General features: G+C 73.7%; 108 protein-coding genes, 1 tRNA gene, 5 pseudogenes and 1 riboswitch (1 of these 115 running past the window's edge). Of the genes and pseudogenes, 25 read left to right on the plus strand and 89 right to left on the minus strand.

What is annotated here, in order from left to right:
• The 3 genes in view from GKE82_RS08015 to GKE82_RS08025 are tightly spaced (at most 28 nt apart) and all read left to right on the plus strand, a layout consistent with a single transcriptional unit that may run on beyond the window.
• Window positions 1-1,280, plus strand: partial view of a DUF1365 family protein gene (locus GKE82_RS08015; protein WP_196189111.1) — the 3' portion only. 778 nt of this gene lie to the left of the window's left edge; 1,280 of the gene's 2,058 nt are visible here — the last part of the coding sequence; its start codon lies beyond the left edge, outside the window; its stop codon occupies window positions 1,278-1,280.
• The gene (locus tag GKE82_RS08020) at window positions 1,277-2,050 is read left to right on the plus strand and encodes an alpha/beta fold hydrolase (protein ID WP_196189424.1); all 774 of its coding nucleotides are present in this window, start codon (window positions 1,277-1,279) and stop codon (window positions 2,048-2,050) included. Before GKE82_RS08015 ends, GKE82_RS08020 begins: the two co-directional genes overlap by 4 nt.
• A gap of 28 nt (window positions 2,051-2,078) precedes the next feature.
• Window positions 2,079-3,929: an ATP-binding protein gene (locus tag GKE82_RS08025; RefSeq protein WP_154732943.1), complete on the plus strand. Its 1,851-nt coding sequence runs from the start codon at window positions 2,079-2,081 to the stop codon at window positions 3,927-3,929.
• Here GKE82_RS08025 and GKE82_RS26870 read toward each other — a convergent pair.
• The 7 genes and pseudogenes from GKE82_RS26870 to GKE82_RS08055 all read right to left on the minus strand — a co-directional run bounded on the left by GKE82_RS26870 (window position 3,902) and on the right by GKE82_RS08055 (window position 10,300).
• Window positions 3,902-4,216, minus strand: a complete 315-nt coding sequence (locus GKE82_RS26870; RefSeq protein WP_196189112.1) for a hypothetical protein — start codon at window positions 4,214-4,216, stop codon at window positions 3,902-3,904. The genes GKE82_RS08025 and GKE82_RS26870 overlap by 28 nt on opposite strands.
• On the minus strand, window positions 4,197-5,708 hold the full coding sequence (locus GKE82_RS08030) for a S9 family peptidase (protein WP_154732944.1): 1,512 nt from the start codon (window positions 5,706-5,708) through the stop codon (window positions 4,197-4,199). The genes GKE82_RS26870 and GKE82_RS08030 overlap by 20 nt, the downstream gene beginning before the upstream one ends.
• Before the next feature lie 23 nt (window positions 5,709-5,731).
• Window positions 5,732-6,786, minus strand: a pseudogene (locus GKE82_RS08035) (LLM class flavin-dependent oxidoreductase).
• A gap of 44 nt (window positions 6,787-6,830) precedes the next feature.
• Window positions 6,831-7,256, minus strand: a complete 426-nt coding sequence (locus tag GKE82_RS08040) for a VOC family protein (protein WP_154732945.1) — start codon at window positions 7,254-7,256, stop codon at window positions 6,831-6,833.
• Between the two features lie 10 nt (window positions 7,257-7,266).
• Window positions 7,267-7,704 carry a helix-turn-helix transcriptional regulator gene (locus tag GKE82_RS08045; RefSeq protein WP_154732946.1) on the minus strand — a complete coding sequence of 146 codons (438 nt, stop codon included), beginning with the start codon at window positions 7,702-7,704 and terminating at the stop codon, window positions 7,267-7,269.
• Window positions 7,705-7,736: 32 nt separating this feature from the next.
• On the minus strand, window positions 7,737-8,693 hold the full coding sequence (locus GKE82_RS08050; protein ID WP_154732947.1) for a hypothetical protein: 957 nt from the start codon (window positions 8,691-8,693) through the stop codon (window positions 7,737-7,739).
• The gene (locus GKE82_RS08055) at window positions 8,693-10,300 is read right to left on the minus strand and encodes an alkaline phosphatase (protein WP_107571321.1); all 1,608 of its coding nucleotides are present in this window, start codon (window positions 10,298-10,300) and stop codon (window positions 8,693-8,695) included. Before GKE82_RS08055 ends, GKE82_RS08050 begins: the two co-directional genes overlap by 1 nt.
• Window positions 10,301-10,375: 75 nt before the next feature.
• Window positions 10,376-10,439: riboswitch (guanidine-III (ykkC-III) riboswitch) on the plus strand.
• 28 nt (window positions 10,440-10,467) lie between these two features.
• Between GKE82_RS08055 and GKE82_RS08060 the strand changes: the two genes are divergently transcribed.
• Entirely contained in the window at window positions 10,468-10,785 is a 318-nt protein-coding gene (locus tag GKE82_RS08060) for a multidrug efflux SMR transporter (protein ID WP_154732948.1), read from the plus strand.
• A gap of 83 nt (window positions 10,786-10,868) precedes the next feature.
• Here the strand turns inward: GKE82_RS08060 and fabI are convergent, their stop codons facing one another.
• From fabI to GKE82_RS08110, 11 genes and pseudogenes are all read right to left on the minus strand, one after another.
• The gene (gene fabI / locus GKE82_RS08065; RefSeq protein ID WP_154732949.1) at window positions 10,869-11,687 is read right to left on the minus strand and encodes an enoyl-ACP reductase FabI; all 819 of its coding nucleotides are present in this window, start codon (window positions 11,685-11,687) and stop codon (window positions 10,869-10,871) included.
• Window positions 11,687-12,217, minus strand: coding sequence for a MaoC/PaaZ C-terminal domain-containing protein (locus GKE82_RS08070; RefSeq protein ID WP_107571318.1), 531 nt, complete (start codon window positions 12,215-12,217; stop codon window positions 11,687-11,689). The genes fabI and GKE82_RS08070 overlap by 1 nt, the downstream gene beginning before the upstream one ends.
• Window positions 12,218-12,229: 12 nt before the next feature.
• Window positions 12,230-13,768: an acyl-CoA carboxylase subunit beta gene (locus GKE82_RS08075; RefSeq protein WP_230316596.1), complete on the minus strand. Its 1,539-nt coding sequence runs from the start codon at window positions 13,766-13,768 to the stop codon at window positions 12,230-12,232.
• Window positions 13,765-14,172 carry a hypothetical protein gene (locus GKE82_RS28100; protein WP_309233800.1) on the minus strand — a complete coding sequence of 136 codons (408 nt, stop codon included), beginning with the start codon at window positions 14,170-14,172 and terminating at the stop codon, window positions 13,765-13,767. Before GKE82_RS28100 ends, GKE82_RS08075 begins: the two co-directional genes overlap by 4 nt.
• Before the next feature lie 169 nt (window positions 14,173-14,341).
• A pseudogene (locus GKE82_RS28105) lies at window positions 14,342-14,968 on the minus strand (beta-ketoacyl synthase N-terminal-like domain-containing protein); the annotation flags it as partial.
• Window positions 14,965-15,216, minus strand: a complete 252-nt coding sequence (locus tag GKE82_RS08085; protein WP_107571316.1) for a phosphopantetheine-binding protein — start codon at window positions 15,214-15,216, stop codon at window positions 14,965-14,967. The gene GKE82_RS08085 and the pseudogene GKE82_RS28105, both read right to left, overlap by 4 nt.
• 32 nt (window positions 15,217-15,248) lie before the next feature.
• The gene (fabG, locus tag GKE82_RS08090) at window positions 15,249-16,031 is read right to left on the minus strand and encodes a 3-oxoacyl-ACP reductase FabG (protein ID WP_154732950.1); all 783 of its coding nucleotides are present in this window, start codon (window positions 16,029-16,031) and stop codon (window positions 15,249-15,251) included.
• Complete coding sequence (locus tag GKE82_RS08095) at window positions 16,028-17,086, minus strand: 3-oxoacyl-ACP synthase III family protein (protein ID WP_154732951.1); 1,059 nt, start codon at window positions 17,084-17,086, stop codon at window positions 16,028-16,030. The genes fabG and GKE82_RS08095 overlap by 4 nt, the downstream gene beginning before the upstream one ends.
• Window positions 17,076-17,936 carry an ACP S-malonyltransferase gene (locus GKE82_RS08100; protein WP_154732952.1) on the minus strand — a complete coding sequence of 287 codons (861 nt, stop codon included), beginning with the start codon at window positions 17,934-17,936 and terminating at the stop codon, window positions 17,076-17,078. Before GKE82_RS08100 ends, GKE82_RS08095 begins: the two co-directional genes overlap by 11 nt.
• 107 nt (window positions 17,937-18,043) lie before the next feature.
• Window positions 18,044-18,700: a response regulator transcription factor gene (locus GKE82_RS08105; RefSeq protein ID WP_107571372.1), complete on the minus strand. Its 657-nt coding sequence runs from the start codon at window positions 18,698-18,700 to the stop codon at window positions 18,044-18,046.
• Complete coding sequence (locus tag GKE82_RS08110) at window positions 18,664-19,761, minus strand: sensor histidine kinase (RefSeq protein ID WP_158276997.1); 1,098 nt, start codon at window positions 19,759-19,761, stop codon at window positions 18,664-18,666. The genes GKE82_RS08105 and GKE82_RS08110 overlap by 37 nt, the downstream gene beginning before the upstream one ends.
• Before the next feature lie 119 nt (window positions 19,762-19,880).
• On the opposite strand from GKE82_RS08110, the gene GKE82_RS08115 reads away from it, so the two are divergent.
• Window positions 19,881-21,197 carry an adenosylmethionine--8-amino-7-oxononanoate transaminase gene (locus GKE82_RS08115; RefSeq protein WP_375336990.1) on the plus strand — a complete coding sequence of 439 codons (1,317 nt, stop codon included), beginning with the start codon at window positions 19,881-19,883 and terminating at the stop codon, window positions 21,195-21,197.
• Between the two features lie 11 nt (window positions 21,198-21,208).
• On the opposite strand, the gene GKE82_RS08120 is transcribed toward GKE82_RS08115, so the two are convergent.
• Together GKE82_RS08120 and GKE82_RS08125 are read right to left on the minus strand one after the other, a co-directional pair.
• Entirely contained in the window at window positions 21,209-21,952 is a 744-nt protein-coding gene (locus GKE82_RS08120) for an ABC transporter permease (RefSeq protein WP_107571310.1), read from the minus strand.
• Window positions 21,949-22,782, minus strand: a pseudogene (locus tag GKE82_RS08125) (ABC transporter ATP-binding protein); the annotation flags it as partial. The pseudogene GKE82_RS08125 and the gene GKE82_RS08120, both read right to left, overlap by 4 nt.
• 230 nt (window positions 22,783-23,012) lie before the next feature.
• Between GKE82_RS08125 and GKE82_RS08130 the strand changes: the two are divergent.
• Window positions 23,013-24,191 carry an acyl-CoA dehydrogenase family protein gene (locus tag GKE82_RS08130; RefSeq protein ID WP_154732954.1) on the plus strand — a complete coding sequence of 393 codons (1,179 nt, stop codon included), beginning with the start codon at window positions 23,013-23,015 and terminating at the stop codon, window positions 24,189-24,191.
• Window positions 24,192-24,260: 69 nt separating this feature from the next.
• Here GKE82_RS08130 and GKE82_RS08135 read toward each other — a convergent pair whose 3' ends face one another.
• Window positions 24,261-25,289: a hypothetical protein gene (locus GKE82_RS08135; protein ID WP_154732955.1), complete on the minus strand. Its 1,029-nt coding sequence runs from the start codon at window positions 25,287-25,289 to the stop codon at window positions 24,261-24,263.
• A gap of 243 nt (window positions 25,290-25,532) precedes the next feature.
• On the opposite strand from GKE82_RS08135, the gene GKE82_RS08140 reads away from it, so the two are divergent.
• Window positions 25,533-25,697, plus strand: a complete 165-nt coding sequence (locus tag GKE82_RS08140) for a hypothetical protein (RefSeq protein ID WP_154732956.1) — start codon at window positions 25,533-25,535, stop codon at window positions 25,695-25,697.
• A 20-nt stretch (window positions 25,698-25,717) separates the two neighbouring features.
• Here the strand turns inward: GKE82_RS08140 and GKE82_RS08145 are convergent, their stop codons facing one another.
• Genes GKE82_RS08145 through GKE82_RS08155 form a run of 3 tightly spaced genes read right to left on the minus strand, consistent with a single transcriptional unit; the run spans window position 25,718 to window position 29,742 of the window.
• On the minus strand, window positions 25,718-26,974 hold the full coding sequence (locus GKE82_RS08145) for a hypothetical protein (protein WP_154732957.1): 1,257 nt from the start codon (window positions 26,972-26,974) through the stop codon (window positions 25,718-25,720).
• A gap of 30 nt (window positions 26,975-27,004) precedes the next feature.
• Window positions 27,005-28,783 (minus strand): sulfatase-like hydrolase/transferase, encoded by a 1,779-nt coding sequence (locus GKE82_RS08150; protein ID WP_154732958.1) that lies wholly within the window; start codon window positions 28,781-28,783, stop codon window positions 27,005-27,007.
• Entirely contained in the window at window positions 28,780-29,742 is a 963-nt protein-coding gene (locus tag GKE82_RS08155) for a YncE family protein (RefSeq protein WP_154732959.1), read from the minus strand. Before GKE82_RS08155 ends, GKE82_RS08150 begins: the two co-directional genes overlap by 4 nt.
• A 72-nt stretch (window positions 29,743-29,814) precedes the next feature.
• On the opposite strand from GKE82_RS08155, the gene GKE82_RS08160 reads away from it, so the two are divergent.
• On the plus strand, window positions 29,815-30,450 hold the full coding sequence (locus tag GKE82_RS08160; RefSeq protein WP_154732960.1) for a TetR/AcrR family transcriptional regulator: 636 nt from the start codon (window positions 29,815-29,817) through the stop codon (window positions 30,448-30,450).
• On the opposite strand, the gene GKE82_RS08165 is transcribed toward GKE82_RS08160, so the two are convergent.
• Window positions 30,438-31,034 carry a TetR/AcrR family transcriptional regulator gene (locus tag GKE82_RS08165; protein WP_107571302.1) on the minus strand — a complete coding sequence of 199 codons (597 nt, stop codon included), beginning with the start codon at window positions 31,032-31,034 and terminating at the stop codon, window positions 30,438-30,440. The genes GKE82_RS08160 and GKE82_RS08165 overlap by 13 nt on opposite strands.
• A 135-nt stretch (window positions 31,035-31,169) precedes the next feature.
• Between GKE82_RS08165 and GKE82_RS08170 the strand changes: the two genes are divergently transcribed.
• Together GKE82_RS08170 and GKE82_RS08175 are read left to right on the plus strand one after the other, a co-directional pair.
• Window positions 31,170-32,639, plus strand: coding sequence for an MFS transporter (locus GKE82_RS08170; RefSeq protein ID WP_154732961.1), 1,470 nt, complete (start codon window positions 31,170-31,172; stop codon window positions 32,637-32,639).
• Window positions 32,636-32,842, plus strand: a complete 207-nt coding sequence (locus GKE82_RS08175; RefSeq protein WP_107571300.1) for a hypothetical protein — start codon at window positions 32,636-32,638, stop codon at window positions 32,840-32,842. The genes GKE82_RS08170 and GKE82_RS08175 overlap by 4 nt, the downstream gene beginning before the upstream one ends.
• A 133-nt stretch (window positions 32,843-32,975) precedes the next feature.
• Here the strand turns inward: GKE82_RS08175 and GKE82_RS08180 are convergent.
• Window positions 32,976-33,049, minus strand: a tRNA-Pro gene (locus GKE82_RS08180).
• Window positions 33,050-33,139: 90 nt separating this feature from the next.
• On the opposite strand from GKE82_RS08180, the gene GKE82_RS08185 reads away from it, so the two are divergent.
• Window positions 33,140-34,225, plus strand: coding sequence for a DNA topoisomerase IB (locus tag GKE82_RS08185; RefSeq protein WP_154732962.1), 1,086 nt, complete (start codon window positions 33,140-33,142; stop codon window positions 34,223-34,225).
• A 4-nt stretch (window positions 34,226-34,229) separates the two neighbouring features.
• Here the strand turns inward: GKE82_RS08185 and GKE82_RS08190 are convergent, their stop codons facing one another.
• Genes GKE82_RS08190 through GKE82_RS08195 form a run of 3 tightly spaced genes read right to left on the minus strand, consistent with a single transcriptional unit; the run spans window position 34,230 to window position 36,242 of the window.
• The gene (locus GKE82_RS08190) at window positions 34,230-34,484 is read right to left on the minus strand and encodes a hypothetical protein (RefSeq protein ID WP_107571298.1); all 255 of its coding nucleotides are present in this window, start codon (window positions 34,482-34,484) and stop codon (window positions 34,230-34,232) included.
• Between the two features lie 56 nt (window positions 34,485-34,540).
• Window positions 34,541-34,873: a hypothetical protein gene (locus GKE82_RS26875; RefSeq protein ID WP_196189113.1), complete on the minus strand. Its 333-nt coding sequence runs from the start codon at window positions 34,871-34,873 to the stop codon at window positions 34,541-34,543.
• On the minus strand, window positions 34,758-36,242 hold the full coding sequence (locus GKE82_RS08195; RefSeq protein ID WP_196189114.1) for an RNA polymerase sigma factor: 1,485 nt from the start codon (window positions 36,240-36,242) through the stop codon (window positions 34,758-34,760). Before GKE82_RS08195 ends, GKE82_RS26875 begins: the two co-directional genes overlap by 116 nt.
• A gap of 30 nt (window positions 36,243-36,272) precedes the next feature.
• Between GKE82_RS08195 and GKE82_RS08200 the strand changes: the two genes are divergently transcribed.
• The 6 genes from GKE82_RS08200 to dacB all read left to right on the plus strand — a co-directional run bounded on the left by GKE82_RS08200 (window position 36,273) and on the right by dacB (window position 42,153).
• Window positions 36,273-37,037: a Nif3-like dinuclear metal center hexameric protein gene (locus tag GKE82_RS08200; protein WP_154732964.1), complete on the plus strand. Its 765-nt coding sequence runs from the start codon at window positions 36,273-36,275 to the stop codon at window positions 37,035-37,037.
• Between the two features lie 119 nt (window positions 37,038-37,156).
• Window positions 37,157-37,336, plus strand: coding sequence for a hypothetical protein (locus GKE82_RS08205; RefSeq protein WP_107571295.1), 180 nt, complete (start codon window positions 37,157-37,159; stop codon window positions 37,334-37,336).
• 105 nt (window positions 37,337-37,441) lie between these two features.
• Window positions 37,442-39,229: a long-chain fatty acid--CoA ligase gene (locus GKE82_RS08210; protein WP_154732965.1), complete on the plus strand. Its 1,788-nt coding sequence runs from the start codon at window positions 37,442-37,444 to the stop codon at window positions 39,227-39,229.
• Between the two features lie 30 nt (window positions 39,230-39,259).
• Window positions 39,260-39,733, plus strand: coding sequence for a hypothetical protein (locus GKE82_RS26880; protein WP_158276994.1), 474 nt, complete (start codon window positions 39,260-39,262; stop codon window positions 39,731-39,733).
• A gap of 14 nt (window positions 39,734-39,747) precedes the next feature.
• Window positions 39,748-40,854, plus strand: coding sequence for an aminotransferase class I/II-fold pyridoxal phosphate-dependent enzyme (locus GKE82_RS08215; RefSeq protein WP_196189115.1), 1,107 nt, complete (start codon window positions 39,748-39,750; stop codon window positions 40,852-40,854).
• Between the two features lie 66 nt (window positions 40,855-40,920).
• Window positions 40,921-42,153: a D-alanyl-D-alanine carboxypeptidase/D-alanyl-D-alanine-endopeptidase gene (dacB, locus tag GKE82_RS08220; protein ID WP_154732966.1), complete on the plus strand. Its 1,233-nt coding sequence runs from the start codon at window positions 40,921-40,923 to the stop codon at window positions 42,151-42,153.
• Window positions 42,154-42,162: 9 nt separating this feature from the next.
• Here the strand turns inward: dacB and GKE82_RS30365 are convergent, their stop codons facing one another.
• Genes GKE82_RS30365 through GKE82_RS08235 form a run of 3 tightly spaced genes read right to left on the minus strand, consistent with a single transcriptional unit; the run spans window position 42,163 to window position 44,668 of the window.
• On the minus strand, window positions 42,163-42,789 hold the full coding sequence (locus GKE82_RS30365) for a class I SAM-dependent methyltransferase (protein ID WP_196189116.1): 627 nt from the start codon (window positions 42,787-42,789) through the stop codon (window positions 42,163-42,165).
• Window positions 42,786-43,754, minus strand: coding sequence for a phytanoyl-CoA dioxygenase family protein (locus tag GKE82_RS08230; protein WP_196189117.1), 969 nt, complete (start codon window positions 43,752-43,754; stop codon window positions 42,786-42,788). The genes GKE82_RS30365 and GKE82_RS08230 overlap by 4 nt, the downstream gene beginning before the upstream one ends.
• The gene (locus GKE82_RS08235; RefSeq protein ID WP_154732968.1) at window positions 43,736-44,668 is read right to left on the minus strand and encodes a bifunctional 2-polyprenyl-6-hydroxyphenol methylase/3-demethylubiquinol 3-O-methyltransferase UbiG; all 933 of its coding nucleotides are present in this window, start codon (window positions 44,666-44,668) and stop codon (window positions 43,736-43,738) included. Before GKE82_RS08235 ends, GKE82_RS08230 begins: the two co-directional genes overlap by 19 nt.
• A gap of 89 nt (window positions 44,669-44,757) precedes the next feature.
• On the opposite strand from GKE82_RS08235, the gene GKE82_RS08240 reads away from it, so the two are divergent.
• Window positions 44,758-46,311 (plus strand): fibronectin type III domain-containing protein, encoded by a 1,554-nt coding sequence (locus tag GKE82_RS08240; protein WP_154732969.1) that lies wholly within the window; start codon window positions 44,758-44,760, stop codon window positions 46,309-46,311.
• On the opposite strand, the gene ligA is transcribed toward GKE82_RS08240, so the two are convergent.
• The 14 genes from ligA to secY form a co-directional block, all read right to left on the minus strand.
• Window positions 46,308-48,374 carry an NAD-dependent DNA ligase LigA gene (gene ligA, locus GKE82_RS08245; protein ID WP_309233495.1) on the minus strand — a complete coding sequence of 689 codons (2,067 nt, stop codon included), beginning with the start codon at window positions 48,372-48,374 and terminating at the stop codon, window positions 46,308-46,310. The genes GKE82_RS08240 and ligA overlap by 4 nt on opposite strands.
• A gap of 4 nt (window positions 48,375-48,378) precedes the next feature.
• A complete protein-coding gene (surE, locus tag GKE82_RS08250; RefSeq protein ID WP_107571287.1) occupies window positions 48,379-49,194 on the minus strand; it encodes a 5'/3'-nucleotidase SurE in 816 nt (271 codons plus the stop codon).
• A gap of 21 nt (window positions 49,195-49,215) precedes the next feature.
• On the minus strand, window positions 49,216-49,959 hold the full coding sequence (gene truA / locus GKE82_RS08255) for a tRNA pseudouridine(38-40) synthase TruA (RefSeq protein ID WP_154732971.1): 744 nt from the start codon (window positions 49,957-49,959) through the stop codon (window positions 49,216-49,218).
• Window positions 49,960-50,011: 52 nt separating this feature from the next.
• Window positions 50,012-52,039, minus strand: coding sequence for a glycosyltransferase family 39 protein (locus tag GKE82_RS08260; protein ID WP_154732972.1), 2,028 nt, complete (start codon window positions 52,037-52,039; stop codon window positions 50,012-50,014).
• Window positions 52,040-52,171: 132 nt separating this feature from the next.
• Window positions 52,172-53,365, minus strand: a complete 1,194-nt coding sequence (locus GKE82_RS08265; protein WP_154732973.1) for a bifunctional glycosyltransferase family 2/GtrA family protein — start codon at window positions 53,363-53,365, stop codon at window positions 52,172-52,174.
• 129 nt (window positions 53,366-53,494) lie between these two features.
• Window positions 53,495-53,848, minus strand: coding sequence for a 50S ribosomal protein L17 (gene rplQ, locus GKE82_RS08270; RefSeq protein WP_107571283.1), 354 nt, complete (start codon window positions 53,846-53,848; stop codon window positions 53,495-53,497).
• A gap of 23 nt (window positions 53,849-53,871) precedes the next feature.
• On the minus strand, window positions 53,872-54,858 hold the full coding sequence (locus GKE82_RS08275) for a DNA-directed RNA polymerase subunit alpha (protein ID WP_107571282.1): 987 nt from the start codon (window positions 54,856-54,858) through the stop codon (window positions 53,872-53,874).
• 115 nt (window positions 54,859-54,973) lie between these two features.
• Window positions 54,974-55,594, minus strand: coding sequence for a 30S ribosomal protein S4 (gene rpsD, locus GKE82_RS08280; RefSeq protein ID WP_107571281.1), 621 nt, complete (start codon window positions 55,592-55,594; stop codon window positions 54,974-54,976).
• Window positions 55,595-55,604: 10 nt separating this feature from the next.
• On the minus strand, window positions 55,605-56,000 hold the full coding sequence (rpsK, locus tag GKE82_RS26885; protein WP_107571280.1) for a 30S ribosomal protein S11: 396 nt from the start codon (window positions 55,998-56,000) through the stop codon (window positions 55,605-55,607).
• Entirely contained in the window at window positions 56,001-56,384 is a 384-nt protein-coding gene (gene rpsM / locus GKE82_RS26890) for a 30S ribosomal protein S13 (RefSeq protein ID WP_107571279.1), read from the minus strand. It abuts the gene before it with no gap.
• Between the two features lie 15 nt (window positions 56,385-56,399).
• Window positions 56,400-56,513 carry a 50S ribosomal protein L36 gene (rpmJ, locus tag GKE82_RS08290; protein ID WP_037400725.1) on the minus strand — a complete coding sequence of 38 codons (114 nt, stop codon included), beginning with the start codon at window positions 56,511-56,513 and terminating at the stop codon, window positions 56,400-56,402.
• Between the two features lie 169 nt (window positions 56,514-56,682).
• Window positions 56,683-57,450, minus strand: a complete 768-nt coding sequence (map, locus tag GKE82_RS08295; protein ID WP_107571278.1) for a type I methionyl aminopeptidase — start codon at window positions 57,448-57,450, stop codon at window positions 56,683-56,685.
• Between the two features lie 19 nt (window positions 57,451-57,469).
• Entirely contained in the window at window positions 57,470-58,132 is a 663-nt protein-coding gene (locus tag GKE82_RS08300) for an adenylate kinase (RefSeq protein ID WP_107571277.1), read from the minus strand.
• A gap of 17 nt (window positions 58,133-58,149) precedes the next feature.
• Window positions 58,150-59,421: a preprotein translocase subunit SecY gene (gene secY, locus GKE82_RS08305; protein ID WP_107571370.1), complete on the minus strand. Its 1,272-nt coding sequence runs from the start codon at window positions 59,419-59,421 to the stop codon at window positions 58,150-58,152.
• A gap of 63 nt (window positions 59,422-59,484) precedes the next feature.
• On the opposite strand from secY, the gene GKE82_RS08310 reads away from it, so the two are divergent.
• Window positions 59,485-60,843: a cytochrome P450 gene (locus tag GKE82_RS08310; RefSeq protein WP_154732974.1), complete on the plus strand. Its 1,359-nt coding sequence runs from the start codon at window positions 59,485-59,487 to the stop codon at window positions 60,841-60,843.
• On the opposite strand, the gene GKE82_RS08315 is transcribed toward GKE82_RS08310, so the two are convergent.
• Both GKE82_RS08315 and GKE82_RS08320 read right to left on the minus strand, forming a co-directional pair.
• A complete protein-coding gene (locus tag GKE82_RS08315; protein WP_154732975.1) occupies window positions 60,792-61,880 on the minus strand; it encodes a DegT/DnrJ/EryC1/StrS aminotransferase family protein in 1,089 nt (362 codons plus the stop codon). The genes GKE82_RS08310 and GKE82_RS08315 overlap by 52 nt on opposite strands.
• A complete protein-coding gene (locus GKE82_RS08320; RefSeq protein ID WP_154732976.1) occupies window positions 61,877-62,827 on the minus strand; it encodes an NAD-dependent epimerase/dehydratase family protein in 951 nt (316 codons plus the stop codon). The genes GKE82_RS08315 and GKE82_RS08320 overlap by 4 nt, the downstream gene beginning before the upstream one ends.
• 27 nt (window positions 62,828-62,854) lie before the next feature.
• On the opposite strand from GKE82_RS08320, the gene GKE82_RS08325 reads away from it, so the two are divergent.
• Both GKE82_RS08325 and GKE82_RS08330 read left to right on the plus strand, forming a co-directional pair.
• Window positions 62,855-63,469, plus strand: a complete 615-nt coding sequence (locus GKE82_RS08325) for a class I SAM-dependent methyltransferase (RefSeq protein WP_154732977.1) — start codon at window positions 62,855-62,857, stop codon at window positions 63,467-63,469.
• Window positions 63,466-64,908: a glycosyltransferase family 39 protein gene (locus GKE82_RS08330; RefSeq protein WP_154732978.1), complete on the plus strand. Its 1,443-nt coding sequence runs from the start codon at window positions 63,466-63,468 to the stop codon at window positions 64,906-64,908. Before GKE82_RS08325 ends, GKE82_RS08330 begins: the two co-directional genes overlap by 4 nt.
• Before the next feature lie 63 nt (window positions 64,909-64,971).
• Here the strand turns inward: GKE82_RS08330 and rplO are convergent, their stop codons facing one another.
• From rplO to fusA, 23 genes and pseudogenes are all read right to left on the minus strand, one after another.
• Complete coding sequence (rplO, locus tag GKE82_RS08335) at window positions 64,972-65,490, minus strand: 50S ribosomal protein L15 (RefSeq protein ID WP_107571272.1); 519 nt, start codon at window positions 65,488-65,490, stop codon at window positions 64,972-64,974.
• A gap of 3 nt (window positions 65,491-65,493) precedes the next feature.
• Complete coding sequence (gene rpmD, locus GKE82_RS08340; protein WP_107571271.1) at window positions 65,494-65,673, minus strand: 50S ribosomal protein L30; 180 nt, start codon at window positions 65,671-65,673, stop codon at window positions 65,494-65,496.
• Complete coding sequence (gene rpsE / locus GKE82_RS08345) at window positions 65,670-66,308, minus strand: 30S ribosomal protein S5 (RefSeq protein WP_250645386.1); 639 nt, start codon at window positions 66,306-66,308, stop codon at window positions 65,670-65,672. Before rpsE ends, rpmD begins: the two co-directional genes overlap by 4 nt.
• 37 nt (window positions 66,309-66,345) lie before the next feature.
• A pseudogene (gene rplR, locus GKE82_RS08350) lies at window positions 66,346-66,687 on the minus strand (50S ribosomal protein L18); the annotation flags it as partial.
• A complete protein-coding gene (rplF, locus tag GKE82_RS08355; RefSeq protein WP_107571269.1) occupies window positions 66,684-67,217 on the minus strand; it encodes a 50S ribosomal protein L6 in 534 nt (177 codons plus the stop codon). The gene rplF and the pseudogene rplR, both read right to left, overlap by 4 nt.
• Before the next feature lie 5 nt (window positions 67,218-67,222).
• Complete coding sequence (gene rpsH, locus GKE82_RS08360; RefSeq protein ID WP_107571268.1) at window positions 67,223-67,630, minus strand: 30S ribosomal protein S8; 408 nt, start codon at window positions 67,628-67,630, stop codon at window positions 67,223-67,225.
• Window positions 67,631-67,638: 8 nt separating this feature from the next.
• Window positions 67,639-67,824: a type Z 30S ribosomal protein S14 gene (locus GKE82_RS08365; RefSeq protein WP_107571267.1), complete on the minus strand. Its 186-nt coding sequence runs from the start codon at window positions 67,822-67,824 to the stop codon at window positions 67,639-67,641.
• 5 nt (window positions 67,825-67,829) lie between these two features.
• Window positions 67,830-68,429 (minus strand): 50S ribosomal protein L5, encoded by a 600-nt coding sequence (rplE, locus tag GKE82_RS08370; protein WP_107571266.1) that lies wholly within the window; start codon window positions 68,427-68,429, stop codon window positions 67,830-67,832.
• 11 nt (window positions 68,430-68,440) lie between these two features.
• On the minus strand, window positions 68,441-68,767 hold the full coding sequence (gene rplX, locus GKE82_RS08375; protein WP_154732979.1) for a 50S ribosomal protein L24: 327 nt from the start codon (window positions 68,765-68,767) through the stop codon (window positions 68,441-68,443).
• Complete coding sequence (gene rplN, locus GKE82_RS08380) at window positions 68,767-69,135, minus strand: 50S ribosomal protein L14 (protein WP_107571265.1); 369 nt, start codon at window positions 69,133-69,135, stop codon at window positions 68,767-68,769. Before rplN ends, rplX begins: the two co-directional genes overlap by 1 nt.
• Complete coding sequence (gene rpsQ, locus GKE82_RS28110; protein ID WP_233243962.1) at window positions 69,132-69,416, minus strand: 30S ribosomal protein S17; 285 nt, start codon at window positions 69,414-69,416, stop codon at window positions 69,132-69,134. The genes rplN and rpsQ overlap by 4 nt, the downstream gene beginning before the upstream one ends.
• Before the next feature lie 284 nt (window positions 69,417-69,700).
• Window positions 69,701-69,904: a 50S ribosomal protein L29 gene (gene rpmC / locus GKE82_RS08390; RefSeq protein ID WP_107571264.1), complete on the minus strand. Its 204-nt coding sequence runs from the start codon at window positions 69,902-69,904 to the stop codon at window positions 69,701-69,703.
• A 2-nt stretch (window positions 69,905-69,906) separates the two neighbouring features.
• Window positions 69,907-70,320 (minus strand): 50S ribosomal protein L16, encoded by a 414-nt coding sequence (rplP, locus tag GKE82_RS08395; protein ID WP_107571263.1) that lies wholly within the window; start codon window positions 70,318-70,320, stop codon window positions 69,907-69,909.
• The gene (gene rpsC, locus GKE82_RS08400; RefSeq protein WP_107571262.1) at window positions 70,321-71,226 is read right to left on the minus strand and encodes a 30S ribosomal protein S3; all 906 of its coding nucleotides are present in this window, start codon (window positions 71,224-71,226) and stop codon (window positions 70,321-70,323) included.
• 3 nt (window positions 71,227-71,229) lie between these two features.
• Entirely contained in the window at window positions 71,230-71,853 is a 624-nt protein-coding gene (gene rplV, locus GKE82_RS31295; protein ID WP_196189119.1) for a 50S ribosomal protein L22, read from the minus strand.
• Window positions 71,850-72,122, minus strand: coding sequence for a 30S ribosomal protein S19 (gene rpsS, locus GKE82_RS08410; protein ID WP_107571261.1), 273 nt, complete (start codon window positions 72,120-72,122; stop codon window positions 71,850-71,852). Before rpsS ends, rplV begins: the two co-directional genes overlap by 4 nt.
• Window positions 72,123-72,124: 2 nt before the next feature.
• Window positions 72,125-72,967: a 50S ribosomal protein L2 gene (rplB, locus tag GKE82_RS08415; RefSeq protein ID WP_107571260.1), complete on the minus strand. Its 843-nt coding sequence runs from the start codon at window positions 72,965-72,967 to the stop codon at window positions 72,125-72,127.
• 7 nt (window positions 72,968-72,974) lie between these two features.
• Window positions 72,975-73,274 (minus strand): 50S ribosomal protein L23, encoded by a 300-nt coding sequence (rplW, locus tag GKE82_RS08420; RefSeq protein WP_107571259.1) that lies wholly within the window; start codon window positions 73,272-73,274, stop codon window positions 72,975-72,977.
• A 3-nt stretch (window positions 73,275-73,277) separates the two neighbouring features.
• The gene (gene rplD / locus GKE82_RS08425) at window positions 73,278-73,937 is read right to left on the minus strand and encodes a 50S ribosomal protein L4 (protein ID WP_107571258.1); all 660 of its coding nucleotides are present in this window, start codon (window positions 73,935-73,937) and stop codon (window positions 73,278-73,280) included.
• The gene (gene rplC, locus GKE82_RS08430) at window positions 73,930-74,547 is read right to left on the minus strand and encodes a 50S ribosomal protein L3 (RefSeq protein WP_107571257.1); all 618 of its coding nucleotides are present in this window, start codon (window positions 74,545-74,547) and stop codon (window positions 73,930-73,932) included. Before rplC ends, rplD begins: the two co-directional genes overlap by 8 nt.
• Window positions 74,548-74,550: 3 nt before the next feature.
• Window positions 74,551-74,877 (minus strand): 30S ribosomal protein S10, encoded by a 327-nt coding sequence (rpsJ, locus tag GKE82_RS08435; protein ID WP_107571256.1) that lies wholly within the window; start codon window positions 74,875-74,877, stop codon window positions 74,551-74,553.
• A gap of 216 nt (window positions 74,878-75,093) precedes the next feature.
• The gene (tuf, locus tag GKE82_RS08440) at window positions 75,094-76,278 is read right to left on the minus strand and encodes an elongation factor Tu (protein ID WP_154732980.1); all 1,185 of its coding nucleotides are present in this window, start codon (window positions 76,276-76,278) and stop codon (window positions 75,094-75,096) included.
• 106 nt (window positions 76,279-76,384) lie between these two features.
• Window positions 76,385-78,487: an elongation factor G gene (fusA, locus tag GKE82_RS08445; RefSeq protein WP_107571254.1), complete on the minus strand. Its 2,103-nt coding sequence runs from the start codon at window positions 78,485-78,487 to the stop codon at window positions 76,385-76,387.
• A 231-nt stretch (window positions 78,488-78,718) separates the two neighbouring features.
• Between fusA and GKE82_RS08450 the strand changes: the two genes are divergently transcribed.
• Window positions 78,719-79,792, plus strand: a complete 1,074-nt coding sequence (locus GKE82_RS08450) for a hypothetical protein (RefSeq protein ID WP_154732981.1) — start codon at window positions 78,719-78,721, stop codon at window positions 79,790-79,792.
• A gap of 556 nt (window positions 79,793-80,348) precedes the next feature.
• Here GKE82_RS08450 and rpsG read toward each other — a convergent pair.
• Window positions 80,349-80,819: a 30S ribosomal protein S7 gene (rpsG, locus tag GKE82_RS08455; RefSeq protein ID WP_107571252.1), complete on the minus strand. Its 471-nt coding sequence runs from the start codon at window positions 80,817-80,819 to the stop codon at window positions 80,349-80,351.
• Window positions 80,820-80,826: 7 nt separating this feature from the next.
• Window positions 80,827-81,225: a 30S ribosomal protein S12 gene (rpsL, locus tag GKE82_RS08460; RefSeq protein ID WP_107571251.1), complete on the minus strand. Its 399-nt coding sequence runs from the start codon at window positions 81,223-81,225 to the stop codon at window positions 80,827-80,829.
• Between the two features lie 103 nt (window positions 81,226-81,328).
• On the opposite strand from rpsL, the gene GKE82_RS08465 reads away from it, so the two are divergent.
• On the plus strand, window positions 81,329-81,787 hold the full coding sequence (locus tag GKE82_RS08465; RefSeq protein WP_154732982.1) for a hypothetical protein: 459 nt from the start codon (window positions 81,329-81,331) through the stop codon (window positions 81,785-81,787).
• A 15-nt stretch (window positions 81,788-81,802) separates the two neighbouring features.
• Here GKE82_RS08465 and ald read toward each other — a convergent pair.
• Window positions 81,803-82,935 (minus strand): annotated as a pseudogene (gene ald, locus GKE82_RS31300) (alanine dehydrogenase).
• Window positions 82,936-82,989: 54 nt separating this feature from the next.
• Between ald and GKE82_RS26900 the strand changes: the two are divergent.
• Window positions 82,990-83,439, plus strand: coding sequence for an Lrp/AsnC family transcriptional regulator (locus GKE82_RS26900; RefSeq protein WP_196189120.1), 450 nt, complete (start codon window positions 82,990-82,992; stop codon window positions 83,437-83,439).
• Between the two features lie 12 nt (window positions 83,440-83,451).
• Here the strand turns inward: GKE82_RS26900 and GKE82_RS08480 are convergent, their stop codons facing one another.
• From GKE82_RS08480 to GKE82_RS08490, 3 genes are all read right to left on the minus strand, one after another.
• Complete coding sequence (locus GKE82_RS08480; RefSeq protein ID WP_154732984.1) at window positions 83,452-85,110, minus strand: PucR family transcriptional regulator; 1,659 nt, start codon at window positions 85,108-85,110, stop codon at window positions 83,452-83,454.
• Window positions 85,110-86,480 (minus strand): aspartate aminotransferase family protein, encoded by a 1,371-nt coding sequence (locus GKE82_RS08485; RefSeq protein ID WP_154732985.1) that lies wholly within the window; start codon window positions 86,478-86,480, stop codon window positions 85,110-85,112. Before GKE82_RS08485 ends, GKE82_RS08480 begins: the two co-directional genes overlap by 1 nt.
• 121 nt (window positions 86,481-86,601) lie before the next feature.
• Entirely contained in the window at window positions 86,602-87,501 is a 900-nt protein-coding gene (locus GKE82_RS08490) for a hypothetical protein (protein WP_107571245.1), read from the minus strand.
• A gap of 168 nt (window positions 87,502-87,669) precedes the next feature.
• Between GKE82_RS08490 and GKE82_RS08495 the strand changes: the two genes are divergently transcribed.
• Window positions 87,670-88,161, plus strand: coding sequence for a hypothetical protein (locus tag GKE82_RS08495; RefSeq protein WP_107571244.1), 492 nt, complete (start codon window positions 87,670-87,672; stop codon window positions 88,159-88,161).
• Here the strand turns inward: GKE82_RS08495 and GKE82_RS28120 are convergent.
• The 12 genes from GKE82_RS28120 to GKE82_RS08555 all read right to left on the minus strand — a co-directional run bounded on the left by GKE82_RS28120 (window position 88,146) and on the right by GKE82_RS08555 (window position 110,033).
• Window positions 88,146-91,049, minus strand: coding sequence for a DEAD/DEAH box helicase family protein (locus GKE82_RS28120; RefSeq protein ID WP_309233497.1), 2,904 nt, complete (start codon window positions 91,047-91,049; stop codon window positions 88,146-88,148). The genes GKE82_RS08495 and GKE82_RS28120 overlap by 16 nt on opposite strands.
• A 66-nt stretch (window positions 91,050-91,115) precedes the next feature.
• Window positions 91,116-95,423 carry a DNA-directed RNA polymerase subunit beta' gene (rpoC, locus tag GKE82_RS08505; protein ID WP_154732986.1) on the minus strand — a complete coding sequence of 1,436 codons (4,308 nt, stop codon included), beginning with the start codon at window positions 95,421-95,423 and terminating at the stop codon, window positions 91,116-91,118.
• A gap of 4 nt (window positions 95,424-95,427) precedes the next feature.
• Window positions 95,428-99,060 carry a DNA-directed RNA polymerase subunit beta gene (locus GKE82_RS08510; RefSeq protein ID WP_309233498.1) on the minus strand — a complete coding sequence of 1,211 codons (3,633 nt, stop codon included), beginning with the start codon at window positions 99,058-99,060 and terminating at the stop codon, window positions 95,428-95,430.
• Window positions 99,061-99,320: 260 nt separating this feature from the next.
• The gene (locus GKE82_RS08515) at window positions 99,321-101,060 is read right to left on the minus strand and encodes an LVIVD repeat-containing protein (RefSeq protein WP_154732987.1); all 1,740 of its coding nucleotides are present in this window, start codon (window positions 101,058-101,060) and stop codon (window positions 99,321-99,323) included.
• A 57-nt stretch (window positions 101,061-101,117) separates the two neighbouring features.
• Entirely contained in the window at window positions 101,118-102,104 is a 987-nt protein-coding gene (locus GKE82_RS08520) for an aldo/keto reductase (RefSeq protein WP_107571240.1), read from the minus strand.
• A gap of 246 nt (window positions 102,105-102,350) precedes the next feature.
• Complete coding sequence (locus GKE82_RS08525; protein WP_154732988.1) at window positions 102,351-103,901, minus strand: polyamine aminopropyltransferase; 1,551 nt, start codon at window positions 103,899-103,901, stop codon at window positions 102,351-102,353.
• Window positions 103,898-104,320 (minus strand): DUF350 domain-containing protein, encoded by a 423-nt coding sequence (locus GKE82_RS08530; protein WP_154732989.1) that lies wholly within the window; start codon window positions 104,318-104,320, stop codon window positions 103,898-103,900. Before GKE82_RS08530 ends, GKE82_RS08525 begins: the two co-directional genes overlap by 4 nt.
• A 1-nt stretch (window position 104,321) precedes the next feature.
• Window positions 104,322-105,488, minus strand: coding sequence for a DUF4247 domain-containing protein (locus tag GKE82_RS08535; protein WP_196189121.1), 1,167 nt, complete (start codon window positions 105,486-105,488; stop codon window positions 104,322-104,324).
• On the minus strand, window positions 105,485-105,982 hold the full coding sequence (locus tag GKE82_RS08540) for a DUF2617 family protein (protein WP_107571236.1): 498 nt from the start codon (window positions 105,980-105,982) through the stop codon (window positions 105,485-105,487). Before GKE82_RS08540 ends, GKE82_RS08535 begins: the two co-directional genes overlap by 4 nt.
• Before the next feature lie 3 nt (window positions 105,983-105,985).
• The gene (locus GKE82_RS08545; RefSeq protein WP_154732991.1) at window positions 105,986-106,264 is read right to left on the minus strand and encodes a hypothetical protein; all 279 of its coding nucleotides are present in this window, start codon (window positions 106,262-106,264) and stop codon (window positions 105,986-105,988) included.
• Complete coding sequence (locus tag GKE82_RS08550) at window positions 106,261-106,863, minus strand: DUF4178 domain-containing protein (protein ID WP_154732992.1); 603 nt, start codon at window positions 106,861-106,863, stop codon at window positions 106,261-106,263. The genes GKE82_RS08545 and GKE82_RS08550 overlap by 4 nt, the downstream gene beginning before the upstream one ends.
• Window positions 106,860-110,033 (minus strand): hypothetical protein, encoded by a 3,174-nt coding sequence (locus tag GKE82_RS08555; protein WP_309233801.1) that lies wholly within the window; start codon window positions 110,031-110,033, stop codon window positions 106,860-106,862. The genes GKE82_RS08550 and GKE82_RS08555 overlap by 4 nt, the downstream gene beginning before the upstream one ends.
• Window positions 110,034-110,107: the final 74 nt, after the last annotated feature.

Below are 110,107 nucleotides of genomic sequence, written 5' to 3' on the forward strand. Positions count from 1 at the left end.
ACGGTCTCCTCAAGCACTGGATCCGCGACGGGGAGCTCACGCTCGTCGACGCGCACGGCTCGACGACCGTCGGGGACGCCTGGAAGGACGGGACCGGCACGCCGCTGCGGGCGACGGTCACGATCCACGACGAGCGCGCGTACCGCGCCCTGCTGAAGGGCAGCCTCGGGCTCGCGGAGAGCTACCGCGACGGCTGGTGGGACGCCGACGACCTCGTCGGGATCGTGCGCATCGCCGCGCGCAACATCCACCGCGGCGACGCGTACCGGCGCCGCCTGCGTCCCGTGCTCGCCCCCGTCCAGGGCGCGGTCGCCACCGCGCGACGGAACACGATCGACCGCTCCAAGCAGCAGATCAGCGCGCACTACGACCTCGGCAACGACCTCTACGGGCTGATGCTCGACGAGACGATGATGTACTCGTCGGCGATCTACCCGACGCCCGAGGCGACGCTGCACGAGGCGCAGCTGTGCAAGCTCGACCGCATCTGCGACAAGCTCGAGCTCGGTCCCGACGACCACCTGCTGGAGATCGGCACGGGCTGGGGCGGGCTCGCCATCCACGCCGCGCGCCGCAGCGGCTGCCGCGTCACCACCACGACGATCTCGCGCGAGCAGCACGCGCTGGCCGTCGAGCGCGTCCGCGCCGCCGGCCTGCAGGACCGCATCACCGTCCTGCTCGAGGACTACCGCAACCTCACCGGCACGTACTCGAAGCTCGTGTCGATCGAGATGATCGAGGCGGTCGGCTGGCGCGACTTCCCGACGTTCTTCCGCGTCTGCGGCGAGCGGCTCGCCGACGACGGCCTGATGCTCCTGCAGGCGATCACGATCGACGACCGCGCCTACGACGTCGAGAAGGCCACGAAGAGCTTCATCAACCAGCTGATCTTCCCCGGCGGCTGCCTGCCGTCCGTGCGCGAGATCCAGCGCTGCGTCGGGTCGTTCACCGCGCTGCGCAACGTGCAGCTCGAGGACATCACGCCGCACTACGTCACGACGCTCGCCGCGTGGCGCGAGCGCTTCGAGCAGGCCGCCGCCGCGGGCGCCCTGGACGAGCAGCGCTACGACGAGCAGTTCCGTCGCATCTGGTCGCTCTACCTCGCCTACTGCGAGGGCGGCTTCGCCGAGCGCCGGATCCAGGACGTCCAGATCCTGCTCGCGGGCCCGCGGTTCCGTGGCGAGGCGCTCCTCCCCGGGCTGCCCGACCAGCCGACGAGCGCGCCGGTGACGACGCTGCACCTCGCCGACGACGGACCGCACACCCGCCACGTGGCGTGAGCGCCACCGGCATCGCGTACGACCGGACGGGCACCGGCCCGCCGGTCGTCCTGCTGCACGGCCTCGGCGGGGAGCGGCAGGTCTGGGACGCGGTCGTCGAGCACCTCCGCGCCGAGCGCGAGGTGGTGACCGTCGACCTGCCCGGGTTCGGCGCGTCGGCGCCGCTGGCGCAGGACGTCGTGCCGACCCCGGCCGCCATCGCCGAGCAGCTCGCCCGCTTCCTGGGCGAGATCGGCCTCGAGCGACCCCACGTCGCCGGCAACTCGCTGGGCGGCTGGATCGCGCTCGAGCTCGCCCGGCGCGACGTGGTGGCCTCGGTCACCGGGCTCTGCCCGGCGCTGTGGGAGCGACCGCTGCCGCCCAAGCCGTTCGTCATGCACCGGGTCGCGCGGACGCTGCGGCCGGCGCTGCCGGCGCTCATGCGCACCGGGCTCGGCCGGCGGGCCGCGCTGCTGGGGATCGTCGCCCGTCCCGGGGACGTCTCCCCGCAGGACGCCCTGCGGGTCGCGAGCGCCTACGCGAGCGCGCCCGCGTTCGCGGCCACGAACCGCGCGATGCGCAGCGGCCACTTCACGGGCGGCGAGCGCATCCGCGTCCCGGTGCTGCTCGCCTGGGGGGAGCTCGACCGGCTGGTGACGCCGCCGGCCCGCGCGCTCGTCCCCCACGCGGTGTCGATCACCCTGCCGGGCTGCAGCCACCTCCCGATGCTCGACGATCCCGCGCTGTCGGCGCGCACGATCCTGCGCGGATCGGCGCGGACGACTGGCTGACCGCGACAGCACGTCGCATAATCGTCGGATGCGCCGCCCGCCGGCCTCCGTCGGGGCCGCCACCGACGACCCCCTGCAGCGCGTGCGTGAGGCATCGCGGATGCCGCTCGCCCGGACGATGCTCGTCGTCGCGATCGCCTCCGTCACGTTCGGCACCGTGTTCGTGGTCCAGGGGGTCACCGGCGAGGTCGCGGACGCTCGGCTCGTCGGTGTCGGCCTGATCCTGCTCGGCGCGCTCGCCGCGGTCGCGCAGCGGCTCCTGCGCAACGGACGGATCGAGGACGGGGCGACCGTCACGGTCGTCGTCTTCCTCGGCGGGGCGATGATGCTCGCCGTCCTGCTGCCCGGGAGCGCCGTCGTCACCGTGCTCGGCTGCGTCGTGGTGGCGACGATCGCGCTGCAGCACCTCTCGGACCGGCGCCTGATGCTCGTCCTCGCCGGGGCGGGGGCGGGCGTCGTCGCGATCGTCGTCTCGCGGCAGCTGTGGCGGCCGGTCCCGCCGCCGGAGGCGGTCGGCGGCGCGCCGCTGTGGCTGCTCGACGGCGCCGAGCTCGCCGGCGCCGCCGCGATGGGCGCGATCATCGCGGTGCTGCTCGTGCAGTTCCGTCGCCGTCTCCAGGGCACGATCGAGGAGCTCCGCGGCCTCCTGGCCCGCGAGCGGGCGCTGCGCGACGAGCACGCCCGCGAGGCCCGGGCCCGCGGCGTCGCCGAGGCGCGGGGCCGGGCGCGCGCGGAGTTCCTGGCCCACATGAGCCACGAGATCCGCACCCCGCTCAACGCGATCATCGGTCTCGGCGGCCTGCTTGAGGACGCGGACCTCGACGCCCGCTCCGCCGAGCACGCCCGGATCATCCGCGCCTCGGGCGATCACCTGCTCACGCTCGTCAACGACGTCCTGGACTTCTCGCGGATCGACGCGGGCGAGGTCGTGCTCGGGACCGCCGACGTGCCGCTCGCCGACGTCGTGGAAGGGGTCGTGGACGTGCTGCGCGTCGCCGCCGACCGCCGCGGGATCGCGCTCCACGCCACGGTCGACCCGGCCCTGCCCCCGGTCGTGGTCGCCGACGGCGCGCGGCTGCGGCAGATCCTCATGAACCTCGTCGCCAACGCCGTCCGCTTCACCGACCAGGGCGAGGTGGAGGTGCGGGTCGAGCCGGGGCCCCGCCCCGACGGCGCCACGCAGCTGCGGTTCGTGGTCCGGGACACCGGCGTCGGGATCGCGCCCGAGCGCCTCGCCGACGTCTTCGAGCCGTTCACCCAGGCCGACGCCGCCAGTGCCCGGCACCACGGCGGGACCGGCCTGGGCCTGACGATCAGCCGCGAGCTCGCCCGGCTGATGGGCGGGACCCTCCAGGGGACGAGCACGGTGGGCGTCGGCTCGACGTTCGTGCTCGAGCTGCCGCTCTCCGCGGGCACCGCGCCCCCGCCGTCCGTCGAACCGGACCGGCCGTGGATGGACGCGGGCATGGCGGCCCGCCTGCCCCGCCGGATCCTCCTCGTCGAGGACAGCCGCACCAATCAGCTCGTCGTGGTGCGGCTGCTGGAGCGGCTGGGCTATCGCGCCGACGTGGCGGGCGACGGACGCGAGGCGCTCGAGGCGTGCGACCGCCAGTCCTACGACGTGATCTTCATGGACCTCCACATGCCAGAGCTCGACGGCCTCGCCGCCACGCGCGAGCTGCGCCGGCGCGAGCTCGCGCCGCGCCCGTACGTCATTGGCTTCAGCGCGGCCGCGTTCGAGTCGGACCGGCGCGCGTGCCTCGCCGCCGGCATGGACGACTTCGTCGCCAAGCCCGCCACCGGCCCGATGCTCGCGGCCGCGCTGGAGCGCTCGGGGGGACCGCGTGCCGCTCAGCGCCGCGGCGCGCAGGTGCGGTAGCGGCGGACCTGCTCGACGGTCCGCCCCGCGGTCGTGCGGGCGACGATCTTCACGCGCACGGTGCCCTTCGGCAGGCCGCGCAGGTCGATCCGCGCGGTCAGCCGGCGGCCGCGCACGACCCGGACCCGCCTGGTCCCGACGAAGACCGTGGCGCTGCGCAGCCGCTGACCGCGCGGGGCGCTCAGGCGGATCGTGAACTGCCGGCGGCTGACGCAGCGCGTGGCGGGCGGCAGGCCGAGCGCGTCACGGTCGACGGTCGCGGCCGCGTCACCGGTCGGGAGCGTCACGCGCGCCCGCGACACGGACACGACCGCGGTCCCGCGCGTGATCCCGTAGAGGTTCGACCCGCCGACGAGCTCGAAGCGGTAGCGGCTCCCCGGGGTGACGCGCATCGCGACGCCCTCGAGCCGCCGCGTGACCGTGTGCTCCCTGTCCGTCGAGCAGCACCGGGATCGGCGTCGACTGGTTGCCCACCACGACGCCGCGGACCTCGTCGACGAGCTGGCCGAAGACGTGGTCGTCGGTGCCGAGGCCGGTCGCCCGGTAGGTGACGGTGACCTCGGGCTCGCCGACGACGTCCGTCTCCTCGCGGACCGCGGGGATCGGCACGCGCACGCCCTGCAGTCCCGGGCGCGCGACGACGACGAGGCCGTTGAGCGTCTCGACCGGGGTGATCGCCACCGTGCCCGCGCCCTCGGCGGCGAGCGGGGGCCCGGCGGCGAGCGGGAAGTCCGCGGCGCTGCGCCGCTGCCCGTCGTCGGCGACCCACTCGAACCGCGGACCCGTGTCCACGCTCGCGTCGCGCCGCAGCCAGCGCGCCAGCCACGGCAGGACCGCGCGCTCGACGCTCGGCACGTTGCCGGTCAGGCAGACGCCGTGACCGCCGCAGAACCAGACCATCTTCACCGGGACGCGCGCGTCGCGGAGGATCTCGTAGTTGCGCATCGCCTCCGACGGCGTGAACAGCGTGTCCGCGGTGCCCTGGGTCAGCAGCGTCGGGACGCGGATGCGGCGCACGAGGTCCTTCGGGCCGCGGGACTCGAGGAACGCGTCGACCTCGGGCGAGAAGCGGCCGGTGGTGGCGCCGTCGACCGCCGCGCGGATGAGCTGCGGGGCGAGCGTCCCGGTCTCCGGACCGTAGGGGCTGAACAGGCCCAGGCCGAGCGAGGTCGGCGTGCCGACCGCCAGCAGCGCCGCGCCCCAGCCGAACTTCGCGAGCCCGTCGCGGTTGAGGGCGGTCGTGAGCGAGTGCCAGGCGATGTCGGGGGCGATGACGTCGATCCGCGGGTCGAGGCCGGCGGCGACGAGCTCGATCCCGCCCGCGTAGGACGGGCCCTGCATGCCGACGCGCGGGTCGCCGTCGCCGTCCAGCAGCGCCTCGGGCTGCTGCGCGACCCAGTCGACGAGCGCCATGACGTCGCGTCCCTCGAACTCGGGGGCGTCGACGGTGACGGTCCCGCCGGACTGGCCGAAGCCGCGGCTGTCCCAGGTCAGGACGTTGTAGCCGGCGCGGCGCAGCACGCCGACGCCGACCGAGCCGACGTCCTCGTTGGACGTGGCGTCGGGGTTCGTGGTGCGCGTGAGTCCCCAGCCGTGGGTCTGCAGGACGGTCGGCGCGCGCTCGCCCGGCTTCAGGCCCGCGGCGGGGAAGAACGACGTCGACAGCGTCGTGCCGTCGAAGCTGCGGACCGCCTGGTCGCGCGCCTGCGCCCCGCCGGGTGCCAGGGCGGGCAGCGCGGCGGCCACGGCCGCGATCACCCGGATCGTGCTCCTCCTCATGCGGCGGAGCGTACCCGGGGCGCTCAGGCGACGGCGGTCGTCGCCAGCGCGCTGCGGACCGCGGGCGCGACCTCGGTGCCGAACAGCTCGATGCTGCGCAGCAGGTCGGCGTGCTCCATCGGGCCGACGCTGAACTGCACGAGCGTGCGGTCGTGGCCGAAGACCTCGTGCTGGAAGAGGATCTTCTCGACGACCTCCTGCGGGCTGCCGACCATGTTCGCGCCGCGCAGCCCGGTGCTGGCGTCGAAGTCGTGGCGGCGCAGCGGCGGCCAGCCGCGCTCCGCGCCGATGCGGTTCATCATCTGCGCGAACGGCGGGAACGCGATGTCGCGCGCGGCCTGGGAGGTCTCGGCGACGAAGCCGTGGCAGTTGATGCTCATCGGCAGGCGGCCGTGCCCGGCGCCCTCCCCGCCTGCCGGTGCAGCTGCGCGAACGGCGCGAACCGCTCCGGCTGGCCGCCGATGATCGCGAGCGCCAGCGGCAGGCCCAGCGCGCCGGCGCGCACCGCGGACTGCGGCGTGCCGCCGACCGCGACCCACAGGGGGATCGGGTCCTGGACCGGCCGGGGGTACACGCCGCGGTGGTCGATCGGGGCCCGGTGCCGGGACGTGCCCTCCCCGGCCGGCCAGGTCACGACCTCCTGCTCGCGGAGGGTGAGCAGCAGGTCGAGGTGCTCGGCGAAGAGCGCGTCGTAGTCGTCGAGGTCCTGGCCGAACAGCGGGAACGACTCGATGAACGAGCCACGCCCGGCCATGATCTCCGCGCGGCCGCCGGAGAGGAGGTCGACCGTGGAGAAGTCCTGGAAGACGCGGACCGGATCGGCGGAGCTGAGGACCGTGACGGCGCTGCTCAGCCGGATCCGGGACGTGCGCGCGGCGGCCGCCCCCAGCACGACCGCGGGCGCGGAGACGAGGTAGTCGGGCCGGTGGTGCTCCCCGATCCCGAACACGTCGAGGCCGACCTGGTCGGCGAGCTCGATCTCCTGAAGCAGCTGCGCCATCCGCTGCTGCGGGGTGGCGGTGCGGCCGGTGCGGGGGTCGGTCCCCAGCTCCGCGAACGTGTAGATGCCGAGCTCCATGCGGTCAGCATGGCAAACCGCCCGGGCCGGTCCGCCGCGAGTGGTCAGGCCCCGGCGGGCGGCTGGACCATCCGCAGGTGGTTGCCCGACGGATCGCGGAAGCCGCAGTCGACGCCGTACGGGGTCTCGGTCGGCTCCTGGGTGAACTCGACGCCCAGCGCGGCCATCTCGGCGTGGCGGGCGCGGCAGTCGTCGGTGGAGAAGAACACGGTGCCCGCGTAGCCCTTGCCCATCAGGGCGCGGATCTCGCCCTGGGTGGCGTCGTCGAACATCGGGGCGCCCGGGATCGCCATCAGGACGATCGACGCGTCCTGGCCGGGGGCGCCGACGGTCAGCCAGCGGAAGTTCCCCATCTCGGCGACGGTCACGTCCTCCTTCAGCTCGAGGCCGACCTTCTCGGTGTAGAAGCGCAGCGCCTCGTCCTGGTCGTGGACCCAGAGCTGCGTGGCGTTCATGCGGATGGTGGTCATGTCCGGGACCCTAGGCGGGCGCGTCCGCGCTGTCTTCTCCAAACGTGCGGTGTCGCGGACGGCCGTGGACGCGCACGACGCAGGCGGGGATCCGCGCGTACACCTGCGCGGGTGGGGCGGCCGCCCGGTAGGCCGTCGGCGAGCACCCGTGGTGCCGGGTGAACGTGCTCGTGAACGAGCCGACCGACCGCAGCCCGACCTTCAGGCAGATGTCCGCCACCGTGTGGTCGGTGTGCCGCAGCAGCGCGGCGGCGCGCTCCATGCGACGGGTGAGCAGGTAGCCGCGCGGCGTCTCGCCGAACACACGCCGGAACTCGCGGGTGAAGTGCGCGCGAGAGAGCCCGGCCGCGGCCGCCATGTGCGCGACAGTCAGCTCCGGGTCGGCGTAGCGGCGGTCGGCGAGGTCGCGGCCGCGGACGAGGTGTCGTTCGGGCGGGACGGCGATCATCGCCGCGCGAGTATCCCAGCGCGGCCGGGTGCTCAGCGACCGATGCGCAGCCGCGCGTTGCCCGCGTCGGAGCGGTCGACGCCGAGGCGCAGCCACAGGACGTTGCCCGCGCGCAGCCGCAGCCGCATCCGCATCCGGTCGCTGCGCGAGCGGTTGACGCACGCCCGGGCCCCGGCGCCGCGCGGCCGCGAGCCGACGAACGCGGTCAGCGTGCCGAGCGTCCGGCCGGTGGCGAGGACCCGGTAGGTGCCGGCGCGGCGGATCGTCACGCGACGCCACACCGTCCCGCCGGCGGGGCAGGCGGGCTGCGCGGGGTCCTCTTCGGTGAGGGTGGCGCCCGCCAGCGGCACCGTGCGGGTGCGGCCGAGCGGCAGCGTGCGCGCGGTCCCGGCGCGGTCTCCGGGCGGGTTCGCGGCCGCGGGCAGGTCGGTGGTCTGCAGCTCGAGCACGGCGCGCGAGGCGCGGGCGGCGGCCGGCTGGCCGACCTGCACGAGCACGGCGCGGCCGGCGGGCACGCGCAGCTCGACCGCGCTGCTGCGGTCCAGCAGCCCGGCGCCCTCGTCGCACGCCTGCGGCTCGCGCGTCTGCGTCCCGGCGGCGGGCTGGACGAAGGCGGCGAGCTGCGGCGCCTCGTCGGGCTCCAGCGACGGGGTGAGGGCGCTGACCCGCACGACGCGGCTGCGGTCGGCGGCGGGCACGACCGCCCAGCTGGTGCGGGCGAACGAGCGCGGGCCCAGGCAGCGCGGCACGCCCGGGTCGGCGGTCGTCCCGGCCAGCGGCGCCTGCGCCTGCAGCGTCGTCGGGCTGCCGTTCTCGGCGCTGAAGGTCGTGAACGCCGCGGGGGCGCCCGGCGCGTCGGACGCCGGGGCCTGCGCGCGGGCGTCCGCGGCGGTCGCCGCGGCGAGCAGCGCGAGCGCCAGCGCCGTGCGCAGCGCGGCCCGCGTCCGGGCGGGCGCGACTTCACGGGAGGGACGGGTGCGGGCGGGCATCAGCGGCCCCTCCTCTCCGCGCGCAGCCGGGCTCGTCGGACGAGCCGCTCGTGCCGGCGGCGGCGGGCGGCGAGCGCCCCGTCGACGCGCTCGGAGCGCAGCGCACGCCCGGTCGCGGGCGCGGCGAGCCGCGGCGTGCCCGACGGCTGCTGGCTGACGGTCTCGTAGTCGTTGGCGCCGAGCGGCTGGCGGTACTCGGCGAGGGTGCGCAGCGTCGCGGTCGGCGTGGTGATCGGCCCGACGCGGTAGCGGACGGTCGCGGCGTCGGCGGCGAGGTCGACCTGCGCGTAGCCGTGATCGCCGCCGTTGGTGTAGGTGATCCACGGGTTCGCGGCGCCGATCGCCAGGCTCTCGACGCCGGCGAGCGCCGGGAAGCCGGACGAGGTGACCGAGCCGCCGACGAACTCGGTCGCGACCGACGGGCCGGACGCCCCGCCGTCCGCGAGGACCTTCGCGGTGAAGAACGTGTGGATGTCCCCGGTGACGAAGATCGTGTTCGGCACCGATCGCAGCGTCTGGAGGATCTCGGCGCGGTCGGCCGGGTAGCCGTCCCACTGGTCGGTGTTGACGCCGCGTCCGGCGACCCCGAGCGGCACGAACATCGCCTGGTTGGCGACGATCCGCCAGCGCGCGGGCGAGCGGCGCAGCTCCTCGACGAACCACGCCTGCTGGCGGGGACCGAGGATCGACCGGGGCTTGCCGTCTCCGTCCCCGGTGCGGTACTGGCGCTGGTCGAGCAGGATCACGTCGGCCATGCGGCCCAGGCGGTAGGTGCGGTAGATGCCGTAGCGCTCCCCGGCGCTGGGCAGCCGCGGCAGCCACTCGAACGAGGCCTGGTAGCCGGCGGCGCGCTGCAGATCGCTCGGCCGCGGCCGGTTGTCGGAGTAGTTGTCGGCGACCTCGTGGTCGTCCCAGATATGGGCGACCGGGTGCAGCCGGTGCAGCTCGCGCAGGCCCGGGTCGGAGCGGTACATCTTCAGCCGCTCGCGGTAGCTCTTCAGGTCGACGGTCGGCGCGGGCACGTCGCGGTCGCGCGTCACCCCGGTCTCGGGCCCGTACTCGTAGGTGTAGTCGCCGAGGAACAGGTAGAGGTCCAGGACGTCGAGCGCGGCCGCGTCCTGATGGCCGGTGAAGAACCCGGCCGGCCAGTTCTGGCAGGAGGAGTACGCGAGGCGCAGCGGCACGTCGGAGTCCGGGGCCGGCGCGGTCTTCGTCCGGCCCACCGGGGAGACGTCGTCGGCCGAGCGCCAGACGTAGTGGTAGACCGTGTCCGGCTTCAGGCCGGTGATGCGCGCCTTCAGGGCGCCGTCCATCGCACGGGCGGTCGGGACCACCGCGGTCGCGACCGTGCGGCGCAGCTCGGGGTCCTCGGCGACGACGAGCTCGGCGCCGGAGCGCTGCTGCTCGGTCGTCAGGCGGCTCCAGAAGACCATCGCGTCGGGCGCCGGGTCGCCGCTGGCGACGCCGTCCTCGAACGTGCCGCGCCCGACGGCGGCCTTCGTGGTGAGCAGCCGGGCGCCCCAGGCGGAGGGCACCTGGGCGGCGAGCAGCAGGCCGGAGCCGGCGAACGTCAGCTCGCGCCGGGTGAGGAGACGACGGGAGGGCATCGAGGCATCTGAACGCCGCCGTTCGCGTCCGGTTTCACCGCCTTCACGAAATCGTCACGGGCGGTGCTAGCCTCGGATCTCGCCCCCGTGGGCGACCGGACGAGACGCGCCGTACCCGGACCCGACAAGACGACGCCCCGTGTTCCTCGTCCCGAAGGGTGCTCGTCATGGTCTGGATCTCGTTGTTCTCCGCCGCCGCGCTGGAGGTCGTGTGGGCGCTGGCGCTGAAGCGCTCCGACGGGCTCTCGCAGCTCGGCCCGTCGCTCGTGTTCCTCGTCGCGGCGGTCGGCAGCGTCGTGCTGCTGTCGATCGCGCTGCAGCGGCTCCCGGTCGGGACCGCCTACGCGATCTGGACGGGGACCGGGGCGGTCGGCACCGCGCTGCTGGGGATGGCGTTGCTCGGCGAGGCGGCGACCCCGTCGCGCCTCGCGGCGATCGCGCTGATCGCCGCGGGCATCGTCTGGCTGGCGCTCACCGAGGCGTGAGCGCCCCGCCCCTGACCACGGGCGTTGAACAGGGAGTTCTTCCGCTGGAGGGCGAACAACTCCCTGTTCGGCGCGGGCGGCGGTCAGGCCGGGAGGGCGACCTCGGCCGGCACCGCGGCAGATGCGCCGCGGACGGCGTGGGCGCCGCCGTCGGCGTGCAGCACGTGGCCGCTGACGACCCGCGAGAGCGGCGACAGGAGGAACAGGGACGCGTCCGCGACCGGCTCGGGGTCGGTGACGTCCCAGCCCAGCGGCGCGGCCTGCTCCCAGGTCGTGGCGAGGCGGTCGAAGCCGTCGATCCCGGAGGCGGCGAGCGTCTCGATCGGGCCGGACGCGACGAGGTTCACGCGGATGCGCTCCTCCCCGAGGTCGCGCGCCAGGTAGCGGGTGACCGCCTCCAGGCCCGCCTTCGCGACGCCCATCCAGTCGTAGTGCGGCCAGGCGACGGTCCCGTCGAAGTCCAGGCCGACGACCGCGCCGCCTTCGGGGGCGGCGGCCAGCTGCGGGCGCAGCGCCACGACGAGGTCGCGCAGCGACACGGCGCTGATGTGGAAGGCGGTCAGCGTCGAGCCGACCGGGGCGTCGAGGAAGTTGCCGCCGATGGCGTCGCCGGGCGCGAACGCGATCCCGTGCAGCAGCCCGTCGAGGTGGCCGAAGCGGTCGGCGACGATCGGGCCGATCGCGGCGAGGTCGTCGGCGTTCGTGACGTCGAGCTCCACGACCTCGGCGGGCTGCGGCAGGCGGCCGGCGGCCCGCTCGGTCATCCGCCGGGTGCGGCCGAACCCGGTCAGCAGGACCTCCGCCCCCTCCTCCTGCGCGCGCCGGGCGACGTGGAAGGCGATCGAGCTCTTCGTGACGACGCCGGTGACGAGCAGGCGGCGCCCCTCCAGCAGACCGGCCATCAGAACGGGATCGCCACGAAGGCGGGGGTCCGGGGACGGGCCAGGGAGGCGAGCGCGTCGTCGACCGACGGCTCCTCGGGCGCGGCGACGGGCTGCTCGCGGCGCCAGAGCACCTCGATCGCCATCCGGGCGACGAGCTGCCCGCCCGCCCCGAGCACCTTCACGCGGCAGGTGACCATGCCGGCCTGGTCGTCGAGGTCGCGCAGCGCCTCGATCGTCGCCTCGGCCCGGATCGTGTCCCCGAGCCGGACCGGCCGCTTGAACGTCAGGTCCTTGACGCGGCGCAGCGCGACGATCCGCTCGAACGGCAGCTGCAGCAGGCCGACCGCGTAGGACGCGATCAGCATGCCGTGCGCGACGCGCCCGCCGAACGGGCCGTCGGCGGACCACGCCTCGTCGACGTGCTGGGGGTGGAAGTCGCCGGTGAGCGTGGCGAAGGCGACGACGTCCGCCTCGGTGACGGTGCGCCCCCGTCCGGGGACGCTCGCCCCCTCCTGCAGGTCGTCGAACCACGGTGCGGTGCCGAACATCGGTCAGGCCTCCTAGAGCGGGATGTTGTGGGCGCGGGGCGTGCTGCGGGTCCGGCCGGCGAGCAGCCGCATCGCCCAGGCGACGCGGTCGCGGGTGTCGGCCGGGTCGATGCGCTCGTCGACCCAGCCGCCGGTCGCGGCGACCCGCGAGTCGAGCTGCTGCTCCTCGTAGACCGCGGCGAGGCGGGAGCGCTCGGCCACGGGGTCCTCCGCGGCGGCGAGCTCGCGCTTGTTGACGAACTGGACGGCCTGCGGGGCGCCCATCACGCCGAGCTGCGCGGCCGGCCAGGCGAACGTCATGTCGGCGCCGAGCGCCCCGGAGTTCATCGCGATGTGCGCGCCGCCGTAGCTCTTGCGCAGCACGAACGTGATCTTCGGGACGTCGGCCTCCGCGAACGCGTGGACGAGCTTCGCGCCGTGGCGGATCACGCCCGCGGACTCCTGCCGGGTGCCGGGCAGGAAGCCCGGGGTGTCGACGAGCACGACGAGCGGCAGGCCGAACAGGTGGCAGGTGCGCACGAACCGCGCGGCCTTCTGGGCGGCGTCGGCGTCGATCACGCCGCCGAGATGGCGCGGCTGGTTGGCGAGCACCCCGACCGGGGAGCCCTCCACGCGCGCGAACGCGGTGACGATGTTGCGCGCCCAGCGCGGGGCGAGCTCGAGCATCGCGCCGCGGTCGACGACGTCGCCGATCACGTCGCGGACGTCGTAGACCTTGCGGTGCTCGGCCGGGACGTGCCGGCCCGGGTCGGCGTGCTCGTGGGTGTACGGGCGCTGCGGCAGCGGACCGCCCGCGAACGACGGCAGGTAGGACAGCGCGCGGCGCGCGAGCTGCACGGCCTGCGCCTCGTCCTCGCCGACGAGGTGGCAGACCCCGTTGGTGGACTGCACGCGCGGGCCGCCGAGCGCGGCCGCGTCGACGTCCTCGGCCATGACCTCGCGCACCACCCCGGGGCCGGTGAGGAACATCGCGGCCTCGCGGGTCATGATCACGAGGTCGGTGAGCGCGGGCGCGTACGCGCCGCCGCCGGCGGACGGCCCGCAGACGACGCTGATCTGCGGCACGACCCCGGAGAGCTTCACGATCCGGTGGAAGATCTCGCCGTACCCGGCGAGCGCGGCGAGGCCCTCCTGCAGGCGGGCGCCGGCGCTGGAGACGAGGCCGACGACCGGCACCTGGGCCCGCTCGGCGATGTCCATGGCGCGGCAGATCGACATCGCGTGCGCGGCGCCGAGCGAGCCGCCGAGCGCCTTGGGGTCCTCGGCGTAGACGACGACCGGGCGGCCGTCGATCTCCCCGGAGCCGACGGCGACGCCGTCCCCGTCCCCCGCGCGGTCGGTGAACGGGGAGCGGACCTCGCTGCGCAGCACGCGCAGCGAGCCCGGGTCGCAGAGCCGCTCGAGTCGCTGCACGGTGGTCAGCGGCGCGGCGGGCGCGGCCGGCGTCGGCGCGGCGGCCGCGGCGGGCGGACGGCCCGGGAACGGGGCGCGCGGGCGGCCGATCGGGACCTCGGTCTCCGCCATCCCGGCGGTGCGCATCGGGGTGCTCATGCGGCGGCTCCCTGCAGGCAGACGACGGCGTTGTGGCCGCCGAAGCCGAACGAGTTGGACAGCGCGACCGGCGGCCGGTCGCGGACGGCGAGCGGCTTGGCCTGCCCGGGCACGTAGTCGAGCTCCATGCCGTCCTCGCGCTCCTCCCAGCCGAGCGTCGGCGGCGCGACGCCGTCGCGCAGCGCCATGATCGTCGCGATCGACTCGACCGCCCCGGCGGCGCCGAGCAGGTGGCCGATCGCCGACTTCAGCGACGACACGGGGATCTCGCGGGCGCGGTCCCCGAGCGCGCGCTCGATCGCGAGCGTCTCGGCGCGGTCGTTCAGCGGGGTCGAGGTGCCGTGCGCGTTGACGTAGTCGACGTCGGCGGCGGCGAGCTTCGCGTCCAGGAGCGCGCGGGCGATCGCCTCGGCCGCCCCCCTCGCCCTCCGGGTGCGGTGCGGTCAGGTGGTGCGCGTCGGACGTGGCGCCGTAGCCGGCGATCACGCCGAGGATCTCCGCACCGCGGGCGCGGGCGTCCTCCTCGCGCTCGAGGACGAGGACACCGGCCCCCTCCCCCATGACGAAGCCGTCGCGGCGCGCGTCGAACGGCCGCGAGATCCCGGAGGCGGACGTGGCGTCCAGCGCGGCGAACGCCGCGTGGGTGAGCGGCGTGAGCGCGGACTCCGCGCCCCCGCAGACGACCGCGTCGGCGTCCCCGGCCCGGACCATGCGCATGGCGGCGCCGATCGCGTGCGCGCCCGCCGCGCACGCGGACACGACGCCGAAGGACTCGCCGCGCAGGCCGTGGTGCATCGCGACCTGCCCGGCGGGGGCGTTGGGCATCATCATCGGCACGCTCAGCGGCGGCACCTTCTCGGGGCCGCGGTCGCGGAGCATGTCGTGGCCGTGCTCGAGCGTCGTCACGCCGCCGATGCCGGTGCCGAGCACGCAGGCGACGCGTGACGCGTCGTACGGCAGCCCGGCCGCGAACCCGGCCTGCTCGAGCGCCTCGTGGGCGGCGGCGAGCGCGAGCTGCGTGCAGCGGTCGGCGCGCCGCGCCTCCTTGCGGCTGAGGACCGTCGTCGGCTCGAAGTCGGAGCAGGCGCCGATGCCGGCCTCGATCCCGCTGCGCGCGCCGACCCAGCCCTCGTGGAGCTGCGCGGCGCCGACGCCCAGCGGGGTGACCGCTCCGACCCCGGTGACGACGACGCGGCTCATGCGGCCTTCGCGACCACGCGGTCGATGAGGTCCGCGACGATCGTGATGCCCTTGACGTCGTCGCCCTTGATCTCGACGCCGAGCTCGTCGTCGAGGACCTGCGCGAGCTCCGCGAGGTCGAGCGAGTCGATGTCCAGGGCGGTGATCTCGGCGTCGCGGGTCAGCAGCTCCTCCTCGACGCCGAAGCCCTTCAGCGCCTCGAAGATGACGGCCTCGACGGCCTCGGGGGTGACGGTGGTGGACGACATGTGGGGTTCCTTTGCTCTCTGGGTGTGCGGGTCTAGGCGGACAGTCCGCCGTCGACCACGAGGGTGGTTCCGGTGACGTAGGCGGCGGCGTCGGAGACGAGGAAGGCGATTGCCGCGGCGATTTCCTCGGGGGTCCCGAGGCGGCGCGCGGGGATGCTCCGGGCGAGCTCGTCGGTCGGCAGGTCGGCGGTCATGTCCGTCGCGATGAAGCCGGGGGCGACCGCGTTGACGGTGACGCCGCGGCGCGCGACCTCGACCGCGGCGGTGCTGGTGAACGCCATCAGCCCCGCCTTCGCGGCGGCGTAGGCGGGCTGGCCGGCGTTCGCGCGCAGTCCGGCGATCGAGCTGACGTTCACGACGCGACCGTGGCGGGCGCGCAGCATCGGGCCGAGCGCGCGGCGGGTCAGCCGGAACGCGGCGCTGAGGTTCGTGTCGATCGTCGTGTCCCAGCCGGCGTCGTCGAGCTGGGCGGTGAGCCCGTCGACGCGCACCCCGGCGTTGTTGACGAGGACGAGGACGCGGTCGCCGAGCCCTTCGGCGGCCCCGTCGAGCAGCCGCACGTCGGCGTCGGGGTCGGTGACGTCCGCCTGGATCGCCACGGCGCGCCCGCCGAGCTCCTCGATCGAGGCGACGACCGCGCGGGCCTCGTCGGCGCCGGAGCGGTAGGCGACGGCGACCGGATGCCCGGCGGCGGCGAGGGCGCGGGCGGTCGCGGCGCCGATGCCGCGCGAGCCGCCGGTGACGAGCGCGGGCGCGCGGACGGCGACCGCCGGGGCGGCGGGACGGTCGGGCGTGGTCTGCGTGGCGGTGCTCATGCGGGCTCCTGGAGGGCGGTGGTCGGGTCGGCGGTCGGCAGGCCCCAGCGCACGACGCTGCCGCCCCAGGTGAACCCGGCGCCGAAGGCGGCGAGCAGCACGAGCGCGCCGTCGGGCAGGCGGCCCTCGTCGGCGGCGAGCGACAGCGCGACGGGGATCGAGCCGCCGGAGAGGTTGCCGACGTGCTCGATGCAGTCGACGACCCGGTCGTCGGCGATCCCGAGGCGGCGGCCGACCGCGGCGGTGATGCGCTGGTTGGCCTGGTGCATGACGACGAGATCGATGTCCTGCAACGTCACGCCGGCGGCGGCGCAGGCCTGGAGCGCCATGTCGGACAGCCGGGTGATGGCGGTGCGGAAGGTCTCGTGGCCGTCCATGTGCAGCGGCGTGTCGACGCCCGCGTGGATGTGTGGGGCGCCCGCGCCGTCGGCGCCGAGCAGCACCGGCCCGACCCCCGCCGGGCCGCCGCCCGGGTCCGGGTCGGCGGCGCGCAGGACGGTCGCGGCGGCGCCGTCGCCGAACAGGCCGGCGGTGGCGCGGTCGTCCGGGTCGACGAGGCGGGTGCGGATCGCGTCGGCCCCGACGAGCAGCACGGTGCGCGCGCGCCCGGTCTCGATCTGGGCGGCGGCGACGGTGAGGCCGGCGAGGTACCCGGTGCACGCGGCCCCCACGTCCATCGCGAACGCGCCGCTCGCCCCGAGGCGGTCGGCGAGCAGCGGCGCGAGCGCCGGGCAGCGCTGGTCGGGCGTGATCGTGCAGACGAGGACGAGGTCGACGTCGGCCGCGGTCAGGCCGGCGCGGGCCAGCGAGCCGCGCGCCGCCGCCTCGCAGAGGTCGGTGAGCAGCTCGCCCTCGGCGAGCACCCGGCGTGAGCGGATGCCGGTGCGGCTGACGAGCCAGTCGCCCTCGACGCCGAGCCGGGCCGCGATCTCGTCGGTGCCCAGCACGGTGGCGGGGAGCGCGTGGCAGGCCGCGCCGATCGTCGCGACGCGCAGCCCGGCGGGCCGGGCGGGCGCCGCCGGGGCGACCGTCGCGGTCGCGGTCTCAGGCGACATCGGCGGCCTCCCGCACGGTGTGGACGTGGACGTCGGGCGCGTCGAGGATCCGGCCGACGAGCTTCGCGAGGACGTCGCCGGGGCCGGTCTCGATCCAGCGGCGCACCCCGGCCTCGTGGAGCGCGAGGACCGCCTCGCGGAACCGCACCGGGGAGGTCAGCGCCTGCGAGAGCACGGCGACCGGGTCGGTGACCGGCGCGACGGTCGTCGGCGAGAACGCCGCGGAGCCGACGGGCACGTCGGTGAAGGTCGCGGCGTGCAGCGCCGCCTCGAAGCCGTCGCGGGCGGCGGCCATCGCCGGGGAGTGGAACGCGCCGGTGACGTCGAGGCGCAGCGCGCGCAGCCCGACGCCACGCGCCCCGCGGGCGGCGGCCTTCGTGTCGGCCTCGCTGCCGGCGAGCACGACCTGCCCGGGCGCGTTGTCGTTGGCGACGGTGAGCCCGAAGGAGTCCGCGAGCTCGGTGGCCTGCTCGATCGTGCCGCCGAGGACCGCGACCATGCCGCCCGTGCCCGCGGCGGCCATGAGCCGCCCGCGCTCGGCGGCGAGGGCGAGGGCGTCGAGCTCGTCGAGCTGCCCGGCGGCGACGAGCGCCCCGAGCTCGCCGAGCGAGTGGCCGAGCGCGACGACCGGCCCGTCGAGCGTCGGGGCCAGCTGCGAGAAGCGCGCGAGCGCGGCGCAGAGGATCGCGGGCTGCGCGAACGCGGTGCTCTCCGCGGCGCGCGGGAACGGGTCCTCCCCCACGACCTCGACGACGTGGGCGAGCAGGTCCGGCCGCAGGGCCGCGGTCTCCGCGGCCATCTCGGCGGTGTGGCTCCCCTGTCCCGGGAAGAGGATGGCGGTGCTCGGCATCCCGTCGAACCTCCCACCGTCGGCGGGCGCGGTGCGGGGCCCGCGGGTGTGGTCCCCGCCGGTCCGGGGGTCGCCCGCGGGCCGACCCGACGAACGGCGGGGGACGGTCAGGCGACGAGCCCGAGGCGCTGCGCGCGCTGCACCGCCTCGGCCCGGTTGCGGACCTCGAGCTTGCGGTACACGGCGCTGGCGTGCTCCTTCACCGTGTGCGGCGAGAGGTGCAGCGTGGCGGCGATCTCGGCGTTCGTGGCGCCGGTCGCGATCAGCTCGAGGACGTCCCGCTCGCGCGGCGAGAGCGACGCGGCGGGCGTGTCGGGCGCCTCGGCGAAGACGGTGCGGCCGTTGCCGAGCGCCCGGACCGCGTCGGCGACCTTGTCGGCCGGCCAGTCCTTGGGGACGAACCCGCGGGCGCCCGCGGCGCGTGCCGCGGCGGCGCTGATCCGGCCCGCCCCGGAGATGAACGCGACCCGCGTGGACGGCGAGACCTCGAGGATCCGCGAGCAGATCTCGGGTCCGGACTCCTCGGCGACGAACAGGTCGACGAGCGCCACGTGCGGGCTGCCGCGGCGCGCGAGGTCCTGCGCCTCGTCGCCGGTGCGGGCGTGCAGGCAGCCGCGGACCCAGGGCTGGCGGCCGAGCATCAGCCGCAGCCCCCAGTGGACGACGTCGTGGTCGTCGACGATCAGGACGCGCAGGCGCGGCCCGTCGTAGCTGCTGCCCTCGTCGTTCACGACGGCAGCGGTGCCGTCAGCCTGACCCGCCATGTGCTCTCCTCCGCTCGACCGAACTCCACGAGACCTCCCGCACCCAGTGCCTCGAACGCGGCGAGCCGCAGGCCCAGGCCGGTCGACGGGACCGTCGGCGTCGCGTCCGGCACCCCGTCGTTGACGACCTCGAGCCGGAACGCGTCGCCGTGGGCGCCGACGCGCACGACCACGGTGCTGGCGCGCGCATGCTTGCGGACGTTGCGGACGGCCTCGCGCAGCACCGACGCGGCCAGCGCGTCCAGCGCGGCGGGCACCGGGCCGTCCTGCTCGACGGTGACCGCGGGCCCCGCCTCGCGGGCGACGAGCCGCCCGAGCTCGTCCTGGAAGCCCGGGGCGTCCGGGCGCGTCACGCGCGCGAGCGGCCGCTGGACGACGTCGCGCAGCTCCTGGAGCGCGGTCTCGACCTCGGCGGCGCAGCGCGCGCGGTCCTCGGCGTCGAGCGGGCCGTCGCCCGCGAGCGCGAGCGACACGCCGAACAGCCGCTGGATCGCGTGGTCGTGGACGTCGCGGGCGAGGTCGATCCGCTCGGCCAGGCGCCGCGTCTGCTCCTGCTGGCGGGTGGCGAGCCGGGCGGCGGCGGCGAGCGCCGCGAGCTTGCCCAGGAGGAACAGCGCCTCGCGCTCCTGCGCCTGGAGGGGGTGCGGGTCCTTGCGGTCGACGAGCACGACCCCGAACCACTTGCCGCCCGCGGACATCGGCGAGCAGGCGACGTGCTCGGCGTTGAACCGCTCGACGAGCTCGGGCGGGATGTCGCGCTCGACCTGCGGGCCGGCCTCGACGACCGCGTCGTCGCTCAGGGCGCGCAGCGCGATCGGCACGGTCCGCGCGGTCACCTGGAGGTCGGCGAACGCGGACGCCTCGATGCCGTGCGCGCCGACGCTGCGCACGCGGCGCTCCTCGTCGTCGTAGAGGAAGATGATCGCCCGGTGCATGCCGGCCATGCGGCAGGCGGCCTCGGCGAGGCGGTCGTAGAACGGCGCCCCCGGCGACACGTGCTCGACGTCGGCGAGCAGCGAGACCATCTGGTGCAGGGCGTCGACGGTCGGGGTGCTGGTCACGTCGCCCATCATCGCTGCTGCGCCGCCCCCCGCGGTGCCGGGAGGCCCCGCTCGGGCCCCCGTCGCCCCCCGAACGGCGGGGACCCCCGGCGCGCGGGCGCGCCCCGTCCGGCAGTACCGTGCGGCGCGTGACCGCGACCGACTGGACCGCGCTGCTGGCGGCCGACACCCGCCACGTCTGGCATCCCTACGGCCCGATCCCGGCGGCGGTGCCCCCGCGGCCGGTGGTGGGCGCGCGCGGCGTGCGACTCGAGCTCGACGGCGGCCGCGAGCTGATCGACGGCATGTCCTCGTGGTGGTGCGCGATCCACGGCTACCGCCACCCGGTGCTCGACGCGGCGGTGACCGGGCAGCTCGGCCGCATGGCGCACGTGATGTTCGGCGGCCTCACGCACGAGCCGGGCATCCGGCTGGCGCAGCGGCTCGTGGAGCTGTCCCCCGCGGGCCTCGAGCACGTCTTCCTCTGCGACTCGGGCTCGGTCAGCATCGAGGTCGCGATCAAGATGGCGCTGCAGTTCCAGCGGGCCGCGGGACGGCCGGGCCGCACGCGGCTGCTGAGCCTGCGCGGCGGCTACCACGGGGACACCTTCGGGGCGATGGCGTTGTGCGACCCGGTGGGCGGCATGCACCAGCTGTTCACCGGCGTGCTGCCCGCGCACGTGTTCGCCGACCGGCCGCCGCGCGGCGTCGACGCCCCCGTCGACGAGGCGTACCTCGCGCACCTCGACGCGCTCGTCGCCCGCCACGCGCACGAGCTCGCCGCCGTCGTCGTCGAGCCGGTCCTGCAGGGCGCGGGCGGCATGCACCCCTACGCCCCGGCGTACCTGCGGCGGCTGCGCGAGCTCTGCGACGAGCACGGCCTGCTGCTGCTCGCCGACGAGATCGCCACCGGCTTCGGCCGGACCGGCGCGCTGTTCGGCTGCGACCACGCCGGGATCGCCCCGGACATCCTCACGGTCGGGAAGGCGCTCACCGGCGGCTACATGACGCTCGCCGCTGCGCTGTGCACGACGCGGGTGGCGGAGGGCATCAGCGGCGGCGAGGGCGGCGCGCTGATGCACGGCCCGACGTTCATGGCCAACCCGCTGGCGTGCGCGACCGCGCTCGCGAGCCTCGACCTGCTCGAGCGGCCCGCGCGCGAGGGCGGCACCGAGTGGCGGCGCGCGGTCCCGGCGATCGAGACGGCGCTGCGCGACGGCCTGGCGCCGGCGCGGGGGCTGCCCGGGGTCGCGGACGTGCGGGTGCTCGGCGCGGTCGGCGTGGTGCAGCTCGACCATCCGGTCGACGTCGCGGCCGCGACCGCGGCGGCGATCGCGCAGGGCGTGTGGCTGCGGCCGTTCCGCGACCTCGTCTACACGATGCCCCCGTACGTGTGCGAGCCCTACGACGTCGACCGGATCGCGGCCGGCGTCGTCGCGGCCGCGGCCGCCGGGTAGGGCCTGGGCCCCTAGACCTCGATCCGGCGGATCCGCAGCCAGCCGGCGAGGAGCGCCCCGCCCGACCAGGCGGCGACCATGAGGATCGCGGCAACGACGCTCACGCGGTCCTCGGGCTCGGCGTCGTCGAACGTCAGCCGGTCGATGCCGAGGCTGAGCACGAGGTGGCGGAACCAGTCGTCGATGAGCGTCAGCGCCGACAGCAGGTTGACGCCGACGAGGCTGAGGACGAGCGCGACCGCGATCGCCGGACCGGTGGAGCCCATCAGGGCACCGACGCCGAACGCGAGCGCCCCGTAGGCGAACGACTGCAGGAAGACCGCCCAGAACGCCGCGAGCACGTCCCCGACGGTGGTGGCGTCCGCGCCGTTGAGCGGCACGACGACCGAGCCGATGGTCATCGTCAGCGTGGCGGCGCCGGTGAGCGCGACGCAGACCGCGACGAGCGCGCCGACCTTGGCGAGGTACAGGCGCCCGCGGGAGGTGCCGGTCAGCAGCTGGTAGCGCAGCGTCCCGGCGGCGCGCTCCTCGCTGCCCAGGCGGGCGCCGACGAGCGACGCGAGGATCGTGGCGATGAGCGTCGTCGCGTAGGAGAAGTCCTCGACGAACTGCCCGCCGCCGTCCCCGTCGACCGTGTCGGTGATCGTCAGCAGGACGATCAGCAGCACGAGCGCGCTGGGCAGCAGCAGCGTCGTGAACCACAGGCCGCGACGGCGGCGCAGCTTCAGCAGGTCGGCGGCGACGAGCGCGATCACGCGGGTCCTCCCCCGGACGCCTCACGGGTGATGTCGAGGTAGCGCCGCTCGAGCGACAGCGCGTCGACGCGCAGCTCGGCGAGCCCGATCCCCGCCTCGACCAGCGCGCGGCTGACCGCGATCGCGGTCTCGCGGCCGCCCTCGCAGGTCACGGCCAGGACGGGCTCCCCGTCGGGGCCGGCGCTCGGCGCGACGCGCGTCACGCCGGTGACGCGGCCGAGCAGGTCGGTCGCGCGCGCCGGGTCGTCGCAGTCGAGGATCAGGGTGCGCGTGCCGGTGGCGCCGTGCAGGAGCTCGCGGACGGTGGTCTGGGTGATGATGCGGCCCTGCTCGACGATCGCGACCTCGTCGCAGAGCTTCTGCATCTCGTCGAGCAGGTGGGAGGACAGGAAGACCGTGCGGCCCTCCTCCTCGACCATGCTGCGGATCAGGGTGCGGAACTCCGCCATGCCCTCGGCGTCGAGGCCGTTGGTGGGCTCGTCGAGCACGAGCAGCTGCGGGTCGCCGAGCAGGGCGCGGGCGACGCCGAGCCGCTGGCGCATGCCCATCGAGTAGCCCTTGACCTTCTCGTCACCGCGGCCGGGCAGGCCGACGCGGTCCAGCAGCGACGGGATCCGCGCCGCCGCGCCGTCGCCGACGAGCGGGGCGTGCACGCGGAGGTTCTCGACCCCGGTGAGGTGCGGGTGGAAGCGCGGCTCCTCGACGATCGCCCCCACGCTGGAGAGCGCGAGCGACGGGCGCTGGGCGACGTCGTGCCCGCCGATCAGCACGCGGCCGGTGTCGGGCCGCGCGAGGCCGAGCAGCAGCCGGATCATCGTCGTCTTGCCGGCCCCGTTGGGTCCGGAGGAAGCCGAAGCAGACGCCGGGTCGGACCGCGAGGTCGACGGCGTCGACGGCGATCCGCGCGCCGAAGCGCTTGGTGAGTCCCTGGGCGTCGATCAAGGTCACGCGGGCGGGAGGCTACGGGAGCCCGCGGCCGGACGCGCCGCGCCCGGAGGACCCTCCAGTGCCATGACGGCCCGGGCGCCCGCGCGCGACTCGTGGTGCATAGGCTGACGGCATGGACTTCTCGCTCTCCCCCGAGCTCACCGCGCTGCAGGAGCGCACCGCCGCGTTCGTCCGCGACGTCGTGCTGCCCCTGGAGGACCGCGACCGGGCGCCCGGGCACGGTCCCGACGACGCGCTGCGCGCCGAGCTGCAGGACGCCGCGAAGGACGCGGGCCTGTTCGTCCCCCACCTCGGAGCGGAGCTCGGCGGTCTGGGGCTCGACGTCCGCGGCCAGGCGGTCGTGTTCGAGGAGGCCGGACAGTCGCTGCTCGGACCGCTGGCGCTGAACTGCGCCGCCCCCGACGAGGGCAACATGGCGATGCTCGAGAAGATCGCCTCGCCCGAGCAGGTCGAGCGGTTCCTGCGCCCGCTGGCCGAGGGCCGCACGCGCTCGGCGTTCGCGATGACCGAGCCGCCGCCCGGCGCGGGCTCGGACCCGTCGATGCTGCGCACGGTCGCCGAGCGCGTCGACGGCGGCTGGAGCATCAGCGGCGAGAAGTGGTTCATCACCGGCGGGGAGGGCGCGGCGTTCGCGATCGTCATGGCCCGCACCGGGGAGCGCGGCGCGACGATGTTCCTCGTGCCCGCCGACACGCCGGGCTACGAGGTGCTCGAGTCGGTCGACACGATCGACCGGATCAGCCCCGGCGGGCACGCGCACATGCGCTTCACCGACGTGCGGGTCGCCGACGACCAGGTGCTGGGCGCGCCCGACGAGGGCTTCCGCTACGCGCAGGTGCGCCTGGCCCCTGCGCGGCTGACGCACTGCATGCGCTGGCTCGGGCTGGCGCGCCGCGCCCTGGACGTGGCGATCGACCGCGCCAACGAGCGCGAGGCGTTCGGCTCGCGCCTGGCCGACCTCGGCCTCGCCCAGCGGCTGATCGCCGACAGCCTCATCGACGTCGAGACGAGCCGCGCGATCATCCAGAAGACCGCCTGGATCCTCGACACGGGCAACGGCAACCCGACCATGGCGTCGAGCATCGCGAAGGTCCACGTCAGCGAGGCGGTCGGCCGGATCGTCGACAACGCGGTCCAGCTGTGCGGCAGCGACGGGATCCTCGCGCACCCGCTCGGGCGGATGGTCGCGGAGGTCCGGCCGTTCCGGATCTACGACGGGAGCAACGAGACGCACCGCTGGTCGATCGCGCGGCGCGCGGCGAAGGCGCGCCGCAGCGCCGGCGAGCGCTGACGTCGACCCGGGACGACGCGCGCCCCGGCGGGGCCGGGGCGCGGTCGTGGGACGGGGTCGGGTGGGGGCTCAGCCGGCGGCGCCGGGCAGCTTCCAGTAGGAGGTCTGCAGGCGCGAGCCGGCGAGGTTCATCTCGAGGTGCACGTGGTCGGTGTGCGGGTTGGGGCCGCCGTAGGAGCGGACGAGGACCGAGGTGCCGCGGACGCTGTACTGCTTCTTGTTCCAGATCCAGTACTGGACGCCCATGGCGCGCGCCATCGCGGCGCCGTTGGCGCTCATGCGGCGGGTGAAGTCCGCGACCTGCTTGCGGTGCTTGGGGCTGCCCGCGTCACGGAACCAGTCGTTGGCGCGACCGACGCCGTGGATGCTCGTCTTGCTCGGGTTCGCGGTGTTCGGACGGCAGTTGTAGCCGCCGATCGACGCCTTGCCGTAGTTCGCGCGGAGCCAGGCCTGCATGCGCTTGGCGCCCGGGGTGAAGCCGCCGGTGCAGTTGCGCCCGCCGGCCCAGGCGGCGGCGTCGTCGTAGCGCGCCGCGTCGGGGGCCTTGGTGACGTCGCGCGGGAAGCCGCCGGCGCCCGGCGACGGGCTCGGGGCCGGCGTCGGGTTCGGCGCGGGCGTCGGGTTGGGCGCCGGGGTGGAGCCGGAGCCGCCGCGCGCGCAGCCCGCCTGGGCGCTGGCGCGGCAGACGCGCATCGAGGAGGTTCGGTCGTTGAACGCGAAGAGGCCGTAGTAGGCGGTGCCGCTCGTCGCGCAGAGGACGTTGGACTGGTCGCCGCCGTAGTTCAGGCCGTCGAAGAGGCGGATGCAGTACCCGTCCGCGATCGCGACCGAGGACCGCGTGTTGCTGACGTTGTAGACCTTGCCGTCGTAGTTCGTGAAGGCGCGGAAGTTCGGGCGGTCGCCCTCGACGCCGATCTTCACGATGACCGAGCCGCCACCGCAGTTGCCGTCGGCGAACAGCTGCACCTTCGCGAAGCCGGCCTTCGCGCCGGCGGGACAGTAGGGGGCCGCGGCGGCGGGCCCGGCACCGGCGCCGAGCGCGGTGACCGCGAGCGCCGCGGCGCCGGCGAGCGCACCGGCGAGACGGGGGAGCTTCATGTGGGGTTCTCTTCCTTGCACGTTGACGGTGGTGGTCCCGGGGACCTCGTTCCCCGGATGCCCGCCAGTCAACCGCGTCGCGGGTCGCACGGGGCGCCCTTCTCAGAGGACTCTCACGAAGCCCTGGTGGCAGGGAGCCGTCGGGGCGATGCTGTGGGATGTGCCGATGCGGGGACCGAGCGAGCAGACGGCCGACAGGCGCGCGACTGCGCCGGCGCACACCACGCACGCGGCGGCGCGGCGATGACCGACCCACGGACCGGCGCGCTCGTGGCGTCGCTGCACGAGCACGCGCAGAAGGCGCGCAGCGCGGCCGCCGGGATCGAGGATCCGTCCACCCGCCGGGCGGTCGAGGAGCTGGCGGCGGCCGTGCAGGAGCTCGCCCGGCACCTCAAGCGCACGGACTGACCGACGGCGCCCCGCCCCCGCTACCCGGCGAGCTGCCCGAGCGACGCCGCCGCCCGCCGCCCGCGTTCGGCGGTGGCCGTCACCGCGAGCTGCCCGTCGTCCATCTCCTGGCTCCAGCACGCGACGAGGTCCCCGACGGCGGCGACCCGCATGCCGGACCCGTCGTCGTTGACGCCGCCGGGCGGCAGCTCGGGCGCCCCCGGCCGGCGCTCGAACAGGGCCGCCGCCAGCAGCGAGAGGTCGCCGCGGCGGTGCTGGTGGAACGTCAGGCGACCGCGCGCGCCGCCGGGGAGCTGGCCGGCGAGCACGCCGCGGGAGCGTCCCGGCACCGGAAGCGCCGGGTAGGCGCGGTGCAGCGCGTCCGGGTCCTCGCGCCGCAGGCCCCACTGCGCGGCGGCGTCGTCGAGTGTCGCGCCCCAGCGGTCGGCGTCCTGCATCGGCTCCTCGGCGGGCGCGGGCGGCAGCGGGAGGTGAAACCGCGTGTCCGGGTGCGGTGGCGGCGCGGCGACGTCGGCCACCGCGTCGGCGAGCGCGAGCGCGTGTGCGACGAGCGCGTCGAGCCGCCCCGGGTCGGCGACGAAGCCGCCGACGCGCAGGGCGACGAGCGCGGTCCCCGCCTCGAACGAGACGTACGGTCCGGCGAGCGCGCCGAGCGCCCCGGCGGCGCGGGGCAGCAGCCGCTCCCACGCGGCGGGCTCGAACGCGTCCCGGCCGCGCAGCCGGTAGCCGGCGAGGCCGTGGGGGTCCAGCGGCGGCCCGTCCGCGTTGCGCAGCCGGTCGGCGGAGCGCACGGTGAACCGGGACAGCAGCGCGGCTTGCGGCACGTGCAGGACGACGGCCGTGACCGGCACCGTCGCGGTGTCCGCGGGGAACGGTCCGGGCGCGTCACGCACACCGCTGAAGTGGTGGGCGAGCGGCAGCAGGTCGGTCAGGCGTAGGTCGCCGCGCAGCCTGACCTTCGCGAAGTCGCCGCCCATCGCGAGCCGGTGGCCGGAGTGCTCGGAGGTCGCGAACCCGATCTCGAGCAGCTCGTGCTGCACGACGCCCTGTCGGCGGTCGCCGAGGCGTCCGGCGCAGCAGTTGTGGATGTACTCGTTCCACCGCGGGACGCCGCCCAGGACGCGCAGCTGGCGTCGGTCGCCGCCGAAGTGCAGGTCGCGCTCGGCCGCGTAGGCGCGCAGGTCCGCCGACGGCCGGCCGGCCCGGGCCTCGTCGACGTCCTGCGTGGCGAAGGCCGCCCAGGAGACGGGGGTGGTCCGGGTGCGTCGTCTGCCCATGTCCTCTCCAACGCGCGCGGGCGCCGGGACTTACGAGCCCCGCGGCATCAGCTCGCAGAAGAACGCGGCGAGCTCGACGCCGTCAGGTGTCGGGCCGCCCCCGATCGTGGCGGGCAGCTCGCCCTCGTAGAGCCAGCTGGTGGGGGTCGGCTGGCGGCCGGGGACGATGAGGTAGGAGCCGGGCCGTCCGGTGTCGGGCCACGGGCTCGGCACGCCGCCCTGGGTGATGCCGGCGTTCGGGACGACGGGCAGCGCGTCGATCGGCTGACCGGGCCCGAACGCCGGGAGGCCGACCGGCCCCCACTTCGCCTTCTCGAGCTCCCCGAGCCGGGCGAGCAGGTCGTCGCGCAGCGCGGCGTAGCCGCGGTCGTTGGCGAGGTTGCGGATCTCGTACGGGTCCTCCCAGGTGTCGTACAGCTCGTACTCCTGGGAGGCGACGAACTCCGGGCCGGCGAACCAGCCGTCCTTCACCGCGACGTAGCGCGCGAACTTGTAGCGCCCGTCGAAGAACGCCCGGATGTGGGTGTTGGTGGGCTTCTCGTTGCCGACGCTCGTGATCGCGAACTCGTCGATCCGGTAGAGGATCTCGCTGCGCGGGCCGGGCGACTCGGGCTGCTCGAGCGCGGACACGAGCGACACGCCGCGCAGCCACGGGAACCGCGCCACCGGGTCGGCGACCCCGCCGAGCTCGAGCAGCGTGGGCAGGAGGTCGACCTGCTCCCCGAGCGCGCGCGACCGCCCGCCCGCCGGGAACCGCTTCGGGTACACGACGGTGAACGGGATGCGGTTCTGCTCGTCGTACATCGTGGTGCCCTTGTTCTGCAGGCTGTGCGCGCCGCCGAGCTCCCCGTGGTCGGCCGTGCGGACGAGCACCGTGTCCTCGAGCACCCCGAGGTCGATGACCTTCTTGATCATCGCCTGGAGCATCTCGTCGGTCCCGACGATGAGGTCGCAGTAGAGGTTGAGCAGCGAGCGCACGTAGCCCTCCCGCCGCGCCCCGCCCGCGGGGGTGCCGCTGATGACCTCGACGACCTTGCGGAACCGCTCCTGGCCCGAGGGCTTGTCGTCGAGCTTCGGCTCCTCGAACCACGACGGGTCGGGCTCCATCCCGTAGTCGGGTCGTTCGAAGTCCACGGCGAAGCCGCGCGGGTAGTACTGGATGTCGTGCGGGTTGAGCAGCGACAGGATGCACAGCCAGGGCTGCTCGTCCTTCCCGTGCGCGTCGAGCCAGTCGAGCGCCTGCCGCGTCCAGATCGGGTCGTTGACGTAGCCGTCGTTGTAGGCGGAGACGTCCGAGGGCGGGGAGATGACGGAGTCGTCGAACCCGTTGCCGCGCAGCGGGTTGCCCTGCAGCGTGTCGAGCGCGCCCTCGGCGCTGGTGGGGATCTCGCCCGGGTAGGAGAGGTGCCACTTGCCGAAGAACGCGGTCCGGTAGCCGATGCTCTTGAAGAGGTCGCCGATCGTCGGGATCGACGGGTCGACGTTGAACTGCGCGCCGACGATGAACGTCCCGTAGAGGCCGGTCTGCGGGCCGTACATGCCGGTCCACAGGCAGCCGCGCGACGGGGTGCAGGCCATCGAGGAGCTGTGGAAGCGGTCGATGTTCGTGCCGTGCTCGTCCATCCAGCAGCGAGCGGGGACCGGGAGGTCGTCCGGGAGCCGGTCGCGGTGGCGCTCCTGGTCGGTCATGAGGATGAGGATGTTCGGCGGGCGCTCGTCGCGGGCCTGCGCGTCGAGCACGGGCGCGAGCGTCGCGGCGGCCCCGAGCTGCGCGGCGCGGGTGAGGAGCGTGCGGCGGTCGATGCTCATGGACGGACCCTCCCGACCTTCCCGGTGGTGGCGCTGACGACGAAGACGTGGCGGCCGGCGACCGCGAGACCGCGCGGGCCGGAGACGGTGGGCAGCCGGCGGCGGCGGCCGCGCGCGTCGATCGACAGCACCGCGGCGGTCTCGGGGAGCGCGGCGAGCCGGCGTCCGCCAGGCGCGTAGGCGACCGCGCCGACGGCGGGCGCGGCGGCGAGCGTGCGCCGCCGCCCGCCGCGGCGGGTCTCGAGCTCGGTGAGGTCCCGGGCGGGGCCGCCGTGGGCGACGAGCAGCCGTGCGCCGTCGGGGCGGATGGCGATCCGGTCGGGCAGCGCGGGGACGTCGACGCGGCGCAGCACGGCGCCGGTGGCGAGGTCGACGTGCACGACGGCGTCCTCGGCCTGCAGCGCGACCCAGGCGCGGTCGTCGTGGACGGCGAGCCCACGCGGGACCGCGCCGAGCGGCACGACGCGGCGCTGCGCGTACCCGGGGCCGGAGAGGACGTGGAGGGTGCCCTCCTGCTCCCCGCCGGCGACGACGATCCGGCGCGGCCGGTCGGTGATCGCGACCGCGAGCGGGGCGGGGCCGACGTCCAGGCGGGTGCGGCGGCCGTCGAGGCCGTGCAGCTCGAGGCCGGGGGCGTCCCAGAACGCGGTGGTGACGGCGAGGAGGCCGCCGCTGGGCGCCCAGGCGAGCTCCGCGGGCTGCCCGTCGAGCGTGACGCGGCGTGTGGCGCGGGTGCGGCGGTCGGTCAGCTCGAGGGTCCGGCGGGCGGCGTGCGCGACGGCGAGGCGGCGCCCGTCGGGGCTGACGGCGATCGACCGGCCGCGGTGGACGACGTCGGGACGCCGGTCGGTGGGGCGCGGGGCCGCCGTGGCGGTGGGCGTAGGCAGCGCCGCGGCAACGGCGAGACCGGCGCCTCCCTGCAGCAGCTGGCGCCGGGTCGGGGTGACGGTCGGGGGCACGGTGGGCGAGCCTAACCACGGATGTGACACGGCGTCAACGCACTGTCACATCGGCCTGCTACGGTCGGTCGGGTGCCCGCCCCGGAGGTCCGTCGGACCCGTCTGCGCGCCGCTCGCGGCGAGAACCGCGCCGCGATCGTCGCCGCCGCGGAGGCGGCGCTGCGTCGCCGGCCGTTCCGGGAGGTGACGGTCGAGGAGGTCATGCAGGACGCGGGGCTCGCGCGGACGCAGTTCTACCGCCACTTCGACGACCTCCCGGACCTCGTGCTGCGGGTCGGGCAGGATGCCTTCGGGGCGCTGCTGGACGCGCACGAGGAGCTGGTCGCCCTCTCCTCGCTGGACCGCGCCGCGCTGGCGGAGGGGCTGCGGCGGGCGGTCGAGGCGTTCGCCGAGCACGGCCCGCTGGTGCGCGCGCTGGGCGAGGCGGCGATCCACGACGCCGCGGTCGAGGCGGTGCTCGACGGCGTGCACGAGCGCTACGTCGCGCTCGTCGCGGGCGTGGTCGAGCGTGCGGCCGCCCAGGGCGCGCCGATCGCGGCACCCCGCGAGACCGCACGGCTGCTGCACCACGCGAACGTGGCGTACCTCACGACCGTGTTCGGGCGCGAGCCGCTGGTCGGCGTGGACGAGGCGCACGCCGCGGTGCTCGGGATGTGGGCGGCGACGCTCGGCCTCGACGACGCGGGCGCGACGCGTCAGGCCCCGTAGCGCAGGCCGTCGAGCGCGAGCCGCAGGATGCGCTCGCGCTGCGCCTCGGCGCTGCAGGGGATCTTCACGATCCCGACGACGAGCTGCAGCAGCTCGACGATCGTCACGTCCTCGCGGACGGCCCCGGCCTCCTGGGCGGCGCGCAGGAGCGGCTCTCCCGCGGCCCAGAGCGCCTCGCGCGAGGTGGCGAACAGCGGCGCGTCGGCGTCGAGGTACTGCAGCAGCTGCCCGGCGAGGGCCTGCTTCGTCGCGATGTAGGCGGCGACGCGGTCGACGAGCCACTCCTCGAGGGCCCCCCACGGGTCGGTCGCGGTGAGCTCGGCGGCGCCGCGGCAGACCTGCTCGACCTCGCCGAGGTAGAGCGCCTCGAGCAGCGCCTGCCGGTTGGGGAAGTTGCGGTAGAGCGTGCCGATGCCCACCTCCGCGCGGCGGGCGATCTCCTCGAGCGCGGTGGACTCGCCGCCCTGGGCGAACGCCTCGCGGGCGGCGGCGAGGATCTTCTCGTAGTTGCGCAGCGCGTCCGCGCGCCGGGGGCGCTGCAGGAGCGCGGGCGCGGCGGTGGACGTGGGATCGATCGAGGTCATGGCGGAACCGTCCTTGACAAAACGGAGGCTGCCTCCATATAGTCCGTCTCGAAACGGAGGCACCCTCCACTTCTTTCTGGAGGCGCCCTCCATTTTAGCGCTCCCCCCTCCTCGTCTCAAGGTCCGGTGCACACCATGACCCCCACCCCGCCCCCGTCACCCTCCCCTCGACCGTCCGTCGACCGCCCCTGGGCGATGCTCGCCACCGTCTGCCTCGCGCAGCTGATGATCGTGCTCGACGCGACGATCGTGAACGTCGCCCTCCCCACCATCCAGGACGACCTCGGCTTCAGCTCCTCGGCGCTGACCTGGGTCGTCAACGCGTTCCTCATCAGCTTCGGCAGCCTGCTGCTGCTCGCCGGCCGGCTCGGCGACCTCGTCGGCCGGCGGACGATCTTCCTGTCCGGCGTCGTGGTCTTCACCGTCGCGTCGCTGCTGTGCGCCGTGGCCCCCAGCGGCGGCGCGCTCGTCGCCGCCCGTTTCCTGCAGGGCGTCGGCGCCGCCGCCCAGGCGTCGGTGATCCTCGCGATCATCGTCACGAACTTCCGCCCCGGTCCCGACCAGGCACGCGCGATGAGCGCCTACGTGTTCGTGTCCGTCGCCGGCGGCTCCCTCGGCCTGCTCGCCGGCGGCCTGCTGACCGAGGCGCTCAGCTGGCACTGGATCTTCCTCGTCAACGCGCCGATCGGCCTGGCGACCGTGCTGCTCGGCCGGCGGTTCGTGCCGCGTGACCGCGGCCTGGGGCTCGGCCACCACGTCGACTGGGCGGGCGCCGCCCTCGTGACGACCTCGCTGATGGTCGGCATCGCCGCGATCGTGCAGGTGAGCACGCACGGCTGGCTCTCCACCCCGGTCCTCGGCCTCGCCGCCCTCGCCGCGGTGCTGATGGCGGCGTTCGTGTCGCTGGAGCGGCGGATCGCCGAGCCGATCATGCCGCTGCGGATCCTCGCCGTCCGCGGCGTCGTGCAGGCCAACGCCGTGCGGTCGCTGCTGGTCGTCGGCATGTACAGCACGTTCTTCCTCGGCACCCTGTACCTCGAGCGCGTCCGCGGCCTGGGCCCGATCGAGACCGGGGCGGCGTTCCTGCCCTGGACGCTCACCGTCGCGGTCCTGTCGCGCGGCGTCACGACCCGCCTGGTCGAGCGCTTCGGGCCGTACCCGGTGCTGCTCGGGGGCATGTCGAGCGCGACCGTCGGCCTCTTCCTGTTCAGCACCGCCGGGACGCAGACCGCGTTCTTCCCGACCGTGTTCCTCGCCTGCTTCGCGATCGGCCTGGGCATCGGCAGCGCCTTCCAGCCGCTGCTCACGATCGCCATGGCCGGCGTCCCGCGCCAGGACGCGGGCCTCGGCTCGGGCGTCACGAACGTCAGCCAGCAGGTGGCGGGCGCCCTCGGCGTCGCCGTCCTCAGCACGATCGCCGACGACCACACCGCGGGCCTCGTCGAGGCCGGCGGTGCGCTGAAGCCCTCGCTCGTCGCGGGCTACCAGCTCGCCTTCACCGTCGCCGCGGCCGTCGCCGCGACCGGCGTCCTCCTCGCCGCCGTGCTGCTGCGCCCCCGTCCGGTGTCGCGCACGGAGCCCATCCCGACCCTGGAGACCGCATGACCCCCAGCACCACCCCCACCCCGGTCACGACGCGCGGCGCCCGCCGCAACGCGCTGGCCCACCGCGCCGACGAGGCCACCATCACCGCGTACCTGCGCGAGCTGTCCGGCGCCCCGTCCGGACGCCCCGCCCGCCCGGCGACGCGCCGGGTCGAGGCGCAGCGGTCGCGCTGCACCGCGGCGCGCGCGAGCATCCAGGGCTGACGCGGCCGGCGGGCACGTCGTCCGCGCCAACGCGAAGAGGCGCCGGAGATCCGTGCTGAACGGTCCTCCGGCGCCTCTTCTCCTGGTGTCCCCGACTGCTCGGGGAGGTGCTTCTCGGGTCTGTGCTGCTCGATCGGGGCGCCCGGATTCGAACCGGGGACCTCACCGACCCGAACGGTGCGCGCTACCAGGCTGCGCCACGCCCCGGGATCGGCCTGCAGTATCTCACGGACGGGCCTTGCGGTGCCGTGCGGTCCCGCCCGCGCCCGCCCTGGCGCGCGGCCGCGCACGCCGCGCATGCGACGCCCGGGCGCCGGGCACGCCCTCGCCGTGCCCCCGTCGAGCGCGCCCACCCGCCGTCCCCGCGTCCGCCGCTCCGATCCGTCGGGCCCCGGATGGCGCCTGCGTCGCCGCGGGCGGGGCTTCGAGCTGCTCGACCAGCGGGGTCGGCGCATCCGCGGGACCGAGCATCGCGACCGCGTCCGCGCGCTCGCGATCCCGCCCGCCTGGAAGGACGTGTGGGTCTGCCCCGACCCGCAGGGCCACGTGCAGGCGACCGGCACCGACGCGGCCGGCCGGCGCCAGTACCGCTACCACCCCGACCACGTCGCGCGTCGGTCGCGCGCGAAGTTCGACTGCACCGCCCGGTTCGCGCGCGCGCTGCCGGACCTGCGCGCCCGGGTCGACGCGGACATCGCCGGGGACGACCGCGACGAGGCGACCGTGCTGGCCTGCGTCGTGCGGCTGCTGGACCGCGGGTTCTTCCGGGTCGGCACCGAGACCTACGCCGCGAAGAACCGCACGTTCGGCCTCACGACGCTCGAGAAGCGCCACGTGCAGATCGCGCACGACGACGTGCTCGTCTTCGACTACACCGCCAAGCACGGGCGGCGTCGGGTGCAGAACGTCGTCGACGCGCGTGCCGCCGAGATCGTCGGCACCCTCCGGCGCCGTCGCAGCGGCGGCGATCGGCTGTTCGCACACCGCGACGCGACCGGCTGGCACCCCGTCCGCGCGGAGGCCGTCAACGCGTACATCCGCGAGGCGACCGGGCTGGACGACGTCAGCGCCAAGGCCTTCCGGACGTGGAACGCCACCGTGCTCGCGGCGGTCGCGGTCTCGATCGCGGAGCCCGCGGCGGGCACCTCGCGGCGCGCGCAGGAGCGCGTGATGAAGCGCGCGGCGGACGAGGTCGCCCGCTACCTCGGCAACACGCCCGCGGTGTGCCGGTCCTCCTACATCGACCCGCGCGTGTTCGACCGCTGGACCGCGGGCGAGACGGTCGCCGAGGCGGTCCTGGACCTCGCCGCGCTCCCCGACCCCGGGGTGCTCGCCACCCACGGCTCGATCGAGGCGGCGGTCCTCGACCTGCTCGGCGGCTGACCGCTCAGCCGCCGCCCGCGACCGCGGAGAAGTACCGCACCGCCAGCCCGGTCACGAGCGTCTGGAAGGCCGTCTCGACGCTCGTGCCCTCCGTCGTCGCCCAGGCGCGCAGCCCCTGCTGCTCGATGTCGACGCTCTGCGCCAGCACGTCCTCGACGAGCTCGGGGTGCCGGTCGCAGAAGTACGCGCCGATCGAGTACAGGCTGGAGTCGGTCAGCGAGGCGGCGAAGTCGTCGTCCGCGAGCGTCGGATCGGGCACGCCGTCAGTGTGCCAGGCCCGCCCCACGTCACCGCGCGGCACGGGCCCGGGGACGCTCAGGGCGCGAGCGCCCCGGTGACGGCGGACGTCGCGTCGCCCAGCGCGTCCGCGACCCCGGTGCGCGGGTCGGGCGTCGCCCCCTGCGGCGTCGGGACGACGGTCTGCGGCGCAGGCACCGACGGCAGCGCCGAGACGACGTCCTCGACCGCCTGCGTGAGGTCCTCCTGGCGGCTCGACGGCGGGCGGCCGTCACCGGTGGCCGTCGCGGTCGGGTCACCGGTCTGCAGCGGCAGCTTCAGCGCGTCGGCGGGCGCGACGGCCGGGGCCGACGGCGCGTCGCCGGTGCTGCCGCCGCCGAGCAGCGGGGCGACCGGGGAGGTCTCGCGCACGGCGTCGGCGGTGGTGCCGGCCACGCCGGCGGCCGACGGGCCCGACGGGCTCGCCGGGGCGGGTGTCGCGGTCGCGGCCGCCGACGGCGCGGGCCGGACGGCGCCCGTGGCGGTCCCCGCGGGACGCTCCGCGGTCGCCGCCGCCGGGGCGGCCGAGCGCTCGGGCACGGCACCGAGCCCCTCGGTCACGGCGTTGCCGGGCAGCCCGGCGCGGAGGTCGATGCGGTCGTCGCCCCCGACCTGACCGGCGCCGAGCCCGGCGACGGCGATCGTCGCGGCAGCCACGGCGGCCTTCGCCCAGCCGGCGACCGCCGGGTCGACGGCAGCGGACATCTGCGCGCTCCACTGGGCGACGGCGGGTGCGTGGTGCCCGGCGGCGAGCCCGGAGCCGAGGCCCCCCCTCGTCGCCCTCCAGGCGCCGGCGCAGGAACGCGGGCAGCGGCAGCAGCGCCGCGAGGCGGCTGCGCACGGGTCGCGGCCGCAGCACGGCGAGGTCGAGGCCGGCGAGGTGCGCCTCGCGACGGCAGGACTGGCAGTGCGCGACGTGCTTGCCGAGCTTGCGCTGGTCGCGAGCCCCGAGCGCGGTCTCCGCGGCCTGGGCGATGATCAGCTGCACGCGCGAGCAGCGCTCGCCGGAGCTCAGCTCCTCGTACTCCTCCGAGAGCCGTCGGCGGGCGCGGAACAGCGTCGACTCCACGGAGGCGCGGCTCATGCCCAGGCGCTCGCCGATCTCGCGGTAGCTCAGGCCCTCGAGCTCGCGCATGACGAGGATCTGGTGGTGCGTCTCGCTGAGCCCGCCGAACGCGCCGCGCAGGTGGTCGATCGACATCTTCTGGTCGACCGCCACGTCGGGGGCGGGCCCGGTCGTCACGAGCTTGCCGTAGTCGACTGCCCCGAGGCCCTCGTCGGCGTCGTAGGAGACCTCCTCGGTGCGCCGCGACCGCCGGAACTGGTCGATGCAGGCGTTCTTCGCGATCTCGTACACCCAGGGCTTGAACGCGATCGGCCGGTCGGTCTCCCGCATGCGGCGCAGCGCCGACATGAACACGTCCTGCGCGATGTCCTCCGCGCGGCCGTAGTCGCCGACCATCCCGAAGATGTAGGCGGCGATCCGCCGGTGGTAGCGCTCGTAGAGCAGCTCGAACGCCTGGTCGTCCCCGCGCCGGACCGCGGCGACGAGGTCGGGGTCCGTCGTGTCGGTGTTCGCCCGGCAGACGGGGACGAACGTGGGAGCGGTGGCAGCGATGGTCGTTCTCCTGGACCCGGGTGGCGGCAGCGGCGGCGTCCGTGCGCCGCACCGGGCGCGAACTCTAGCGTTCAGTGGAGGCCCCGGGCAAGGCGTGGCGTGCAGGTTCGGCCCGCTGGACAATCGCGCCTCGACCGTGTGTCGTACCGGGCCATGGCGCTTCTGGACGACCTGCTCGCCGATCTCGACACGCTGCTGGACGCGCCGGGGTTCCCGGACTACGCGCCCAACGGCCTGCAGGTCCCCGGCCGCGGGACGGTCGCGACGGTCGTCACCGGCGTGTCCGCCGGTCTCGAGCTGCTCGAGCGGGCGGTCGCCCTCGACGCCGACCTCGTGCTCGTGCACCACGGCCTGTTCTGGCACGGCGCGCCGCTGGCGCTCGACCGGCCCGCCGCGCGTCGCCTGCGGCTCCTGCTCGAGCGCGAGATCTCGCTCGCGGCCTACCACCTGCCGCTCGACGCGCACCTCGAGCTCGGCAACAACGCCCTGCTCGCGCGCGGGATCGGCTGCGAGCGATGGGAGGCCTTCGGCGTCCACAAGGGCCGCACGATCGGCGTGGCCGGCACGTTCCCCGGCGACGGGATCACCCGCGAGGAGCTCGTCTCTCGCGTGCGCGGCGTCTGCCACGACCGCGAGCCGCTGGTGTTCGACGCGGGCCCGGAGCGCGTGCGCCGCGTCGGCATCGTCTCGGGGGCGGGGAGCGACCACCTGCACGAGGCGGTCGCGGCGGGCCTCGACGCGTTCGTCACCGGCGAGCCCGCCGAGCGGGCGATGCTCGCCGCGCGCGAGAACGCGATCACGTTCGTCGCCGCCGGCCACTACGCGACCGAGACCCACGGGGTCCGCGCGCTCGGCGACCACCTCGCCGCCCGGCACGGCGTCACGCACCACTTCGTGGACGTCTGGAACCCGATCTGACCGGGCGCCGCGACGGCCGTCGCGGTTGAGCAAACCTTTAGTTGCCGGTGTCCGTGACCGGGTGTACGGTCGAACGGTCATGTCGTGATCGTCACGAACCACCAGGAGGTCCCACCCGAATGGCCATTCACCTGACGCCCACCGAGCTCGCCCGAGAGACCGGTCTCAGCCGGCGGGACGTGATCGAGAAGTGCGTCGAGCTGGGGGTCCCGATCTTCCAGGGCCGCATCGACAAGACCCTCTTCATGGCGAGCCTGCACCAGCAGTCCGCCGAACGGCCGACACCGGCATCCGCCTGAGCCTCCGCGCCGCACCGCACCCTCCCCGCGACCCCGCGGACTGCGGATAGCATCGATCCACCGCCCGCCCCGCGGGCGGCTGGGTCCCCGAGGAGAGGAGCAACGATGGAGGCGTCCACCCCCGTCGAGAACACCGGGTCCGCGACGATCGCGGACCTCATCGGCCTCGCCGCCGAGCAGTTCGCCGACCGCCCGCTCGTCCGCTACAAGACCGGCGGCGAGTGGCGCGACGTCACGTTCGCCGAGGTCGGCGCGATCACCAGCGAGATCGGGCGCGGGCTCATCGACCTGGGCATCGCCCGCGGCGACCGCGTGGCGATCCTCGCCACCACCCGTCCCGACTGGACCTACGCCGACCTCGCCATCTCGAGCGCCGGCGCGGTCGTCGTCCCGATCTACCCGACCAACTCGCCGCAGGAGTGCGAGTGGGTCGTCGGCAACTCCGAGGCCGTCGCCGTCGTCTGCGAGGACGCGGACCAGGTTGCGAAGATCACCGCCGTCCGAGAGCGGCTGCCCGCGCTGCGGCACGTCATCGTCGTCGACCCCGCCGGGGACGTCGGCGACGCCATCCCGGTCGCCGACCTGCGCGAGCGCGGCCGCGCGCGCGACGAGGCGGAGCTGCGCGAGCGCGCCGCCGCCGTCCGCCCCGAGGACCCGTTCACGTTCATCTACACGTCGGGCACCACCGGGCCGCCGAAGGGCTGCGTCCTCAGCCACGGCAACTACCGCGCGATCCTCGACATGTGCGAGCAGGTCGACGTGCTGCACGAGGGCGACGTCACCTACCTGTTCCTGCCGCTGGCGCACTCGTTCGCGCTGCTGATCCAGCTGCTGAGCATCGACCTCGGCTCGACGATCGCGTACTTCGGCGGCGACCCCAAGGCGATCGTCGGGGAGCTCCAGGAGGTCCAGCCCAGCTACCTGCCGTCGGTCCCCCGGATCTTCGAGAAGATCTACACGCTCGTCACCTCGCAGGGCGACCCGGCGCTGATCCAGGCCGCCACGAAGCTCGGCGTCAAGGTCCGGGAGCTCGAGGCGGCCGGCGTGCCGATCCCCGACGAGCTGCGCGGCCCGTTCGAGCAGGCGGAGGAGCGCCTGTTCCGCAACGTGCGCGCCGCGTTCGGCGGCAACGTCCGCCAGGCGGTCACCGGCGCCGCCCCGATCGCGAAGGACATCCTCGAGTTCTTCTTCGCCTGCGGCGTCCCGGTCATGGAGGGCTACGGCATGACCGAGACGGCCACCGCGTCGACGATCTCCACGATCGAGCACCACCGGTTCGGCACGGTCGGCCGGGCGCTGCCGGGCGTCGAGCTGCGGATCGCCGACGACGGCGAGGTGCTCGTGCGCGGCGCGAACATCTTCCAGGGCTACTACAAGAACGACGACGCGTCGTTCGGGACGATCGTCGACGGCTGGCTGCACACCGGCGACCTCGGCCGGCTCGACGACGACGGCTACCTCACGATCGTCGGCCGCAAGAAGGACATCATCATCACCGCGGGCGGCAAGAACCTCACGCCCGCGAACCTCGAGAACGACATGAAGCAGAGCCGCTGGGTCTCGCAGGCGATGATGCACGGCGACCGTCGCGCGTACCCGTCGATGCTCATCACGCTCGACGAGGAGGAGATCGTTCCCTGGGCCACCGCGGCCGGGATCGAGGACACGAGCATCGCCGCGCTCGCCGCCCACCCCGAGGTCCACGCGCTGATCCAGGCGGAGCTCGACAAGGCCAACGCGAAGTACGCGCAGGTCGAGCAGGTCAAGCGCTTCTTCATCCTCGAGCACGACCTCTCGCAGGAGACCGGCGAGCTGACCCCGACGCTCAAGGTCAAGCGCAACGTCGTCAACGAGAAGTACGCCGACCGGTTCGACGCCCTGTATGCCGGCTGACGCGCGCGCACGCCGCGCTACCCTGCGCGTGTGAGGACGGATCCCACCGACAACGGCGGGCTGTTCATCGGGCGACGCCCGGGAACCGCCCCGGTGAAGTACCGCGCGCTGCCCCAGCGGGGCAGCGCGTCCCGGCAGCGGATCGACCGGCTGCTCGCCGCCGCGATCCTCGGGCTGATGGCGCTGATCTCGGCGCTCTACTGGGGACCGATCCCCGCCGGGTCGCTGTGGGTCGCCTCGCAGGTGCAGTTCCGCACCGACAACCTCGGCGTCGGGCTGCTCGTCGGCTTCGCGGTCCTGCTGGCCGTCCTGTTCGGCGGCCTGATGGTGCTCAAGCGGCTCGACCAGCTGTGGATCCTCGTGCGGCGCGCGGCGGGCATCGACCAGCGCGACGGGGTGATCGGCCGCGTCTTCGGGATCACCGCCGCGATCGGCGCGACGCTGTTCATCGGCTGGCTGCTGCTCATCGCCGGGCCCGGGGCCTCGCTGGCCCCGACCGGCTGACCGGGGCGCCGACGGTGGGCATCCGCGACTACTACCGCCAGTTCGAGGCGGTCCCCGCCGAGGAGGTCAACCGCGGCCTTCGCGAGGAGGCGCAGGAGCGGCGACGCAGCGCGCTCTCGCGCGTCGAGCCGCTGGACCTCTCGGTCACCACCTGGCCGGAGTACCCGCCCTCCCGCGTGGTCGACGCGATCACCTACGCGGCGCGGCGCGGCCTGCACCGCTACCAGGAGCGCCAGGGCGGCGAGCTGCGCGGGGAGCTCGCCCACGCGCTGGGGCTGGAGCCCGGGCGCGTCGTCGTCGGGGACGGGTCCGCGCAGCTGATGACCGCCGCCGCGCACGCGCTGCTGGCCCCCGGGGACGAGCTCGTCACGCCGTGGCCCGGCTACCCGCTGCACCCGATCGTCGCCCGGGCGGCGCAGGGCGTCGCGGTCCCGGTCCCGGGGTTCTCGGTCGACGCGCTGCTGCGCGCGGTCAACGAGCGCACCCGGATCGTCGCGCTGGCCAACCCCAACGACCCGACCGGGGAGCTGCTGCGCCGCGGCGAGCTCGCGCGGCTCCTGACCGCGCTGCCCGAGCGGGTCGTCGTCGTGCTCGACGAGGCGCTGCGCGACTACGTCACCGCCGAGGAGCGCGACGCCGCGCTGCACCTCACCGCCGAGCACCCGCGGCTGCTGGTGTTCCGCACGTTCTCCAAGGCGTGGGGCCTGGCGGGCCTGCGCTGCGGCTACGCGGTCGGCGGCCCGGACGCCGCCGCGCTGCTGGAGCAGCTCGAGCCGTCGCTCGGCCTCGGCGACCTCGCCGTCGCCGGGGTGCTCGAGGCCGTCCGCCACCACGCGGGCCTGCCCGCCCAGCGCGCCGCCGTCATCACCGCGCAGCGCGCGCGGTTGCTCGAGGCGGTCGCCGGGCTGCCGCTGACGGTCACCCCGTCGCAGGCCAACGTGCTGTGGATCGGCGCGCGCGGGCACAGCGGCGGTGACCTCGCCGAGCACCTGCAACGCGCGGGCATCGCGGTCCGCAGCGGCGGCCCGCTCGGGGACCCCGCACGGATCCGGCTGACCGTGCCGCACCGCCCGCAGGACGTCGAGCGCGTCGCGCGGGCCCTCGAGACCGCGGTCGCCTGAGCGCACCACAACCCGGAGCCCGGTCCGGCGCGCGCCGACGGGTCCGGTCGCTACCGTGGTGCGCGCATGTCGTCCCACCGTCGCTCCCGCGCCGGCGCGGCCGTCCTGGGCCTCGTGCTCGCGGCCCTCTCCGCCGCCCCCGCGCACGCCCTCGACGAGTCCCGGCTCAAGGCGCAGCTCTCGACGCTGCACCAGCGCCTGGGCTCCCAGGCCGCCGCGCTCGTCGTCGACGCCCGCACCGGGAAGGTCCTCTTCCAGCGCCGCGCGACCACGTCGCTCAGCCCCGCCTCCAACGAGAAGCTGTTCACGACCGCCGCGGCGCTGCTGAAGTTCGGGCCGCGCGCGACGCTCGAGACGCGCGTGCTCGCCCCGCCCGGCGGGGAGGTCGAGGACGGGTCGATCGACGACCTGCACCTCGTCGGCGCCGGCGACCCGGCGCTCAACGACGTCGCGCTGAAGGCACTCGTCGCCGAGCTGAAGACGGCGGGCGTGCGGCGCGTCCGCGGCGGCATCCTCGCCGACGAGTCCCTGTTCGACCGGCGCCGCGGCAGCTACGACTCCGGCTTCCGCCCCGACGACGACCTCGGCGGCTGGCTCGGCGCACTGACCTGGTCGCACGGGCGTCCGGACCCCGCGGGCGGGCCCGCCCTGGAGGCCGCCGAGCGGCTCCACGCGTTCCTGCGCGCGGCGAAGATCACGCTCGGGCGCACGCCGCGCGTGCAGACCCTCCCCCGGGCCGACGTCGACCTCGCCGCGCCGCTGGCCACGGTCGACTCCCCGCCGATGGCGCAGCTGGCCGCCACGACGAACCAGCCGTCGGACAACTTCTACGCCGAGATGCTCGTGAAGGGCCTCGGGGCCCGCTTCGGGAGCGCGGGCACGACCGCCGCGGGCATCGCGGTGATGCGCACGACGCTGCGCGGGATCGGGGTGCGGCCGACCGCGATGGTCGACGGCTCGGGCCTCTCGCGCGCCGACAAGGCCTCCCCGCGCCAGCTCGTGACGCTGCTGCAGGCGATGGACCGTCAGCCGACCGACGTGCGGACCGCGTGGCGGACCTCGCTGCCGGTGATCGGCCGCAGCGGCACCCTCGCCGGGCGCATGCGCGGGACAGCGGCCGAGGGCCGCTGCAGCGCGAAGACGGGCACGCTGCGGGGCGTCAGCGCGCTGAGCGGCTTCTGCACGACCACCGGGGGCCGCAGCGTGTACTTCTCGCTGCTGGAGAACGCGGTCGACGCGCTGGCCGCCAAGCGCATCGAGGACCGCATGGTCCCGAAGATCGCCTCGCTGGACGGCTGAGCCGCCCGCTCAGCGCCCGGCCAGCACCGCGATCGGGTCGCCGGCGTCGTCGAAGCGGGCCGCCACGCGCAGGTCCGCCCAGGGAAACGCCCGTGCGTAGTCGTCGGCCGACCGCGGCACCCAGTGCTCGACGCGCGGCAGGTCGGACACCGACTCGGCGAGCAGCAGCAGGCCGCCGGGGCGCAGCACCCGGCGGATCTCACCGGCGGTGGCGTCGAGCTCGTCGTCGTGGAGCAGCCCGCCCAGCACGGTGAGGGTGAACACGACGTCGACCTCGTCGTCGGCCAGCGGCAGGGCCTCCCCGACGTCCAGCGTGCGGAACTCCGTGGCCGCCGACGCGGGGGCGAGCGCCAGCAGCTCGGGCACCGGGTCGACGCCGATCGCGCGGCCGCCGACCGCGGCGGCGAGGTCGGCCGTCAGCCGGCCGGTGCCGCAGCCGAGGTCCAGGACGGTCCGCTCGGTGCCGTCGAGCTCGGCGGCGAGCGCCGGGAGCACGTGGGCGCGGTGCCGGGCGGTCACGTCGTCGAGCGCCGCCCCGTCCGGGTGGTCGGTCGAGATCACGGCGCGCTCCCCGAGCGCGCGGGCACGGGCCCGCCAGTAGTCGGCGCCGGGCGCCGCGGTCCGCTCGGGGCTCACCGGGAGACGATCGGGTTCAGCGGCGTGTCGATGACCGCTCCGGGCCGGGCGCCGGGCATGAAGCGCTGCCAGTCGCCCGAGACCATGGTCGGCTCGTCCACCAGCCGGGCGTCGTCGGCGAAGTACGTCGAGGCGTGGACCATCCGCGGCTGCGTCGTCGCGTTGGCCCGGGCGTAGTGGAAGCACCAGGAGTGGTGGAAGGAGATCTCGCCCAGCGCGAACGGCGAGTCGTCGACCTGCACGTCCGCCGCCCGGAACGCCTCGGCGACGCCGCGGTCGTAGGAGTCGTCGGTGGAGGAGAAGTCGACGGCCTCGGCGGTCTTCCAGACGTCCTTGCCGGCGGCGAACGCCAGCGGGCCCATCGGAGCGGGGATCGCCTGGAGCGGCACCCAGCTGGTCACGACGTCGCGGCTGGCGATCGGGAAGTGGTGGGCGTCGAAGTGCCAGGGGGTGCGCCCGCAGCCGGGCTCCTTGGAGAGCACGTTGTCGTGGTAGAGCCGCACGTCCGCGACCTGCAGCAGGTCGGCGGCGATGCGACCGATCCGCGGCGACAGCGCGAACAGCTCGAGGACCTGCGAGCCGCTGCGCCACATCAGGTCCATGCTGAGGAAGCCGGACCGGCCGGGGCCGTCCCCGGCGGCGGCCAGTCGCAGCACCTCGGTGCGGCCGGCGGCCAGCGCGCCGGGCGAGAGCACGTCACGGAGCTTCACGTAGCCGTCGCGCTCGAACCGCTCGACGGCCTCGGACCCGAGCTCGTACGGGGTGGCGAGCTCGTCCCGGAGCTCGTCGAGCGTCGGCAGCGCGACGGCGTCCGGCGGGTCGACCGCGACGAGCTCGGTGGGCGCCCCGTCGCGCGCGTCGGCGAGCGAGAGGTACCAGTCCCACCAGTCCTCGTTGGTCTGCTCCCACGGCCGGTCGACCCCGGACTCGCGGGCGTGCTCGGCGCTCAGGATGCGGCTGTCCACGGTGACGGGACTCCTTCGGGGAGGACGGTGGCGCACAGGACGTCCTGTGCGAAGCGGTAGACGCCGGCCTGCTCGTCGCGGCAGCCGGCGAGGTAGGTGCCCAGCTGCGGGGCGACGAGCATCTCGTCGAGGCCGAGCGTGTCGTCGAAGAGACAGCGCTGCAGGTATCCCTCGAGCAGCCCGAGGTCGTCGAGCGGGACGCGGTGCTCGTAGTGGAGGTGGTGACGGTGGACCCGCAGGTCGCGCGCGGCGCCTGCGCGCTCGAGCGCGTCGGCCACCTGCTCACCGCCGAGGTAGGGCGTGCCGCTGCCGCGGACGCCGCGCAGGAACGCCTCGTAGACGCGCAGGTAGTGCCCGCCGCCGGCGCCCTGGGCGAGGAACCCGAGGCCGCCCGGCGCGATCGCCGCGACGAACCGGTCGGCCGCCTGCTGGAGCCGGTCGGGACGCAGCGCGTACAGGGCGTGCGTGGCCCAGACGACGTCCCACGGGCCCGCGGACGGGTCGAGGGCCTCGAGGGTCGTCTCGTACGCGCTCCCGCGGACGAACGGCGGGGCGAGCACACCGGCCGCCTCGGCGATGGAGAACGCGCTCGGGTCGAGCAGGGCGTAGTCGATGCCCGCCTCGAGGTGGTCGCGCAGCCGCGCCCCGGCCAGCAGCGCGGCGGGGAACTTCCCGGAGCCGCAGGCGACGTCGAGCAGCCGCAGCGGCGTGCCGGCGCCGAGCGACCGACGGTCGCGGACGGCGGTGAGCGTCGCATCCCAGGGCAGGGCGCGGGCCAGCAGCTCGTAGTCGAGCGAGGCGAAGGCGTAGAACGCCTCCATCTCGCTGCGACCGGCCTCGCTCCAGTGGGCGAGGCTGCGGGCGGCGGTGTCGTCGTCGTCGGACCGGTCGGCAGGCAGGGAGGACAGGTCCATCGCCTACCCCACGGGCCCGTGGCGAACCCCAACCGGGCGCGCGCGAGCGATCGGCGCAACCCTGGGCGCGTGCGCGGGTTGCCGCAGATGTGACCTCCCGCCGTCCGCTCCTGCGCACCCTCGCCGCCGTCGTCCTGCTCCTGACGGGCCTCGCGGCCACCGTCGCCCTCGCGGCCGGCCCACCGGCGGCCACGACCGGCGCGGCCACCGCGGTCGGCCAGACCTCCGCGCAGGTCGCGGGCACGGTCAACCCCGCGGGGGTCGCGACGACCTACGCGTTCGAGTACGGCACCACGACCGGCTACGGCACCAGCACGAGCGCGCGCGACGCCGGCAACGGCACGGCGGACCTCGCGGTCGACGCCGACCTGACGGGCCTGACGGCGGGGACGACCTACCACTACCGGCTGCGCGCGACCAACGCCGACGGCACGACGGTCGGCGAGGACCGGACCTTCACGACCGACGCCGCGACCCCGCCGCGGCCGGTGGCCAGCACCTCCGGGGCGTCGTCGGTCACCGCCTCCTCCGCGCGGGTCTCCGCGTCGGTGAACCCGGGCGGCGCCCGCACCTCGGTGGTGTTCGAGTACGGCACCAGCACCGCGTACGGCTCGCGGACCGCGGCGATCGACGCGGGGACCGACTCGGCGGCGCGGACGATCTCCGCCACACTGTCCGGGCTCGCCCCGCGGCGCACCTACAACTACCGGGTCCGCGCGACGAACGCGGGCGGCGAGACGGTCGGCGCCAACCGCACCTTCACGACGCCCGCTCCTCCGCAGGCGGGCCTGTCGACCGGCAGCGTCACCGACCTGACCCCCACGAGCGCCGTGCTCAACGGGCGCGTGGATCCCAACGGCCGCCGCACGACCGCGTACGTCGAATGGGGCACGAGCACCCGCTTCGGGCGCCGCACCCCGTCGGTGGACCTCGGCAGCGGGGACGGCGCCGTCCCGGTCGCGATCGCCGTGCCGGGCCTCACGCCGGCGGTCCGGCACTACGTGCGGTTCGTGGTGACCAGCGACGGCGGCACGCGGCGCGGGGCCACGAAGTCGTTCACCACCCCCGTGGTCCCGGCGGTCGCGAGCCTGCAGCTGTCGCCCGACCCGGTGACGTGGGGCTCGAGCGCCCGGGTGATCGGCACGGTCAGCGGCACCGGGACGGCCGGCGCGCGCGTCACGCTCGTCGGCACCGCGTACCCGTTCCGCGACCCGTTCGCCCGCGTCGGGGAGCTCACCGCGTCCGCCACCGGCGCCTTCACCTTCACCGTGAACCCGCAGCGCACGACCCGCTACCGGGTCCGCACCACGATCGCGGGGCGGGCGGTCGAGAGCCGCACGGTGCGCCTGAGCGTCCGCCCGCGGGTCGGCATCCGCGTCCAGCGGCGGCGCGGCGGTCGCGTGCGGTTCTCGGGCAACGTCGCGCCGCGCGGCAACGCCGTCGTGTCGCTGCAGAAGATCACCCGGTCGGGCCGGGCGGTCACGGTCCGGCGGACGCGGACCGTGCCGGCGGGGCCCCGCTCCCGCTACGCCGTGACGATCCGCGCGCCGCGCACGACGAGCCGCTACCGGATCCGGGTGGTGCCGACGACGCGCACGCTCGTGCGGGGCGAGTCGCGGGTGCTGCGGGTCGCCGGACGCTAGCCCGGCGGGTCGTCGGCCCCGCCGCGCCCGGGCAGCGGCGCGTCCCCGGCGAGGACCGCCAGCAGCGTCGGCTCGTCGATCACCGGGATCCCGAGCCGCTGCGCCTTCTCGAGCTTGGCGGCGCCCGCACCGTCCCCGGCCGCGAGGGCGTCGGTGCGCCCCGACACCGACGAGGTGACGCGCCCACCGGCGGCGAGGATCCGCTCGGCCGCCTCCTCGCGGGTGAGCGTCGGCAGCGTGCCGGTGAGCACGACCGTGCGGCCGTCGAGGGTCCCCTCCCCCGGCGCGGCGCCCGCCTGCTCGAACACCAGGCCGAGCGCCCGCAGGTCGGCGACGAGCGCGCGCATCTGCGGGTCGGCGAGCTGCTCGTGGATGAGCGCGGCGACGACCGGGCCGATCCCCGGGGTCTGCGCGATCGCGTCCGGGTCGGCGTGAAGCAACGCGTCGATCGTGCGGAACCGCTGCGCGAGGTTGCGTCCGGTGACCGCCCCGACGCCCTCGATCCCGATGGCGTAGAGGACGCGGGAGAACGGGCGCTCGCGGGAGGCGGCGATCGCGTCGACGAGCCGCTGGGCGCTCACCGGGCCGACGCCGTCGAGGGCCGTCAGCGCGGCGACGTCGAGGCGGTAGAAGTCGGCGGCGGACGCGACGAGCCCGGCCTCCTGGAGCTGGGCGACCTGCCGCTCCCCCAGCCCGTCGACGTCCATGGCGCCCTGCGAGGCGAAGTGCTTGAGCAGCTGCCACTGCCGGGCCGGGCAGGCGCGGTTGGGGCAGCGCGAGAACGCGCCCGGCTTGACGATCGCGGTGCCGCACGACGGGCAGGCGTCGGGCGGTCGGGGTGGCGCCGCCCGGTCGGGCCGTTCCACGACGTGCGGGGCGGGCGAGACGACCTGCGGGATCACGTCGCCGGCCCGCAGCACGATGACGTCGTCGCCGGGCCGCACGTCCTTGCGCGCGAGGTCCTCCTCGTTGTGGAGCGTGGCGAGCTTCACGGTCACGCCGCTCACCGCCACCGGCTCCAGCACCGCGAACGGATGGAGGTCCCCGTACTTGCCGACGTTCCAGATCACCCGCTGCAGCCGCGTGACCGCCGTGCTCGGCGGGAACTTCCAGGCGACCGCCCAGCGCGGGTCGCGGCCGACGGCGCCGAGGCGCCGACGCTGCTCGTGGTCGTCGAGCTTGACGACGACCCCGTCGATCTCGAAGTCGAGCGCGCCGCGGCGCTCCTGCCACCAGGCGCAGCGGGCGATCACCGCGTCCTCGTCGTCGAGCGCGACGACGTCGCCGTTCACCGGGAAGCCGTGGGAGCGCAGCCAGTCGAGGTCCTGCTCGTGCCCGCCGTGCGGGAGGCCGTCGCGCGCGCCGATCCCGTAGGCCCACAGCGACAGCGGCCGCTCGGCGGCGAGCGCCGGGTCGAGCTGGCGGATCGTGCCCGCCGCGCTGTTGCGGGGGTTCATGAACGTCGAGCGGCCGGCGGCGGCACGGCGCTCGTTGAGCGCGGTGAAGTCCGAGACGCGCATGTAGATCTCGCCGCGGACCTCGACGAGCGGCGGGGCGTCCGGTCCGAGCGTCATGGGCACCTCGGCGATCGTGCGGACGTTGTGGGTCACGTCCTCCCCGATCTCCCCGTTGCCGCGCGTGGCCGCGCGCTCGAGCGTCCCGTCGCGGTAGAGCAGCGAGATCGCGAGGCCGTCGACCTTCGGCTCGCAGACGTAGCGGAACGGGACGTCGGCGAGCCCCTCGCGCGCGAGGTGGTTGCGCATCCGCCCGACCCAGTCGCGCAGCTCCTGCGCGTCGCGGACGTTGGCGAGCGAGAGCATCGGCTGCAGGTGCTCGACCTTCCCGAGCCGCGCGACCGGCGCACCGCCGACGCGGCGGGCGGGCGAGTCGTCGGCCGCCAGCTCGGGATGGGCGGCCTCGAGCGCCCGGAGCTCCTCGACGAGCGCGTCGTAGGCGTCGTCGCCGATCTCGGGGTCGTCGTCCTCGTGGTAGCGCCGCGCGTGGTGGTCGACCTGTGCGCGCAGCTCCGCCACGCGCGCGCGGGTCGTCGCGTCCGCGGTCACGCCCTCAGACGTCGCGGCTGGCCGGGGCCAGCAGCCGCGACAGGTCGTGCATCGATAGCGGCCCGATGCCATCGTGCTGCGTGAGGTCCAGGTGCAGCGGCGTCACCGTGATGCGCCCCGCGGCGACCGCCGACAGGTCGGTGCCGGGCTCGTCGTGGTAGGTCGGGTCGGTCCCGTAGATCCAGTAGCGGCGCCGGCCGTGGTCGTCGAGGTCGTGCTCGCGCAGCTCGTCACGGTAGATCCGCTTCCCCAGCCGCGCGACCTCCACACCCGAGGGCTCCCCCGCGGGCACGTTGACGTTCAGCAGCGTCGCGGGCGGCAGCGGGATCTCCTCGAGCTCCTCGACGACGCGCGCGACGAACCGTGCGGCGACGGTGAAGTCGAATGCGTCCCCGAGGCGGAAGTCCATCTCGCGCGCGTCGCTCTGCTGCGACACGGCGATCGCCGGGAGGCCGAGCACGACGCCCTCCATCGCGGCGGCGACGGTGCCCGAGTAGGTGATGTCGTCCCCGAGGTTGGAGCCGTGGTTGATGCCGGCGACGACGAGGTCGGCCGTGAAGCCCTCGACGAGCCCGAGCGACGCGAGCCGCACGCAGTCGACCGGCGTGCCGTCGGTCGCGAAGCCGTGGTCGCCGTCGTCGAAGTCGATCCGCTCGACCACGAGCGGCCGCCGGGTGGTGATCCCGCGGCCGATCGCGCTGCGGTTCCCGTCGGGGGCGATCGTGACCACCTGCACGCCCGGGAGCGCGCGCAGCGCCCGCCGCAGGACGTGCAGGCCCTCCGCCTCGATCCCGTCGTCGTTGGTCAGCAGCACGCGCACCGGACCAACCTATCGACGGCGTCAGTCGGGCCGCAGGACCTCGGGCGGGTAGCCGACCCCGGTGAACGTCAGGCCGTGCGGGGGCGCCGTCATCCCGGCGTGGCTGCGCGGCGCGCCGGCGAGCAGCGCCGCGAAGGCGCTGCGGGTGAGCCGGCCGGCGGCGACGTCGAGCATCGTCCCCACGAGCGCGCGGTTCATGTGCCGCATGAACGCGTCGGCGCGGATCGTGAACGTCATGCCGTCCGCGGTCGCCGTCCACGACGCCTCGTGGATCGTGCGGGAGAAGTGCACGTGCTCGGTCTCGGTCGGCGTGAACGCGGTGAAGTCGTGGGTGCCGGGCAGCAGGGCGGCGCAGTCCTGGAGCACGTCGAGGTCGGGGGCGGACCGCAGGTGCAGGGCCGTGGTGCGTCCGAACACGGGCCGCACGTGCCGGGTGCAGATCTCGTACCGGTAGGAGCGCCACAGGGCGTCGCGGCGGGCGTCGAAGCCCTCGCGGCACGGCAGCGACGCGGTGACGGCGACGTCGTCGGGGAGCAGCGCGTTGAGGTTGCGCAGCGGCAGCGGCGGCCCGTCGTGGGAGGCGACCTGGCCGCGGGCGTGGACACCGGTGTCGGTGCGCCCGGCGACGGTGAGCGGGACCTCGCGGCGCGCGACGACGGCGAGGACCCGTTCGAGCTCGCCCTGCACGGTGCGCTGTCCGGGCTGCCGCGCCCAGCCGTGGAAGGCGGTCCCGTCGTACTCGATCACCAGGCGGCTCGTGGCCATACGGCGGGCGAGGATACGCGTCCCCCGCCCGCCGTCGCCGGCTCGTCGCGCGTCAGGCGGCGGCCCGCAGGGCGTCCGCGAGCCCCTGCAGGTCGTAGAGCCCGTCGACGCTGCTGACCGGGGTGCCGACCTGGGCGGCGACCGCGAGCACGTCGCTCGCCCCGACGCGGCCGTCGTTGCGCATGCCGCCGCCGCTGCTGTCGGCGAGCACGTAGCGGATCTGCCCGCGCTCGACGGCGTCGGCGAGCCACGCGACGGTGACCTGGCTCTCGCGACCGGAGAAGCCGCCGATGGCCGCGACGTCGGCCCCGGAGCTGATCAGCGAGCCGGCGGCGCCGCTCTGGCTGGCGACGGCGACGGTGCCGCCCCCGTGGGTCTTCGCGTAGGCGACCGCCGCGGTCAGCGACTGCGCGTTCCCGCCGAACGGCCCGCCGCCGGTGCGCGTCCCGGGCGTCCCGGGGGCCGTGCCCCCGGTCGTGCCCGAGGGCGTCGCCGGGGTGGCCGCGGTCCCGCCGGGCGCCCCGGAGGGTGCGACACCGGCCGGCGGCGCACCGGGGAAGGCGCCCGCGGGCGGCGGGCCGGACGGGCGCATCCCGCCGGGGCCGCCCGGGCCACCGCGCATGCCGCCGGGGCCGCCCGGGCCACCCATGCCCATCCCGACCCCGGCGGGGCCGCCGGCCGGGAAGGTGCCGCTGGTGGCGTGCCCGAGCGTCTGGAACGCCCAGGTCGCCGGGGCGAGGAGCAGGGCGCCGAGGACGGTCGCGACCGCGATCGCCCGCACCTTGCGGGGCACGCCGAACGCCAGCAGCGCGGACACCACGACGCCGGCGGCGACGAGGACGGGCGGCAGCCGGCCGAACTGGCCGTCGACGTCCCCGAGCACGACGAGCTCGGTGGCGATCCCGCCGGCGATCATCAGCGGGCCGAGGATCCGCATCGCGGTCCCCCGGTCGCGGACCATCTGCCCGACGCCGGCCCCGACGAGCGCGGCGGTGAACGGGGCGAGCAGCGAGACGTAGTACGGGTGGAAGATCCCCTCGGCGCGGCTGAACGCAACCGCGGTGACGAGGAACGCGCCGCCGATCGCCACGAGCCAGCCGGTGCGGGCGTCGCTGCGGCGCAGCCGCGAGGACACGAGCACCGCGACCCCGGCGACGAGCGCGAAGCCGAGCATCCAGCCGCCCTGCCCGCCGAGCGCGTCGTTGAGCAGCCGCAGCGCGCCGGGCTCGCCGCCGAAGACGCCGCCGCCCGGGCCGCCACCACCGGGGCCGCCGGCGCCGCCGCCCGGGCCGCCGTCCTGGCCGAACAGGCGGCCGAGGCCGTTGTAGCCGAGGATCAGCGACCAGATGCTGTTGTCGGAGGTGCCGGACACCCACGGCCGGTCGGCGGCGGGCGTCAGCCACACGAGCACCGGCCAGGCGAGCCCGACGACCGCCATCGCCGCGCCACCGGCGAGCAGCTGGCGGACCGCGGCGAGGCGGCCCCGCGGCGCGACCCACATCCAGGCGGCGGCGATCCCGGGCACGACCATGAGCGCCGCGGCCATCTTCGCCTCGAAGCCGAGCCCGACGGCCACACCGGCGAGCACGAGCCAGCGGGTGGCGCCGTCCTGCAGGCCGCGGACGAGGAACCACAGGGCGGCGACCGAGCAGAGCACGAGCAGCGCGTCGGGGTTGTTGTGGCGGGACACGGCGACGATCACCGGGGTCGTCGCCATCACGAGGCCGGCGGCGAAGCCGGCGCCGCGCCCGAACGTGCGGCGCGTCAGGTCGTACACGAGCGCGACGCTCGCGACGCCCATGAGCGCCTGCGGCACGAGCAGGCCCCAGGAGTTGAAGCCCAGGACCTTCGCGGAGGCAGCCTGGATCCACAGGGCCAGCGGCGGCTTGTCGACGGTCATGACGCCGGCGGCGTCGAACGACCCGTAGAGGAACGCGTGCCAGCTCTCGGTCATCGACCGGACCCCGGCGGCGTAGTACTCGTTGGCGAAGCCGTTGCGGTCCAGGCCCCAGAGGTTCAGGACCGCGGCGAGGACGAGCAGCGCGAGCAGCTCGGGACGACGGCGCGCCCAGGCGAGCACGGCGGAGGGGGAGGGGCGCCGCGCGCACGGTCGGTGGTGGAGCGGCCGCGCAGCGGCAGGGAGAGGGACGGGGTCGACACGGTGGTCAGGCCTTTCGGAGGAGCGGACGACGGAGGACGGGACGGGCGCGGGTCAGAGACCGACGCGGGCGATCGAGCCGACGGCGCGGCGCAGCACCGTGCGCCGGCCCTCGCGGGCGAACACCCAGGTCCGCAGCGCGACGTAGCGGGTGACGGTCGCGCAGACGCTCGCGGCGACGAGCACCAGCAGCTCGACCGCGCGGGACGGGGCGGCGTCGAGGCCGTGCAGGACGCCGAGCGCGCCGCTGGTGAGGCCGAGCGTGAGGACGAACACGATCGCGCCCGCCAGGTGCTGGCGCACGAGCTCGTGCCGACCGCGGATCGCGAAGGTGAAGCGGCGGTTGGCCTGCGTGTTGCCGACCGCGGTGATCGCGAGCGCCGCGGCGTTGGCGCCCGCGGCGCCCAGCGGCGAGCGCAGCAGCAGGAACAGCACGACGTAGGCGAGCGTCGACGCGACGCCGACGGCGAGGAAGCGGGTCAGCCGCGCGGCCGCGAGGAGCCGCACGATGCCGCGCAGGTCCTCCATGGCGGTCGAGACGATGTCGACGCGCGAGTCGGGGTCGTCGACCCAGTCGACCGGCACCTCGTGGATGCGCCGGCCCTCGCGCTGGGCGAGGACGAGCAGCTCGGTGTCGAAGAACCAGGCCTCGTCGCGCACCTGCGGCAGCAGCTCGCGGGCGACGTCGGCGCGGATCGCCTTGAAGCCGCACTGCGCGTCGGAGAAGCGGGCGCCGAGCGTCCAGCGCAGCAGCTGGTTGTAGCTGCGCGAGATGACCTCGCGCTTGGGACCGCGCACGACCCGCGAGCTGCGCGACAGGCGCGTGCCGATCGCGAGCTCGGAGTGCCCGGACACGAGCGGCGCGACGAGCGGCAGCAGCGCGTCGAGGTCGGTCGAGAGGTCGACGTCCATGTAGCAGAGGACGTCGGCGTCGCTGCGGGTCCAGGCGGCGCGCAGCGCGCGGCCGCGCCCCTTCTCGGGGAGGTCCAGGAGCGCGACGCCGGGCAGGTCGTCGGCGAGCGCGCGGGCGACCGCCGCGGTGCGGTCGGTGCTCGCGTTGTTCGCGACGACGATCCGCCAGGCGAACGGGAAGCGCTCGGTCAGGTGCTCGTGCAGGCGCCGCACCGAGGCGGCGAGGGTCCCCTGCTCGTTGTGGACGGGGACGACGATCTCCACGCAGGCGGTCGACGGCGCCACGGGGGCGGGCCGGTCGGTCGGCGCGGACCGGGGGGCGAGGGAGGAGGACATGCGCCGGATCCTGCGGTCCGGGCGCGAGAGTCCCCTGGGGCGTCCCTGAGATCTGCCTGGGAGGGAACGGACGAGGCCGCCCCCGGACGGGAGCGGCCTCGGACCGACGAGGGTGCGGCGGGGCCGCGCCTAGACGAGCTCGATGAACACCATCTCGGTGCTGTCGCTGCGGCGCGGGCCGAGCTTGAGGATGCGGGTGTACCCGCCCGGACGCTCCGCGTAGCGCGGCGCGACCTCCTCGAAGAGCTTGTGGACCGTGAACTTGTCCTGGCCCAGGATGCTGAGCGCCTGCCGGCGCGCGTGCAGGTCGCCGCGCTTGGCAAGCGTGATGAGCTGCTCGACCTCGGGCTTGACGGCCTTGGCCTTCGCCTCGGAGGTCTTGATCCGCTCGTGCTGGATGATCTCCTTGCACAGGTTGGCGAGCAGCGCCTTGCGGTGCGCGCTCGAGCGGCTCAGCTTGTGACGGGTCTTCTGGTGACGCATGGCGTGTGTGTCCTCGGTGCTGACTAGTCGTCGCGCAGGTTCAGGCCGCGCGCGTGGAGGGTCTCGATGACCTCGTCGATGGACTTCTTGCCGAAGTTCGGGATGGCGTTGAGCTCGCCCTCGGACTTCGAGATCAGGTCGCCGACGGTCTGGATGCCGGCGCGCTTGAGGCAGTTGTAGGAGCGGACGCCGAGCTCGAGCTCCTCGATGAGGATGTCGTGCATCGGGCCGCCGGCCGCGCCGTTGGTCGCGGCACCCGCCGCGGCACCGGCACCGGCCGCGCCCGCGTCGAGCGCGCCGCCCGGGCCCGCGCGGAGCTCCTCGATCCGGTCGGCGTCGGTGAAGATCGCCAGCTGGCTGATGAGGATCTCGGCGGCCTCGCGCAGCGCGGCCTGCGGGTCGATCGAGTTGTCGGTCTCGATGTCGAGCGTGAGCTTGTCGAAGTCGGTCTTCTGACCGACGCGGGCCTGCTCGACCGAGTACGCGACACGCCGGACCGGCGAGAAGATCGAGTCGATCGGGATGACGCCGATCGGCTGGTCGGGGGACTTGTTCTCCTCCGCCGGGCGGTACCCGCGGCCGCGGCCGATCGTCAGGTACAGCTCGAGCTTCGTCTTCTTCTCAAGCGTCGCGATGTGGACGTCCGGGTTGAGGACCTCGACGCCGGCGGGCAGGTCGATGTCCTTCGCCGTGATGTCGCCGGGACCCGTGACGACCAGCGGCGCCTCGACCTCGGTCGCGTCCGAGTGCATCCGGCAGACGATCCCCTTGAGGTTGAGGACGATGTCGGTGACGTCCTCGGTGACGCCCTTGATCGTGGAGAACTCGTGCGCGACGCCCTCGATGCGGACGCTCGTGACCGCAGCGCCCGCCAGCGAGCTCAGGAGCACGCGACGCAGCGAGTTGCCGAAGGTGTAGCCGAAGCCGCGATCGAGCGGCTCGATCGTGAAGGTGCCGCGGTTCTCCTCGACCGTCTCACTGGTGATTCGGGGGATCTGGAAGTCGAGCATCAGGGTCCTCAGTACGTCGTCGGGGAATCAGGGGCGGCGCGCTTCGTCGGGCACGCCTGGTGCGACGCGCCGCCATCGCCCCCGGGAACGGGCGACGGCGGCGCGGGCGCACCTGCTACTTGGAGTACAGCTCGACGATCAGCTGCTCCTGCACCGGCGCGGTGATCTCGCGGCGCTCGGGCGCGCGGAGGACCTTCGCGGTGAGGGAGTCGTGGTCGGCCTGCAGCCAGGCCGGGACCTGCGCGGTGAGCTCGGTGGCGTCGCGGATGATCTGGTCGGCGGGCGTGTTCGCCTTGACGGCGATGACGTCGCCCTCGCGCACCTGGTAGCTGGGGATGTCGACCCGACGGCCGTTGATCGTCCAGTGACCGTGACGGATGAGCTGGCGGGCCTGACGGCGCGACGCGGCGAAGCCGAGGCGGACGAGCACGTTGTCGAAGCGGCGCTCGAGCAGCGCGAGGAGGTTCTCGCCGGTGATGCCGTCCTGGCGGGAGGCCTTGTCGTAGTACAGGCGGAACTGCTTCTCGAGGACGCCGTAGTAGCGACGCGCCTTCTGCTTCTCGCGCAGCTGGACGCGGTACTCGCTCTGCTTCTGGCGGCCACGGCCGTGGTCGCCCGGCGGGTACGCGCGGCGCTCGACGCCGCACTTGTCGGTCAGGCAGCGCTCGCCCTTCAGGAAGAGCTTCTGCCCCTCACGACGGCACTGCTTGCACTGGGCACCGGTATCACGAGCCATCTGAGAATCCTTAGACGCGGCGCCGCTTGCGGGGGCGGCAGCCGTTGTGGGCCTGCGGGGTGACGTCCTTCACGCCGGTGACCTCGAGTCCGGCGGCCTGCAGCGAGCGGATCGCGGTCTCGCGGCCGGAGCCGGGACCCTTGACGAAGACCTCGACCTTCTGGAGGCCCTGCTCGATGCCCTTGCGGGCGGCGGCGTCGGCGGTCACCTGCGCGGCGAACGGCGTCGACTTGCGCGAGCCCTTGAACCCGGCGCCGCCGGCGGACTCCCACGCGATGACGTTGCCCTCGCGGTCGGTGAGGGACACGATCGTGTTGTTGAAGCTGGTCTTGATGTGCGCCTGACCGATGGGGATGTTCTTCTTCGGCTTGCGGCGGCCGCGCGCGGGACGCTTGGGAGCGGGCATCTACTTCTTCCCTGCCTTCTTCTTGCCGGCGACGCTCATGCGCTTCGGGCCCTTGCGCGTGCGGGCGTTGGTCTTCGTCTTCTGGCCGCGGACGGGGAGGCCACGACGGTGGCGCAGGCCGCGGTAGCAGCCGATCTCCATCAGCCGCTTGATGTTCTGGGAGCGCTCGCGCCGCAGATCGCCCTCGACGATGACGTCGGAGTCGATGAGGTCGCGGAGCTTGGTGACCTCGGCCTCGGTGAGATCCCGGACGTAGGTGTCAGGGTCGATGCCGGCCTTCGCCAGCAGCTCGTTCGAGGTCGAGCGGCCGATCCCGTAGACGTACGTCAGACCGATCTCGATCCGCTTGTTGAGCGGGATGTTGATCCCCGCAATACGTGCCATGCGTGTGGAGCTCCTCTATCCCTGCCGCTGCTTGTGGCGGGGGTTCTGGCAGATCACGAGCACCGCACCGTGACGGCGGATGATCTTGCACTTCTCGCACATCGGCTTGACCGACGGTCGTACTTTCATGATCCCTTTCGGCTGTGTCCCGGCGAAGTCTGGCTCTGGCCGCCGTGGTGGCTGCCGCTACCAGTCGCGGATGAGCGCGCACGCGGCAGACGACGCCAGCGGCGCACCGACGGAGCAAGATAGCAAAGGTCCGAACGACGGTGCCGTCCGGTCCCCCTGCCGTCTGCGGCTACTCGCCGATCCCTTCCTCGTGCCAGGGCGTGAGGATGCGCGGGCCCTCGGGCAGGATCGCGATCGTGAACTCGAAGTGGGCGGCCAGCGAGCCGTCCTGCGAGTAGATCGCCCAGCCGTCGTCGCCCATGCGGACCATGTGCCGCCCGGCGTTGACCATCGGCTCGACCGCGAGCACCATGCCCGGCTCCAGCAGCGGGCCGCGGCCCGGCTCCCCGTAGTTGGGGACCTGCGGGTCCTCGTGCATGTCGCGGCCGATGCCGTGCCCGACGAGCGAGCGCACGACGCTCAGGCCCTCGGCCTCGACGACGGTCTGCACGGCGCTGGAGAGGTCGCCGAGACGGTTGCCGGCCTGGCACGCGTCGACGGCGGCGAACAGCGACCGCTTCGTCGTGTCGAGCAGCTTCTCGGCCACGGGCGTGACCGGGCCGACCGGGAACGTGACCGCCCCGTCGGCGACCCAGCCGTCGTAGGTGACGCCGATGTCGATCGAGATGATGTCGCCCTTCGCGAGCGCGTAGGGACCCGGGATCCCGTGGACGACCATCGAGTTCGGCGAGGCGCAGATCGAGCCCGGGAACCCCCGGTAGCCCTTGAACGACGGGATCGCGCCCTGCGAGCGGATGTACTTCTCGGCGGCGGCGTCGAGCTCGGCGGTGGTGACGCCCTCGCGGATCTTCCCGGCGAGCAGCTTCATCGTCCGCGTGTGGATCGCGCCGGCCGCGGCCATGCGCTCGATTTCCTCGCGGGACTTCGTGACGATCATCGGTGCGACCGCGTGCGCGTCAGAGCTGCTCTTCGAGCCGCCAGGTGGCGATCGTCGCGCGGATGTGGTCGTGGACCTCGGTCGGCGGGCGGGTGCCGTCGACGCGGGCGAGCAGGCCCTGGTCCTCGTAGTAGGCGATCAGCGGCGCGGTGTCGCGGTGGTAGACGGCGAGCCGCTCGCGGACGACCTCGGGCTTGTCGTCGTCGCGCTGGATCAGCACCGAGCCGTCGACGTCGCAGCGGCCCTCGTGCTTGGGCGGGTCGAAGTCGACGTGGTAGACGCGGCCGCTCTTGGAGACGCGACGGCCGGACACGCGGCGCACGATCTCCTCGTCGTCGACGTCGATCAGCAGCACGCCGGAGAGCTTGCGGCCGGAGCCGGCGAGCGCCTCGGCCTGCGTGACCTTGCGCGGGAAGCCGTCGAGCAGCACGCCGTCGCGCGTGTCGTCCTGGGCGAGCCGGTCGAGCGCCATCTTCGTCACGAGCTCGTCGGGCACGAGGCCGCCGGAGTCCATGTAGGACTTGGCCTCCTTGCCGAGCTCGGTGCCGTCGGCGACGTGGGCGCGCAGCATGTTCCCGGTCGAGATGTACGCGATCTGCGGGAAGTCCGCGAGGATGCGCTCGGCCTGGGTGCCCTTGCCGGCCCCGGGAGGGCCGAGGAGGATGAGGTTCAGCTCGGTCACGGGGCGCGGGACCCTATCTACTTCAGGAAGCCTTCGTAGTTGCGCATCATCAGCTGCGCCTCGAGCTGCTTCATCGTGTCGAGCGCGACGCCGACGACGATCAGCAGCGACGTGCCGCCGAAGAAGAAGTTCGCGCTCGTCTGGTTGATGAGCAGCGTCGGGAACGCGGCGACCGCCGCGAGGTACAGCGCGCCCGGGAACGTCAGGCGCGCGAGGACCCGGTCGAGGAACTCGGCGGTCGGCCGGCCGGGCCGCACGCCGGGGATGAAGCCGCCGTACTTCTTCAGGTTCTCGGCCTGGTCCACGGGGTTGAAGGTGACCGCGGTGTAGAAGTACGTGAAGAGGATGATGAAGATCGTCTCGCCGATCAGGTAGGGCGCGTCCGACGGGTTGAAGAACGTCGAGAGGTCCTGCGCCCAGGGCTGCTGGATGAGCTGCCCGACGGTCGGCGGGAACGCCATGATCGAGGCGGCGAAGATGACCGGGATGACGCCGGCCATGTTCACGCGCAGCGGCAGGTAGGTCTGCCCGCCGGAGCTCATCCGGCGCCCGATGACGCGCTTGGCGTACTGGACGGGGATGCGGCGCTGCCCCTCCTGGATGAAGACGATCGCGGCGATGACGGCGAGCGCGAGGAACGGCATCATCACGCGGAACACCTGGTCGGGGCTGTTCCACCAGGCGTTGATGCCGTTCGGCAGGCCGCTGACGATCGACGCGAAGATCATCAGCGAGATGCCGTTGCCGATGCCGCGCTGGGTGATCAGCTCGCCCATCCACATGAGCAGCACGGTGCCGGCGGTGAGCGACAGCACGATGAGGAACACGTGCGGCGTGTCGAAGTTCTCGATGACCGACTGCCCGGCGCCCGCCTCGAAGCTGCGGAACAGGAACGTGAAGCCGATCGCCTGGGCGAACGCGAGGCCCACCGTGAGGTAGCGCGTGTACTGCGTGATGCGCGCCTGCCCGACCTCGCCCTCCTTGGAGAGCTTCTCCAGCGACGGGACGACGACGGTCAGCAGCTGCAGGATGATCGACGCCGTGATGTACGGCATGATCCCGAGCGCGAAGATCGCGAACTGCGACAGGCCACCGCCGCTGAAGGTGTTCAGCAGGTTCAGGACGCCGCCGCCACCGAAGTTCTCCTGGACCGACTGCACGGCCTCCAGGTTCACTCCGGGCACGGGGATGTGCGCGCCCACCCGGTAGAGGGCGAGGATCATCATCGTGAACAGGAGCTTCTTGCGAATCTCCGCCACGGTGAACGTGCTGAGGATCGTCGAGATCACGGTCCGTGGATGGTAGGGAATCGCCCCTGTCGCCGCCCCACCGCCCGGCGTTAGCCTGCGCGGATGCTGCCGCCCGGCCCCTCCGCCCCGCCGCTCGTCCAGACGTTGCGGTGGCTGCGCGCGCCCGTCCCGCTGTTCGAGGAGTGCCGGGAGCGGTACGGCCCGACGTTCACGCTGCGGCTGAAGGTCGGCGCCCCGATCGTGTGCCTGACCGATCCGGCGCACGTGAAGGAGCTGTTCACCGCACCGCCGGACGTGCTGCACCCCGGGGAGGGCGGCCGGATCCTCGAGCCGATCCTCGGCTCGCACTCGGTCCTCGTGCTCGACGAGGACGCGCACCTGGAGCAGCGGCGGATGATGCTCCCGGCGTTCCACGGTGACCGCATGACCGCGCTCACGGAGGCGCTCGAGGAGCTGACCGCGCGCGCCGTCGACGAGCTGCCCCGCGACGAGCCGGTGGCGCTCCACCCGCGGATGCAGCTGCTGACGCTGCGGGTGATCCTGCGGGCGATCTTCGGCCTGCGCGCCGGTCCGCGGCTCGAGCGCTTCGAGACCGTGCTCACGGACTACCTCGAGCGTGGCTCGGCGCCCGTGAACATGCTGCCGGCGCTGCAGCGCGATCTCGGGCCGCGCTCCCCGTGGGGCCGGTTCCTGCGGGTCCGTCGCGAGGCGCTCGCGCTGCTGCACGAGGAGATCCGCGCCCGGCGCGCCGACCGCGACCACGACGGCGACGACGTCCTCGCGATGCTCCTCGGCGCACGGCACGGCGACGCCGGTGGCGGGCGGCCGATGGCCGACGACGAGATCGCCGACGAGCTGATGACGCTGCTCGTCGCCGGGCACGAGACGACCGCCTCGCAGCTGGCGTGGACGTTCGAGCGGCTGGCGCGCACCCCCGACGTGCTCGCGACGGCGGTCCGGGCGGCGGACGCCGATGACGACGCGTATCTGACGGCGGTGCTGAACGAGGGGCTGCGGATGCGCCCGGTCCTCCTCTTCGCCCAGCCGCGCGCGGTGCATCGCGACGTCGAGCTCGGCGGTCGCCGCTACACGGCGGGCACGTGCGCGATCACCGCGAACGTCCACCTCATCCACCACGACCCCGAGATCTACCCGCAGCCCCACCGCTTCCGGCCGGAGCGGTTCCTGGAGCGACCGCCGGGCACCTACACGTTCGTGCCGTTCGGCGGCGGCCGCAGGCGCTGCCTGGGGATGAGCTTCGCGATGCTCGAGATGCGGATCGTGCTGCGCGAGCTGCTGCGCCGCCGCACCGTGCAGGCCGTCGGCGACGGCGGCGAGGGGCCACTGCGCCGGCACATCACCGTCTCCCCCGCCCGCGGCGGGCTCGTCGTGCTGGGCGACCGCGGCGGCTACGCGGCGAGGGCCGCGCAGACCCTGGCGACCTCGTCGTCGTCCAGGTAGGCGTGGATCGGCAGCGACAGCGCCGCTGAGCAGAGGCGCTCCGCCGCAGGGCACGGGCGCACGCCGGGCCCCGCGGCGAACAGCGGCTGGCGCGTCAGCGGCAAGGCATAGTGGACGAGCGTGTCGATCCCGGCGGCGTCCAGGCGCGCACGGAGGCCGTCGCGGTCCGGGCTGCGCAGCACGTACTTGTGGAACACGTGGGTGCGGTCGGGTGCGACGCCGAGCGGTCGCGCTTCGGTCTCGGCGAGCGCGTCGTCGTAGGCGGCCGCGATCGCGCGACGACGCTCGGTCCACCCCGCGGTCAGCGCGAGCTTGTCGTGGAGCACGACCGCGCAGGCGGTCGAGAGCTGGGAGTTGTAGCCGAGCTCGGCGTGGAGGCCGTCCGCGTCGCGGCCGTGCCAGCGCAGCCGGCGCAGCCGGGCGGCCAGCTCCGGGTCGTCGCAGAGGGCGGCACCGCCGCTGCCGGGCGCCGACACGTTCTTCGTCGGGTCGAACGAGCAGCAGGCGACCGCGCCGATGGACCCCGCGGGGCGGTCCCGCCAGTGCGCCCCGAGCGCCTGCGCGACGTCCTCGACGAGGACGAGGTCGTGCGCCGCCGCGAACACCTCGAACGCGTCGCCGTCGACCGGCTGGCCGTAGAGGTCGACGGCGACGAGCGCGCGCGTGCGCGGGGACAGCGCCCGCGCCGCGTCGTCGAGGTCGAGCAGCCCGTGCCCGTCGACGTCGACGAAGACCGGCACGGCGCCGACGCGCAGCACGCACGAGGCCGACGCCACGAACGACACCGCGGGGACCAGGACCTCCGCTCCCGGACCGACACCGGCGGCCAGCAGCGCGAACGCGAGCGCGTCCGTGCCCGACCCGACGGCGACCGCGTGCTCGCGACCGCAGGCGTCGGCGAGCGCGGTCTCGAACGCGGCGACCGCGGGCGCCTGGAGTGCACGGCCGTCCGCCAGCGCGGCACCGATCAGCTCCAGGTGGCGCGCACCGTGCTCGGCCCAGGTGCGCGCGCCGGCGAAGAACGGGACCCGGGTCACGCGACGAGCTCCGCGTGACGCAGGTAGCGGTGCAGGCCGTCCTCGAGCGCGTGCGTCGGAGCGAACCCGAGGAGCGCGCGGGCGCGTGCGATGTCGAGCGTCCCGCGACGCGGCACCCGGCGCCCGCCGGGGGCGGTGCGGACCTCCAGGTCGTGGCCGAGGTCGCGGATCGCCGCGATCGCCTCCGCGAGGGAGCGGCTGCGGCCGGCGGTGAGGTTCAGGGTCTCCCCCACCGCCGCGGTGCTCGTCGCGGCGTCCGCGATGCCCACCGCGAGGTCCTCCACCCACGTGAAGTCCAGGCGCGTGCGCGGATCCGCCCGCAGCGTGAAGGGCGTCCCCGACCGTGCCGCGTCGACGAGCCGCTGCAGGACCCGCCCGCCCGCGTCTCCCGGCCCGTAGACGGCCGAGGGGCGCACGATCGTCCACGGCACCGGCGCGGCCCGCACGAGCTGCTCGGCGAGGAGCTTCGCGCGCCCGTACGGCTCCAGCGGCCGCAGGATCGCGTCCTCGGGCTGCGGGTCGTGCACGAAGTCCCCGTAGACCATGCTCGACGAGACGTACACCAGGCGCGGCCGTCCGGTGTCTGCGGCGACGGCGCGCACGACGGTGGCGGTCACGTCGACGATCGCCGTCCGCGCGAGGTCCGGATCGCGGGCGGCGACCGCGGCGAGCGGCAGGTTGGCGAGGTGCACCACCACGTCCGGGCGGAGCTCCCGCAGCAGCCCGGCGAGGAGCAGCGGGTCGGCGGCGTCGCCGAGGTGGACGTCGACGTCCGTCAGGAGGGATCGTCGACGCCAGGCGCGCGTCGCGGCGGCCACGGCGTCGCCGCCGGGCCGGTAGTCGCGGTCGGCGTCCAGGACGGCGACCGCGGTGGAGCGGGACACGAGCTCACGGGCGAGGTGCGCACCGATGAAGCCCGCGCCCCCGATCAGCAATGCGCGACCCACGGCGCAGATGGTGCCATCATCGCGGCGATGACGGAAGGATCGGTACCGGACACGTACTCCGGGAACGCGTACGACAAGTACGGGTCACGGAATCCGCTCGTGCAGCGGATGCTGCGCGGCTTCTGGACGGCGTTCGACGGGCTCGTGGTCCCGGCCGCCCCGCGGACCGTGCTCGAGGTCGGCTGCGGCGAGGGCGTGGTCACCGCGCACCTCGCCGCGCTGCCCGGGGTCGAGCGGGCGGTCGGACTCGATCTGGACGTGCCGAAGCTGCGTCCGCACTGGGCGGCGCGCCCGGACCTCGAGTTCGTCACCGGCGACGCGACCCGGCTGCCGTTCGACGACGGGTCCTTCGACCTCGTGTGCCTCGTCGAGATGCTCCAGCTGGTCCCCGACGCCGACGCGGCGCTGCGCGAGGCGCTGCGGGTGAGCCGCGCGGGCATCGTCGTGACCGTGCCGCGCGAGCCGCTCTGGCGGATCCTCAACGTCGCGCGTGGCGCGCACCTGCGACGGCTGGGCAACACCCCGGGCCACGTCCACCACTTCTCGCGTGCCGACGCGTCGCGCCTGCTGGCCGCCCACGGCCGGCTCGTCGAGCTGCGCAGCGCCTTCCCGTGGACGCTGGGGCGCGTCCTCGCGCGTTGAGCGCCCGGGCGGCGCGGGCCGCCCCGGCGCTCGCGTCGGCCGCCCTGCTCGCGCTGGCGGCGTGGGCGTGGATCCGCTACCCGGTGGCGCCCACCTACGACTCGCTCGCCTCGCTGGTCTGGGGCCGCGACGTGCTCGCCGGGCGCATGCCGGCCTTCGACGGCTTCCACGCGCCGACGGAGCATCCGCTGTGGCTGGCCCTCTCGGTGCTGCTCGCCCCGCTCGGCGAGCAGGCGGGCCGCGGCATGACCCTCGTGACCGTGCTCGCGCTGGTCGCCCTGGCGGTCGGGACGTACCGGCTCGGGGCGCGCGTGTTCGGGCCGGCCGCGGGGGTGGTCGCCGCCGCCCTCCTGCTGACACGGCTGAACTTCGGGTTCTACGCGGCCTTCGGCTTCCTCGACGTCCCGTTCGTGGCCCTGGTGATCTGGGCCGCGGCGCTCGAGGCGGAGCGGCCACGCCGCGGCAGGATCGTCTGGGTGCTGCTGGTGGCCGCCGGCCTGCTGCGCCCCGAGGCGTGGGTGATGGCGGGCGCCTACGCGCTGTGGCTCGGCGGTCCGCCCGCGGCGATCGTGCGCCGCGGCGTGCTCGTCGCCCTCGCACCCGTCCTGTGGGCCCTGACCGACCTGGTGGTCACGGGGAACCCGCTGTTCTCGTTCACATACACCACCGACGCGGCGAGCGACCTCGGGCGCACGCGCGGGCTGCTGCACCTGCCGGAGTCGGTGTACGGCGCGCTGCGCGAGGTGCTCAAGCCGCCGGTCCTCGCGGCCGGGATCGCCGGCCTGGTGCTCGCGCTGCGCCGCGGATCCCCGTCGCGCACGGACCTCGTGCTCCTCGGCACGGGCGCACTGGGGCTGCTGACCTTCTGCGCCCTGGTGGTCGGCGGCGTGTCCGCGCAGGTGCCCCGCTACGCGGCGGTGCTCGCCGTGGTGCTGCTGGTCTACGCCGGGCACCTCGTCGCGACCGGCGGCCGACTGGTCCTCGCCGCGCGGCGCGGGGTCGCGCTGGCCGCCGTCGCGGTCCTCGCGACGGCGGGCGGCCTCCTGGCGACGCGCCTGCACCCGGCCTCCGCGGCGTCGGAGCTGCGCTTCCGCGTGGCGGTCGAGCGCGACCTCGCCGCCGCGCTGCGGACCCCCGCGGTCCGCCGCGCTCGCGCCTGCGGACCGATCGCGGTGCCGACCCACAAGCTCCTGCCGGTGACGCGCTGGCTCGTCGGCGGTCGCGAGGACCGGGTGATCGCCCGCAGCGACCTCGACGAGCGGCGTCGCCCCGGCGTGGTGCTGCTCCCCCAGGGCTTCCGGCTGCTGCACAACGCGGCCTACGGGTCGTTCACCGCGGGGGTCGGGGCACCGGCCGCGGTGACGCAGCGGGTGCCGTCGGAGCTGCGGTTCCGGGGCCGTAGCCCGGGCCGTCGGTTCGCGATCTACACGCGCTGCTGAGACGACGACGGGGCGCCGTCCCTGCGGACGGCGCCCCGTGGCACGACGTGGTGTCGGGTCCGGCTAGGACTCGATGACGACGACGGTGCCGCCGGCGGCCTCGATGGCCTCCTTGGCGGCGCCCGAGAACTTGTGCGCGTGCACGGTCATCGGCTTGGTGATGGTCCCCTTGGCGAGGATCTTCACCGGCACGTCCTTCGCCTGCGCGAGGCCGGCCTTCGCGAGCAGCTCCGGGGTGACCTCGGTGCCCGCGTCGTAGCGGCGCTCGAGCTCGCCGATGTTCACGCCCTGCGTCTGCGTGCGGAACGGCTCGAACGGCATCGACTTCTTCATGTGCGGGCCGCGCAGCTTGCGCAGCCGCATGTGGATCGGCATCTGGCCGCCCTCGAACCGCGCACGGTCCTTGGCGCCCGAGCGCGAGCCAGCGCCCTTGTGGCCACGGCCGGAGGTCTTGCCCATGCCGGAGCCGTGCCCACGGCCGACGCGCTTGCGCTTCTTGCGGCTGCCCGGGGCGGGCTTGAGGGTGTGGAGCGCGACGTCCTCCGCGGACAGCTCCTCCACCGGCTTCTTCTTCGCGGCCATGGCTTACGACTCCTCGACGCGCACCAGGTGGCGGACCTTGTGCAGGTTCCCGCGCGCCTGGGGCGTGTCCTCGACTTCGACGGTCTGCCCGATCTTGCGCAGCCCAAGGGTGCGCAGGGCGTCGAGCTGGCTCTTGTCCGAGCCGTTCTTGCTCTTGAACTGGGTGGCCTTCAGGGTGCTCACGCGGAGACCTCCTCGGTGCTCTCCGACGCGGGCGCGTCGGTCGCCTCGGCGGCGGCCTCGCCCTCGGCGGGCGCCTCGGCGGAGATCGTCTGCGCCTCCATCGCCTCGCGCTCCTCCTTGGAGGCCAGGCCGAGGACCGCGTTCACCGACAGGCCGCGCAGGTCGGCCACCTCGGCCGGGGTGCGCAGCGACTCGAGGCCGGCGATGGTCGCCTTGACGAGGTTGATCGGGTTCTGCGAGCCGAGGCTCTTGGAGAGGATGTCGTGGATCCCCGCGAGCTCGAGCACCGCGCGGACGCCACCACCGGCGATGACACCGGTACCGGGCGAGGCCGGCTTAAGCAGCACGCGGCCGGACCCGAAGATGCCGAGGGTCGGGTGCGTGATGGTCGAGCCGTGCTTGGGGACGCGGAACAGGTTCTTCTTCGCCTGCTCGACGGCCTTCTGGATCGCGAGCGGGACCTCGTTCGCCTTGCCGTAGCCGACACCGACGACGCTCTGCTCGTCCCCCACCACGACCAGCGCGGTGAAGGAGAAGCGGCGGCCGCCCTTGACGACCTTCGCGACGCGGTTGATCTCGACGACCCGCTCCTGCAGGTCGAGCCCGCCGGGGTTCACTGAACGATCGACAGCCATGAAAATCCTTTGCTGGTGCCCGGCCTAGACGGCCAGGCCCCCCCTCGCGGACGCCGTCGGCGAACGCCTTGACGTTTCCGTGGAACTGGTAGCCGCCACGGTCGAAGACCGCGGACTCCACGCCCTTGGCCTTCGCGCGCTCGGCGAGCAGCTTGCCGGCCTTCTCCGCCTGCTCCTTGGGCGGCAGGTTCCGCAGCTCGGCCTCGGTCCACGACACGGACGCGAGCGTGTGCCCGGCGAGGTCGTCGACGAGCTGGGCGGCGATGCCCTTGTTGGAGCGGAACACGGACACGCGCGGGCGCTCCGGCGTGCCGGACACCTTCGCGCGGACGCGGCGGCGGCGCTTGAGGCGCGCCTGGGCCTTGGTCTTGACGCTCATGCGCGCTTACCAACCTTCCGGGCGACGTACTCGCCCTCGTAGCGGATGCCCTTGCCCTTGTAGGGCTCCGGCGGCCGCTGCTTCCGGATGTACGCAGCGGTCTCGCCGACCAGCTGCTTGGAGATGCCCTTCACGATGACGCGCGTGGGCTGCGGCACCTCGAACTCGATGCCGTCCGGCGCGGGGACCGGGACGGGGTGCGAGTAGCCGAGGGCCAGCTCGAGGTCCTTGCCCTTCATCACGGCGCGGTAGCCGACACCCTGGATCTCCAGCGTCTTGCTGAAGCCCTCGGTGACGCCCTCGACCATGTTGGCGACGAGGGAACGGGTCAGGCCGTGCAGGGCACGGTGCTCACCGCGGTCCGTGGGGCGCGTGACGAGGAGCTCCTCGCCCTCCTGCGCGACGGTCATGTCGCGATGGATGCGCTCGCTGAGCTCGCCCTTGGGACCGTTGACGGTCACGAGCTCGGGCTGGATGCCGACGGTGACGCCGGCGGGGACGGGGATGGGCTTACGGCCGATACGGGACATGCTGCCTACCAGACGTACGCGACGACCTCGCCACCGACGCCCGCCTTGCGCGCGTCGTGACCGGTCATCACGCCCTTGGACGTGGACACGATCGCGGTCCCCAGGCCACCCTGCACCTTGGGGATGTCCGCGTTCCCGACGTAGTTGCGCTGGCCCGGGCGCGAGATCCGGCGGATCCCGCTGATCGCCGAGCGGCGGTCGTCGGAGTACTTGAGATCGATCTTGATGAGCTCGGCCGGGTGCGAGGAGCTGGGGGCCTCGACGCTGAACGCGTCGATGTAGCCCTGCTCCTTCAGCACGCGGGCGATCTCCTTCTTGAGCTTGCTCGCCGGGATGTCCACCGTCTCGTGCGACGCGTTGATCGCGTTGCGGATGCGGGTGAGGAAATCGGCGACGGGGTCGGTCATCGACATGTCTGCACCTACCAGCTGCTCTTGGTCATGCCGGGGATGTAGCCGTTGTGCGCGAGCTCGCGCAGGCAGATGCGGCACACCCCGAACTTGCGGTACACGGCGCGAGAGCGGCCGCAGCGGCGGCAGCGGGTGTACTCGCGGGTGCTGTACTTCTGCGGGCGCTGCTGACGCACGCGCTGAGACGTCTTGGCCATGTGCGTCAGGCCTCCTCGGACTGATCGGCGGGGATGTACTTGTTGTTCTCCTTCGAGAACGGCATGCCGAACGCCTCGAGCAGCGCGTAGCACTCCTCGTCGGTCTTCGCGGTGGTCGTGAACGTGATGTCCAGACCGCGGACCTGGTCGACGGCGTCGTAGTCGATCTCGGGGAAGATGATCTGCTCCTTGACGCCCATGGAGTAGTTCCCCATGCCGTCGAAGGAGGTGGGCTTCAGGCCGCGGAAGTCGCGGACGCGCGGGAGCGCGACGGAGCACAGGCGGTCGATGAACTCGTAGGCGCGCGCACCGCGGAGGGTGACGCTGGCGCCGACGGGCATCTCCTCGCGGAGCTTGAACGCGGCGATGGACTTGCGGGCGCGGCGGACGTTCGGCTTCTGGCCGGCGATCGTGCCGAGCTGCTCCATGGCCTGCTCGAAGACCTTCGAGTCCTGCTTGTGCTCGCCGAGACCCATGTTCAGGGTCACCTTGACGAGCTTCGGGGCCTGCATCGAGGAGGAGTAGCCGAAGCGCTCGATGAGCGCCGGCTTGATCTCCTGCTCGTAGCGGACCTTCAGGCGGGCGGGTGTGGCGGTGGCGGTCATGATCAGGGCCTCTAGTCGAGCTTCGTGCCCGAGGACTTCGTCACGCGGTTGCGCACGCCGTTCTCACGGCTGACGCCGACACGGGTGGGCTTCTTCGACTTCGGGTCGAGCAGCATGACGTTGGAGATGTGGATCGGGCCTTCCTTCTCGACGACGCCCCCGGCGGCCTTGACCGGGTCGGTGGACTGCATCGGGCGCTGGTGGCGCTTGACGATGTTCAGCCCCTCGACGTAGACGCGGTCCTTCTCGCGGTCCACGCGCAGGACCTTGCCGGTCTTGGAGCGGTCCTTGCCGGCGATGACGACGACCTCGTCGCCCTGGCGGATCTTCACGGCCATTAGAGCACCTCCGGCGCGAGCGAGACGATCTTCATGAAGTTGCGCTCGCGCAGCTCGCGGGCGACCGGTCCGAAGATGCGCGTGCCGCGCGGGTTGTTCTGCGCGTCGATGATGACGGCCGCGTTCTCGTCGAACGCGATGTACGTCCCGTCCTCGCGGCCGAAGCTCTTCTTCGTGCGCACGACGACGGCCTTCACGACCTCGCCCTTCTTGACCGATCCCTGCGGGGTGGCCTGCTTGACGGTCGCGGTGATGATGTCCCCCACGCCGGCGTAGCGACGGCGGGAGCCGCCCTGCACGCGGATGCAGAGGATCTCGCGGGCGCCGGTGTTGTCGGCGACCTTGAGTCGGGTCTCGTTCTGGATCACTTGGCACGCTCCAGGATCTCGACCAGGCGCCAGCGCTTGGTCCGCGACAGCGGACGGCACTCGACGACGCGCACGGTGTCGCCCGCGCCCGCATCGTTGTTCTCGTCGTGCGCGTGGAGCGTCGTCGACGAGCGGACGATCTTCTGGTACTTGCGGTGACGCTTGGCGTTGTCGACGCGGACCGTGATGGTCTTGTCGGCCTTGTCGGAGACGACGATGCCCTGGCGGACCTTGGGACGGCCGGGGCCGTGCTCCTTGGTCGGGGCCGTCGGGGCCGGCACCTCGGTGCGGGCGGCCTTCGCCTTCTCGCGCTCCTGGAGGCGGCGGCGGCTGCGCGCCTTGGCCTTCTCCTTGCGCAGCGCGTCGCGCTCCTCGGGGGTCGAGGGGCGGCGCTGGCCGCGACGGGCGCGGGCCGCGGCCTTGCGCTCCTTCGGGGTCAGCTGCGGGACGGGCTCCGCCGCGGGCGCGGGCGCCTCGGCCTCGACGGCCGCGGGGGCGTCGGCCTCGGCCGCGACCTCGGGGGCCTCGGTCTCGGGGGTCTCGGGAGTTTCGTCAACCATCATCTCTACGCCTTGTCGGTGTCGATGCCGCGCTCGCGGGCGACGGTCAGGGCGCGCGCGATCTCGCGCTTCGCCGTCTTCAGGGACGCGGTGTTCTCGAGCTCGCCGGTGGCGTGCTGGAACCGGAGCCCGAAGAGCTCACGCCGCTGGGTCTTGATGTGCGTCACGAGGTCCTTGTCCTCGAGGTCGCGCAGGGCCTTGGCGTCCATGGCTACGCCTCCTCTCGCAGGATGACCTTCGTCTTCACGGGCAGCTTGCGACCGGCGAGGCGCATGGCCTCACGCGCGAGGTCCTCCGGCACGCCGGCGAGCTCGAACATGACGCGGCCCGGCTTGACGACGGCGACCCAGCCCTCGGGCGAGCCCTTGCCGGAGCCCATGCGGGTCTCGGCGGGCTTCTTGGTGAAGGACTTGTCCGGGAAGACGTTGATCCAGACCTTGCCGCCACGCTTGATCTTGCGGGTCATGGCGATACGGGCGGCCTCGATCTGCCGGTTGGTGATCCAGCCGGCCTCGAGGGCCTTCAGGCCGTACTCGCCGAACTGCACGGTCGTCTGACCGCGCGACAGCCCGCGGCGACGGCCACGGTGCACCTTGCGGTGCTTGATGCGCTTCGGGGCGAGCATCTATCGACCTCCCTGCGGGCCGCGCCCGCCTCCGCCGCCCTGGCCACCACGGCCGGGGCCTCCGCCGCGACCGCCGAAGCCGCCGCCCTGACCGCCACGGCCTCCGCCGCGACCGCCGCCGAAGCCGCCGGGGCCTCCGCCCTGGCCGCCACGGCCGCCCTGACCGCCGCGCCCGCGGCCACGGCCGCGACCGTCACGGTCGTTGCGCCCGCGACCGTCACGGTCGTCCTGGCGCGTGCTCGGGCCGTCGAGGTCCGTGAGGTCCACGCCGGTGAAGCCCTCGGGCATGATCTCGCCCTTGTTGATCCAGCACTTCACGCCGATGCGGCCGAAGGTCGTGACGGCCTCGAAGAAGCCGTAGTCGATGTCCGCGCGCATCGTGTGCAGCGGGACGCGACCGTCGGAGTAGGACTCGGTGCGGGCCATCTCCGCGCCGCCGAGGCGGCCCGAGACCTGGACCTTGCAGCCCTTGGCGCCGGAGCGCATCGCGCTGGTGAGCGCGCGCTTCATCGCGCGCCGGAACGCGACGCGGTTGCGCAGCTGCTCGGCGATCGACTGGGCCACGAGGTTCGCGTCGAGCTCCGGACGCTTGATCTCGAGGATGTTGACCTTGACCTGCTTGTTGGTGATCCGGTGCAGGTCCTTGCGCAGGGCGTCGACCTCGCTGCCGGACTTGCCGATCACGATGCCCGGGCGCGCGGTGTTGATGTTCACCTCGACCTCGTTGGCGTCCTTGCGGATCGTGATGTGCGAGAGGCCCGCGTGGGAGAGCTTGCCGACGATGTGCTTGCGGATCGCGACGTCCTCGGCGAGGTAGTCCGCGAACAGCTTCTCGTTGAACCAGTTGCTCTTCCAGTCGTGGATGTACCCCACGCGCATGGACTCGGGATGGACCTTCTGACCCATGGTCTACTGCTCCTTCGGCGTCAGCGCGATCGAGAGGTGGCTCGTGCGCTTCCGGATCTGGGTCGCGCGCCCCATGGCACGGGGGCGGAACCGCTTGAGGGTGGGGCCTTCGTCGGCGTAGATGGCGTGGATCTTCAGGTCCTCGCCGATCAGCTCGTGGTTGTGCTCCGCGTTGGCGACCGCCGACTCGAGCAGCTTGCTCCAGTCCTGCGCGACGTTGCGGTTGGCGTGCGCGAGGATCGCGCGGGCCTCCTCGACGGACTTGCCGCGGAGGTGGTCGCAGACCAGCCGCGCCTTGCGCGCGGAGGTGCGGACGTACTTGGCCTGCGCGCGGACGAGCTGCAGCTCGCCGTCGGCGGCGCGGGGCTTGGTCTTCTGGACGTGGGGAGCCGGGGCGGCGACGGCGGGAGCGTCGTCCTCGTCCTCGTCGGCCTCGTCGGCGGTGTCGGTCGCCTCGGCGACCGGCTCCTGCTCGGTGGGCTCCGCGGGGGTGTCGTCGGCGGTGGCCTCAGCAGGAGACTCGGCGACCTCGTCGGTCGTCGTGGTGTCTTCTGCGGCGGCCTCGGCCTCGACCGGCGTCCCGCTGTCCTCGGTGCCCTCGTCGGGCTTCTCGTTCTCGTCGATCATCGGACCTTCCCCGAGCCGGCGTGGCCACGGTACGTACGGGTGGGAGCGAACTCGCCGAGCTTGTGCCCGACCATGGACTCGCTGACGAACACGGGGACGTGCTTGCGCCCGTCGTGCACGGCGATCGTGTGCCCGACCATCTCCGGGAAGATCGTCGAGGTCCGGGACCAGGTCTTCACCATGGTCTTCTTCGTGCCCTCGTTCATCTTGTCGATGCGCGCCATCAGGCGCTCCTCGACGAACGGGCCCTTCTTGCTGGAGCGAGACATGTCTAGCGCTTGCCCTTCCCACGGCGACGGCCGCGCACGATGTAGCGGTCGGACGCCTTGTTCTTCTTGCGGGTGCGGTAGCCCAGCGTGGGGACGCCCCACGGGGTCACCGGGTGACGACCGGGGGTCGTCGAGCCCTCGCCACCACCGTGCGGGTGGTCGACGGGGTTCATGGCGGTGCCGCGCGTCTGCGGGCGGACGCCCATGTGACGCTTGCGGCCGGCCTTGCCGATCTTGACGTTCTGGTGGTCGGCGTTGCCGATGACGCCGACGGTCGCGCGGCACTCCGTGCGGACCTGGCGCATCTCGCCGGACGGCAGGCGCAGGGTCGCGAGGTCCCCGTCCTTGGCCATCAGCTGGATCGAGGTGCCGGCGGAGCGGCCGAGCTGACCGCCGCGGCCGGGCTGCAGCTCGACGTTGTGGATGACGGTACCCGTGGGCATGTTCGCCAGCGGCAGGCAGTTGCCGACGGCGATGTCCGCGTCGGGGCCCGACACGACGGTCATGCCGACCTTCAGCCGCGCCGGGGCGAGGATGTAGGCCTTGACGCCGTCGACGTAGTGCAGCAGCGCGATGTAGGCGGTGCGGTTCGGGTCGTACTCGATCGCGGCGACCTTGGCGGGGATCCCGTCACGGGTGCGCTTGAAGTCGATCTTGCGGTAGAGCCGCTTGGCTCCGCCGCCGCGGTGACGCGCGGTCTTGCGACCGTTGGAGTTGCGGCCACCGGACTTCTTCAGACCCTCGACGAGCGTGCGCTCGGGCTCGGTCTTCGTGATCTCGGCGAAGTCCGGGTACGTGACGAACCGGAGGCCGGGGCTGGTGGGCTTGGGCTTGCGTACGGGCATGGCTCAGCTACCCCTCCAGGCCCTGCAGGCCCTGGAAGATCGGGATGGAGTCCCCGGGACGCACCTGCACGATGGCCTTCTTCCACTCCCGCGTGCGGCCGCGCGAGATGCCGCGGCGCTTGGGCTTGGACTTGACGCTCATCGTGTGGACGCCGACCACCTTGACGTCGAAGAGGACCTCGATCGCCTGCTTGATCTGCGTCTTGTGGGCATCCGCGTGGACGCGGAAGGTGTACTTGTCGGCCGACGCGAGCACGTAGCTCTTCTCGCTGACGACCGGGCGGATGATGACCTGGCTCGGATCCATGACCTAGCCCTCCTCGGTCTGCTCGGCGGTGGTGACCTTCTCGCCCTTCGCACGCGCCGTGAGCTGCGCGAGCGCGCCCTCGGTCACGAGCAGCGAGGCGGCACCGACGAGGTCGGCGATGCCGGTGTTCGACGCGGCGATCACGGTGACGCGCTCGAGGTTGCGGAACGAGAGCGACGCGCGCTCCTCGTTGTCCGCGAGCACGACGAGCACGGAGCGGCGCTTGCCGTCCTTGAGCCAGCCGTCGAGCAGCGCGACCGCGGCCTTCGTCGAGGGCGTCTCGAAGGACGCCGGCTCGAAGACCGCGAGCGACCCGCGCTCGGCGTGCACGGAGAGGATGCTGCGCAGGGCGGCACGCTTCTCCTTGCGGTTGACCTTGAACGTGTAGTGGCGCGGCGACGGGCCGAACACGATGCCGCCGCCGGTCCAGACCGGGTTGCGGCTCGAGCCGGCACGGGCACGACCGGTGCCCTTCTGCCGCCACGGCTTGGCGCCACCGCCGCGGACCTGGCCGCGGGTCTTGGTGGACGACGTGCCCTGGCGACGGGCGTTCAGCTCGGCGCGGACCGACTCGTGCACGAGCGGCCCGTTGAAGGGCGCCGCGAACGCGGTCTCGTCGAGGTCGACGGTCTTCGTGCCGCCGAGGATGGGAGCGCTAGGCATCGGTGCGAACCTCCACGACACCGTTCTTCGGCCCGGGCACGGAGCCACGGACCAGGAGCAGGTTCTGGCCAGCGTCGATCTGCACGATCTCGAGGCCCTTCTGGGTGACGCGCTCGTTGCCCATCTGGCCGGGGCCGCGGATGCCCTTCATCACGCGGGCGGGCCAGGCGGAGGCACCGATCGAGCCGGGGGCGCGCACGTTGTGCGAGCCGTGGGACTTGGGACCGCTGGCGAAGCCGTGACGCTTGATCGTGCCCTGGAAGCCCTTGCCCTTCGAGGTGCCGGCGACCTTGACCTTGTCGCCGACCTCGAAGGCCTCGACGGTGACGGTCTCGCCGACCTGCAGCTCGCCGGCCTCGTCGCGGAACTCGACGAGGTGGCGGTGCGCGGAGGCGCCGGCCTTCTTCAGGTGCCCGAGCTCGGGCTTCGTCAGGTGCTTCTCCTTCGTCGCGCCGAACGCGAGCTGGACGGCCTCGTAGCCGTCGCGGTCGAAGGTACGGATGCCCGTGACGGGGCACGGACCGGCCTCGAGGACGGTGACGCGCTCGACGCGGCCGTCCTCCAGGAACAGCTGGGTCATCCCCAGCTTCTTGGCAAGGATCGCAGGCATGGGTCAGCCGACCAGCTTGATCTCGATGTCGACGCCCGCCGGGAGGTGGTCGAGACGCTGGAGCGAGTCGACCGTCTTCGGCGTCGGCTGATGGATGTCGATCAGCCGCTTGTGGGTGCGGATCTCGAAGTGCTCGCGGGAGTCCTTGTCCTTGAAGGGCGAGCGGATCACGCAGTAGATGTTCTTCTCGGTCGGGAGCGGCACGGGACCCGTGACGGTCGCGCCCGTGCGCGTCGCCGTCTCGACGATCTCCTTGGCAGCCGACTCGATGGCCCGGTGGTCGTAGGCCTTGAGGCGAATGCGGATCTTGTTCTGGGTGGCAGTTGCCATGGAAGCTTCTTTCTGGGTCCTACGGCTGTTCCGTCTGACGTCCGGTGTACTGCTTCTTCTCGGGCGCTTGCGCGCTGAGGGCGGATCCCGATCACGACCGGGTTCCGCCCAGGTCCTGCGTGCTGCTGTCTCCTGCGGGTCCTGCGGTTACGGCGTGACGCGCCAGGTGCGCCGCCGGCCGAGGCCGGCGACGCACCCGTCGCAGTCGGTCCTGCGCTAGACGAGCACCTCGGTGACGACGCCCGAGCCGACCGTGCGGCCACCCTCGCGGATGGCGAAGCGGAGGCCCGGATCCATGGCGATCGGCTGGATGAGCTCGATCTCCATCTGGACGTTGTCGCCCGGCATGACCATCTCGGTCCCCTCGGGGAGGTTCGCGACGCCGGTCACGTCCGTGGTGCGGAAGTAGAACTGCGGGCGGTAGCCGGTGAAGAACGGCGTGTGACGGCCACCCTCCTCCTTCTTCAGGACGTAGACCTCCGCCTTGAACTTCACGTGCGGGTTGATCGAGCCCGGCTTGCAGAGGACCTGCCCGCGCTCGATCTCCTCGCGCTTGGTGCCACGCAGGAGGCAGCCGACGTTCTCGCCCGCGCGACCCTCGTCGAGGATCTTGCGGAACATCTCGACGCCGGTGACGACCGTCTTGGACGAGTCCTTGATGCCGACGATCTCGACCTCGTCGCCCGTGTGGATGATGCCCTGCTCGATGCGGCCGGTCGCGACGGTGCCGCGGCCGGTGATCGAGAAGACGTCCTCGACCGGCATCAGGAACGGCTTGTCGAGGTCGCGGGTCGGCTCCGGGATGTAGCTGTCCAGGTGGCCGGCGAGCTCGATGATCGCGTCCTTGTACTTCTGCTCGCCCTCGAGGGCGCCCGTGGCCGAGCCCTGGACGAACGGGATGTCGTCGCCCGGGAAGTCGTACTCGGAGAGCAGGTCGCGGACCTCGACCTCGACGAGCTCGAGGAGCTCCTCGTCGTCGACCATGTCGACCTTGTTGAGGAACACGACGATGTACGGCACGCCGACCTGACGCGCGAGCAGGATGTGCTCACGGGTCTGCGGCATCGGGCCGTCGGCGGCGGACACGACCAGGATCGCGCCGTCCATCTGCGCGGCGCCGGTGATCATGTTCTTGACGTAGTCGGCGTGACCCGGGCAGTCGACGTGCGCGTAGTGCCGGTTCTCGGTCTGGTACTCGACGTGGGAGGTCGCGATCGTGATGCCGCGCTCCTTCTCCTCGGGAGCGTTGTCGATCTCGGCGAACGACTTCGCCTCGCCGCCCATGGCCTCCGCCAGGACGGTCGTGATCGCAGCGGTCAGCGTCGTCTTGCCATGGTCGATGTGACCGATGGTCCCGACGTTGACGTGCGGCTTGTCGCGCTCGAACTTCTCCTTGGCCATCTACCTTCGCTCCTCGTGGGGAAAAATCGTCTGCTGGGGTCGGCCCGCCGACTCCTCAGCGAACCAGTGAAAGCTATCTCAGAACTGCGTTTCGTGCGGTCTGGGGTCAGGCCGCGCTCGGGGTGCCCGTCCGGCCCTCGGCGATCTTCTCGGCAAGGTTCGGCGGGACCTCCTCGTACCTCTCGAACTGCATCGTCGAGGACGCGCGCCCCTGCGTGTTGGAGCGCAGGTCGGTGACGTACCCGAACATCTCCGACAGCGGCACGTAGGCCGTGACGGCGAGGGCGTTGCCGCGAGGCTCCTGCCCCTCGACGCGACCGCGACGGCTGGACAGGTCGCCGATGACCGTGCCGAGGAACTCCTCGGGGGTCACGACCTCGACCTTGAAGATCGGCTCGAGCAGCACCGGCTTCGCGCGGCGGCAGGCCTCCTTGAAGGCGATCGAGCCGGCCATCTTGAAGGCGATCTCCGAGGAGTCCGTCTCGTGGTACTTGCCGTCGATCAGCGTCACGCGGACGTCGACCATCGGGTAGCCGGCCTTGACGCCGTTGGCCATCGCCTCGGAGCAGCCCTTCTCGACCGAGGGGATGTACTCGGTCGGGACCGAGCCGCCCTTGATCTGGGAGACGAACTCGAAGCCCTCGCCGGGGATCGGCTCGACGTTGATCTGCACGACGCCGTACTGGCCCGAGCCGCCGGTCTGCTTGACGAACTTGCCCTCGACCTTCTCGGCGGTGCCGCGGATGGTCTCGCGGTAGGAGACCTGCGGCTTGCCGACGTTCGCCTCGACGCCGAACTCGCGCTTCATGCGGTCGACGAGGATGTCGAGGTGGAGCTCGCCCATGCCGGAGATCTCGGTCTGGCCGGTCTCCTCGTTGGTGGCGACGACGAAGGTCGGGTCCTCCTCGGCCAGGCGGCCGAGGGCGACGCCCATCTTCTCCTGGTCGGACTTCGTCTTCGGCTCGACGGCCACCTTGATGACCGGCTCCGGGAACTCCATCGACTCGAGCTTGATCGGCTGCTCCGGCGAGCACAGCGTGTCGCCGGTGACGATCTGCTTGATGCCGACGCCCGCGGCGATGTCGCCGGCGTAGACCTCGGTCACGTCCTCGCGGTCGTTGGCGTGCATCATGAGCAGGCGGCCCATGCGCTCGGTCTTGCCGGTGCCGACGTTGAGGACCTTGCCGCCGGACTCGAGGATCCCCGAGTAGACGCGGAAGTAGGTGAGCTTGCCGAAGAACGGGTCGCTCATGATCTTGAACGCGAGCGCCGAGAACGGCTCCTCGTCGCTGGCCGTGCGGGTCGCGGGCTCGCCGTCGGAGCCGTCGCGGTTGGGCACGACGCCCTCCATGGCGGGCACGTCGAGCGGGCTCGGCAGGTAGTCGATGACCGCGTCGAGCAGCGGCTGGACGCCCTTGTTCTTGAACGAGGAGCCGCAGAGGATCGGGGTGATCGCGATGGCGAGGGTCGCCTTGCGGATCGCGGTCTTGATCTGCTCCTCCGGGATCTCGCCGTCCTCGAGGATGAGCTCCATGAGCTCGTCGTCGTAGTTGGAGATCTCGTCGAGCATCTTCTCGCGCGCGTCCGCGGCCTCGTCGGCGAGCTCGGCCGGGATGTCGACGATGTCGATCTCCTTGCCGAGGTCGTCCTTGTAGATCGTCGCCTTCATCGTGACGAGGTCGATGATGCCCTTGAACTCGCCCTCCGCGCCGATCGGCAGCTGGATCGGGACCGGGTTCGCGCCGAGGCGGTCGACCATCGTCTGCACGGACATGGCGAAGTCCGCGCCCATCTTGTCCATCTTGTTGCAGTAGGCGATGCGCGGGACGGAGTACTTGTCCGCCTGACGCCACACCGTCTCGGACTGCGGCTCGACGCCGGCGGCGGCGTCGAACGTCGCGATGGCGCCGTCGAGGACGCGCAGCGAGCGCTCGACCTCGACGGTGAAGTCGACGTGGCCGGGCGTGTCGATGATGTTGATGCGGTGGTTCTGCCACTCGCAGGTGGTCGCAGCGGAGGTGATCGTGATGCCACGCTCCTGCTCCTGCTCCATCCAGTCCATCGTGGCCGCGCCGTCGTGGACCTCACCGATCTTGTGACTGCGACCGGTGTAGTAGAGGATCCGCTCGGTAGTGGTCGTCTTGCCGGCGTCGATGTGCGCCATGATCCCGATGTTCCGGGTCTTCTCGAGGGAATACTTGCGTGGCATGAGTCAGCTTCTCGATCGTCGTGGCAAAAAGAACGGGCCCACTGGGCCCGCGCGTACACCAGGGTGGTCTCCCGAGTGTCGCGCTATGTGGCAGAGGTCTCCATCAGGGCGCAGCCTTCGTCGCCGGGCCGCGCGCGCATGAGCGCGAGAAGTCCGGAAGCGGCGCGGAACCATAGCAGATCGAGGCTGGCCCTCCGGGTCGCTCCGGGCGGTGTCGCCGCGGTCCGCCTGGTGCTCGCCCTCATGGGGTTCGCAGGTGCGGTGCTCGTCGCGGTCACGACCTTCGCCCCGATCATCGAGATCACCATCGGCGGGGGCGGCAACGCCACCGCCGAGTTCGATCCGAGCCTGACCGGCTACGACCGTCACAGCGTCGCACTGCTGCTGCTCGGGGCGCTCGCCGGGGTGCTCCATCTCGGCGCCGTCCGCGGCGCACGCCCGGCGACGCTCGCGGTCGCCGCGTGCGGCGTCGCGGTCCTGCTGATCGCGGTCCTCGGCGACGCGCCGGACCTCGACCAGGCCGGTCGCGTCGCCGAGCTCTACGAGGACACGAGCGCCCAGGCGGGCATCGGCTTCTTCCTCGAGACGCTCGGGGGCGCGCTGCTCGCCGTCGCGGGCGTCGGCCTGCTGCTGCTCGGCGGCGGGCAGGCCGCGATCGCCGGTCGGCGATCGCCGGGCGGGCCTGCGGTCGCTGCCGAGGACTCTGCGGAATTGGCCTCGGTGCAGGACGTGCCCGCGCGGGCCACGGTCGAGCCGGGTGCGCCGGCGGTCCGCGGCGCGGCGGAGCCGACGGAGGACGTCCCGGATCCGCCGCAGATCGACGACGAGGTGGACGCCCCCGCCGCGCGCGCGGGCTCCGGGACGCCGCCACGGGCGTCCGCGGGCCGGCGGCTGGGCGGCGGCCTCGCCGCGGGCGCCGCGAAGGCCCGGCGCGCCCGCGAGGACCAGTCGCGGCGCCGCGCGCAGCGGGCCGAGGCGGAGCGGGCCCGCGAGGCCGCCCGCGCCGAGCGCGCCGCGCAGGCCGCCGAGCGCGAGGAGCAGGCCGCCGCGGTCGCCCGCGCCCGCGACGCCGAGGAGGCCGTGGCGCGCGGGGCTGCCGCGCGCGAGCAGGCGGACCGCGAGCGCGCCGCCGCCGAGCGCGAGGCCGCGGCGCGCGAGCAGGCCGAGCGCGAGCGGTCCGCCGGGCAGGCCCCGGAGGACGGGCCCGCACCTCCGGACGCCCCGCCGGCCGGCGGGACGCTCAGCTTCGACGAGCGCCTGCGCCAGGCCCGGGAGCGCGCGCGGCGCATGCGCGGCGGTCGCTGACCGGCCTCGCGGCGCCGGCGGCCGGTCCGGCTCCCGCCCACGACGGCGTACTGGGTGATCCGGCGCCCACATATGGGCTCGAGATCACCCAGTACGCCCCGGGCCGGGCGCGCACCGACCGAACTGGGTGATCTCGAGCCCGGATATGGCACCCGGATCGCCCAGAACCGCGGGGCCGAGCGGCGGCGGGCCCGCGACGTCACACGCGGCCCCGCACCTGGAGGCCCCCGGCCCGCCGCACCTACCCCGCCCCTGGCCCGCCGCGCGCACCCCGCCGCGCCTGGCCGCGCCGCACGCGCCCGGACGCGCCGGACGCGGCCGGACGCGCCTGGCCGCGCGCGCCCGCTTCGCCCGGGCGTCGCAGGCACGCTCCGCGACGACCCGGGCGGGCGCGCGCCCGGCCACCCGGGGCCGAACTGGGTGAGCGCGAGCCCGTATCTCGCACGCAGATCACCCAGAACGAGCGCTCGGAGCGGCGGCGGCCGGGCGCCCCGCAACGACGAACGCCGCCCCGGCGACGGGGCGGCGTTCGGTCCGGCTCAGATGGTGCGGGCGACTACCAGCGGTAGTGCGCGAAGGCCTTGTTGGCCTGCGCCATGCGGTAGATGTCGTCCTTGCGCTTGTAGGCGCCGCCCTGGTTGTTCTGGGCGTCGAGGAGCTCGTTGGCGAGACGCTGGGCCATCGTCTTCTCGCGACGCTGGCGGGCGAACTCGGCGAGCCAGCGGATCGCGAGCGTGCGCGCACGGCGGGCCGGGACCTCCACCGGGACCTGGTAGGTCGCGCCGCCGACGCGGCGGGAGCGGACCTCGAGGTTCGGCGTCAGCGCCTTGATCGAGAGCTCGAGCGCCTCGACGGGGTCCTTGCCGGTCTTCTCCGACAGGATCGCGAGGGCGTCGTAGACGATCCGCTCGGCGGTGGACTTCTTGCCGTCGAGCATGATCTTGTTGATCAGCTGCTGGACGAGGCGGGAGCGGTGGACGGCGTCCGGCTCGATCGTCCGGATCTGCGCGGCTGCGCGGCGGGGCATCAGGTACCTACTTGCTCTTCTTGACCCCGTACTGCGACCGCGCCTTCTTGCGATCGCTGACGCCGGCGGCGTCGAGGGTCCCACGGACGACCTTGTAGCGCACGCCCGGCAGATCCTTGACGCGGCCACCACGCACGAGCACGACGGAGTGCTCCTGCAGGTTGTGCCCCTCGCCCGGGATGTAGGCCGTGACCTCGATGCCACCGGAGATGCGGACACGCGCCACCTTGCGGAGGGCCGAGTTCGGCTTCTTCGGCGTCGTCGTGTACACGCGGGTGCAGACGCCGCGACGCTGCGGGGCGGCGGTCTTCTTCTTGCGGCCCTTGCCGGACTTGAGGCCCGGGGTGGACAGCTTCTTGCTCTTCGGCGTGCGACCCTTGCGGATCAGCTGGCTGGTCGTAGGCATGCGACCGGGGAGAGTAGCAACGATCGTTCGGCGGCGACCCGTGCCCCTCCGAGGGGGCCGCCAGGCGACCGCGCCGGTCTCCTCCGCGTGGTAAGAACCGGTCATGGCCTCCGCCAACCCGATCCGCCACCTCGGCTCGCAGCTCGAAGCGCTCGCCAACTCGCTGGCGGTCCTCCCGTCGGTCGGTCGGCAGCTCACGCTGATGCGACGCGAGGTCAAGGGACTGCGGCAGGACATCGGCGAGCTGCCCGACCTGATCCGCGAGCTGACGACCGTCGTGACGCGCATGGCGGACGAGGTCGAGGGCATGCACCGCGACGTCGTGGTCATCGGGGACCGGGTGCAGCCGCTCGCCTCGCAGCTCGAGCCGCTCGCGCCGTCGCTCGGCTCGCTCGAGCCGAACCTCGAGCGCATGCTCGGGGAGATCAACGGCCTGCGCAGCGATCTCGGTCGCCTGCCCTTCATGGGTCGCGGCGGCCGCGGACGCCGCGCGCCCGAGCGTCCCGGTGCCGCACCGGTCGAGGACGACGACGTCGCCCTGCGCTCGGCCGACGCGAGCTAGCCCACGGTCCGCGGGCTACCCCGCGAGGCCGGCCAGCGCCTCGACGGCCGGGACGTGCTCGCGGCCCTGGTCGCGCGCGACCGGCTCGTAGGTGACCGCGCCCGCGGCGACGTTCAGCCCCGCGAGGAAGCCCGGGTCGGCCTCCAGCGCGCCTCGCGCGCCGGCGCTCGCGAGCCGCACGACGTACGGCATCGTCGCGTTCGTCAGCGCGAAGGTCGAGGTGATCGGGACCGCGCCGGGCATGTTCGCCACGCAGTAGTGGGTCACGCCGTCGACCTCGTAGGTCGGGTCGGAGTGCGTGGTCGGCCGCGACGTCTCGAAGCAGCCCCCCTGGTCGATCGAGACGTCGACGAGGACCGCGTTGCGCTTCATCAGCCCGAGCTGCTCGCGGGTGATGACGTGCGGGGCCTTCGCGCCGTGGACGAGCACCGCGCCGATCACCAGATCGGCCTCCGGGAGCAGGCGCTCGACGTTCAGCGTCGTGGAGAACACGGTCGAGCAGCGGTTGTTCAGGGAGGAAGTCGACCTCGCGCAGCCGGTCGATGTTGCGGTCCAGGACGTAGGTCTCGGCGCCCATGCCGATCGCGATCTCCCGCGGCGGTGAGGCCGACGACGCCCGCCCCGATCACCACGACCTTGCCGGCCGCGACCCCGGGCACCCCGCCGAGCAGCAGGCCACGTCCCCCGAGCGGCTTCTCCAGCATGAACGCGCCCGCCTGCGTCGCGATCTTGCCGGCGACCTCGCTCATCGGGGCCAGCAGCGGCAGCCGGCCCTGCGGGTCCTCGACGGTCTCGTAGGCGATGCAGGTGGCGCCGCTGTCCACCAGGCCCTGCGTGAGGGCGGTGTCGGGCGCGAGGTGCAGGTAGGTGAAGAGCACGTGGTCGGGCCGCAGCCGCGCGACCTCGACCGGCTGGGGCTCCTTGACCTTCACGATCATGCCCGCCTGCTCGAAGACCGCGTCGGCGTCGGGGAGGATCCGGGCGCCCTGGGCGACGTACTCGTCGTCGGTGATCGCCGACCCCTCCCCCGCGCCCCGCTGCACGACCACCTCGTGGCCGCGGTCGACGAGCTCGCGCACCCCGGCGGGGGTGAGCGCGACGCGATACTCGTCGGTCTTGATCTCGGTCGGGACGCCCACGGTGGTCATGTCCGTGATCATCGACCTCGACGACGGACCCGACAAGCTCTACGCTCGCTGACCGTGAATCCGGATGCACTGGACCCGATCAACCGTGATCTCCTCCGTCTCCTCGGCGAGAACGGACGTGCGAGCTTCACCGAGCTCGGCGCGGCGGTCGGACTGAGCCCGCACGCGACCGCGGAGCGGGTGCGCCGCCTGCAGGAGTCCGGGGTCGTCCGGGGCTTCACCGCGATCGTCGACCACGCCGCGATCGGCGGCGGCCTCGAGGCGCTCATCGACGTGCGGCTGCTCGCCGCGACGCCGCCCGAGCGCTTCGAGGAGTTCGTCGCGACCCTGCCCGACGCGCGCGAGATGTGGTTCGTGACCGGCCGCTACGACTACGAGCTGCGCGTCACGTGCGCGGACCCGGAGGCGCTCGACGGGACCGTCCGCGCGATCCGCCAGCGCGGCGGCGTCGCCGCGACGGAGACCCGGATCGTCATGCGCTCCCGCCGCTTCCCCGTCGCCTGAGCGACGTTCCGGTCAGCGCCGGCCGCCGTCGCCCGCCGACGCGGGCGCCATCTCGCGGCCGCGCAGCGCGAGCCAGAACTCGATGCGGTCGCGGGCCCGGCCGAGGTCGCGACCGGTGATCTCCTCGATCTTGCGGATCCGGTAGCGCAGCGTGTGGCGGTGGCAGTACAGCAGCCGCGCGGCCGCCTCCCACTGGCCGTTGCACTCGATGAAGGCCTCGAGCGAGCGCATCAGCTCGCCGCCATAGTGGCCCTCTCCCTCCTCGATCGGGCCGAGCATCGACTCGCAGAAGAGCCGCAGCGCGTCGGTGTCCTGGAGGGCGAGCAGCAGCTGGAAGGAGCCGAGGTCGCGGTAGGTCGCGACGCGTCCCGGCTCGCCGCCGGCCGCGCCGTTGCGGTTGGGGGTCGGGTCGGCACCGAGCTCCCGGGCCTCGAGCGCGCAGCGCGCCTCGTGCCAGGCCTCGCGGGCGCGTCCGGCGGGGACGCCGCGCCCGGCGCCCGCCAGCGGGTCGCGGCCGAGCGTGGTGGCCACGCGCGCGACGATCCGCTCGCAGGTGTCGAAGAGCTCCTCGTCGAGGAAGCCGGGGAGCAGCACGCCGACGAAGCGGCCGGTCGTGGCGACGAGGCCGCTGACCGCCTCGGCCCGCAGCGCGTCCGCCACCGCGCTCTCGACCGCCGTGGGCGGCGCCGCGGCGGGCTGGCTCGGCCCGCTGCCGGGCACCGCGAGTGCCAGCGCGGTGATGCGGCCGCCCAGGCCGAACGGCTCGAGGCGGCGCTGCAGCTCCGGCCCATCGACCTCGCCGGCGACGATCTCGCTGAGCACGTCCCCGGCGAGCCGGCGCTCGGTCGCGTCGGCCACGCGGACGCGCAGCAGCTCGAGCGCGACCACCGTGACGGCCTGGTGGAGGATCAGCCGGTCGATCTCGGCCAGCCCGCCCTGGTCCTTGGCCGCGACGAGCCACGCCTGCGGCACCGTGCCCGGCGCGGCACCCGGGCTCGCGACCGGGAGCGCGAGGGCGCGACCGCCGAGCGACGGGGTGGTCGGCAGGAACTCGCGGCTCTCGCCGCGGCGCGCGCGCTCGCGCAGCTCCTCCCCCAGCGAGGCGAGGAGCTCGGCGTCCGCGTCGCGCCGGAAGGTCCGGTGGGCCAGCGGCTCCCCGCGGCCGTCGAAGACCAGCGCGGCCCCTCCGATCAGCGTCGCCAACTGACCGGCGATCGCCTCCAGCCCACGCTCGGACAGCACGATCCGCTGGAGCCGCTCCTGCGCGACGATCGACCGCTGCAGCAGCGCGTACTGCTCGTTGACCAGCCGCGTGAACGCCCGCTCGGTGAGCGCGATGAACGGCAGCTCGTACGGGACCTCGAACAGCGGGAAGCCCGCGTCGGCGGCCGCCTGCACCATCGCGGCGGGCACCTCGTCGTGCCCGAACCCGGTGCCCACCCCGAGGCCGGCGAGGCCGTGGTCGGCCAGCCGCTCGACGAACGCGCGCTGCGCGGCGGGCCTGCTGCCCAGCGCCATGCCCGTGGTCAGCAGCAGCTCGCCGCCGCTGAGGAACGGCGTCGGGTCCGGCAGCTCGGTGATGTGCACCCAGCGGACCGGCTGGTCGACCGCCTCCTCCCCGGCGAGGAGGCGCACGTCCAGATCGGCGAGCAGTTCGCTGACCGTCAGCATCAGAGCCGGGTCGACGCCTCCTCGAGCACCGGGCGCAGGATCGACTCGATCTCCGCGAAGTGCTCGGGTCCGGAGATCAGCGGCGGGGACAGCTGGATGACCGGGTCCCCACGGTCGTCGGCCCGGCAGATGAGCCCGCGGCGGAACAGCTCGCCGGAGAGGAAGCCGCGCAGCAGCGACTCGGCCTCCTCGCGCGAGAAGGACGCCTTCGTCTCGCGGTCCTTGACGAGCTCGATCGCCTGGAAGTACCCGGCGCCGCGGACGTCGCCGACGATCGGGATGTCCCGCAGCGACTCGAGCATCGCCCGGAAGTCGCCCTCGTGCTCGCGGACGTTCTCGAGGATCCCCTCCTGCTCGAACACGTCGAGGTTCGCCATGGCGACCGCGGCGCACATCGGGTGCCCGCCCCAGGTGAAGCCGTGGGCGAAGCTGTTGGTCCCCTCCAGGAACGGCTCCATCAGCCGGTCGGAGGCGAGCACCGCCCCCATCGGGGCGTAGGAGCTCGTGAGGCCCTTCGCGGTCGTGATGATGTCCGGCTGGTAGCCGTAGCGCTGGGCGCCGAACCACTCGCCCAGGCGCCCGAACGCGCAGATGACCTCGTCGCTGATGAGCAGGACGTCGCGCTCGTCGCAGATCTCGCGCACGCGCTGGAAGTAGCCCTCCGGCGGGGTGAAGCAGCCGCCGGCGTTCTGGACCGGCTCGAGGATGACCGCGGCGACGGTGTCCGCGCCCTCGAAGTCGATCCGCCTGGCGATCGCCTCGGCGAGGTTCTCCACGCCGTAGCCGGGGGCGAGCCGGTACAGGTTGGTGTTCGCGACGTGGCAGCCGCCGGGCGTGAACGGCTCGAACGGCTGGCGCAGGCCGGTGATGCCGGTCGCGGTGAGCGCGCCGAGCGTGGTGCCGTGGTAGGCGGTCTCGCGGGCGATGATCTTCGTCTTCGTCGGGTTGCCCGTGAGCTTGTGGTACTGGCGCACGAGCTTGATCGCGGACTCGACGGACTCGCCGCCGCCGCTGGTGAAGAAGACGCGGTTGAGGTCACCGGGCGCGAGGTCGGCGAGCCGGGCGGCGAGCTCGATCGCCCGCGGGTGCGCGTAGGACCAGGTGGTGAAGAAGCCGAGCTCGCGCGCCTGGTCGGCTCCGGCCTGCGCGACGTCGTGGCGGCCGTGGCCGATGTTCACGCAGAACAGCGCGCTCAGACCGTCGAAGTAGCGGTTGCCGTGCTCGTCCCAGACGTAGCAGCCGTCGCCCTTGACGATGATCGGGATCTCCGCCCCGGCGTCGTAGGCGCCCATCCGGCTGAAGTGCATCCACAGGTGCCGCTTGGCGAGCTCCTGCAGGTCCCTGGTCTTCGGCTGCTCCGTCGTGGCCATCGCGCGTTCCTTTGGACGATCCGGCCATCGGGTGGCCGATCTGGACAACGTACTGTCCGCGGACGGTATCCACCACCCCCGGTGTGCACGGAGGCAGAACTGCGACGGGCGGGCGTGCCGCTCAGGCGGTCGCGGCGACGGCGCGGCCCTGCCCGGAGGCGGCCGCGGCGGTCGAGCGGATCGGAGCGGGCGTGAGCGCGCTCGCGACGATGACCATGAGGAACGCCAAGGCCGAGACGGCGATGCCGACCGCGTCGCCCGGCATCGGGTCGCCGAAGACGATGATGCCGCCGGCGATGCAGGAGATGTTCGCCGCCGTGCCGGTGATCGCGATGACCTCGACCGCGCCGCCGTCCTGCAGCGACCGGGCCGACGCGTAGAACGCGGTGGCCGACGCGCAGACCGCGACGAGCAGCCAAGGGCTGAGCAGCGCGCCGATGCCGTCGAAGCCGACGAGCTCGGTGAGCGCCTTCACGGCGATGTTGCAGACGCCGAAGAGGATGCCGGTGGCGGCCGCGAGCATGATCCCGTGGTGCTCGCGCTTGGCGCCGGCACGCGGGCCGAGCAGCAGCAGCGCGCCGAGGCCGATGAGCCCGCCCTGGAAGGCGACCATCGCCTGCAGGGAGAAGCCGTCGGCACCGTGACCACCGGGCATCGTGAACGCCAGCGCGGCGAGGCCGACGCCGGTGAGGCCGAGCCCCCACCACTGGCGCCGCTCGACGGCGAAGCCGAAGATGCGGTCCGCCATCACGGCGATGAGGACGACGCCGCCCGAGAGCACGACCTGGACGGTCGAGAGCGGGGCGAGCGCGATCGCGCCGACGTGCAGCACCCAGCCGACGAGGCCGAGGAGCATGCCGAGCGCGAACCACTTGGAGCGCCACAGGTTGGCCGCGGTCCGCAGCGGATGGCGGACGTCGACGGTGGGGACCTCGTTGCAGCCTCGGTGCTTGTAGAAGAAGCCGAGGTTCGCCGCCAGGGCGCAGAGCAGGGCGAGGAGGATTCCGAGCTGAATGGTCATACAGGGGGGAGCGTGGGCCGGGCCACCGCGGTTCGGGAGCGGTGGGAGTGGTCAAGCCCTACATCGACCGGTCCGGTCGACGGCTTGACCGCGGCCGACGAATTCGAGGGTAGCGGGTCCTCACGAGAAGTACGCCGATGGGGCAGAAAGGTCACCATGTGGTCACAGATGCGCTGCAAACCGCTGCTTCTCGTCGACGTCGACGGGGTCATCTCGCTCTTCGGATTCACCATGGACAGCTGTCCGACCGGATCCTGGCACCAGATCGACGGGGTCGCCCACCTCCTTTCGGGCGAAGCCGCAGAGCACCTTCTCGACCTGATGTCGGTGTACGAGCTCGTCTGGTGCACGGGCTGGGAGGAGCGGGCCGACGAGCACCTGCCGACGCTCCTGGGGCTGCCGCGCCTCCCGTGGCTGTCGTTCGACCGCAATCCGGGCAAGGGCAACGCGCACTGGAAGCTCGCCGCGATCGACGCGCACTGCGGCGACCGACCCGCCGCCTGGCTCGACGACGCGCTCGACGCCGGCTGCGAGGAGTGGGCGCGGGAGCGCTCCGCCCGTGGCGCCCCGACGCTGCTGGTCCGCACGCGGCCCGAGGTCGGGCTCACCCGGACCGAGCGCGACACGCTCCATGCCTGGGCCGCTCAGCTCCAGACCTGACGCACCGTCACCTCGTAGCCCGCCGCGACCCCGGCGGCCTCGACGGCCAGCGCCCGGCCCGCGTCGCTGCGCTGGACGAAGCGCAGCTGCGACGGGCCGACCACCCCGGACCAGGCGCGATGGAACGCCTCCGCGCGGTCGGCGCGCCGCGCGAGGTCGTCGGGGACGGCGTGCCAGCGCTCGTCCAGGGGCGGGCGCCGGCGCAGGACGCGGGCGAGCATGCCCAGCGGGCCGCGTCCCGGGACCCGGATCGGCCGCGACACGAGGTAGCGCGGGGACTCCACGACGCCGAGCAGCTGCTCGAGGGCGGTCGCGAGCAGCGCGGCGTGCTCCGGGGTGCCACGCCGCAGGCGGCAGCGCAGGTAGCCGTCGCTGCGCGGCTCCACGACGAGCGAGTCCGCGACGTCGCGCGGGAGCTCGCCGAGTGCCGCGTACGCCTCGACCACCGCGTGGGCGGCCCCGTCCAGCGGCGGCAGCGGCGGCGCGAGCGCGGCCGCGCGGCGCAGTCGCAGGCCCGCCCACAGCCCGGCCCCCGGGACGGCGAGCAGGCCCGCCAGCCCCACCGGGCCGGCGAGCGCCGTCCCCGCGGCGGCCGCGAGCGCCCCGCCCGCCGCGGTCAGCACGGGGGCGCGCTGCGACAGCGGCAGGGCCGCCTGCACGCCCGCGTCCCGCGCCGTCTCCCCCGCCGCGAGGTCCTCGCGCACCGGCCGGACGGTGATCGTCGGCCGCTCCACCGCCTCGTAGGGCGTGCCGATCGCCCAGCGCTCGCGCGCGCCGGCGTGGTCGGCCGCGCGGGCCCGCATCGCCCGGTCGACCACGGCGAGCTCCGCCGCCGCGGGCGGCGTGAACGGCCCGAGCAGCGGGTGCACGTGCGAGGGCCCCGCCTCGATCACCCCGTCCTCCGCGGGCGCCAGCAGGTGGGCGTGCTTGCGCACGAACCGCCGGTAGTCCGCCGCACCGCGCGCGAGGTCGGCGGCGACGCACACCACGTCCCAGTTCGAGGCGATCTTCTCCGGCCGCTGCGGATCCAGACGCAGCGAGCGCCCGCGCATCTGGCGCACGCTGACCCCGGTGGTGGCGACCGTCAGGTCGACGAGGACGTTGACGCACGGCGCGTCCCACCCCTCCCCCAGGAGCGCGCGCGTCCCGACCAGCGTGCGCGTGTGCCCGGCGGTCAGCGCCGCGGTCGCCCGCGGCACCCAGTCGCGCGGCGTCCACGGCCCCGCCGCCAGCCGCAGCTCGACGAGGCCGTCCGCGTCCGGCTCCGGCACGCCTGCCGGCGCGATGTCCAGCGCCGCGGCGAGCGCCTCGTGGTCCTCCGGCACGCAGCGCAACGCCCGGCCGCTGACCAGCAGCGGTCGCAGGGGGGCCGTGCGGAGGTCCTCCGCGAGCGCGACGACCGCGCGCGCGGCCGTCCCCGCCGTCGCGTCGAGGACCCCGGTGAGCGCCCCGTCGGCGCGGCGCTCGGCCCGCTCGGCGTCGCACAGGACGCAGGCGCGCAGGGCCTCCCCGCGCGCCTCGTCCTCGCAGGCGAGGACCTCCACGAGCGCCAGCGGCTTGGCGGCCGAGGAGGTCAGCAGCCGGTCGACCTCCGAGCGGCCGCGCCGGATCCCCTGTCGCGTCAGGGTGAAGCCCAGGTCGCGCAGCGCCGCGCCGATCGCCTCGTGACGGGCGGCCGCCGCCGGCGACGGGTCCGCCGCGAGCGCGCCGAGCGCGTAGTCCTCCAGCAGCACGAGCCAGTCGTCGAGGTCCGGCGGCTCGCGGAACGCCTCGCCGCGCGGCGCCCCCGGCGGCGGGGCGAGCCCGGCCGAGAGCAGGAACCGCACGCCCGCCCGGGCCAGCGCGGGACGGCGACGCTGGAAGGTCCCCCACGGCACCTCCGCCGCCCCGTCGGCCGCTCCCCGCTCGCGCATCCGTCGCAGCACCCACGCCGGGAACGACAGCGGCGCCGGGACCCCGTCGGGCGCCGGGACCTCGTCGTGCAGGGCGGTGACGAGCTCGGCGAAGCGGACGTCGTGCTCGGCGAGCCAGGCCCGCTCGGAGGCCAGCGGCGCGCAGAACCAGGCGAGCTCCTGGTACGGGGCGAGGAAGCCGTCACGGACCACGGCGGGGGTCGGGACCGAGAAGTCGACCGGGCCGAGCAGCGCCTCGTAGAGCTCGCCCTCCGCCGCGGTCAGCTCCGCCGGCGGGGTCGCGGTGAGCCCGACGACCAGCTCCGCGTCGAGCTGCGCGAGGACCGCGCGCACGACGTAGCCCCACAGCGACGCGAGGTGATGGCACTCGTCGAGGACCACGGTCGCAGTGCCGGCGGCCCGCAGCGCGGCGACACGCTCCCGCGCCCCGCGGTCCAGCAGGTCGGCGAGCGCCAGGTCGGGGTGCTCCCCGCGGGCCACCTCGCGCTTGATCGCCGCGACGATCCGCGAGACCTGCGCGCTGCGGCGCCGCTCCGCCTCCCCCGTCCAGTCCGCGGCCGCCGCGGCGACCGCCTGCTCGGACTCGCCCGTGGCCGCCGCGCGCTCCGCCGTCCAGCGGGCCTGCGCGAGCTCGCGCAGCGCAGCCCCCGGGTCCTCCAGACGGCACAGCGCCTGGTACGTGAGCACGGAGATCGGCGCGTCGCGGTCGAGCTCGGTCCGCACGAGGCCCGCGCCCCCGCAGCGGCCGATCTGGGCGACCCACTGGGCCTGGATCGCCTGGTTGGGCACGAGCACGAGCGCCGGGCCGCCGCGGCGGCGGACGAGCTCCAGGCCGATCACCGTCTTCCCGGACCCCGGGGGCGCGACGAGGTGCGTGCGCCGACGACCGGCGGCGCGGTCGGCCTCGAACGCCGCGAACGCGAGCTCCTGGTAGCGGCGCCAGGTGCCGGGGAAGCGCAGGTCCGCGACGGTCACGCGCCCACCCTAGAACGGCGAAGGCCCGCCGGAGCGGGCCTTCGCGTCAGGTCACGTGCGGACCGCTCAGTCCTCGGACGGGATGTCCAGGTCGGCGAGCTCCTCGGCGAAGCCGGGATCCGTGCCGCCCACCCCGATGTCCTCGAGCTGGCTGATGTCGTCGCTGAACGAGGAGCCGAAGCCGCCGAGGCCGCCGTCGCCCTCCAGCAGCTCCGCGGCGATCTCGTCCTGGTCGAGCAGCCCGACGTCGTCCATCGCGCGGGGCAGCGGCTCCGACGGCTCGATCTCGATCCGGCGGTAGCGCTTGAGGCCCGTGGCCGCCGGGATGAGCTTCCCGATGATCACGTTCTCCTTCAGGCCGTTGAGGGTGTCCTTCTTGCCCTCGAGCGCCGCGTCGGTCAGGACCTTCGTCGTCTCCTGGAACGAGGCCGCCGACAGGAACGAGTCGGTGTTCAGGGAGGCCTTGGTGATGCCGAGGATGATCTCCTCGAACTGGGCCTGCTCGCCCTTGGCCTTCTTGATCTTCTCGTTCTCGTCGCGGAACTCGTAGCGGTCGACGAGCGCACCGGGCAGGTAGGCGGTGTCGCCCTTCTGGTCCACGCGGACCTTCTTGAGCATCTGCCGCACGATCAGCTCGATGTGCTTGTCGTTGATGTCCACGCCCTGGGACTTGTAGACCTCCTGCACCTCCTTGACGAGGTAGCGCTCGGTCTCCGTCCGGCCGCGCAGGCGCAGCAGGTCGTGCGGGTAGAGGGAGCCCTCGGAGAGCTGCCGCCCCGCCTTCACCGACTCGCCGTCCTCGACGAACAGGCGCGTGCGCGGCGGGAACTTGTAGGGGTGCTCCTCGCCGGCCTCGTCGGTGACGGTGACGAGGGTCTCCTTGTCGGACTTCTCGACCCGGGCCACGCCGTCCTGCTCGGCGATCTGCGCGAGGCCCTTCGGCTTGCGGGCCTCGAACAGCTCGACGACGCGCGGGAGGCCGTGCGTGATGTCCGCGCCGGCGACGCCGCCGGTGTGGAACGTCCGCATGGTCAGCTGCGTGCCGGGCTCGCCGATCGACTGCGCCGCGATGATGCCGACGGCGTCACCGATCTGCGCGGTCTTGCCGGACGCCATCGAGCGGCCGTAGCACGCCTGGCACACGCCGGTCTCGGCGATGCACTTCAGCGTCGAGCGGACCGCGATGCGGGGCGCCTCGACCTGGTTGGGCGACGCGCGGTGCGCCTCGAGCTCGGCGGTGAACGCCTCGCCGATGGCGGCCGCCTCGGCCCGGTCGATCTCGTTGCCCTTCTTGACGATGGTGCCGTCCGGCCCCTTGACGTCCTCGGCGGCGATGCGGCCGATGAGGTTGTCGTTGACCTCGCCCGTGGCGGTGTACGCCTCGAGGGTGATGAACTCCTTGGTCCCGCAGTCCGGCTCGCGGATGATCACGTCCTGCGCGACGTCGACGAGACGGCGCGTCAGGTAGCCGGAGTCCGCGGTGCGCAGCGCGGTGTCCGCGAGGCCCTTGCGGGCGCCGTGGGTGGAGATGAAGTACTCCAGGACGGTCAGGCCCTCCATGAAGTTCGACCGGATCGGCCGGTTGGCGATGATCTCGCCCTTCGGGTTGGCCATCAGGCCGCGCATGCCGGCCAGCTGACGGATCTGCTTGAAGGAGCCACGCGCCCCGCTGTCGGCCATCATGAAGATGGAGTTCAGCTGGTCGAAGTTCTCCTGCATGGCGTCCGCGACCTCCTCGGTCGCGCCGTTCCACTGGTCCACGACCTTCTCGTGGAGCTCCTCGGCCGTGATCAGGCCCATGTCGTACTGGTCGTTGAGCTCGCCGACGAGCGCCTCGTGCTTGTCGAGGATCTCCTGCTTGTTCGGCGGGATGATCACGTCGTTCTTCGAGACGGTGATGCCGGCCAGCGTCGAGTACTTGAACCCGAGGTCCTTGAACGCGTCGAGGACCAGCGCGACCGCCGGGGCGCCGTACGCCTGGACGAGCGCGTCGATGACCTTCACCGTGTCGCGCTTCTTCATCGGCTGGTTGACGAACGCGTACTCGGCCGGGTCGAACTTCTCGCCGAGGGCCTCCTCCAGCGCCCGCTCGATGCGGTCGTTGTAGATGATCCGGCCGACGGTCGTGAGGACGTGACCGCCCTGACGCCCGACCGGGCGGAACTCCGCGAGGGTGTGCAGGCCGACGACCTTCGCCTCGTAGGAGAGCTCGGCCTCCTGCGCGCTGCGGAAGACGTGCGGGCGCTCCTGCCCCGCCGGCCAGTCGCCGGACTTCAGCTTGCCCTGGAGCTCGGCGAGCTCGCCCGGCTCCGGCCCGAGCGTCAGGTAGTAGGCGCCGAGCACCATGTCCTGCGTCGGGGTGGCCAGCGGCGCGCCGTGCGCGGGGGACAGGATGTTGTTCGAGGAGAGCATGAGGATCCGGGCCTCCGCCTGCGCCTCGGCGCTCAGCGGGAGATGGACCGCCATCTGGTCGCCGTCGAAGTCCGCGTTGAACGCGGAGCAGACGAGCGGGTGGACCTGGATGGCCTTGCCCTCGACGAGCACCGGCTCGAAGGCCTGGATGCCGAGGCGGTGGAGCGTGGGCGCGCGGTTGAGCAGCACCGGGTGCTCGTGGATGACCTGCTCGAGGACGTCCCAGACCTCGGGGATCATCGAGTCGACCATCTTCTTGGCGGCCTTGATGTTCTGCGCCGCCTTGCGCTCGACGAGCTGGGCCATGATGAACGGCTTGAACAGCTCGAGCGCCATGAGCTTCGGCAGGCCGCACTGGTGCAGGCGCAGGTACGGGCCGGCCACGATGACCGAGCGGCCCGAGTAGTCCACGCGCTTGCCGAGCAGGTTCTGACGGAACCGGCCCTGCTTGCCCTTGAGCATGTCCGAGAGCGACTTCAGCGGGCGGTTGCCCGGGCCCGTGACGGGCCGGCCGCGACGGCCGTTGTCGAACAGCGCGTCGACGGCCTCCTGCAGCATGCGCTTCTCGTTGTTGACGATGATCTCCGGCGCGCCGAGGTCGAGCAGCCGCTTGAGGCGGTTGTTGCGGTTGATGACGCGGCGGTAGAGGTCGTTGAGGTCGGAGGTCGCGAAGCGGCCACCGTCCAGCTGGACCATCGGGCGCAGCTCCGGCGGGATCACCGGGACGGCCTCGAGGATCATCATCTCGGGCTTGTTGCGCGGCTCCTCGCCCGGGGCGTCCGGGAGGAACGCGGACAGCACCTTCAGGCGCTTGACCGCGCGGGCCTGCTTCTGGCCCTTGCCGTTCTTGACGAGGTCGGAGAGGAACTCCTCCTCGTGCTCGAGCACGAAGCCGGGGGCGTCCTGCGGGCGCAGGTCGTCACCGGGGGTGCGGTCCGGGTCGACGTCGCGCGGCTTGGCGGCCACGTCGTAGGCGGGCTTGGTCTGCAGCAGCTCGCGGACGTGCTCGGCGCCCATGCCACCGCCGAAGTACTCGCCGAAGCCGTACGGGGAGCCGAAGCGGTGCTTGAGCTCGCGGAAGAACGTCTCGTCGGCGATGAGCTTCTTCGGGACGAACTCGTCCTTGTCGATCGCCTTCTCGACGTACGTGTTCAGCGGCCACTCCTCGCCCTCGGCGGGCGGCTCGTCGGCGGGCTCGTTCTTGTTGGCGAAGAGCTTCCAGACCTCCTTGAGGCGCATCCGCGCGTCCTCGTAGTAGGCCTCGGTGTCGTCGATGTCCGTCGCGAAGGTCTTCTTGACCTCGTTCTGGAGCTTCTTGCGCTCGTCGTCGGAGAGCTTCTTGACGTTGATCTCCAGCGACTCCGCCCAGAGGTGGTCCTCGTCGCCGAAGGCGCCCTGGCTGCCGTCGTCGAGGTACGCCAGGCGCGCCTCGCGGGAGGTGCGGAGCTCCTCGACGCGCTCCTTCTGCTCGGCGAGCAGGCGGTCGAGCTCCTCCTGCATCTGGGCCTCGAGCTGGGGCAGGTCGCGCCAGCGGGCCTCCTGGTCGACCCAGGTGATGACCGACGCCGCGAAGTACAGGATCTTCTCGAGCTCCTTGGGAGCCATGTCGAGCAGGTAGCCGATGCGGCTCGGGACGCCCTTGAAGAACCAGATGTGGCTGACCGGGGCGGCGAGGTCGATGTGGCCCATCCGCTCACGGCGGACCTTCGACCGCGTCACCTCGACGCCGCAGCGCTCGCAGACGATGCCCTTGTAGCGGACGCGCTTGTACTTGCCGCAGTAGCACTCCCAGTCCTTGGTCGGACCGAAGATGCGCTCGCAGAAGAGGCCGTCCTTCTCCGGCTTCAGCGTGCGGTAGTTGATGGTCTCCGGCTTGATGACCTCACCCGAGGACCAGGCACGGATCTGCTTGCTGGACGCGAGTCCGATCTCGATGGCGTCGAAGTTGTTGATGTCAATCATGTGACTAGGCCTCCGCCCCGTCCAGGTCCACGTCGATGTCGATGTCCGAGTCCGCGTCGTCGTCCGCGTCGCCCTCGGGCTGGTTGGCGGCATCCACCTCGGGGTCCTCGACCTCCGAGGTCTCGCCCGTCGCGGCGCGCACGCCGGACAGGTCGATGCCGAGCTCCTCGGCGGCGCGCAGGAGGTCGTCGTCCTCCTCGCCCACCTCGGCGCTCTGGCCCTCCTCGGAGACGACGTTGACGTCGAGCGCCAGCGACTGCATCTCCTTGAGCAGGACCTTGAAGGACTCGGGGATCGACGGCTCGGCGATGTTCTCGCCCTTGACGATCGCCTCGTAGGCCTTCACGCGTCCGACCGTGTCGTCGGACTTGATGGTCAGCATCTCCTGCAGCGTGTAGGCGGCGCCGTACGCCTCGAGCGCCCAGACCTCCATCTCGCCGAAGCGCTGACCGCCGAACTGCGCCTTGCCGCCCAGCGGCTGCTGGGTGACGAGCGAGTACGGGCCCGTCGAGCGCGCGTGGATCTTGTCGTCGACGAGGTGGTGCAGCTTCAGGATGTACATGTAGCCGACCGTGACCTGCTGCTCGAACGGCTCACCGGTGCGGCCGTTGTAGAGCGTGAACTTGCCCGACGCGCGCCGGCCCTCGGGGCGGCTCTCGTCGACGTCCATGCGGATCGGCCCGCCCGCGGCGGTGTGCTCCTTCTGCCACTGCACGAGCGCGTTGTCGACGTCCGCGACCGCGGCACCGTCGAACACCGGGGTGGCGGTGTAGACCTTGCCCAGGCGCCCGTTCTTCTGCGGGTGGCTGCGGCTGATCTTGTACGCCTCGGTGCCGTCGTCGTACCAGCCCTCCGCGGCGGCCCACCCGAGGTGGGTCTCCAGCAGCTGACCGACGTTCATGCGCGACGGGACGCCCAGCGGGTTGAGGATGACGTCGACCGGCGTGCCGTCCTCGAGGAACGGCATGTCGTGCTCGTCGACGATCTTCGAGATGACGCCCTTGTTGCCGTGGCGGCCGGCGAGCTTGTCGCCCTCGGAGATCTTGCGCTTCTTCGCGACGAAGACGCGCACGAGCTCGTTGACGCCGGGCGGCAGGTCGTCGCCGTTGTCGCGGCTGAAGGTCATGACGTCGATGACGACGCCGCCCTCGCCGTGCGGCACCTTCAGGGAGGTGTCGCGGACCTCGCGGGCCTTCTCCTTGAAGATCGCGCGGATCAGCTTCTCCTCGGCGGTCAGCTCCGTCTCGCCCTTGGGCGTGACCTTGCCGACCAGCAGGTCACCCGACCCGACCTCGGCGCCGATGCGCACGATGCCGCGATCGTCGAGGTTGCGCAGCGACTCCTCCGAGCGGTTCGGGATGTCGCGGGTGATCTCCTCGTCGCCGAGCTTCGTCGTGCGGGCGTCGACCTCGTACTCCTCGATGTGGATCGAGGTGAGCTCGTCGTCCTTCACGAGCCGCTTGGACAGGATGATCGCGTCCTCGAAGTTGTAGCCCTCCCAGGACATGAAGGCGACGCGCAGGTTCTTGCCCAGCGCCATCTCGCCGTGGTCGGTCGAGGAGCCGTCCGCGAGGACGTCGCCCTTCTTGACCTCGGCGCCCGGGAGCACCATCGGCTTCTGGTGGATGAGCGTGCCTTGGTTGGAGCGCATGAACTTCTGCAGCGCGTACTCGCGGCGCTCGTCCTGGCCGGTGATCGTGATGTTCTCGGCGTCGACGTACTCGACCACGCCGTCGAACTCGGCCATCAGGACGTCGCCGGTGTCGAGCGCGGCACGGCGCTCCATGCCCGTGCCGACGATCGGCGCGTCGGACTTCAGCAGCGGGACGGCCTGGCGCTGCATGTTCGAGCCCATGAGCGCGCGGTTGGCGTCGTCGTGCTCGAGGAACGGGATCATCGCCGTGGCGACGGACCAGATCTGCTGCGGCGAGACGTCCATCAGGTCGACGTCCTTGGGCGTGACCGTGACGTACTGGCCGGACTGCGTGCGGCAGACGACCTCGGGGCCCTTGAGCTTGCCGGTCTTCTCGTCGATCGGGTGGTTGGCCTGCGCGATCAGGCGCGGCTCCTCCTGGGTGGCGTCCAGCCGGACGATCTCCTCGGTGACGACGCCATCGGTGACCACGCGGTAGGGCGTGGTGACGAAGCCGTGCTCGGAGACCTCCGCGTAGCTCGACAGCGAGCCGATGAGGCCGATGTTCGGCCCCTCCGGCGTCTCGATCGGGCACATGCGGCCGTAGTGGGTCGGGTGGACGTCGCGGACCTCGATGGGCGCGCGCTCGCGGGTCAGGCCGCCGGCGCCGAGCGCCGAGAGGCGGCGGCGGTGCGTGAGGCCCGACAGCGAGTTCGTCTGGTCCATGAACTGCGACAGCTGCGAGGAGCCGAAGAACTCCTTCTGGGCGGCGACGACCGGGCGGATGTTCACGATCGTCTGCGGCGTGATCGTGTCCTCGTCCTCGGTCGTGAGGCGCTCGCGGACGACGCGCTCCATCCGGTAGAGGCCGATGCGGAACGCCTCCTGGATGAGCTCGCCGACCGTGCGCAGGCGCCGGTTGCCGAAGTGCTCGTACTCGTCGAGGTGCTCGGCGACGGGCTCGCGCGGCATGACCGCGGCCTCGGCGGCGTAGTCCTTGATCTCGACCTCCGGGTCCTCGGGGAGGCCCAGGAGCTTCGGGAGCTTCACGAGCTCGCGGACGAGCGCGTGGATGTCGTCGTGCGTCAGCGTGCGGGTGTCGAGGTCGATCTCGAGCCCGAGCCGCGAGTTCAGCTTGTAGCGGCCGACGCGCGTGAGGTCGTAGCGCTTGGGGTCGAAGAACAGCTGCTGCAGCAGCGCGTAGGCGGCGTCGACGCTCGGCGGCTCGCCCGGGCGCTGCTTCTTGAACAGCTCGATCAGCGCGCCCTTCTTCGTGCGCGTGTTCTCCGCGTCGCCCTCGAGCGTGTTGCGGATGTAGGCCGAGCCCTCGAACATCTCGAGGATCTCGTTGTCGAGGCGCAGGATGTCGTCCTCGGACTCCTCGACCGACCCGTCGGTCTCGGGGTTGTAGGCCATCGCGCGCAGCAGGACGGTGACCGGCAGCTTGCGCTTGCGGTCGATCCGGACGAAGACCTTGCCCTTCTTGTCGATCTCGAGCTCGAGCCAGGAGCCGCGGGCCGGCATGAGGTTCGCGGTGAAGACCTGCTTCTCGCGGTCCTTCGGCTCCATCAGGTAGGCGCCCGGCGAGCGGACGAGCTGCGTGACGACGACGCGCTCGGTGCCGTTGATGATGAACGTGCCGCGGTCGGTCATCCACGGGAAGTCGCCCATGAAGACCGACTGCTCGCGGATCTCGCCGGTCTCGTGGTTGATGAACGCGACAGTGACGGTCAGCGGGCGCGAGTAGGTGAGGTCCTTCTCGCGGCACTCCTCGATCGACGCGCTCGGCTCGTCGAAGACGAAGTCGCCGAACTGGACGGCGAGGTGACCGGTGTAGTCCTCGATCGGCGAGATGTCGTCGATCGTCTCGCGCAGGCCCCCGTTCTCGGGATCGACCAGCCACTCGAAGGAGCGCTTCTGGATGTCGATCAGGTTGGGGACATCGACGAGCTTGTTCAGGCGCGCGAAGGTCCGGCGAGCGCGGGGAGCGTCAACACGAGGCACGACAGGCGACTCCTCAGGGAGATCGGAACGGGCAAGAGCGAGGGCGCGCGTCCACGGGGACCACGAACGCGACCAACGAAGATAGCACACGGCTACGCGCACCCCGCGGGGGGTGCATTCGGCGCTCACGGACCCCGCCCGGTGCCTGGTCCGCGTATGTGGCGCGGGGGCGAAAGGGGGCGGCTACGACTATCGGCCGACCGGGACAGGGTAGCCGGTCGGCGCCCCCGGGGAAGCCCGGCGCTCCGGGCCCCCGCCGCTCAGGCCCGCCCGGCCCCGCGCGGCAGCGTGCAGACGAACGCCCGGCCCCCGCGCTCGGCCGCGCTCACCGCCTTGCGACGCGTCACGGTGATCGTGCCGCGCCGCAGCACCCGGCCGGTGTCGCCGACGCGCACGACGTAGCGGTAGCGCCCCGCGCGGGCCGCGATGCGGGCGCGCAGCGTCGCGACCCGGCCACGGGTGCCGCGGTAGCGCTGCTTGGCGAGGACCTTGCCGCGCACGTCCGTGAACGTCAGCGTCAGGGTCGCCGTGCGCGTCCTCAGCGCCCGCGGGACGCGGATCCTCGCCTTGAACGCGTAGCCGCCCTTCGCCTGCGCGATCGGGGTCGGCGGCCGCGACGGCGTCGTCGGCGTGGCGGCCGGCGCCGGCGCGGCGCCCTGGATCTGCGCGCGCTGCGCCTCGGCCGGGCCGGCCGTCGCGGGCCAGCCGTCGCCGGTGAACTCCAGGACGTCCATGCCGCGGGCGATGTCCCCGGTGAAGACGTAGGAGCGGCCGCCGACGCGGTGCGGCTTGGCCGCCCACGTGTTCGCCCCGGTCGGGATGAACGAGCCGAGCAGGCGCGGCGCCGCCGGGTCCTGGTAGTCGACGACGTGCGTGCCGCGGCCGTACCAGGCGGCGACGAGCCGGTTGACGTCCGGCGCCTGCCACAGCACGTGGACGGTGCAGCCGCCCGTCGGGTTCAGCGCGGCGGGCAGGTTGAACGTGCCGATCTTGCCGCTCCCCTTCCCGCCGTCGAGCATCGTGCCGTCCCGCTCGAGCTTGTAGAAGTGGATCGCGCCCGTGTCGGTCGGGTCGCCGATGACCGGCAGGATGCCCTCGCCCAGGCGCACCGGCAGCTGCCCGCACACCGGCACGTCGGTGCCGCCGAGCAGCTCGTCGGTGACCACGAGCGTGTCGCGCGCCGGGTTGGGCTCGGCCTGGTGGCTGATCGTGACCGCCGGGTCGGCCAGCCGCTGGAGGATCCTCGGGCTCCTCGGGTCCGTCACGTCGATCACGTCCGTGAAGCCGATCGACGCCGCGTAGAGCAGCGTGCGGCCGTCCGGGCGGTGGTCGACGTAGGAGTCGTGGATCGAGTCCTCGCCGCCGAACGACAGCTCCGACAGCTTCGCCGGCACCGCCGGGTCGGTCAGGTCGTAGATCTCGAGCTTCGAGTACGACGTCGGGTAGTTGTTGATGTAGAGCGTGCGCCCGTCGAGCGTGTGCGTGTGGGACCCCACCGCGGTCTCGATGAAGCTCTTCAGCACCGGCCGGGCGCGGTCGGTCACGTCGATGACCATCGACCCCTGCTTGCCGTCGGGCAGGCAGCTCGCGCCGCTGGAGTCGGTGGTGAGCAGCGCGAGGTTCCCGTCGGTCGAGAGCTGCACGTCGTACTGGGAGCCGCCGCCGCAGGAGAAGACCCCCACGCGCCGCGGCCGGGTCGGATCGGACACGTCGGCGATGACCATGCCCTCCGTGTAGGAGCCGATGAACGCGAAGTTCCCGTGCAGCTCGAGGTCCGACGCCGCCGGGTTGCCGCCCGCGGTGTCGAGCGGCAGGTTGCCGACGATCCGCATGTTCTGGCCCATGCCGGTCAGCGGCTGGGCGGCGGGGATCGCCGCCTGGGCGCGCGTGAGCGACGACGGGCGCAGCCCGGTCTCCCCCAGCTGGTACGCGTGCGCCGCGGGCGCCGCCCCCGCACCCGCGGCGATCGTCAGCAGCAGCCCCAGCGCTCGGCGTCCCATGCAGACGCCAACGGTCCCCGCGGCGGGAACTTGCGGTCCCGCCGCCGGGAGCGGGGTCTAGCGGTCCACGGAGGACATGTCCGGGTAGCGGTCGCCGTGGCCGGGGCCGACCGCGTCGATGCGGGCGAGGTCGTCGTCGGTCAGCTCGACCTCGAGCGCGGCGACGTTCTCCTCGAGGTAGGTGCGGCGCTTCGTGCCCGGGATCGGCGCGACGTCGTCGCCCTGGCGGTGGACCCAGGCGAGCGCCACCTGACCGGGGGTCGCGTCGTGGGCCTGCGCGATCTCCCGCACCACGTCGACGATCGCGAGGTTCTTGTCGATGTTGCCGTCCTGCAGGCGCGGCTGGACGCGGCGGAAGTCGCCGTCCGGGAGGTCGTCGACCGTGCGGACCGTCCCGGTGAGGAAGCCGCGGCCGAGCGGGCTGTACGGCACGAAGCCGATCCCGAGCTCGCGCACCGTCGCGAGGATCTCCCGCTCCGGGTCGCGCGACCAGATCGAGTACTCGGTCTGCAGGGCGGTGATCGGGTGGACGGCGTGGGCGCGGCGGATCGTCGCGGGCGCCGCCTCGGAGAGCCCGAGGAAGCGGACCTTGCCCTCGGCGACGAGCTGCGCCATCGCGCCGACCGTCTCCTCGATCGGGGTGTCCGGGTCGACCCGGTGCTGGTAGTAGAGGTCGATGTGGTCGACCCCGAGGCGACGCAGCGACGCCTCGCAGGCGGCCTTCACGTACTCCGGACGGCCGTCGACCCCGCGCTTGGTCGGGTCGTCGGGATCGCGCAGGATGCCGAACTTCGTGGCCAGGACGACCTCGTCGCGACGGTCGGCGATCGCGCGGCCGACGAGCTCCTCGTTGGCGCCGAAGCCGTACATGTCGGCGGTGTCGAGGAAGGTCACGCCGAGGTCGAGCGCCCGGTGGAGGGTCGCGGTCGACTCGGTGTCGTCGCGGTCGCCGTAGAAGTCGGACATGCCCATGCAGCCGAGGCCCTGCCGGCTGACGGTGAGCGCGGCGTCGCCGCGGCCGAGGGTGGACGTGGGGAGCGTCATGTGCACTGGTCCTCTCGAGGGGGTGTCGTGTCCGAGACCGTGGGCCCGCGAGGGACCGGCGGCCACCCCCATCCTTCCCGTTCCCGCCCGGGCTACTCGCGCCCGCGGCGGGCGGGGCGCGCCGCCGCCGCGCCCCGGACCGATCCGCATCGGGGGGAGCCGGTGTGATGGGCCGGACCGGTCGGGGCGCGTACGGGGCGTCCTCCACGGTGCCAGCCGTCCCGTCACCGGGGCGTAACGGACCGCTCAGTAGTCGCGGTAGCCCTCGCGGGCGTACGCCACGATCCGCGGCTTGTCGAGCGTCGAGCGCAGGTCGCCCGGCGGGCGGCGGCGGTCGCGCCCGAACACGGCGGCGGCCTGCAGCGTCGGGCCGTCGAGGAACCGCAGCGGTCGCGGCGGCGGATCCAGCGTCAGCGCCGGGCGGGCGGTCCCGGCCAGGTGGAAGCCCCAGTCGCCGAAGCTCGGCACGTCGACGTGGTAGCTCGTGACCGCCAGGCCCGCGCCCTCGAGGCTCGCGGCGATCGACCAGTACGCCTTCTGCGCGAAGTACGGGCTGCCGCTCTGCACCACGAGGCGACCGCCCGGCGCGAGCGCGCGGCGCACCAGCCCGTAGAGCTCCACCGAGTAGAGCTTGGCGAGCGCGGCGTCGTCGGGGTCCGGGAAGTCGGCGATGACCACGTCGAACGCGTGCGCGGGCGCGGTGCGCAGCCAGGCGAACGCGTCACGGGTGACCGTCCGCACGCGCCGGTCGCGCAGGCTGTCGCCGTTGAGCGCGCGCAGGCGCTCGTCCTCGCGGGCCAGGCGCAGCATCCGCGGGTCGAGCTCGACCTGGACGGCCTCGCGGACGTCCGGGTAGCGGAGCACCTCGCGCATCGCCAGGCCGTCGCCGCCCCCGAGCACCAGCACGCGGGAGCGCGACCCCGCCATGGCGGGGTGCACGAGCGCCTCGTGGTAGCGGTACTCGTCCTTGGAGGAAAACTGCAGGTCGCCGTTGAGGAACAGCCGCAGGTCGCCACCGGCCAGCGACCGCGTGAGCACGATCTCCTGGTAGCGGGTGCGCTCGCTGAGCACGATCGGGTCGTCGTAGAGCGCCTGGCGCGCGTCGACCTCGAAGCGGTCGGCGAGCGCCGCGGTCGCCCCGAGGACCGCGAGGACCGCGGCGAACGCGACGCCCAGCCAGCGTCGCGTGCGCGCCGACAGGTCGCCGCCGAGCAGCCACACGACGACGACGCCGGCCCCGAGGTTGAGCGCGCCGACCGCCAGCGCGGTGTCGATCTGCCCGAGGAACGGGAGCAGCAGCAGCGGGAACGAGACGCCGCCGACGACCGCGCCGAGGTAGTCGGCGGCGAGCAGCTCGGCCACCGAGGTGCCGGTCTCCTGGCGGCGCACGCGCTGCAGCAGGACGACGAGCAGCGGGATCTCGCAGCCCACCAGCAGGCCGATCGACGCGGCGAACAGCAGCATCACCGGCTGGTACAGGTCGAGGTACGCGAACGCGGCGTACAGGCCGATCGCGCTGAGGCCGCCGATCAGCGCCACGAGGCACTCGACGAGGGCGAACGAGACGACCGGGCGACCCATCAGCGGCCGCGACAGCAGCGATCCCGCGCCCATGCTGGAGACGAACGCGGCGAGCACGAGCGAGACCTGCTCGATCGAGTTGCCGAGCAGGTACGTGCCCATCGCGACGATCACGAGCTCGTAGATGAACCCGCAGACCGCGACGAGCAGCACGGTTCCCAGCAGGACGGCCCGGGCGGGCCGCTGCGCGAGCGCGACCACGACGGCGACCGTCAGCTGATCGCGGCCGCGACGATCGCGCCGGCCGCCAGCAGCGCCGCCGCGATGACGTACGCCACGGGCTGCTCGCCCTCCCGGTGACAGACGTCGCTGAGCTTGCCGGGCGTGAGGACGTCCACGACGACGAACGCCACGCCGAGCATCAGCACCCCGACGCCGCCGTAGCCCGCCGTCTCGGCGAGGCCCTCCCCGAGCGGCCCGTCGGCCGAGGCGATCGCCGTGGTGACGACGGCGCCGACCGCGACCATGCCGGCGGCGGTGATGATCCCGGCGGAGCGGTTGCGCTCCTCGATGATCAGCTCGCCGAGCTTGCCGGGGATCAGCAGGTCGAGGATCAGGAAGCCGGCGGCGAGCAGCGCGACGCCGACGGCCCCGTAGAGGAGGGCGCTCGCGATCTCGGTGAAGAAGTCGTCCATGTCAGGTGCCCTTCGGTGCGGGTGGGTCGGTCTCGGCGGCGCGACGGCGACGGCGGGCCGCGAGGCGGGCGGCGCGCCCGGCGGCCGAGCGGTCGCTCAGGACGACCGAGACGAACCACCAGACGCCGCCGAGGATCGCCAGCAGGCAGACGGCCAGGGCCAGCCACGACTCGCGCAGCCAGTCGGGCACGCGCGGGGAGCCGGTCGCCCGGTCGCGTGCGGCAGCGCCGGTCGGGCCCGTCAGCGCGTCGGCCTCGAGCTCGGGCGCGGCGCCCTTGGAGGCGGCGACGATCGGCAGCGCCCCGACCATGTTGGCGAGCACGACATCCCCGTCGTCCCCCTTGAGGTCGCCGCCGTCCAGGCCGAGCGCCTCCAGGTCCCCGATCCGCGGACCGTTCGGGAGCGTGGAGACGACCGTGGCGTTGGAGCTGTCGTCGGCCTCGCAGGACTCGCAGGTGAAGCGGACGCTGCCGAAGAGCTCGACGACGCGGGTGCAGCCGGCGTTCTCGGCGTCGGTCACGCCGATGCCGGGCCCCGCGCCCGAGCCGACGTCGATGCCGCTCGGCCCGCCCGACGAGTCGCTGACGTCGACCCGCCAGCCGTAGCAGACGTCCTGCTCGGCGGTCGCCTCCGCCAGCGACTGCGCGAGCTCGGCGGCGTCGCCGTCGGACAGCAGCGGGCCCGCGCTCGCCGGGGTGGCGAGGACCGCCGACGCCAGCAGCGCCGCGAGCACCACGACGAGGCGCGCCCTCACTTGCCGCCGCCCCCCCGGACCGCCGCCGCGGAAGCTCTCGGCGGGCCCCGAGTAGGTGCCCCAGTAGCCGCCGACGTACGGGTAGAAGAGGCCGTACCCGCGGTTCTCGTCGGCGAGCGTGATGCGCGAGCCGCGCCCGTCGGGCTGGACGCCCACGTAGTCGCCGCGGTAGCGCAGGAAGATGCCCTCGGGCGTGACGCGGCGGTCCGCCGGCTCGTGCTCGCGCTGGATGTCGGCGGCGACCTTCGCGGGCGACTGGCTCGACCGGTAGACCTCCGCCCCGCCCTGGCTGCCCGCGCGGGTGTAGTGGTCCTTGACGTAGCCGCGCACCGAGCCGGTCGTCGCGAGCGTCAGGACGATGCCGAGGACCCCGACCGCGATGAGGCCGAGCGCGAGACCGCGACGGGGGTTCACCGGCGCACCGTCACGGTCGTGGTGGTGTGGACGAGCTCGTCGGTCTGCGGGTAGGCGTGCCAGGTCTCCCAGCTGACCGCCTCCCGACCGACCGCGCGGGCGCGCAGCGCGGTGAACGCCTCGACGTGCCCCGGGAACAGCCCGACGAGGCCGTCCGGGTCGACGGCGACCGCGTCGGCGAGGTCGAGGCCGTCGGCGGCACCGAGCGGCAGGACCTCGGCGGTGAAGCGGTAGGTGTGGGTGATGCGGTCGTGCTCGCGCACCGCGGGCAGGTCGCCCGGACGGCCCGGGTCGCAGGCGAGCACCTCGCACAGCGCGACGCCGTCCCCGCGGACGTGGACCTGGTGGGAGTGCCCGAGCAGCCCGAGCTCGACCTCGAGGCCACCGACGCGCACGCGGCGGGTGCCGAGCGTCGGGCCCGGGGCCCGGTCGAGCCGCAGCACGAGGTCGGCGGCGCGCACGTCGGCGTACGGGGTGGCGAGCGCGAGCTTCACCGGTCAGGCCCCGGCGGCGTCCGCGCGCAGGGACTCGGTGCGGACCTCCTGGGCCCGCAGGGACGAGCGGACCTCCTCCACCTCGGCCGCCAGCCGGGCGGCCTGCGCCCGGTGGCGGTCGGCGAGGGCGGCGAGCTCCGGATCGGCGCCCGGCAGACCCGCGCGGACGTCCAGCCGCGCGGCCTCGTGCTCGGCGCGCGCCTTCGCGCCGATCAGGTCGCCCAGCTGCGCACGGAGCGCGTCCTCGGTGGCCTGCGCCTCGCCCAGCGGGTCGCCGCTCACGACCCCGACCCCGGGTAGACGTCGAAGGCGTGCTCGGACACGACCGCGCCGACGTTGATCTCCCAGGACGCGGAGCCGTCGTAGCGCTCGAAGCTCAGGCGCTGCTCCCCGGCGACGTAGTCGGCGTACTCGGCGCGACCGGAGCCGCCCGGCCCGTCCTGCTCCTCGAGCGTGTAGTCGGCGGTGCCGCGCTCGTCGAAGCGGTAGGCGACGCCGTCGACCTCGAGCGTGCGCTCGCCCGGCTCGAGCGTCGGGTCCGGGCGGCGCTCCCACAGCACGCACTCCAGGCCCTCGTCGTCCTCGACGGACAGCCAGCGGGTGTAGTCGCCGTCGACGAGCAGGTGCTCCTCCCAGCGCGAGCCGCCCTCGCGGAAGCGGTAGCTGCGCTCCACGATCGCGTCGTGCCCGTCGTGGGCGACGACGTCGCCGATCCGCAGGCCGCGGACCGAGGAGCGGCGGGCGGCGGCGGGCTCGGCGGTGCCGATCGCCCGCCCGGGGGCGTCACCGGCGGTCACGGCGGCGGTGCTGCGGCCACGGACCAGGACGGCGACGCCGGCCCCGATCAGGACGAGGAAGACGAGGACGAGGACGACGGTCATCGGCCCCGGACGCTACTACAGCGCCCGGGACCGGACCGACGAGCTAGCGCGCCAGTTTCACGATCCGCGTCGCGGTACCGAGCCGCAGCTGCCCGCGGCGCAGCGCCTTCGAGCGCAGCGCGCGCTTCCCGGCCGACGTGGCGCGGAGCGTCACCTTCGCGGTGCGCCCGGAGCGGACGACGTAGCGACCGGTGGCGAGCACGGTGCCCTTGCGGACCACGCGGCCGCCGAGGCGCTGCGTGGCCGCGGCCAGCAGCCGGACCGTGCCGCGGCACGAGGCACCGCCGCCGCAGCGCACCGCGGTCACCGCGGTGGCGCCCCGGACCGTGACCGTGCTGCGGGCCAGGGCCGCGCGGCCCGTCGCCGGGGCGGCCGGCCCCGACGGCGCCGCCGGGGTCGTCGCCGGGGCGGACGGGGCCGTCGGGGTCCCGGCGCCGGTGGCCGGAGCGTCCGGCGTCGCGGCGGCGGGGGGCCGGGGCCGGGGTGGCCGCCGAGCCGCCGGTGGCGGTGATGCGGGCCGAGCCCTGGTTGTCGGCGAGGTCGGTCTCCGGGGTCGCCGTCGCCACCTGGGCGGTGTTGTCGATCGTCGTGGAGGCCTGCTCACCGCCCGTGCGGGTCGACAGGCACAGCAGCGTCACGGAGGCGTTGAGGTCCTGGCCGGTCGGGTTGAAGAACCGGAACGCACGGGTCTTCGGCCGCGGGTCGTTGCCGAGCGGGACGAGGCCCGGGTCGACGTCGTAGCCCCCGACGACGCCCTTCGCGTCGTCGGCGCAGTCGAGCTGCACCTCGACGGTCTGGCCGGCAGCGACCACGACGTCCTTGCGCAGCAGCTGCAGGTTCAGCGGGTGCGTGTGTCCGTCGGTCACGCCGAGCGTGCGGTCCAGGCAGCGGATCGAGAACGTCGCCTGCGTGCCCTCGGGGCTGTCCAGCGCGAACGTCCAGGCGCTGTCGCCCTGCGGGAACGAGGTCAGGATCGTGGCGTCGCCCTGCAGGGCGATGCCGGGCTGGATCGGGGTCTGCCCCGGACCGCACGACAGGGTCACGGTGTTGCGGCCCGCCAGCAGCGTGCGGGTGGTCGTGACCGGGTCGCTGACCACGAGGTCGTGGGCGTGGCCGAGCTCCTGCGAGGTCCGCTCGCTGACGCAGACCGCGAACACCTTCGCCTGGGCGCGGCCCGTGGCGTCGTTGCGCACCGTGCCCTCCCAGCCGCCGCGGCCGACCGCCCGGTTGACGAGGACCTTGGGGGACGCGAGCGTGCCCGTGCCCTGGTCGACCGCGTCGACGCGCGTCGAGCCGTCGGTGGCGAGGTAGCCGGGCGGGCAGCTGACCGCGACCGTGCGGGTCTGGCCGGGCTCGAGGTCCAGCTGGGCCTCGACCTTCTGCACGTCGAGCTGGTGGCTCGCGCCGGGGTTGGCGACCGTGATCGGGTCGACGGTGACGCGCAGCTCCTTGGTGACCGAGCCGCCCGCCGGGATCGAGCCGACCTCGCAGCGGACGATGCCCGCGGCGCCGCCGGGCCCGATCGTGCAGGGCGCATCCGCCGAGGCGTAGTGCACCCCGGGCGGCAGCGTGTCGGTGATGACGACGTCGCGCGCCGTCGCCGGCCCGGCGTTGGTCGCCTTCAGCGTGTAGGTGACGGTGTCACCCGCGGTCGCGGTGGTGCGGTCGGCGGTCTTGGTGATCGCGACGTCCGCGACGTCCAGGACCGTCGTGGCGATGGTGTCGGTGTTGTTCGTGGTGTCCGGGTCGAACACCGGGCTCGCGACCGTCGCCGTGTTGCGGATGGTGCCGCTCGCCGTCGCCGCGACCCGCACGGTGAAGCCGGTCTGGCGGGACGTGCCCGGCAGGATCGGCTGCGCGTAGCTGCAGGTGACGGTGCCCGCGGACTCGTTGCAGCCCGGGGCGCCGGAGACGTACGTGACGCCGGCCGGCAGGACGTCGGTGACGGTGACGGAGGTCGCCGTGTCGGGCCCGTCGTTCGTCGTGACGAAGAAGTAGTCCAGCTGGTCGCCCGGGGACACCTGGGCGGGATCGGCACGCTTGACGACCTTGAGGTCGGCCGCGGCCGCGACCGGGGTGACGACCTGGTCGGTGTTGTTCGACGTGTCCGGGTCGGCCTCGTTGCCCGACGCGGACGCCGTGTTGGTCAGCGTGGTCTGCCCGGCCTTCACGGTGCCGCTGACCTTCACGGTGTACGTGTCACCGGCGGCCAGCGCGCCGACCGCGCAGGTCAGCTGCGTGCCGTCGACGGTGCAGGCGGCGCCACCGTCGGTGGTGACGGCGGACAGGCCGTCGGGCAGCGCGTCGCGCAGCACGACGCCGGTGGCGCGCGAGGCACCGCGGTTCTCGACCTTCACCGTGTAGGTGACGCGGTCACCGGTGCGCGGCGCGGCGGGACCGTCGAGCGTCTTGACGACGCGCAGGTCGGCGCCCGCGACCGCCACCGAGGCGTCGGCGGCGTTGTTGCCCGGGGTCGGGTCGGCCTGCTGCCCGGCGACCGTGGCGGTGTTGCGGACCGTCGTGGTGGCGGCGGACGCCATCGCGCGGGCCGTGATCTCGACGGTCCTCGAGGCGCCGCGGGCCAGCGTGCCGACCGGGCAGGACAGCGTGCCGCTGACCGGGTCGATCGTGCACGCCGGGGTCGAGGAGACGAACTGCAGGCCGGTCGGGAGCGCGTCGGTGATCGTCACCGAGGTCGCGGTCGACGGGCCCTCGTTCTTCGCCGTGAGCGTGAACACGACGGTCTCGCCGATCACGACGGAGGCCTTGTCGGCGACCTTCGTGAGCGTCAGGTCCGCGGACTGGGAGGACGGCGAGGTGTCGGTCGAGCTGTTGTTGGAGAGCTGCCCGTCACCGCCGCCCGAGACCGTCGCGGTGTTCGAGACGTCGCCGCTGACGCCGCCGTCGACGTCGACCGACAGCGTGATCGGCGGGTAGGCGCTGCCGGCGGGCAGCGCGTCGGCGCGCGTGCAGGTGACGACCTGGCCGCTGATCGAGCAGTCCCAGCCGGTGCCGCTCGCGGCGGTCGGGGTGAGGCCGGCGGGCAGCGTGTCGCTGACCGTCACGGTGCCCTGCGTGCGGGCGTCGCCGACGTTGTCGACGGCGAGCCGGTACGTGTTGGCGGCGCCGCCGACCAGCGGGCCGCCGGTGCGCGTCTTGGCGATGCGCAGGTCGGGCGCGGTGACGGTGCTGCGGACCGAGGGAGGTCGCGCCGAGCGGCGTGTTGGTGGTCTGGGAGAAGAAG

This window comes from Conexibacter sp. W3-3-2, from assembly GCF_009707605.1.
Lineage (GTDB): Bacteria > Actinomycetota > Thermoleophilia > Solirubrobacterales > Solirubrobacteraceae > Paraconexibacter > Paraconexibacter algicola.

What these genes read in the sequence shown, in the direction of transcription:
- GKE82_RS08025 (WP_154732943.1), top strand. Translation starts at nt 2,079, where the DNA reads ATGCGCCGCCCGCCGGCCTCCGTCGGGGCCGCCACCGACGACCCCCTG.
- GKE82_RS08030 (WP_154732944.1), bottom strand. Translation starts at nt 5,708, where the DNA reads ATGAGGAGGAGCACGATCCGGGTGATCGCGGCCGTGGCCGCCGCGCTG.
- GKE82_RS08040 (WP_154732945.1), bottom strand. Translation starts at nt 7,256, where the DNA reads ATGACCACCATCCGCATGAACGCCACGCAGCTCTGGGTCCACGACCAG.
- GKE82_RS08045 (WP_154732946.1), bottom strand. Translation starts at nt 7,704, where the DNA reads ATGATCGCCGTCCCGCCCGAACGACACCTCGTCCGCGGCCGCGACCTC.
- GKE82_RS08050 (WP_154732947.1), bottom strand. Translation starts at nt 8,693, where the DNA reads ATGCCCGCCCGCACCCGTCCCTCCCGTGAAGTCGCGCCCGCCCGGACG.
- GKE82_RS08055 (WP_107571321.1), bottom strand. Translation starts at nt 10,300, where the DNA reads ATGCCCTCCCGTCGTCTCCTCACCCGGCGCGAGCTGACGTTCGCCGGC.
- GKE82_RS08060 (WP_154732948.1), top strand. Translation starts at nt 10,468, where the DNA reads ATGGTCTGGATCTCGTTGTTCTCCGCCGCCGCGCTGGAGGTCGTGTGG.
- fabI (WP_154732949.1), bottom strand. Translation starts at nt 11,687, where the DNA reads ATGGCCGGTCTGCTGGAGGGGCGCCGCCTGCTCGTCACCGGCGTCGTC.
- GKE82_RS08070 (WP_107571318.1), bottom strand. Translation starts at nt 12,217, where the DNA reads ATGTTCGGCACCGCACCGTGGTTCGACGACCTGCAGGAGGGGGCGAGC.
- GKE82_RS08075 (WP_230316596.1), bottom strand. Translation starts at nt 13,768, where the DNA reads ATGAGCACCCCGATGCGCACCGCCGGGATGGCGGAGACCGAGGTCCCG.
- GKE82_RS08085 (WP_107571316.1), bottom strand. Translation starts at nt 15,216, where the DNA reads ATGTCGTCCACCACCGTCACCCCCGAGGCCGTCGAGGCCGTCATCTTC.
- fabG (WP_154732950.1), bottom strand. Translation starts at nt 16,031, where the DNA reads ATGAGCACCGCCACGCAGACCACGCCCGACCGTCCCGCCGCCCCGGCG.
- GKE82_RS08095 (WP_154732951.1), bottom strand. Translation starts at nt 17,086, where the DNA reads ATGTCGCCTGAGACCGCGACCGCGACGGTCGCCCCGGCGGCGCCCGCC.
- GKE82_RS08100 (WP_154732952.1), bottom strand. Translation starts at nt 17,936, where the DNA reads ATGCCGAGCACCGCCATCCTCTTCCCGGGACAGGGGAGCCACACCGCC.
- GKE82_RS08105 (WP_107571372.1), bottom strand. Translation starts at nt 18,700, where the DNA reads ATGGCGGGTCAGGCTGACGGCACCGCTGCCGTCGTGAACGACGAGGGC.
- GKE82_RS08130 (WP_154732954.1), top strand. Translation starts at nt 23,013, where the DNA reads ATGGACTTCTCGCTCTCCCCCGAGCTCACCGCGCTGCAGGAGCGCACC.
- GKE82_RS08135 (WP_154732955.1), bottom strand. Translation starts at nt 25,289, where the DNA reads ATGAAGCTCCCCCGTCTCGCCGGTGCGCTCGCCGGCGCCGCGGCGCTC.
- GKE82_RS08140 (WP_154732956.1), top strand. Translation starts at nt 25,533, where the DNA reads ATGACCGACCCACGGACCGGCGCGCTCGTGGCGTCGCTGCACGAGCAC.
- GKE82_RS08145 (WP_154732957.1), bottom strand. Translation starts at nt 26,974, where the DNA reads ATGGGCAGACGACGCACCCGGACCACCCCCGTCTCCTGGGCGGCCTTC.
- GKE82_RS08150 (WP_154732958.1), bottom strand. Translation starts at nt 28,783, where the DNA reads ATGAGCATCGACCGCCGCACGCTCCTCACCCGCGCCGCGCAGCTCGGG.
- GKE82_RS08165 (WP_107571302.1), bottom strand. Translation starts at nt 31,034, where the DNA reads ATGACCTCGATCGATCCCACGTCCACCGCCGCGCCCGCGCTCCTGCAG.
- GKE82_RS08170 (WP_154732961.1), top strand. Translation starts at nt 31,170, where the DNA reads ATGACCCCCACCCCGCCCCCGTCACCCTCCCCTCGACCGTCCGTCGAC.
- GKE82_RS08175 (WP_107571300.1), top strand. Translation starts at nt 32,636, where the DNA reads ATGACCCCCAGCACCACCCCCACCCCGGTCACGACGCGCGGCGCCCGC.
- GKE82_RS08185 (WP_154732962.1), top strand. Translation starts at nt 33,140, where the DNA reads ATGCGACGCCCGGGCGCCGGGCACGCCCTCGCCGTGCCCCCGTCGAGC.
- GKE82_RS08200 (WP_154732964.1), top strand. Translation starts at nt 36,273, where the DNA reads ATGGCGCTTCTGGACGACCTGCTCGCCGATCTCGACACGCTGCTGGAC.
- GKE82_RS08205 (WP_107571295.1), top strand. Translation starts at nt 37,157, where the DNA reads ATGGCCATTCACCTGACGCCCACCGAGCTCGCCCGAGAGACCGGTCTC.
- GKE82_RS08210 (WP_154732965.1), top strand. Translation starts at nt 37,442, where the DNA reads ATGGAGGCGTCCACCCCCGTCGAGAACACCGGGTCCGCGACGATCGCG.
- dacB (WP_154732966.1), top strand. Translation starts at nt 40,921, where the DNA reads ATGTCGTCCCACCGTCGCTCCCGCGCCGGCGCGGCCGTCCTGGGCCTC.
- GKE82_RS08235 (WP_154732968.1), bottom strand. Translation starts at nt 44,668, where the DNA reads ATGGACCTGTCCTCCCTGCCTGCCGACCGGTCCGACGACGACGACACC.
- truA (WP_154732971.1), bottom strand. Translation starts at nt 49,959, where the DNA reads ATGGCCACGAGCCGCCTGGTGATCGAGTACGACGGGACCGCCTTCCAC.
- GKE82_RS08265 (WP_154732973.1), bottom strand. Translation starts at nt 53,365, where the DNA reads ATGTCCTCCTCCCTCGCCCCCCGGTCCGCGCCGACCGACCGGCCCGCC.
- rplQ (WP_107571283.1), bottom strand. Translation starts at nt 53,848, where the DNA reads ATGCGTCACCAGAAGACCCGTCACAAGCTGAGCCGCTCGAGCGCGCAC.
- GKE82_RS08275 (WP_107571282.1), bottom strand. Translation starts at nt 54,858, where the DNA reads ATGCTCGACTTCCAGATCCCCCGAATCACCAGTGAGACGGTCGAGGAG.
- rpsD (WP_107571281.1), bottom strand. Translation starts at nt 55,594, where the DNA reads ATGGCTCGTGATACCGGTGCCCAGTGCAAGCAGTGCCGTCGTGAGGGG.
- rpsK (WP_107571280.1), bottom strand. Translation starts at nt 56,000, where the DNA reads ATGCCCGCTCCCAAGCGTCCCGCGCGCGGCCGCCGCAAGCCGAAGAAG.
- rpsM (WP_107571279.1), bottom strand. Translation starts at nt 56,384, where the DNA reads ATGGCACGTATTGCGGGGATCAACATCCCGCTCAACAAGCGGATCGAG.
- rpmJ (WP_037400725.1), bottom strand. Translation starts at nt 56,513, where the DNA reads ATGAAAGTACGACCGTCGGTCAAGCCGATGTGCGAGAAGTGCAAGATC.
- map (WP_107571278.1), bottom strand. Translation starts at nt 57,450, where the DNA reads ATGATCGTCACGAAGTCCCGCGAGGAAATCGAGCGCATGGCCGCGGCC.
- GKE82_RS08310 (WP_154732974.1), top strand. Translation starts at nt 59,485, where the DNA reads ATGCTGCCGCCCGGCCCCTCCGCCCCGCCGCTCGTCCAGACGTTGCGG.
- GKE82_RS08325 (WP_154732977.1), top strand. Translation starts at nt 62,855, where the DNA reads ATGACGGAAGGATCGGTACCGGACACGTACTCCGGGAACGCGTACGAC.
- rplO (WP_107571272.1), bottom strand. Translation starts at nt 65,490, where the DNA reads ATGGCCGCGAAGAAGAAGCCGGTGGAGGAGCTGTCCGCGGAGGACGTC.
- rpsE (WP_250645386.1), bottom strand. Translation starts at nt 66,308, where the DNA reads ATGGCTGTCGATCGTTCAGTGAACCCCGGCGGGCTCGACCTGCAGGAG.
- rplF (WP_107571269.1), bottom strand. Translation starts at nt 67,217, where the DNA reads ATGTCCCGTATCGGCCGTAAGCCCATCCCCGTCCCCGCCGGCGTCACC.
- rpsH (WP_107571268.1), bottom strand. Translation starts at nt 67,630, where the DNA reads ATGTCGATGACCGACCCCGTCGCCGATTTCCTCACCCGCATCCGCAAC.
- GKE82_RS08365 (WP_107571267.1), bottom strand. Translation starts at nt 67,824, where the DNA reads ATGGCCAAGACGTCTCAGCGCGTGCGTCAGCAGCGCCCGCAGAAGTAC.
- rplE (WP_107571266.1), bottom strand. Translation starts at nt 68,429, where the DNA reads ATGACCGCCACCGCCACACCCGCCCGCCTGAAGGTCCGCTACGAGCAG.
- rplX (WP_154732979.1), bottom strand. Translation starts at nt 68,767, where the DNA reads ATGGCCGTGAAGATCCGCCAGGGCGACGAGGTCGTCGTCATCGCCGGC.
- rpmC (WP_107571264.1), bottom strand. Translation starts at nt 69,904, where the DNA reads ATGGACGCCAAGGCCCTGCGCGACCTCGAGGACAAGGACCTCGTGACG.
- rplP (WP_107571263.1), bottom strand. Translation starts at nt 70,320, where the DNA reads ATGCTCGCCCCGAAGCGCATCAAGCACCGCAAGGTGCACCGTGGCCGT.
- rpsC (WP_107571262.1), bottom strand. Translation starts at nt 71,226, where the DNA reads ATGGGTCAGAAGGTCCATCCCGAGTCCATGCGCGTGGGGTACATCCAC.
- rplV (WP_196189119.1), bottom strand. Translation starts at nt 71,853, where the DNA reads ATGATCGACGAGAACGAGAAGCCCGACGAGGGCACCGAGGACAGCGGG.
- rpsS (WP_107571261.1), bottom strand. Translation starts at nt 72,122, where the DNA reads ATGTCTCGCTCCAGCAAGAAGGGCCCGTTCGTCGAGGAGCGCCTGATG.
- rplB (WP_107571260.1), bottom strand. Translation starts at nt 72,967, where the DNA reads ATGCCCGTACGCAAGCCCAAGCCCACCAGCCCCGGCCTCCGGTTCGTC.
- rplW (WP_107571259.1), bottom strand. Translation starts at nt 73,274, where the DNA reads ATGGATCCGAGCCAGGTCATCATCCGCCCGGTCGTCAGCGAGAAGAGC.
- rplD (WP_107571258.1), bottom strand. Translation starts at nt 73,937, where the DNA reads ATGCCTAGCGCTCCCATCCTCGGCGGCACGAAGACCGTCGACCTCGAC.
- rplC (WP_107571257.1), bottom strand. Translation starts at nt 74,547, where the DNA reads ATGCCTGCGATCCTTGCCAAGAAGCTGGGGATGACCCAGCTGTTCCTG.
- rpsJ (WP_107571256.1), bottom strand. Translation starts at nt 74,877, where the DNA reads ATGGCAACTGCCACCCAGAACAAGATCCGCATTCGCCTCAAGGCCTAC.
- tuf (WP_154732980.1), bottom strand. Translation starts at nt 76,278, where the DNA reads ATGGCCAAGGAGAAGTTCGAGCGCGACAAGCCGCACGTCAACGTCGGG.
- fusA (WP_107571254.1), bottom strand. Translation starts at nt 78,487, where the DNA reads ATGCCACGCAAGTATTCCCTCGAGAAGACCCGGAACATCGGGATCATG.
- rpsG (WP_107571252.1), bottom strand. Translation starts at nt 80,819, where the DNA reads ATGCCCCGCCGCGCAGCCGCGCAGATCCGGACGATCGAGCCGGACGCC.
- rpsL (WP_107571251.1), bottom strand. Translation starts at nt 81,225, where the DNA reads ATGCCTACGACCAGCCAGCTGATCCGCAAGGGTCGCACGCCGAAGAGC.
- GKE82_RS08465 (WP_154732982.1), top strand. Translation starts at nt 81,329, where the DNA reads ATGGCCTCCGCCAACCCGATCCGCCACCTCGGCTCGCAGCTCGAAGCG.
- GKE82_RS08480 (WP_154732984.1), bottom strand. Translation starts at nt 85,110, where the DNA reads ATGCTGACGGTCAGCGAACTGCTCGCCGATCTGGACGTGCGCCTCCTC.
- GKE82_RS08485 (WP_154732985.1), bottom strand. Translation starts at nt 86,480, where the DNA reads ATGGCCACGACGGAGCAGCCGAAGACCAGGGACCTGCAGGAGCTCGCC.
- GKE82_RS08490 (WP_107571245.1), bottom strand. Translation starts at nt 87,501, where the DNA reads ATGACCATTCAGCTCGGAATCCTCCTCGCCCTGCTCTGCGCCCTGGCG.
- GKE82_RS08495 (WP_107571244.1), top strand. Translation starts at nt 87,670, where the DNA reads ATGCGCTGCAAACCGCTGCTTCTCGTCGACGTCGACGGGGTCATCTCG.
- rpoC (WP_154732986.1), bottom strand. Translation starts at nt 95,423, where the DNA reads ATGATTGACATCAACAACTTCGACGCCATCGAGATCGGACTCGCGTCC.
- GKE82_RS08515 (WP_154732987.1), bottom strand. Translation starts at nt 101,060, where the DNA reads ATGGGACGCCGAGCGCTGGGGCTGCTGCTGACGATCGCCGCGGGTGCG.
- GKE82_RS08520 (WP_107571240.1), bottom strand. Translation starts at nt 102,104, where the DNA reads ATGACGCTCCCCACGTCCACCCTCGGCCGCGGCGACGCCGCGCTCACC.
- GKE82_RS08530 (WP_154732989.1), bottom strand. Translation starts at nt 104,320, where the DNA reads ATGGACGACTTCTTCACCGAGATCGCGAGCGCCCTCCTCTACGGGGCC.
- GKE82_RS08550 (WP_154732992.1), bottom strand. Translation starts at nt 106,863, where the DNA reads ATGACCGTCGTCCTCGTCCTCGTCTTCCTCGTCCTGATCGGGGCCGGC.